The following is a 109,913-nucleotide window of genomic DNA, read 5'->3' as shown; positions in this document are numbered from 1 at the left end:
GTACGTGGACTATGAGGCGCCGATCGACCGGCTGAGGGCCGAGCTGGAGCGCATCTGCCGGGCCAGCGCCTACTGGGACGGCGACGTGGTCAATCTGCAGGTCACCGACGTCACCGACCGGGTCGCCCAAATCCGCTGCCTGGCCAGCGCCCGCAACGCGCCGACGGCCTTCGACCTGCGTTGCGAGATCCGCGAGAAGATGCTGGCCTTCATGCGCGACCAGTGCCCGGAGGCCCTGCCGAAGCAGCGGCAGCTGAACGCGGGGCTGGGTGAAGACGGGGTGGCGCGCTGAGCCGTAGCCGGGCGCCCTGTCAGGAATAGGAGGAGCAATGCGTATCTCTATTCTGGCAATCGGCATGGCCGGGATCATGGCGCCTTCCGCCCATGCCCAAACCTATGTTCGGGCCGGCACGGAAGGTGGGGCGGTCGTGGCGGTCAATCAGCGACTGCGGCCGGTAGACGGGATTGTTCAGGGCGAGGTGGTCCTTGTTCCCAGGAGCCGCTCAGGTCGGACCTCATACTCGGTGTTGATCGCGGATTATGATTGCGAGCGGCAGACTCGGTCAGTCCGGGCGCGGACTGAGTACAGTTCGAACCGCGATCCGGTACAGACCAACTTCGAACCACCCCGGGCGACGAGTACCGGCGTTGCGGAGCAGCTTCGGATCATGTGCCGCGCCGCCGACGATGAGGACCGTTATACGATCGAGGAGCTGGTCCATCCGCGAGCGGCTCTGGCGCGACGGTGAGTACGCCGTCGGGATGGGCGTCGCTCCATCTCTAGTCCTTGAGCGCCTCGCGGCCGACGCTGACCGCGTCTTCCAGCGTCCGGACGCCGTAGGGGCCGACCGAGTCCGGGTCGCAGGCGGCGGCCAGAAGTTCGGCCGCATCGCCGCCCGGCACGGCGTCATAGGCCGGGGCGGGGTCGGGCGTCGCGGGGCCTTCCGCGCCGCCGGCCTTCACCGCGGCGAAGTCCAGCCGGTCCGCCGTGCGGGCGGCGCAGTCGAACCGCCACCATGACCAGCCGCCCCAATAGGCCTGGTCGCCGACGTGGAAATCCTCTTCCGTCACCTGGAAGGCGCGCAGGCGCACCGCCTCGCCGTCGCGCTCCAGCGAGACCATGTCGGCCAGCACGGCGAACCGGCCGACGCTGATCAGGACGAAGCGGTGCTCGCCCTCGTCGCCGTCCCGCGCCTGGCCGGGAAGGGCCGAGGTCGCGAGCAGGGCGGCGGTCAGGGCGGCCTTCAGCAGGAGATGTTTCATCCCGCCATCGTAACCGGACGTTGACCGCGCCGCGAGTACAAGGCGGGCATGACGCGCTTCATGACGCTGGATTTCGCCGACGGGGACCGGGCCGGACTGCTGGGGCAGGTCGCCGCCCTGGCGCGCGCGCCCTACGGCTATGTCGTCACGCCCAACGTCGACCACGTGATCAAGCTGATGGACGGACGGGTGGACGCCGAGGTCTATCGCGGCGCGGCCCTGATGACCTGCGACAGCCGGATCCTGGCCCATCTCGCGCGGCTGCGGGGCAAGCGGCTGTCGGTCTATCCGGGCTCTGACATGACGGCGGACCTGCTGGCCTCGGACCACGACCTGACCTTCGGCGTGTTCGGTCCGGACCGCGCGGCCTTCGATGATCTGAAGGCCCGGTATCCGAGCCGCCGTTTCACCTTCATCGAAGCGCCGATGCTGACGCCCGGCACGCCCGAGTGGGACGCGGCGGTGAAGACCGCCTGCAAGGCCGACTGGGACGTGCTGCTGGCCTGCGTCTCCTTTCCCAAGCAGGAGCGGTTCGCCCACGCCCTGCGCGCCGCCGGCCGCCCGTTCGGCGTGACCCTGTGCGTGGGAGCGTCGGTGGACTTCCTGACCGGGAGGCAGCAGCGGGCGCCCAAGGTGTTCCAGCAGCTGTCGCTGGAATGGCTGCACCGGCTGCTGAACCAGCCCAAGCGGATGTTCCGCCGCTATGTGGTCGAGGGGCCGGCGATCTTCGGATGGTTCGTCAGGACGGAAGTGCTGGGGCAGCGGTAGCTTCTCGCCCGAGCGTAGCGACAGGGGGAGGAACTCGGTTGCCTAAGCCACCAGCGTTTCCGCCTGCGTCAGGTCCACGCTGACCAGTTGCGACACGCCGCGCTCGGGCATGGTCACGCCGTAGAGGCGGTCCATGCGGCTCATGGTCACCGGGTTGTGGGTGATGACGATGAAGCGGGTGTCGGTGCGGTTGCGCATCTCGTTCAGCATCCGGCAGAAGCGGTCGACGTTGGCGTCGTCCAGCGGGGCGTCGACCTCGTCCAGCACGCAGACGGGCGCAGGGTTGGCCAGGAAGACGGCGAAGATGAGGGCCGCCGCCGTCAGGGCCTGCTCGCCGCCGGACATCAGGCTCATGACCGCCAGACGCTTGCCGGGTGGGCAGGCGAAGATCTCCAGGCCGGCCTCCAGCGGATCGTCGCTCTCGACCAGTTTCAGCTCGGCCTGACCGCCGCCGAACAGGGCCTCGAACAGGGCCTTGAAGTTGTCGTTGATGACGTCGAAGGCGGCGATCAGACGCTCGCGGCCCTCGGCGTTCAGCTCGTCGATGCCGTCGCGCAGCTTGGCGATGGCGCTGGTCAGGTCCGAGCGCTCGACCTTCATGGTCTGGAGCCGGTCGCCGTATTCGTTGGCCTCTTCTTCGGCCAGCAGGTTGACCGCGCCGAGCTGCTCGCGCTCGCGCTCCAGCCCGAACAGCAGGCTCTCGGCGCCGGCGGCGTCGGGCGGCCGGGCGATGGCGTCGTCGGTCAGCTTCTGGCCCAGCTCTTCCGGCGACATCTGCGCCGTCTCGCGGACATTGGCGGTGGCGTCGGCCAGGCGTTCGGCCGCGGCCTCGGCGCGGGCGGCCAGGCCGGCGCGGGCCTCGCGGGCCTGGGAGGCCGCGCTCTCGGCGGCGCGGGCCGTGCGGTCGGCCTCGCCGGCGGCGCCCTCGGCCACGGACAGGGCGTCAGCGGCGGTCTTGCGGCGGGTCTCGGCCACGGTCAGGGCGTCCAGCAGGGTCGAGCGCTGGGCGGCCAGTTGCTCGGGCGCGTCGGAGGCCTGCTTCAGCTTGGCGGCGGTGGCGCCAGCGTCCTTTTCCAGGGCGACGATGCGGGCCTTGGCGTCCCTGGCGCGGGCGGCCCAGCCGTCGCGCTCGCGCTTCAGCCCCTCGATGCGCGACTGGCGGCCCGCGACCTCGCGCGCCTCGGCGTCGCGCTCGACCCGGGCGGTGGCGGCGGCGCCGCGCGCGGTGTCGGCCGACGCGCGGGCGGCGGTCAGGTCGTCGCGCAGGGCGGCCAGGGTCTCGGACGGGGCCTCGGTCCCCTGAGCCTCGGCCAGGGCGGTCTCGGCGGCCTCGACCTCGGTGGTCAGGCGCACCAGGGTTTCATCCAGGGCCTGGGCCCGGGCCTCCTTGCGCGCCTGTTCGCGGCCCAGCGCCTCGACGCGGTCGCGGGCGGCGGTCAGGGCCTTGTCGAGCGGGAAGGGGGCGGCGCGGGCGGTCTTCACCGTCTCCTCGGCGGCACGTAAGGCGTCGCCGGCGGTCTTCAGGGCGGTCTGGGCGGCCTCCAGCGCGGGCTTGCCCTGATCGATCTCGGCTTCCAGCTCCGACAGCCGGGTGCGCTGCGCCAGACGGACGGCGGCGGGACGCGGGGCCTCGGCGCGCTGCACGAAGCCGTCCCAGCGCCACAGGTCGCCCCCGGTGGTGACCAGGCGGGCGCCGACGGGCAGGGTCTTGGCCAGCGTCGCGATCTCGCCCTTGTCCGCCACGCCGCAGAGGGCGAGACGCGCCTTCAGCTGGTCGGGCGCCGAGACGTGGTCGGCCAGGGGCGTCACGCCCTTGGGCCAAGACGGCGCGGGAACCTCGGCCCCGGCCCAGTGGGCGGCGGCGCGGGCGTCCAGCGCGGCGTCCAGATCATCGCCGAGGGCGGCGGCGAGGGCGGCCTCATAGCCCTTGTCGGCCTGGACCTTGTCGAGCGCGGGCGGATGCTCCCGCTTGCCCTGCACCAGCAGCTGGGCGAGGCCGCGGGCCTCGGTCTGCAGGCGGCCCAGACGGTCCTCGGCGGCGCGGGCGGTCTGGCGGGCCTCTTGCTCGACTCGGGCCTTGTCGCCCCGGTCGGCCTCGGCGCTCTCGACGGCGGCGCGGGCGGCGGCGAGGGCGGCCTGGGCCTGCTCCAGCGCGGTCCTGGCGGCCTCGATCTCGGGCGTTTCGAGCGGGCCGAGGGCCTCGCGCTCGCGCTGGGCGGAGGCCAACTGGGCCTTGGCGCGTTCGACGCGGGCTTCGGCGTCGCGCTTGCGGGCGTTCTCGGCGGAGACGCGGGCCTCGACGGCGGCGACGGCGCCGGCGACGCGCTCGACCTCGGCGTCGGCGGCCTTACGGGCGTCCTCGGCGGCGGTCAGGGCGGCGTCCAGCTGGGGCCCGCGCGCGGGGGCGGCGGCGATCTCGGCGGTCAGGGTCTCGAAGGCCTCGGTTAGGCGGGCCAGCTCGCTTTCGGCGTCCCCGGCCATGCCGGTCTCGCGCTCGATGTCGGCGGCGATGCGGACGCCTTCGGCCTTGAGGCGGTCGACCTCGGCGCGGGCGGCCTGTTCGGCCATGTCCAGCCGATCGCGCTCAAGGCTGGCGCGGTGCAGCAGGGCGCCGGCGACGGCGTCCTCCTCGCGGGCGGGCTTCAGGGCTTCCTGGGCGTTGAGCGACGCCGTCTGCGCCCGGCCCGAGGCGGTCGTCGCCTCCAGCACCGCGCGGTCGGCCTCGGCCAGTTCCTGAGCGGCGGTCTCGGCGGCGACGCGGGCGTCGTTCCAGCGGACGAACAGCAGGGAGGCCTGCAGGGCGCGGATCTCGGCGGAGATCTTCTTGTATTTCTCGGCCTGCCGCGCCTCGCGCTTCAGCCGGGTCAGGGTGGTCTCCAGCTCGCGGCCGATGTCGTCCAGCCGTTCGAGATTGGTCTCGGCGGCCCGGAGGCGCAGCTCGGCCTCGTGGCGGCGGGTGTGCAGGCCGGCGACGCCGCCCGCCTCTTCCAGGATGCGGCGGCGGTTCTGCGGCTTGGCGGCGATCAGCTCGCTGATCTGGCCCTGGCGGACCAGGGCGGGGCTGTTGGCGCCGGTCGAGGCGTCGGCGAACAGCAGCTGGACGTCGCGGGCGCGCACCTCCTTGCCGTTGATGCGGTAGGTCGAGCCCTGGCCCCGGTCGATGCGGCGCGAGACCTCGAGGATCGGGCTGTCGGTGAAGGGCTGGGGCGCACGCCGCTGGGCGTTGTCGATGGTCAGCTGGACTTCGGCGTGGCTGCGCGGCGGGCGGTTGGCGGCGCCGGCGAAGATGACGTCATCCATGCCCTGGCCGCGCATGGCCTTGGCCGAGTTGGCGCCCATGACCCATCGCAGGCTTTCCAGGACGTTCGACTTGCCGCAGCCGTTCGGCCCCACGATGCCGGTCAGGCCAGGCTCGATATGGAACTCCGACGCGTCGACGAAGGATTTGAAACCGACAAGCCTGAGGCGCTGGAATTGCACCGGCGGCGGGGCTCTAGCGGGCCGCGGCGGCCGCGCGGACAGCGACCTCCAGACCGCCCAGGGAGCGGTCGGTCACGCGGCGGCCGTTGACGAAGAAGGCCGGGGTGGTGGTGGCGTCGGCGGCGATGGCGCCGTCGATATCGCGCTGGAGCGCCGTCCGGGTGGCGGGCAGGTTCACGCAGGCGTCGATCTGGGCCCGGGTGCGGCCGCTGGCGGCGATGGCCGGGTCGTACCAGTCTTCCTGCTTGCCGCCGCGCAGCAGGGCGGCCTGGCCGCTCATCAGGACCGAGGCGACGTCGAAGAATTTGTCCGTCGCCGCGCACCGGGCCAGGGCCGCGGCGGGCATGGACAGCTGTTCCGGATCGGTCGGCAGGTTGCGGAAGACGAACCGCACCTGGCCGGTGTCGATCAGGCGCTGCTTGAACAGCGGGAAGACGAACTGGTGCCAGTCCGCGCAGTGGTGGCAGGTGAAGGAGGCGTACTCGATCACCGTCACCGGCGCGTCGGCCCGGCCCAGCACGCGGTCGGACGCCGTGACGGGCGGCACCGGCTCGGTCGCCGCCGCCCGCGACGGCGCGGAGGCCGTCGCGATGGGCGCCAGCAGAGCCAGCGCCGCAAGCAGCAGGGATCGCCGGAGCGCCGTCACGGCCTGTCCTTACTTGGCCAGGGCGGCGTCGATCGCCGTCGAGAGGTCGGCCAGCGAGGCGCCGCTGTTCGAGCCGGGGGTGATCACGGTCACGCCGTTGACCAGGAAGGTCGGGGTGCCCGTCACGCCGTTGCGCTGGGCGGCGCGGTCGCGGTCGTCGCCGGCCTTCAGGTTGGCCGGGTCCTTGATGCAGGCCTCGATCTGCTGGTTCGACAGGCCGGCGCCGTTGCCGATCCGGTAGAGGGTGCTGCGGGGATCCGGGCCCTGCAGTTCGGCGAGGTTGGCCATCAGCTCGTGGACCACGTCGAAATACTTGTCCTCGCCGGCGCAGCGCGCGACCGAGAAGCCGGCGCCGGCGACGTTGGCCGGCGGGGTGCGCAGTTCGCGGAAGACGTAGCGGACCTTCTGGGTGTCGACATACTTGGCCTTGAAGCCGGGCCAGGTCTCCTGCTGCCAGGCGGCGCAGTGGGGGCAGGTGACCGAGGCGTATTCGATGACGGTGACCTTGGCGCCTTCGGCGGCGCCCAGGGCCATGTCGCCGTCGGCGGGGGCGCCGGCGTTGCCGGTGCAGCCGGCCAGGGTCGCCATGGCCGCGAGGGCCGCGGCGGTCATCGCCGCGCGGCGGCTCATGTCGGCGTAACGGAGCTTCATGGGATCTTCCTCACCTCGACGGGATTTCGGAGCATCGCGCGATTCCCCGCAAAGTCGCGCTGCCGTGGTTTTCGAGAACAGGTGCGGCGAAGTTTTGTCAACGCCGCCCTTCGCCGCGATCCCCAAGAATGACGCGGCCCAGCCTTTCCAGCGCGCCCTTCAGCGCGTCGGGGGCGGCGGCGACGGAGGCCTTGAGCTCGGCTTCCTGATGGGCGGGCAGGGGGGCTGCGGCCGCGGCCTTGCGGGCGGGGAGGACTGGACTGTCGGGCAGGGGCTTCACCGGCCCCTGGGCGATGCGCAGCTTCTCGACCGTGCCCGGCCCGAGGAACAGGTTCACCCGCTGCAGGATCTCTTCGGACTGGTGCTGGACCAGCAGGGCCGCCGGACCGGCGACGCGGAGTTCCAGGGTTCCGCCGTTCTCGCCCCGGCCCTTGGTCAGTTTCTGCGGGCGGGTGACGCGGGCCAGTCGTTCACCGACGATCTCGCGCCAGCGGGGCTCCAGCGCGCCGGCGCCGCGCCCAAGCTTGCCGTCCAGCTCCTTGATCAGCCCCTGCAGCGCGCGGCCCGCCTTGGGCGCCGGGCGCGGGGCCGGGCGCGTGCGGCGTCGGGACAGGATTTCCCGGGCTTCGGCTTCGGTGGGCAGCGGGCGGCGCATTTCCGGGTTATAGCGCGGACGATGGCTTCCGTCCCCGCAGACGTTCCCGAGATCCGCCGCGCCCTGCTGGACTGGTACGACGCCCATGCGCGCGCGTTGGTCTGGCGGTCGCCGCCGGGAACGGCGGCGCGGCCCGATCCCTATCGGGTGTGGCTGTCCGAGGTGATGCTGCAGCAGACCACGACGCCGCACGCCACGCCTTATTTCCTGACCTTCACGACCCGCTGGCCGACCGTTTCCGATCTGGCGGCGGCCGAGGACGGCGAGGTCATGGCCGCCTGGGCGGGGTTGGGCTACTACGCCCGCGCCCGCAACCTCCTGGCCTGCGCCCGGGCGGTGGCGGGGGCGCACGGCGGGACCTTCCCGGACACGGAGGCGGGGCTGCTGGCCCTGCCGGGAGTGGGCGCCTATACCGCCGCCGCCGTGGCCGCCATCGCCTTCGGGGAAGCCGCCAATGTGGTGGACGGCAATGTCGAGCGGGTGACGTCACGCCTGTTCGCGGTGGAGACCCCGCTGCCCGCCGCCCGCCCCGAACTGCGAAGGCTGGCCGGATCGCTGGTGCGGGACCAACGGCCCGGCGACTGGGCGCAGGCCCTGATGGACCTGGGCGCGACCATCTGCCGTCCGAAGTCGCCGCTGTGCGGGGACTGTCCCGTGACGGCCTGGTGCGCCGGCCATGCCTCCGGTCAGCCGGAGCGCTATCCGCTGAAGCTGAAGAAGGCCGAGCGGCCGCATCGGTCCGGCGTCGCCTGGGTGCTGCGCGACGGGCGGGGGCGGGTGGCGCTGGTCCGGCGGCCGGACAAGGGACTGCTGGGCGGAATGCTGGGCCTGCCGACCTCGGACTGGAGCGCCGCGCCGGGCTTGGCGCCGCCGGTGGCGGCGGACTGGCGCGAGGCGGGGTTCGTCGAGCATGTCTTCACCCATTTCAGCCTGACGCTGGAGGTGCGGGTCGCTGAGGGGAGCGGTGACTTCGTCTGGACGCCGGTGGAGGAGGCGCTGGGCGCGCTGCCGACCGTGTTCCGGAAGGCGCTGGAGAGAGGATTGGGCGCACCATGACCGACACCGCTCACGCCCTGATCGTCATCGACGTCCAGCGGGCCTTTGTGATCGGCGCCGACGCCGTTCCCGGGCATCAGGCGCTCATGGGGGCGGTGGGCGTGCTGCTGGAGAGAGCCCGCGCGGCGGGCGCGCCGGTGATCTTCCTGCAGAACGACGGCCCCGAGGGCGCGCCGGATCAGCCCGGGACCGACGGCTGGGCGCTGGCCCTCGACGTCCGGCCCGGCGAGATCGTGCTGCGCAAGACGGACGACGACGGCTTCGAAGGGACGGCGCTGGAAGCCCTGCTGAGGGAACGGTCCGTCGAGGCGATCGCCCTGTGCGGCGTGCTGTCCGAGATGTGCGTGGCGGCCACGGCGCGCGCCGCCCTGGACCGCGGTTTCACGGTGCTGCTGCCCCACGACGCGCACGCGACCTACGACGTGCCGCCCGGTCCCGGCGGATCGCCCGGCGTGCCCGCGGCCCTGGCCGCCCGCGCCGCCGAATGGTCGCTGGGCGACGAGATCGTGATCCCGGGCGCGGCGGACGAGGTGGTCTTCGGCCCGCCCGCCTAGCCCAGGGTCCGCACCTTCACAGCGCCCTCGCGCCGACGGGGCATGGCCACCGTCCGGTTTCCAAGCTGCTGGAAGGTCAGGTCCACGAGGCCGTCGCCGACCTGCAGGCCCGTGACGTTCAGCCGGTCGATGCCGGCGGGCAGGACCGGATCGTCGATCTCGACCACGCCCTCGACGGCGTCGATGTTCACTCCCAGCGCCGCCTGCAGCATCAGGAAGACCGAGCCCGCCGCCCAGGCCTGGGGCAGGCAGGCGACCGGATAGGCGATGGGCGGCTCTCCCGTCGCGCGTTCGAAGCCGCAGAACAGCTCGGGCAGGCGCAGACGGAAATGGGCCGCCGCCGCATAGATCTCGCCCAGCAGCAGGGCAACCGCGCGGCGCTCGCCATAGCGGGCCATGCCCGCCGCCGCCATGGCGGTGTCGTGGGGCCAGACCGAGCCGTCGTGATAGCTCATCGGATTGAAGCGGGCCTGACCCGTGGCCAGAGTCCGAACGCCCCAGCCCGAGCGGAACTCGGCCGACAGCAGCCGCTTCGTCACCTTCAGCGCTCTTTCCCGGGACGGCAGGCCTGTGAACAGCAGGTGCCCGGCGTTCGAGCCGATGGCCCGGCACTGCGCCCCGTCGCCGTCCAGGGCGATGGCGTAGAAGCCCTCGTCCTCCATCCAGAACCGGTCCTCGACCAGGGCGCGCACATCTTCGGCGCGGGCGGCCCATTCGGCCTGCCGGTCATCGCCCAGCGTCTTCGCCAGATCGGCCATGGCCTGCCAGGCGGCGTAGGCGTAGCCCTGCACCTCCAGCAGGGCGATGGGCCCCTGGGGGAAGCGGCCGTCGGCGTGGAAGATGGAGTCCTCGCTGTCCTTCCAGCCCTGGTTGGACAGGCCGGTGTCGGCGCCGCGCTGGTAGCTGATCAGGCCGTTCTTCTGGATGTCGCCGTAGTCCTTCATCCAGCCGATGGCGGCGATCAGATTGGGCCACAGGGTTCGGATCAGCTCGAAATCGCCCGTGCGGCGGGCGTAGGCCCCGGCCAGCGCGACGAACAGGCAGGTGGTGTCGACCCCGCCGTAATAGAGGCCGAACGGCACCTCGCCGAGGCCGCTCATCTCGCCGCCGCGGGTCTCGTGCATGATCTTGCCGGGAGCCGAGTCCTGGAAGGCCGAGGTCTCGGTCGCCTGACGCTTCGCCAGATAGGTCAGCACTCCCTTGGCCAGCGACGGGTCCAGCCACAGCATCTGCCAGGCGGTGATGATCCCGTCGCGTCCGAACGGCGTCGAGAACCACGGCACCCCCGCATAGGGATAGGGGCCGGTGGGCAGGTCGGTGGTCAGCAGGGCGACGTCGGCGCGGCTCTGGTCCAGCCAGTCGTTGAAGCGTGGGCTGCGTGGGCCCCGCAGCGAGGCGCCCCGGCGGCGGCGGCGGCGCATCGCCAGCCGCGCCTCAATGGCGTTCAGGCGGAACCGCGCCTCGTCCGGCTGGTCGCAGCTGTCGAGGCCGCATTCGATGTAGAGATCGACCCGCTTGCCCATGGGCAGGCTGAACATGAAGTCCGCGCGGGCGCCGGTCAGCCGGGCGGGCGGCTCGGAGAAGGCGAGGCAACTCGTACGTTCGACCTTATCCAACCCGGTGTAGGCGAAGGTGACGCGGCGGCCGTCGTGGGTCGGGGCCTCGGACGCGCCGCGCTTCAGCCGGGGCGTGCCGCGCACCTGGAAGATGTCGGCGAAGTCGGCGCCGAACTCGAAGCCCAGCGGCAGCAGCACGTCCTCGACGCCGTGGTTGACCATCCGCACCCGTTCGAACAGCCGCCGGTCCCAGATGAAGCGCCGTCGCTCGATGTGCAGCACCCCCGCCGGGGCCGAACGCCCGCCCATGGGGGGCAGGGGACGGTTGGTCGTGTGGCAGATGAAGAAGACGTTGTCCTGGCTGACGCCCGAACTGAGCCGCGAGGGCCGGACGCCGCCCACGGTCATCACGAAGCGGGACAGCAGGCGGGTGTCATGGTCGAACAGGCCGTCGGCCCCGCCCTTCAGGTCGCCCCAGTGATCGGCCACGCAGAAGGTGTCGGCGTCCTTGAGCGCCATCAACTGCTCGAGGCCGTCGGCTTCCCCGCCGTCGGCGGCGGTCGTCTGGACCGAATAGGCGTCGTCCATGAGGCTCCTCGACGGCGGTTCAGGTCAGGCCCGAGCCTTCCATCCGAATGCGGGCGCTTGATGGCCGCCAGAGCGAAATCGGTTCGGATGCGTTCGCATCCGAGTTCAGATTTCGCTCCAGCATCAAGCGAGAGCCTGATTCACGGCATCGATGGACCGCGAAGCGATCCCTCTCACCCGATCAGGCTCTGGTTGGGATAATGGACGAACCCGCGTCGGGGTTCAGGCGGAGGCCGCGAAAGTGCGGTCCTCGGTCAGGCGAAGGGGCCTGACCACGTCGTCCAGCGGCGGTTCCGCGAAGGGGCGGCGTGCCAGCAGGTCGCCATAGACGTCCAGATAGCGGCGGGCCATGGCTGTGGATGAGAAGCGCAGCTCGAACCGCGCCCGGATGGCCTCGCGATCCAGCAGGTGCGCACGGCCGGCGGCGGCCACGGCCTGCTCCAGGGTGTCGACCAGGAAGCCGGTCTCGCCGTCCTCGATGATCTCGGGCGTCGAGCCGCAGCGGAAGGCGACCACCGGCGTGCCGCAGGCCATGGCCTCGATCATCACCAGGCCGAAGGGCTCGGGCCAGTCGATGGGGAACAGCAGGGCCTCGGCCCCGCCCAGGAAGGCCGACTTCTGGTGGTCGCCGATCTCGCCGATGAACTCGACCAGCGGGTTGGCCTCGACCATCGGCCGGATGACGGTTTCCCAATAGGCGGCGTCCGCGGCGTCGACCTTGGCCGCCATCTTCAGCGGCTTGCCCAGCCGCGTGGCGATCTCGATGGCCCGGTCCGGGCGCTTCTCGGGCGAGATGCGGCCGAGGAAGGCGAGATAGCCCTCGGGCCTGTCGTTGAAGACGTAGAGGTCCGCCGGCATGCCATGATGCACCGTGGCCTTCCAGCCGGCGAAGGGCAGGGGGCGGCGCTGGTCGTCGGAGATCGACACCAGGCCGAACTGCGGCCAGCGCTGGTAGACCCCGGCCAGGTCCTTGAGATCCAGCCGTCCGTGCAGGGTGGTGACGGTCTTGTCCGCCCACCGCTCGAAGAACGGGAAGTGGATCATGTCGGTGTGGAAGTGGATGATGTCGAAGTCGTCGGCGCGCTTCAGCACCTCGGCCAGCATGGTCATGTGGGCGGCGAGGTCGGATTTCAGCGGCGCGGGGTCCAGGCGGATCGCCTGGTCGCGCACCGGGACCAGCCGCGCCCGGGTCTCGGCCTCGGCGGAGGCGAACAGGGTGACGTCGTGCCCCAAATCGACCAGGGCGTCGGTCAGATGGGCGACGACCCGTTCGGTTCCGCCGTAGAGCTTGGGCGGCACGGCTTCGTACAGCGGCGTGACTTGCGCGATCTTCATGGCTCAGGTTCCCGACACCCGACGGGGCGCCGGATTGTCCAACTGTCTCGCAAGTGCGAAGTTCCGCGAACGCGGATTTTTCCTGTGCAAACTGCGCAGGTTACGGCGCGCTCAATGTCGGATACCGCACATTTCTCCGACGGTTAGACCGCCAGCCCCGGGTCGCCTTCCAGGACGTCCTGCCTCAGCTCTGGACGTTCCCCCGCCTTCCAAAGCGAGACGCGGTGAACCACGCGATAGCGCAGCGGTCCGCCGTCGTCCGTCTCGGCGCGCTCCAGCGGTATGGGCATGCAGACGAATTCGGTTTCCAGTTCATCCGGCGAGGCCCGCACCGTCGTGTAGCCGTGGCCGGCGTAGTCCAGGAATTCGAGGTGCGGGGCCAGCTCGGGATTGCTCGCCGCGCGCGCCTGGGCGGGATCTCCCGTCTCCTTCAGGACCAGCGACGACCGCACCCCGTGCATCAGGGTCATGTTCCAGCTGCACTCCATCGCGCCGTCGGGCCGGTCGTGGATATTGAGCGCCCGCAAGGGACGGTCCTTCGGCATGGTCAGCTGCTGGACCTCGCTCAGGGTCTGGGCCGAGATCGAGCCGGTGACGAACTCCACGCCGACCGGATCGAAGGCGCGCGGCGGCAGGGTCTTGGAGGGATAGCCGGCCCAGAAGGCATGCCGGTCGCCCGCGACGATGGTGAAGCCCGTGATCCCTTCCTGGCGGACCATGTCGAAGACCTCGCCGTGCTCGAGGCCGTAGGCGCCGGTCGTCACGCCATACCCTGCGCCCTTCGGCCACTGGTCCGCGAACGCTTCGGGCAGGTTCTGGGGATCGGTGCGGCCCGTCAGCGTGCCGAAGGAATGACCCCAGATCTTCCACGGGGCCTGGGCGGCGCGAAGCCGGTCCTTGAACCAGGCCATCTGCTCAAGGCCGAGGTAGGCTTCCGGCGGCGCATCCATGTGCGGATTGGGAAACTCGATATCGTCGCCGACGTGAATGACGGCCGGCGGATGGCCGCCCGCGTAGTCGCGGGCCTGATCCAGGGCTTCAAGCATCTGTTCGGGCATGGCGCCGAACTTGATCGCCGGAAGTCCCTCATAGCTGCCGCCCGGCGACCCGAACGACCGATTGTCGGTCAGGATCATGTCGACGTTCTTGCCGTACCGGAACGCCCGCTGGATCTGCAGCGCCCTGATCGCGGCCAGATTGTTGGGCTCCAGCCCGACGCCCCGCGCGTCCAGCTCGGCCAGCGGCTTGTTCTCGACCGGCGGCGCCTCGAAGACGTCGCCGGCGCCGGGTTTGCGGACGCGCGCGGGCTGGTACTCGTACCAGGCCTGGCTGGCCGCGACCTTCAGCGTCTGGGCCGGCCGGATCTCGCCGTTGATGATCTGCTGGCTCTGGTAGGAGCGCCAGTTGAACTCGTGATTGTCCCAGACGGGAACGAACGGCCACCGGGCCCGGGCGTCCTGCAGGTCGGGGTCCGACAGATAGCCCTTGTAGGCCGTGCGGTAGTCGTCAAGGTTCGCCGGGATGTGGAAGGTGCTGACCTTCTCGCCGGTCGGGTAACGCACGATGTCGCGCAGGCGCCGGCCGCGCTCCACGCCGTTCGGCCGTTCCTCGGGATACCAGACCAGTTCATAGATGAAGTCGCCCAGATGCAGGACGAAGCCCAGCTGCTCGGCGCGCGGTCGGCGCGCGTCCTCGTGGATCATGCGGCGATAGGCGTTCAGGGCGCCCTGGGTGACGTCCTGGCAGCTGACGAAGGCGAACGTCACCGGCCGGTCGTCGTCGTCCGCCGGCGCCGTCAGGGTGCGCCCGACGCGGCTGGCGTTCCCCGCCTCGTCGATGAAGCGGTACCAGTACTCCCGCGCCGGCCTCAGTCCCGCGGCCAGGAAGCGGCAGGTCCAGTCGGTCGCCGGGGTCACGGCGACGTCGCCGCGCGCGACCACCCGCGCGAACGCGGGATCGTCGGCGACCTCGACCGTCAGGCGGTGGGACGCCGCGCCCTCGTCCGGCTGGCGGCGCGTCCACAGGATCACGCTGTCCGCCCGGGGATCGCCCGAGGCGACGCCGTGGGGAAACAGGTCGCGACGTTCGCCGCGCGGGACCGGCGCAGCCCGCGCGGACGTCGGTCGGAACGCCAGCGCCGCGCCCAGCGCAGCAGCCTGGGCGGCGAACGCGCGCCGCGACAGTGAGACCTTGTCCATGTCGTCCTCCCGCGGCGAGCAGGCGCTCGCCGCGACGACCGGTCAACTTACAGTCTCGTAACGCGGGTCGCCCGTTTCCGGAGCGGCTCGGCGCGAGCGGCCTACTGCATCCCGGCGCGGATTTCGGCGCGCAGGGCGTCGATCGAGCGCAGGCCCTGGTCCGACTTGAACCGCCAGTAGGTCCAGCCGTTGCAGGCCGGGGCGTTCTCGAACAGGGCGCCCATCTTGTGGATCGAGCCGCTCAGTTCGCCGGAGACCAGCGAGCCGTCGGCGCGGACGCGGGCCTCGCGCTCGCCCTTGGGGCAGTACAGGCGGTCGCCCGGACGCAGCAGGCCGGCCTCGACCAGGGCGCCGAACGGCACCTTGGGCTCGTTGCGCTTGGAGCCCATGACGGCCAGGTCTTCCGGCGCGGCCGGGATGACGGCCTTGATGCGCTTCTCGGCGACATCGGCGTAGGTCTCGTCCCGCTCGATGCCGATGAAGTGGCGGCCCAGCCGCTTGGCGGCGGCGCCGGTGGTGCCGGTGCCGAAGAAGGGATCCAGCACCACGTCGCCCGGCTTGGTCGCCGACAGCAGAACGCGGTGCAGCAGGGCCTCGGGCTTCTGGGTCGGATGGGCCTTCTTGCCGTCGGCGTCCTTGATCCGCTCCTCGCCGGTGCACAGGGCCAGCGTCCAGTCCGAGCGCATCTGGGTGTCTTCGTTGAAGGCCTTCAGGGCGTCGTAGTTGAAGGTGTAGCGCTTCTGCTCGCGGCTACGGGCGGCCCAGATCAGGGTCTCGTGGGCGTTGGTGAACCGGGTGCCCTTGAAGTTCGGCATCGGGTTCGACTTGCGCCAGATGATGTCGTTCAGCACCCAGAAACCCAGGTCCTGGATCGCGGTGCCCAGGCGGAAGACGTTATGATAGCTGCCGATCACCCAGATGGAGCCTTCCGGCTTCAGCACGCGGCGGCACTCTTTCAGCCAGGCGCGGGTGAAGGCGTCGTACTCGGCGAAGCTGTCGAACTTGTCCCAGTCGTCATCGACCGCATCGACCTTGGAGTTGTCGGGGCGCAGCAGGTCGCCACCCAGCTGGAGGTTATAGGGCGGGTCGGCGAAGACCATGTCGACCGAGGCGTCCGGCAGCGAACGCAGCACCTCGATGCAGTCGCCCCGGTGGATGACGTCGGTCTTGAGTTCGGACATGGAAACGCGGCCCCGGCACAATGAGAACCGACAGGGTGAATCCTTACGGTTAAGGCGGGGTAACCGGCGAGTCGGCTCGTCGCCTCGAAATAAGCCAAGGCCAAGCTGGGGCTTTGCCGGTGCGGGGGCGTTGGGCTGTCAGCTCATCCCTTACCGTCAGGACTTCTCGACATGGCCGCTTCGAAAACCCTCTCGCCCGGAACCGGGGGCGAGACCCATCAATCCGCGTCCACGCCCGAGACTCGCCTGACCACAAATCACGGCGTGCCGGTCAGCGACAACCAGAACTCCCTCAAGGCCGGTCCGCGGGGGCCTTCCCTGCTGGAAGACTTCGTCCTGCGCGAGAAGATCCAGCATTTCGACCACGAGCGGATCCCCGAGCGGATCGTCCACGCTCGGGGCTCGGCCGCGCACGGCTTCTTCGAACTGACGGAAAGCCTCGCCGACTTCACCACCGCGAAGATCCTGACGGAGGTCGGCAAGAAGACGGAGCTGTTCACCCGCTTTTCGACGGTCGCCGGTGGGGCCGGATCGGTGGACACGCCGCGCGATGTCCGGGGCTTCGCGGTCAAGATGTATACGGTCGAGGGCAACTGGGACCTCGTGGGCAACAACATCCCGGTCTTCTTCATCCAGGATGCGATCAAGTTTCCGGACCTGATCCATGCGGTGAAGATGGAGGCGGACCGGGGTTACCCGCAGGCGGCCAGCGCCCACGACACCTTCTGGGACTTCGTCGGCCTGATGCCGGAATCGAGCCACATGATCATGTGGGCCATGTCGGACCGGACCATCCCGCGCTCGCTGCGCATGATGGAGGGGTTCGGGGTCAACACCTTCCGTCTGATCAACGCGGCGGGCGATGCGACGTTGGTCAAATTCCACTGGCGTCCCAAGCTGGGCACGCAGTCGACCTGCTGGGACGAAGCGGTGAAGATCGCCGGCGCCGATCCCGACTTCCACCGCCGCGATCTGTTCGAGGCCATCGACAAGGGCGACTTCCCCGAGTGGGAGTTCGGCGTCCAGTTGCTGACGCAGGAAGAGGCCGACGCCCTGCCTTTCGACGTGCTGGACGCGACCAAGCTGATCCCAGAGGAGCTTTATCCGATACGGATCGTCGGCCGGATGGTGCTGGACCGAAACCCCGATAATTTCTTCGCCGAGACGGAACAGGTCGCCTTCCTGCCGACCAATATCGTCCCGGGCATCGACTTCTCGGAAGATCCGCTGCTTCAGGGGCGGCTGTTCTCCTATCAGGACACCCAACTGTCGCGGCTGGGCACGCCGAACTTCCATCAGATTCCGATCAATCAGGCCCGGGGCTGCCCGTTCCAGAACCTGCAGCGCGACGGTCAGATGCAGACTTTCGTGCCCAAGGGGCGCGCCAACTATGAGCCCAATAGCCTGGCGGACGCCGGGGAAGAGGGCGGCCCGCGCGAGGACCCCAAGGGCGGCTTCCGCAGCTTCGCGGCGCCGGTCGAGGCGGCCAAGATCCGTATCCGGGCCGACAGGTTCGCCGATCACTACAGCCAGGCGCGCCTCTTCTTCCGGTCACAGACCGAGATCGAGCAGGCCCACCTCGCCAGCGCGCTGGTCTTCGAACTGTCCAAGGTAACGATGGACCACGTTCGCAATCGGGTGCTGGGCAACCTGCGCAACATCGACGAGACCCTGGCCGCGCGGGTCGCGGATGGTCTGAACGTTCCGCTCCCGGGGGCCAATGACGCCGCCAGCGCGCCGTTCGACATGGACGCTTCGCCCGCCCTGCGCATCGTCGGCAAATATCCCGATACTCTGAAGGGGCGAGCCGTGGGCATCCTCGTCACCGACGGCGCGGACGGCGCCGTGATCGACGCGGTCAAGGCCGCGGCGGAGGCCGAGGGTGCGACGGTCAAGATCGTCGCTCCCAAGATCGGCGGCGTGAAGCTGAAGGGCGGCAAGAAACTGAAGGCCGACGGACAGCTGGCGGGGACGCCGTCCGTCGTGTTCGACGCCGTTGCGCTGGTGCTGTCGGAGGCGGGCTGCGCGGCGCTGTTGAACGAAGGCGCCGCCGTGGATTTCGCGGCCCATGCCTTCGGTCACCTGAAGGCGATCGGGCATACGGCTGAAGCCCAGCCGCTGCTGGACAAGGCCGGCGTCGTGGCGGATGCGGGGGTGATCGATCTGGCGGATGGCGTGGACGCCTGGCTCGAACCCGCGCGCACCCGCCAATGGGAACGCGAGCCCAAGGTGCGCATGCTCGCCTGAGGCCGCGCGGAAGCCCGCATCTTCACCGTATCGGGAAAGTGCGGGCGAACCGCGTTGCGGGCGGAACCGTCACAGGCGCTCACGTTTTGTTACGCGCTCGGCCTCGCCTTGCCGCGCCTTGCGGGGTAAGCGGGGCGCATACGCCGCGAGCGGAGCGAATCCGCCGCGCACAGACCACGGTTCAGGGGCTGTCTATGACGCAGTGGGTGTACGGTTTCGGCGGCGGCTCGGCCGACGGCGACGCTTCGATGAAGAACCTTCTCGGCGGCAAGGGCGCGAACCTGGCCGAGATGTCCTCGCTGGGCCTGCCGGTCCCGCCGGGCTTCACGGTCACCACCGAAGCCTGCAATCATTATTATGCGCAGGGGCAATCGTATCCCGCCGACCTCGCCGCCCAGGTGAAGGCTGGGCTGGCCAAGGTCGAGGGCATCGTCGGCAAGACCTTCGGGGACGCGAAGAACCCGCTGCTGGTCTCGGTCCGCTCGGGCGCCCGCGCCTCGATGCCGGGGATGATGGACACGGTCCTGAACCTGGGCCTCAACGATGAGACGGTCGAGGGACTGGCCGCGCTGAGCGGCGACCGCCGCTTCGCCTTCGACAGCTACCGCCGCTTCATCACCATGTACTCCAACGTGGTGCTGGGCCTCGGCCATGACGATTTCGAGGGCGTGCTGGACGATCACAAGGATCGCCTGGGCGTCACGGTCGACACCGACCTGACGGCCAAGGACTGGGAGAAGGTGGTCGCCGACTACAAGGCTGTGGTCGAGCGCGAACTGGGCCAGCCCTTCCCGCAGGACCCGCACGACCAGCTGTGGGGCGCCGTCGGCGCCGTCTTCGCCAGCTGGATGAACGACCGGGCCAAATTCTATCGCCGCATGCACGACATCCCCGAAAGCTGGGGCACGGCGGTGAACATCCAGTCGATGGTGTTCGGCAATATGGGCGAGACCTCGGCGACGGGCGTGGCCTTCACCCGCAACCCGTCGACCGGTGAAGCCCGGTTGTACGGCGAGTTCCTGATCAACGCCCAGGGCGAGGACGTGGTCGCCGGCATCCGCACGCCGCAGTCGCTGACCAAGGCGGGTCGCGAGGAGATGGGCGAGACGGCGCTGTCGATGGAAGAGGCCATGCCGGTCGTCTTCGGCCAGTTCGTCGAGGTCGTCGGGCGGCTGGAAAGCCACTACCGCGACATGCAGGACATCGAGTTCACCGTCGAGCAGGGCCGTCTGTGGATGCTGCAGACCCGGAACGGCAAGCGCACGGCCAAGTCGGCGCTGAAGATCGCCGTCGATCTGGCCAGCGAAGGCGTGATCTCGCAGGAAGAGGCCGTGTCGCGGGTCGAGCCCGCCGCCCTGGACCAGCTGCTGCACCCGACCCTGGATCCGAACGCCGAGCGCAAGGTGGTCGCCGCCGGCCTGCCGGCCTCGCCGGGCGCGGCCACGGGCAAGATCGTCTTCGACGCCGACGAGGCCGAACGCCTGGCCCAGCTGGGCGACGCGGTCATCCTGGTGCGTGAGGAAACCAGCCCCGAGGACATCCACGGCATGCACGCCGCCCGGGGCATCGTCACGGCGCGCGGCGGCATGACCAGCCACGCGGCGGTGGTCGCGCGCGGCATGGGTCGTCCCTGCGTCTGCGGCATCAACGAGCTGTCGATCAACGACAAGGCCGGGACCTTCACGGCCCGGGGGCGCACCTTCAAGGCGGGCGACATCATCACCATCGACGGCTCGAAGGGCGAGGTGCTCGAGGGCGCTGTCGCGATGATCGAGCCGGAGCTGACGGGCGATTTCCAGACCCTGATGGCCTGGGCCGACAAGGTCCGCCGCCTGCGGGTCCGCGCCAACGCCGAGACCCCGCTGGACGCCCGCACCGCGCGCGGCTTCGGCGCCGAGGGCATCGGCCTGTGCCGGACCGAACACATGTTCTTCGACGACACCCGGATCGCCGCCGTGCGCGAGATGATCCTGGCGGACGACGAGGCCGGACGCCGCCTGGCGCTGGCCAAGATCGCGCCGTTCCAGAAGGCCGACTTCGTCGAGCTGTTCGAGATCATGTCGGGGTTGCCGGTGACGGTTCGCCTGCTGGACCCGCCGCTGCACGAGTTCATCCCGCACACCGACGAGGACATCGACGCCCTGGCCGCCGGGTCGGGCCTGGACGCCGCCAAGCTGAAGCGCCGCGCCAAGGAGCTGCACGAGACCAATCCGATGCTGGGCCACCGCGGCTGCCGCCTGGGCGTCGCCTATCCCGAGATCTATGAGATGCAGGTCCGGGCGGTCATCGAGGCCGCGCTGGAGGTGAAGAAGAGCTCGGGCGTGGCCCCCATTCCGGAGATCATGCACCCGCTGGTCGCCCTCGGGCTGGAGATGAAATACCTGCGCGAGCTGACCGACCGCACGGCCCAAGCGGTCTTCGCCGAAGCCGGCGACACGGTCGAATACCTGGTCGGCACCATGATCGAACTGCCGCGCGCCGCGCTGCGCGCCGGCGACCTAGCCGAACACGCCCAGTTCTTCAGCTTCGGCACCAACGACCTGACCCAGACCACGTTCGGCATCAGCCGCGACGACTCCGGCCGCTTCCTGCAGGCCTATATGGACAAGGGCATCTTCGAGACCGATCCCTTCGTCCGCCTGGATCAGGAGGGCGTCGGCGACCTGATCCGCATCGCCGCCGAGCGGGGCGGGGCGGTCCGGTCCGACATCAAGATGGGCATCTGCGGCGAACACGGCGGCGACCCGTCCTCGATCGCCTTCTGCGAGGAGGTCGGCCTGAACTACGTCAGCTGCTCGCCCTATCGCGTGCCGATCGCCCGGCTGGCCGCGGCGCAAGCCGCCCTGCACGCCCGTGCGGGGACCGAGCGCGAAAAAGACCGGTAACGCTGGGCCGTAGCCAAGGCCTGGATCGTCAGGGGCCTGCTCTCCGCGGCTGCGGTTATCGCGCCCGTGGGCGGCTATTGCATTCGGGTGGCTGAGACCGGCAATGCCGAGACAGCGATAGATGGACTGGCTTGGGGATTGATCGGCACGCCGGTGGCCTTGATCTGTCTTGCGTTCAGCTTCCGCGCCTCGGCGATCGGCCGGCTGGGGCGGCTGGCCGTCGCGACGGTTGCCGTCCTGCTGATGTGGCTCGGCGTCCTTGGAATCGCCAATATTTAGTCATTTTTAGTAGAACGACGTCTGTGCCTGTTGGTCCACAGTCGTTGGCAAGTCGCGTTTGCGGTCTGGAACTCGACCGTTCTGACCCCATTTGTATCCTCGCTGGATGGGGCCGGTGACCGCAGAAGTCACCGCATCTAGAGGATACATAAACTATGCGTAACTTTCTTCTCGCAACCGCTGCTCTTACTCTGATTTCGGCGCCCGCTATGGCGCAAAGCATTTCGAATCCTCAGTATCAAGGGTCGATCGGTTACACGGGCATCGACGCCGACGGCGCGACCCTGGGCGCGATCACCGCGCGCGGCGGCGCCAAGCTGAGCCGCTACTTCGGGGCCGAGGCCGAGCTGTCGGTCGGCGTCAAGGATGACGACGTCAACTTCGGCGCCATCCCGGGCAAGGTCGAGCACCGCTATGACGCCGCCGCCTATGGCGTGGCGACCCTGCCGGTGACCGAGAATTTCGAGCTCTTCGGCCGTCTCGGCTACGGCACCACCGAACTGAAGACCTCGGCGGCCGGCCTCTCGGGGTCGAACAGCACCGAGAGCGTCAACTACGGCGCCGGCGCCAACTACTTCTTCGACGGCCAGAACGGCGTCCGCGCCGACTGGACCCGTCGGGACTTCCGCGGCCGTGACGGCATCGAAGCCGACACCTGGGGCCTCGGCTACGTTCGTCGCTTCTAAGACGACTAGGTCCTGAAAAGACGAAAGGCCCGCGGCGCAAGCCGCGGGCCTTTTTCGTGGTCCCTGACAGGGGTCAGGCGACGCCGGGCTGCAGGGCCCAGCGCATCGAGCCTTCGCCGAACGGACGGAAGAAGAGGTCGCGGTAGCGTTCGAACGCCTCGACGATCTTGGAGGCCAGGTCCTGGGCGACGGTCTCGCCGCGCTGTCGCTTCATGGCGGCCACGCACTGGACCACGTCCTGCTGGTGAGCCGAACCGCCCATGCGCTTGAGCACCGCGGCGATATCCAGGGCCAGCGGATCGACGGCCTTGCTCCAGGGATTGGTGTTCTGAGCCATGCGGGACACCCCTTGTTCTCAACACTGGCGAACCGGTCGCAAAAACCTGCGTGGGATGCAAGCGTGACCGCGAATTCGTGATCAGGGCGAGCGGGGGAGCCCCTGTGGGCGCACGGCGTTCTTCCGTCATGACCCGAGCTCTGATCCCGGCCTTCGCCGCCGTCCTGCTGATCGCCGCCTGTGATCGCCAGACCGTCAATCCGCCCACCGAACCGGCCGCGCCGATCGCCACGCCCGAGGCCGCTCCGCCCGCCCCGAAGCCGCCCGGGGTCGGCACGGTCATGCCTGGAGCCGGACCGGCCAGCTTCGTCGGCCGCTGGGCCGGGAACCTGGCCTGGTGCGCCAACACCAGCGGCGCACACCAGCCCGTCCTCCTCACGCCGCTGCGGTTCGAAGGCTATGAGAACAGTTGCGCCATCACCTCGCTGGACCAGGTGGTGGACGGCTACGAGGTCACCCTGGCCTGCCAGGCCGAGGGCGGGGCCTCGCGCGAGCGCGTGCGCCTGTCGGTGCAGGATGATGTGCTGCGCCTGACCTGGCTGAACCGGAACGAGGCGGTGCTGTTGCTCAGGCGCTGCCCGGCGGCCCCCGTCGTCGACGAAGGCCAGCCGGCCGGCTGATCAGTTGAACAGGAAGTTCATCACGTCGCCGTCCTTGACGACATAGGCCTTGCCTTCCGCCCGCAGCTTGCCGGCCTCGCGGGCCTTGGCTTCACCCTTCAGCGCGACGAAGTCCTCGTAGGCGATGGTCTCGGCGCGGATGAAGCCCTTTTCGAAGTCGGTGTGGATCACGCCGGCGGCCTGCGGGGCGGTGTCGCCCACGTGGATCGTCCAGGCGCGGGCTTCCTTGGGACCGACGGTGAAGTAGGACTGCAGGCCCAGCAGCTTGTAGGCCTCGCGGATCAGGCGGTTCAGGCCCGGCTCGGCTAGGCCCAGGCTTTCCAGAAACTCGGCCTGCTCCTCGGGGTCGAGGACGGCCAGTTCGGAATCGATCTTGGCCGAGATGACGACGGCGTTGGCGTTGTCCTCGGCGGCGCGCTTGGCGACCAGGTCGGACAGCTCATTGCCCTTGTCGGCCGAGCCTTCGTCGACGTTGGAGACGTACAGGGCGGGCAGGGAGGTCAGCAGCTGCAGCATGTGCCACGCCTTCTCGTCCTCCTTGTCGACCTTGACCACGCGGGCCGGCTTGCCGGCGCGCAGGGGCTCCAGCGCCATGTTGATCAGGCGCAGGGTCTGCTGGGAGTCCTTGTCGCCGCCCTTGGCCTTCTTCTCGACGTTGACGACTCGCTTCTCGAGGCTTTCGAGGTCGGCCAGCATCAATTCGGTCTCGATGATGTCGAGGTCCGAGATCGGATCGATGCGGTTTTCGACGTGGGTGATGTCGTCGTCGATGAAGCAGCGGGCCACGAAGGCCACGGCGTCGCAATCCCGAATGTTGGCCAGGAATTGGTTGCCCAGGCCCTCGCCCTTGGACGCGCCGCGCACCAGGCCGGCGATGTCCACGAAGGTGATCCGCGACGGGATGATCTCTTTCGACCCGGCGATGGCGGCCAGGGCCTCCAGGCGCGGCTCGGGCACGGCCACGTCGCCGGTGTTCGGCTCGATGGTGCAGAACGGGTAGTTGGCCGCCTGGGCCGCCGCCGTCTTGGTCAGGGCGTTGAACAGGGTGGACTTGCCGACGTTGGGCAGGCCGACGATCGCGACTTTAAGGGCCATGGGTCTCAGCAGCTTTCAATGAGCGCGAGCCTTTAGCGGGTCCGGACCCGTTTGTCAGGCTCGCGCGCGTCGAACGGCTCTAGTGGGCGGCGTAGACGTCGTCCTCGGTGGTCTTCGGCTGACCGACGGCGGCCTGCACCACGACCGGAGGGGCCGAGGCGAAGGTCAGGGTCAGGGGCACGGTCTGGCCCGCGACGAGGGGGTTTTCGACGGCCAGCAGCATGATGTGGTTGCCGCCGGGCTTCAGCTCGACCACCTGCCGGGCCGGGAGGGGCAGGCCCTCCTTCAGCTCGCGCATCATCATCATATTGCTTTCGATCTTGCTCTCGTGGATCTCCACGCGCCCGGCGACGGGGGTGGCGATGCTGAGCAGCCGGTCGTCGGCCCCGGCGGTGAGCGTCAGGTAGCAGCCGGTCATCTTGCGGCCGGCGGGCGTCGGGCGGCAGACGGCGTCGGTCACGGCGACGGCGCTCTGTTCACCCGCCGGGACAGGCTTGGGCTCGTTCGAACAGGCGGCCAGCAGGGCGAAGGCGGCGATGGGGATCAGGGTGCGGTTCATGGGTCGGATGTCTCTCAGGCGGCGGCAGGTCTGGAACGGAAAAGGCTGCGGATCAACCGGTCGGTCGCCAGGGCGACGATCAGGCTGGCTCCGGTCAGGGGATAGAGAAGGCAAAGCGGGAGAACGATGGCGAGAACCGCGACGCGCAGGCGCGGGCCGTCCGGGACCGGGGGCGCGCCGATCAGGCCCCGCGACAGGCGCGGCGGACGGCGCTTCCACCACATCAGCAGGCCGCTGACGGCCAGCAGCCAGACCCCGATGCAGCCGGCCAGCATGATGATCCGGTTGAGCTGGCCGTACTGCTGGCCCTGATGGACCGCGATGCCCCATTCGAACGCCTTGGCCCCCACGCCGAACTGGCTCCAACGGATGTCGGCCTTCACGGCGCCGGTCTGGCCGTCGACGTAAAGGGTGCGAGCCTCCTCGGCCTTGCGGGTCTGACGCGCCACCGTCCAGGCGAGGTCCGGGGTGGCCGGGATGTTGACGGTGTAGGGCAGGGGCAGCTCGTTTGACTGCGCCACCGACAGCACGCGCGCCAGACTGGGGTCATGGGCGACTTGGCCGTGCAGGACGGCGTGCTCCATAGTCCAGCCTACGCCGGTGGGCGTGTCGTGGGGCTTGGCGTGGCTCCAGGCGCTGGCTGCGGCTGGCGCGGCGGGACGGCCCAGTCCGCTCTCACGCACGATGTTCAGGAAGCGGTCGCCCCAGACAGCGGACCAGGGCATGCCGGTCACCGCCAGGAACAGGATGACCCCGCCGACATAGAAGCCGATCAGGGCGTGCAGGTCTCGCCAGAAGGGACGGCGTCGGGCGTCCGTCGCTGTAAGGACAACGGTGGCCACCCTGCGTCCGCGTGGCCACCACAGGTACAGACCGGTGGCGAACAGCACGATGGCCCAACCGGCGACGATCTCCACCAGGATGTTCATCCCGGTCCCGAACAGGCTGAGGGAATGCAGCCCCTTTATGGTCTCCATGACGCCGCCGTACGCGGTCACGCCGGTGACCCGGGCGCTGTAGGGGTCGACGAAGACAGTCTTTTGAGTTCCGTCGGCCTGATCGACGCGGACGCGGACCGCCTGATCGGGCCGCGCGGGCATCAGGATGTTGGCCGCGCGTCCCTCGCCGGCCGTCGCGGCCGCCGCCAGCCAGGCGTCCGGCGCGGCGCGGGCCGCGGCGGGCGTCACCTCGGCCATCCGCCGATAGACGGCTCCGTCGATCTCGTCCTTGAACAGGTAGAGGCCGCCGGTCACGGCCAGCAGCATGAGGAAGGGCATGACCAGCACGCCTGCATAGAAATGCCAGCGCCAGACGGCGCGGTAGGCGCCGGACAGGGGCGTGGCGGACGGGGTCTGAATCTCGGTCATCGGACTCACAGGGCCACGCGCAGGCCGACGAAGACCGCGCGCCCCTCGCCGGGATTGAACACGACGGTCGAGGCGGTGCGGGCGTCGGTGATGGCCGAGAACTCGTTCACGTGCCGCTCGTCCGTCAGGTTGCGGGCGTCCGCGAACACGGTCAGCCCGTCCTTTACCTCCCAGCTCGCGTTCAGCCCCAGCAGCGTATAGCCGGGCGCCTTCATCGTATTGGCGTAGTCGACCCAGGCGTCGCTGATCCGCCATTCGACCGACGGAGTCAGCGACAGGCCGGATGGATGCCGCCAGGCCAGCTCGGCCCGATAGGCGTGTTCCGGCGCGACCGGCAGGCGGTTGTCGCCCCAGCGCGCGTCATCCACGAAGCGGAAGTCGTTCCAGGCATAGGTCTGGCGCACCAGCAGCGAACCCTGCGCCGGCCCGGTCGGCAGGCGCCAGTCCAGTCCGGCTTCGATCCCCTGGTGCACGGTCTCGCCGGCGTTGAAGGTCGCGGCCGGAATACCAGGGCCGGTGATGAAGTTCAGCAGTTCGCCTTCGATCTCGCTGCGATAGACGGTCACGTCCCAGGCCAGGGCGCCATGACGGCCGCGCGTGCCGATCTCGGCGGTCCAGGCGTCCTGCACCTTCACCGGCGTGAAGCCGACGAGCGGCGCCTGAACGAGCGCGCCATAGGTCGGAGGCTCGACCGACCGGGTCACATTGGCGAACACCTGGGCGCCGTCCTCGGTCTCCCACAGCAGGCCCAGGCGAGGCGAGAACCAGTCGTAGTCGATGTCGTCGTTGTTGGCGGCGTTGACGCGATCCGAGTAGTCGCGCGTGGCCCGGCCGAACGAGCCGCCCGCCACCAGCGCCAGCCGGTCGGTCACGAACAGCCGGCCTTCGGCGAAGACGTCCAGTCCCGTCGCCTTCTGCAGGTTGTCGGCGGTCAGGGCGCCCGCCTGGCCGCCGATGTTTAGGTAGCGCTGGCTGTCGATCTCACCATCGCGATAGCTCAGGCCATAGAACAGGTCGGCGCGCAGGCCGCCCACCTGACCGGTCCAGTCGAAGCGTCCGAACAGGCCGACGGTCTCGCTATTGGTGTTCAGCACCTGGAAGATCGGGTGCCACAGCTCCTTCTCCCAGCCCCAGACAGCGCCTTCGAACACGGTCGAATCGTTTAGCCGCCAGCGGGTCTGCAACGTCAGCCGCTTCAGCGTCAGGTCGCGGGCCTGATCGCCGCTGATCGCGCCGGGGTTGGCCATCTCGGGGCGGGTCAGGGCGTCGGCGAGCGACAGCGACCCCGGGATGTCCTGCTTGATGTCGGCCGCCTGGTAGATCAGCCGCACTTGCCGGTCCTCGCCGAACGTCCGGCCCACGTTCAGGGTCAGGCGGGCCTGGCTCTGTTCGCTGTGATCGCGGTAGCCGTCCGATTCCATCGCCGAAGCGGCCGCGAACACGTCCCAGTCGCCGGACGTGCGGGCCAGCTGCACGCTGCCCCTCAGGCTGTCGAATGACCCGCCTTCCAGCTGCAGCACGGTGTCGTCCACGGCGGTGCGGCCGGTCGGCGTGATCTGGTTGATCGCCCCGCCCAGCTGGGCTCCGCCGAAGCGCAGGGTGTTGGCCCCCTTGTAGATCTCGATGTAGCGGGCGCTCAGCGGATCCACGCCCTGGAAGTCGGAGAAGCCGTCGGCGTCCGCGAAGGGCACGCCGTCCTGGGCGAACAGCACGCCGCGCTGGTGGAAGCCTTGGGCGAGGCCCGAGCCCCGGATCGACAGGCGGGCTTCCTCGCCATAGCGCTTCTGCGCCAGCACGCCGGGCACGTTGCGCAGGGTGTCGGCGAAGGTCTGGGCGAAGCGGTTGGCGTAGCTCTCGGCCGAGACCACGGCTACGGCGCCGGGCGTGCGCGACAGGCGATCACGGGCCTCGGCCACCACGACGGGATCTTCGGGATTGCGTCGGGCGGTGACGATGACGGTGTCGAGGGTGGTGGGGTCTTCCGGCCCGGCGGGCTCGGAGGCATGGGCGAAGGCGGGCGCGGCGAGGGCCGCGAGCAGCAGGGCGCAGGGCGCCGCAGTGGTCCGAAGGGACATGGGAATTCGATCCTGAAACAGAGAAAGGCCCGCGCCGCCGGACGGCGTGCGGGGTCAGGCGCGGGTCAGCGCCGGGTCTGCTTCAGGCGAGGGGAGGGGCGGTCGAGGGCGGTCGCGGCGGCGCGCGCGCGGGGGGCGGCGGGCTGGCGATCAGGGCCGTGAAGGTGGACCCCGGGGTGACGGCGGGCGTGGCGCAGGGCTGGGGCGCCGGCGGTGTCGGCAGGACCGCGGCGACGGCCATGACGCAGGCGGCGCATTTCGGCGGCGGGACCGAGCGGTCCGGCCGGCCGTCGGCGCCGACGCTGATCGTCTGCGGTCCGTCGCTGGAGCAGAGCACCAGCGTCTCGCCCGGCCGCGCCGCCGCCATGGCGGCGTAGGGCAGCAGGGAACCGAGCACGATGGCGAACGTCGCGGCCATCAGGGCCAGCGAACGCCAGATCGACCAGGATTCGGTCTGCGGACGGGTCACGCGCGGTCCATAGCCGTGAAGACGGCCGACGGGAAGCGCGGCTATTCGCCCTTCTGCGCCGTCTGGCGCGGGCTGAATTTGGGGGCGGGGGCCAGGCGCATGACCTCGCCCTGATAGCGTTCGTCGTCGCCGGCCAGGGCAAAGGGCAGGGCGTCGGCGCAGGCGTTCAGCATGGCTTCCAGCCACGGCTGGTCGGCCTTGGCGAAGTCGCCCAGCACATGCGGCATGACCAGGTGGCTCTCGCCCGGGTGGCCCACCCCCATGCGGGCGCGGCGGAAGTCGGCGCCCAGGTGGCTGATCAGGCTGCGCACGCCGTTCTGGCCCGCCGCACCGCCGCCGGTCTTCATGCGGAAACGGCCCGGCGCCAGGTCGATCTCGTCATGGAAGACGATGACCTCGCCGGGCTTGATCTTGTAGAAGCGCGCGGCCTCGCCGACGGCCCGGCCGCTTTCGTTCATATAGGTCTGGGGCTTCATCAGAAGCACCTTCACCGGCCCGGCGGCGGTGGCGACCTCGCCTTCGCGGATCACCGACTGGAATTTGGCCCGCTCGGGACCGAACGACCAGCGGCGCGCGATCTCGTCGGCGGCCATGAAGCCGATGTTGTGGCGATTCTTCTCGTATTTCGGGCCCGGGTTGCCCAGGCCGGCGACGATGATCATGGCTCAGGTCCAGACAAGGAAACGGCCCCATCCGTAACCGGAAGGGGCCGCTCCAGAAACAGTCGATCGAAGGGCGATCAGCCTTCGGTCGTTTCGCCTTCAGCTGCGTCGCCCGATTGCTCGGTCGCTTCAACTTCGGCCTCGGCGGCAACTTCGGCGTCGTGGGCTTCGTCAGCGGCGGCCGAGATGGCGGCCGACGACGTCTTGATCGAAGCGATCACGAAGTCGCGGTCGGCGATGGTCGGCTCGACGTCGGAGGGGACCTTCAGGTCCGACCAGCGGATGGTGTCGCCCAGCTTGTGGCCGGCCAGATCGACGATCAGGTCTTCCGGGATGTGGTTCGCCGGAACCTTCACTTCGACCGAGTGACGGACGATTTCCAGCGAGCCGCCCTGACGGAAGGCCGCGCACTGGTCTTCGTTGATGAAACGGACCTGGATTTCGATCTTGATGGTCTGATTTTCATCGACGCGCATCAGGTCGAAGTGCAGCGGGCGGTCCGACACCGGGTCGAACTGCACGTCACGGGCGATGACCGGCTGGGTTTCCTTGCCGTACTTCAGGGTCACCAGGTGGCCCAGCAGCTTGCCGGTGTAGAGGGACTTGCGGAAGTCCTTCTCGTTCACCGAGATGGCGACGGGGGCTTTGTCGCCGCCGTACAGGATGCCGGGCACCATGCCGGCGCGACGGGCGGCGCGGGCGCCGCCGGTGCCGACGCCGTCGCGGACGTCCACGTTCAGAATGATCTCGGCCATCTGGCTCGCCTCAACAGAAACAGAAACGCCGCGCCAACCGGGGCCCGCGCGGCGGGGGTCATGAACCCTCGAATTCAAGAGCGCGGGCTATTACACGCTAGCGCCGGAGGACGCAACCGCTGTCGCGCCCTGATCGACTCAACGACCGCTGTTCAGCGCCGCCGTGGCCGAGGTGGAGGCCGCGGCGGCCTCCGCGGCGACGGGCGACTGGACCGGTCCGTCGGCCCCCGCGACGGCGGTCGGGGTCAGCTCAGCCGGGATCGGCGTGATGTTCTGGGCGGTGCAGGTCGACAGGTCGCGGGCGATGTGGCGGCCGACGCAGAACATGTCCTCATAGCTGGGTCGCGAGGCCGCAAGGCACTGGAACAGCATCAGTTTGGACATGTTGAGGCAGAACTCGCTGTTCTGGTCGACGGTCATGGCCTCGGTGTTGGCGCGCGAATCCTCGCCGCCGGCGCCCAGGGCGGCCAGGGCGGCCAGGGCCAGCGAACGGACCACCGCCGGGGTGTAGGGCGGGCCCGAGCGGTTGGTGGTCACGCCCAGGCCGCTGCCCGAGTTGGCGGCGGCGAACAGGCGGGCCGATTCTTCGGACGACGGCAGCATCTGGGCCGCCGACAGGGTCTTGGCGCTCTGCAGGCGGACTTCGCGGTTCGGAATGTGGGTGGTGGCCCAGCGGCGGCGAGGGTCGCGGCGTTCCTGGATCGTGTAGGCGTCGCCCTCGACGCCCTCGGCGATGACCAGCATGGCGGCGACGTCGCGGCTCAGGGTGCTGACGATCAGGCCTGCGGCGGCATCGGCGCCCGGCAGGGTCGCGGCGGTGGCCGGATCGGCGATGATGCGGGCGATCAGCTCCTGGCGGACGGCGGGATCGACGGCGTAGGTGCGCACGCCCTGCACGAACTCGGGCGACTGCAGCGCCAGGATCGAGCCGTAGGCGATCATGCCGCGCGACAGCTGGGCCGGCTCATAGGCGGCGCCCTTGCGGATGGCGGCCTGGATGGCTTCCGCGTCGGTGAAGCCGCCGGGCGGAATGGTGCCGACGTCGCGCATGAACGAGACATAGATGGAGGCGGCCTGGGCCACGCCCTCGTTCATCGACAGGGCCGGCGGCGGGGGCGGCGGAGGGGGCGGAGGCGGGGGAGCGACCGGTTCGTCGGTGGCGCAACCCGCAAGCACGGCTGCGGCGGCGACGGCGGCGAGCGCGAGCCCGCGGCGCATTTGACCCTTGAACATGAAAAACCCCGACCCACGGCGCCCATCCGGCAGGGCGCAGACGACTGACTGGTACATATATCGCGGCGAAAAGGGTTCGCCGAGCGTTAATCCCAGCGTTGCAGGAAGTCCGCCATCACAAGGAGATGATTCTCCTCGCTCGGGAGTTTATCCCGGCCCTGTATTGAGGCGTTCGGTGGCGGTCTGCGGCGTCGATGTCGGGGCCGGCTGAGCGGGCGTGCGGACCGGGGGCGCGGCCGGCGGATCGGACAGGGGCGACACGGTGATGCGCGGCGGCTCCGGGTCGGCGACGCTCAGGGGCGATACGATGACGGAGCCGGCGGGCATGGCCGCTCCGCGCGTGCAGGTGGCGATGTCCCGCACGATGTGCCGCCCGAGACAGAAGACGTCCTCATAGCTGGGACGGGAGGCCGCCAGGCACTGGAACAGGTTCAGCTTGGACTCCGTCAGGCAGGTCTGGCTGACCGGATCGTTCTGCAGCGGATCCGTCCGCGCGGCGTCCGCCGCCTCGCCCAGGGCCGCCAGGGCGGCGATGGCCAGGGCCCGCTCCACGACCGGCGGATAGGGCGGATCGCGCCGCCGGTTGCCGGAGACGCCCAGTCCCGACCCGCTGTGCGCGGCGGCCAGCAGGCGGGCGGCCTCGGGCGCGGAGGGCAGCATGGTCTGGGTCGAGCGCGCCTTGGCGTCCGCCAGCCGGCTGTCACGGCCCACAACCTGGGCGACGGCCCAGGAGCGGCGGGAGTCCGCCTGAATGGCGTAGGCGTCATTCTCGATCGAATCCGCGGCCCGGTTCAGGCTGGTGATGTCAGCGCGCAGGGTGGTCACGATCAGGCCCGCCGCGGCGTCGGCGCCCGGAAGGTTCAAGGCCCAGCGCGGATCGGCGGCGAGGTTGGCGGCCAACTGCTCGCGGGTGGCGCGGTCGACGGCGTACTGGCGCACCCCCTGCACGAACTCCGGCGACTGCAGCGCGATGATCGAGGCGTAGGCCACCAGACCGCGCGACAGCTGGGCGGGGTCATAGGCCGATCCGCGGCGGATCGCGGCCTGGATCGCCTCGGGGTCCTGGAAGCCGCCCTCGATGGCGGCCATCTCGCGGCTGAAGGCGACATAGACAGACGCGGCCTCGGCGACGCTCTGGTTCAGGCTGATCGGCGGCGGGGTGCGCGCGGCCAGTTCGGCCGCCTGCCGCGCGGCCTCGATCTCGGCGGCCTTCTCGGCGGCGTTCTGCGATGCGCAGCCGGCCAGCAGGGCGGCGACGGCGAGTGCGGCCACGGCGAGGCCGCGGCGCTGGACGAGCGAACCCATCAATTCTCCTTCGAAAACGACGCCCCGCGTCGAAGTCTCAGGCGCTAATGGGGCGAGACCGTGGACGTTCCCTCGATCAGTCGAAGAGTTTCGACACCGATTCCTCGTTGGCGATGCGCCGGATGGCCTCGCCGATCAGCGGCGCGACCGACACGCGGCGGATCTTGGAGCAGTTCAGGACCTCGTCCGGCTGCTCGATCGAATCGGTGATCACCAGCTCCTTCAGCGGACCGTCGGCCACGCGCTGGACCGCCGGACCCGACAGCACGCCGTGGCTGATGTAGGCCGAGACTTCGGTTGCGCCCTTTTCGATCAGCGCCTTGGCGGCGTTCACCAGGGTGCCGCCCGAATCGACGATGTCGTCGAACAGGATGCATTCGCGCCCCGCCACGTCGCCGATGATGTTCATGACCTCGCTCTCGCCCGCCTTGGGACGGCGCTTGTCGACGATGGCCAGGTCGACGTTCAGGCGCTCGGCCAGCGAACGGGCGCGCACCACGCCGCCGACGTCGGGCGAGACGATCATCAGATTGCCGCGCGTGTAGCGGTCCTTGATGTCCTGGGCCAGCACCGGCGTGGCGACCAGGTTGTCGGTCGGGATGTCGAAGAAGCCCTGAATCTGGCCGGCGTGCAGGTCCATGGTCAGGACCCGGTCGGCGCCCGCGCGGGTGATCATATTGGCCACCAGCTTGGCCGAGATCGGCGTGCGGCCGCCGGTCTTCCGGTCCTGCCGGGCATAGCCGAAGTAGGGGACGACCGCCGTGATGCGCTTCGCCGAGGCCCGCACCAGGGCGTCGGTGAGGATCAGCAGCTCCATCAGGTTGTCGTTGGCCGGATAGCTGGTCGACTGGATGATGAAGACGTCCTCGCCGCGGACGTTCTCTTCGATGACGGCGAAGACCTCGTTGTCGGCGAACCGCTTCACCTGGGCCTTGGTCAGGGGCATGTCGAGGTGGGTCGCGATCGCCTGGGACAGCGTCCGGTTGGAGTTGCCAGAGAGCAGCTTCATGTCCGGTCATCCTTTCGCCGTCATCGCCCGGCTGACAATGCCGCCGTTGCGCTGGCGCGCTACATATCAGGGGACGGCTCAGCCACAAGGCGCGCGGACGAATTTCTCGCCCGTTCGCGTCGCATTGGCGCGCATCGATCCGCTGGTGTAGAGATCGCGTCTGAATTCCGGGGGCGCCGACGGGTGAGCGCCCGCCGGCCTGTCATGTTGAGGTCGTCCTTGCCTGCTTCGAAGATTCGCACCGGCCTTGTTCTCTCGGCCGTTGCCTTGTCGGTCCTGGCCGTTTCGGCCTGTAATCGCGGCGGAGCCCGTCCGCGCCTGGCCTATGAGGAGCGCCCGGTCGAGGCGCTCTACAACACCGGCTATACGCGCCTGCAGGCGCGCCGCTGGGCCGACGCGATCGACTACTTCCAGGAAGTGGAGCGTCAGCACCCGTATTCGGAATGGTCGCGCCGCGCGATCCTGATGCAGATCTACGCGTATTATCAGGACGATCACTACCAGGAGGCGATCGCCGCCGCCGACCGCTTCATCGCCCTGTTCCCGGGCAATCCCAGCGCGCCCTACGCCTTCTACATGAAGGCCATCTGCAACTTCGAGCAGATCACCGACGTGGGCCGCGACCAGGGCTACGCCCAGGCGGCGCTGGACGGCCTGCGCGATGTCGCCCGCCGCTATCCGGGCACGTCCTACGCAATCGACGCCACGGTCAAGATCGACATGGTCAACGACCAGCTGGCCGGCAAGGAAATGGCCATCGGCCGCTACTATCAGCGCGCCAACCAGCCGCTGGCGGCCATCAACCGCTACAAGACCGTCATCGACAACCAATCCTTCCAGCGCACCTCGCACGCGCCGGAAGCCCTGTACCGCCTGGTCGAGGTCAACCTGCAGCTCGGCCTGAAGGACGAGGCCATGCGCAACGGTTCGGTGCTGGGCTTCAACTATCCGGGCAGCCCCTGGTACGCCGAAGCCTACGCCCTGCTGTCCGAGGAAGGCGCCCGTCCGGACGCCGCCCCGACCGGTCCGCGCGAAAGCTGGCTGCGTCGCCTGATCCCGGGCTGACGTTTTCGCTTTGTTCCGCTATTCCCGGGTTGTCCCGGGAGGCGGTTGCTCCGCATTCTCCGGCGTCGCCTGAGAAAACGATTCGCCTTGCTCCAGCTTCCTGACCGCGTTTCCGGCCGTTCGCTTCTTTCGGGGAGCCTGCCGTGCTGACCGCGCTTTCGATCCGCGACATCGTGCTGGTGGACGTGCTGGACCTCGATGTCCGCGACGGCCTGACCGTGCTGACCGGCGAGACCGGGGCGGGCAAGTCGATCATCCTGGACGCGCTGGGACTGGCCCTGGGCGCACGCGGCGACGCGGGCCTGGTGCGCGCCGGGGCCAAGCAGGCCAGCGCCACCGCCGTCTTCACCGCTCCGGACGACCCGGCCCTGATCGCCCTGATCGCCGACCGGGGCTTCGACGTGACGCCGGGCGAGGAGCTGATCCTGCGCCGCATCGTCGCCGCGGACGGCCGCAGCCGCGCCTTCGTCAACGACCAGCCCGCCGGCGTCGCCGCCCTGCGCGAGATCGGCCAGGCCCTGGTCGAGGTCCACGGGCAGCATGAGACCGTCGGTCTGCTGGACTGGAAGACCCACCGGGCCCTGCTGGACAACTATGGCGGCCTGCAGCCGCAGTTGGACGCCGTAGCCGCCGCCGCCGACGCGCTGAAGACCGCCGAGCGCAGGGTCGCGGATCTGAAGGCCGCCGCCGCCGACGCCGCCGCCCATGCGGAAGAGCTGACCCTCAACCTCGCCGACCTCGACGCCCTGGACCCCCGGGCCGACGAGGAGACCGAACTGGCTGGGGAGCGCGCCCTGCTGGGCGCCGCCGAGAAGGCCATGGCCGACCTGACCGACGCCCGCGCCTCGCTGGGCGGGGACAAGCTGTCGCGCAATCTGTCCGCCGCCCTGCGCGCGGTCGAGCACGCCCGCACCCGCGCCACCCAGTCGGGCGCCGAGGGCGACCACCCCCTGCTGGTCAAGCTGACCGCCGCCGCCGAGGCCATCGACCGGACGCTGGTGGAGGCGGAGGAGGCCCTGGCCTGCGTCGACGCCGCGGCCAACGCCTTCGACGTCGAGCCCGGCCGGCTGGACAAGACGGAAGAGCGGCTGTTCGCCCTGCGCGCCGCGGCCCGCAAGCTGAACACCTCGGTCGAGATGCTGCCCGTGCTGCGCGAGCGCTTCCGCGAGCAGCTGCGCCTGATCGAGGACGGGGCCGACGCCATCACCGCCGCCGAACGCGAGGCGTCGGCCGCGCGCGAGGCCTATGACCTGGCCGCGACCTTCCTGACCTCGGCGCGGGAAGCCGCCGCCGAGCGCCTGACCGCCGCCGTAATGGGGGAGCTGGGTCCGCTGAAGCTGGAGCGCGCCCGTTTCCGCGTCGCCTTCGAGCCGGTGGCCGACGGTCGCCGCGGTCCGCTGGGCGTCGAGACCGTCCGCTTCGAGATCGCCACCAACGCCGGGACCGCCTTCGGTCCGTTGGACGCCATCGCGTCGGGCGGCGAGCTGGCCCGCTTCGCCCTGGCCATGAAGGCGGCGCTGGCGGGGCGTGAGGACCAGCGCCAGCCCGTGATGATCTTCGACGAGGTTGATCAGGGCGTCGGCGGCGCCGTGGCCGAGGCCGTGGGTACGCGGCTGCAGCGTCTGTCCCAGGGCGCCCAGGTGCTGGTCGTCACCCACAGCCCGCAGGTCGCCGCGCGCGGCCACGCCCACTGGAAGGTGCGCAAGTCCGACCACAACGGCCTGACGGCCACCACGGTCGACACGCTGGACGAGGATCAGCGGCTGGAGGAGATCGCCCGCATGCTCTCCGGCGCCACCATCACGGATGAAGCGCGCGGCGCGGCGCGGGCGCTGATCGGCTAGCTGGCCTGCAGCACCTTGCGCAGCGCGCCGTGGATGTCGGTGTTGCCGGCCAGGACCTGCTTGCCGTTCTTGGGATCGCCGTCGATGTCGATCGAGGTGACGATGCCGCCCGCCTCGGTGACGAACAGGATGCCCGCCGCCACGTCCCACGGGTTCAGATTGCGCTCATAATACGCGTCGTACCGGCCCGCGGCGACCCAGGCGAAGTCCAGGGCGGCCGAGCCGAGGCGGCGGATGCCCGCGACGCGCTGGCCGACGGCGTGGATGTCCTTGATGGCCTGGGCGTGGCCGGTCTTGCCGATGAAGGGCAGGCCGGTGGCGATCAGGCTTTCTGACAGGTCGCGGCGACCCGCGACGCGGATGCGCCCGTCGTTCAGGTAGCAGCCCTTGCCCTTCTCGGCCCAGAACATCTCGTTCATGACCGGGTTGTAGGTCACGCCCGCCACGATCTCGGACGAGCCGTCCGGGGCGTAGCGCTCCAGCCCCACCGTGATGGCGAAGTGGGGCATGGCGTGCAGGAAGTTGGTGGTGCCGTCGATCGGATCGACGATCCAGCGGTGCGACTTGTCCGAGCCCTCGATCATGCCGCGTTCCTCGCCGAGGAAGCCGTAGCCCGGCCGGGCCTTGGTCAGCAGTTCGAACAGGGTCTCTTCGGCCTTGATGTCGGCGGCGCTGACGAAGTCGCCGGGGCCCTTGCGGGACACCTGCAGCTGGCTGACTTCACCGAAGTCGCGCAGCATCGGGCGGGCGGTCTTGCGGACCGCGTCCATCATGACGGTGAGCAGGGCGGAGGCGAGGGCCATCGGGAATCTCCTGGTCCGCATGTCCTGAAAAGGCGCTCTGGCCCGGACATGCGGAGAAGTTCAAACGCTGATCGGCCCCGGACGGAGCCGATGAAAACTCAGTCCGCGCGGCGGACGTATTCGCCGGTCGTGGTGTCGACGACGATCTTTTCGCCGACGCCCATGTACGGCGGGATCATGATGCGCACGCCGTTGTTGGCGATGGCGGGCTTGTAGGACGACGAGGCGGTCTGGCCCTTCACGGTGGGCTCGGTCTCGACGACTTCCAGATTGACCTGGTCGGGCAGCGACAGGCCGATCGGGCGCTCTTCGTGCAGCTCGATGACGACCTTCATGCCTTCCTGCAGGTAAGGGATACGGTCTTCGCCGACCCAGTCCTTCTGCAGTTCGATCTGCTCGTAGTTTTCGTCGTTCATGAAGACCAGGCTGTCGCCGTTGTCGAACAGGTAGGAGAAGTCGCGCTGCTCCAGCGTGACGCGCTCGACCTTGTCTTCCGAACGGAAACGTTCGTTCAGCTTGTTGCCGGTCTCGAGGTTCTTGGCCTCGACGTTGGCGAAGGCGCCGCCCTTGCCCGGCTTGACGTGGCTGGCCTTGGTGACGACCCACAGGCCGCCGTTCACTTGCAGGACCATGCCGGGCTTGATGGTGTTGCCGTTAATCTTGGCCATGATGTCTCGGAGGGGTTGAGGCGCAGCCCTTGCGGCGCGCGCGAGCGGGCGCAGTCCCTAAAGGAAGCCGCGTCATCCGGCAAGGTGGGCATAAAAAGTTGTATTGACTTGGTTAAGCAACCATAGGAATTGAAAATCGCCGTTATGGGAGGGTGCTATGGTCAGCTTGACTCAGGAAGATTTCGCCACGCTGCAAAGCACCAGCGAAGAGGATCTGCTCGGCCAGCTGGGGCTTGCGGTCATGGGCAGCGAAGGTGAATCCGCGTCGCTCAAGAGCCTGCAGGCGGCCTCGCTGGACTTCTCGTGGCCCAACTTCATCCAAGCCGGGATGAACTACTTCAACCGGATCTGGCCGACGGTGAAATCCGTCGTCTGCGAGGCCTATGAGGCCTACAGCGAGGACAACAAGGCGTGGATCGAGCAGGCCGCCACGGCCCTGCTGGCCCTGATCAATGTCGGTTCGGCCATCGCGATCCTGATCGTCAAGATCGCCATCAAGAAGGGTCTCGACACCCTCTGCGCCGCCGACTGAGGCTAGTGGAGGGTCGCCCTGGAGTCGGCCTTCTTCTGCACCATGTTGGCCAGCGCCACCTGTCCGCCCACCGGGGCGGCCAGCTTGCCGGCGCGCGCGTCCAGCTTGCGCGCCTCGTGGGCGAAGGCGGCGGCCATGCCGGCGGACGACATGGCGGCGGCGATCTGCAGGCCCCGGCTGGCCGGGCGCATGGCGATCCAGACGGCGTTCAGCGCCTGGGCCGCCGCCCACAGGCCCATGGCCAGGTTGCGCTCCGGCGCCCGGGGCGCATTCCACACCCGGACCGCCGACAGGGTGGTGGCCGAGAAGACGGCGGGCAGGATCAGGCTCAGGGGGCCGCGCGGCCGCTCGGTGATCGGCGCGTCGGTTTCCGTCAGATGTACGGGGCGGGGGCGGATGGTCCGCTTGGCGAAGGCGGTGGCGGCCAGGGCGAAGCCGACCGTGAGCGCGACGCCCAGCAGGACGTGCGAGGCGTTGCGGCCCTCCGCGTTCAGGAAGCCTGAAGCTGCTTCGCGGGCGTCGTCGATCACGTCGTCGATGTCGGTCATGCTGCCTTGTTCCGTTCTGCCCAACGACAATGACGGGCAAAGGGGCGGGTTCCGCCGGCGCTCTGAGAACGCTCTAACGGTTGGCGGCCAATCGTAGAGCTTCTATCGTCCGGGAGTAGAGCTCGGAGACGCGAATGACGTCGCGCGGATTGGCGCAACTGTTGGCCCTCGCCCTGGCGGCGCTGACGTACTGGACCATCGTGTCCCGACCAGGCGTCATCGGCGATGAGTTCCCGATCGCGATCTATTTCACCATTCTTGTTTTCACGCTCTTCGTGTTCGGCATGAGCTTTCTAGCCTTGCGTTTGGCGGCCGGCGGTTCGGCGACCTACTGGAGCATGGAGAACCGGGATCAGCTTCGGTCGATCGGGTGGATGATCGTCACGATAAGCGCGGTGATGTTGGTCGGCCACGCGATCCTCGATCGGCTTGATCGCGCCGCCCCTCTCGTCCTGCGTGCTAATTTCTTCGTGGCCATGACGCTCGTGCCGGCGGCGTTCATTGTCTCGGGGAGGGTCAGATGGCCCAGTCGTTCGGCCCATCCCGGCAGGTTTGCGCTGTTGCTGCTCTGCTTGGTCGGCCTCGGCGCCGCCGCAGCCTGGAGCTGGATGGCGTGGTCGTCTGCGCCCGGCGAGCCCGCCATTCCCTCCCCGGGTCGCCTTCTGTTCGTCGTTCCCGTCGTGATCCTGGCTGCGACCTTGGAGGAGATCGTATTCAGGGTCCTGTTGCAGACCGCGCTGCTGGAGCGGACCGGGTCGCGGTTTCTGGCGGTATTCCTCTCCAGCGTCGCATTCGGACTGATGCACGTTCCCGGACAACTCGCCGAGCCTGTGATGCACGCGGACTGGACGCTGCTCCAGCTGGTGGCGCACGACTACGCACCGGGATTCCTGGTGCAGATCGCGTTTGGCCTGTTGCTCGGCGTGCTCTGGCTCCGAACCGGCTCGCTCGTGCTGATCTCCGGGGTCCACGCACTGTTGAATATGGGCGGCGTGCTGGCGACCGGCCTCTAGTTCCCGGTCGCGCTCTTGTCCGGGGCGATCTCGGTCATGGCCGATTGCAGGTAGTTCTGCTCGCCCAGCTGTTCGATCAGCTTGTGCTGGGCCTCCAGGAAGTCGATGTGCTCCTCGGTGTCGGCCAGGATGCGCATGACCAGGTCACGGCTGACGTAGTCCTTGGCGGCCTCGAACTGGGTGACGGCGGCGACGACCACGTCGCGCGAACCCAGCTCCAGCTGCAGGTCGGCGCCCAGGCATTCGATGGCGCTCTCGCCGATCTTCAGCTTGTGCAGGTCCTGCAGGTTGGGCAGGCCGTCGAGGAACAGCACCCGCTTGATCAGCATGTCGGCGTGCTTCATCTCGCCGATGCTCTCGTCGTAGATGATCTGGCCCAGGTGCTTCAGGCCCCAGCTTTCGAACATGCGGGCGTGCAGGAAATACTGGTTCACGGCCGTCAGTTCGTTGGTCAGGATCGCGTTCAGCGTCCGGATGATCGCGGGGTCGCCCTTCATGGCCTCGGTCCTTCAAGCGGCGGCGGCTCCAAGTCCGGAGTCGCCTGATTTCCCGCCGTTCATAACACGAACGAAGGCCCTGTGTTCACTTGCGAACACTTATCACGACATTGAAATTGCGAGTAAAAATCGCCCGCAGCGCGGCTGAGAATGCTACTCAGCAGCGAGGGCGAAGGCCTGCCGCGTTTCCTGGATCATCTGGCGCATTTCGCAGACGCATTTGGCGCACTGGGCCTGGCACTGATGCTTGATGAAGACGTCGCGCGGACGCGTCGCGCCCGCCTCGATGGCCGAGGCGACGTCACGTTTGCGAAGACCGTTGCAGTTGCAGACGTACAAGGAGGCGAACCCACTCAATGCGAATGGTTCGCTATAGCAACGGGAATGCGGCGAATGCAAGTCGTTCGCATGGGTGCGTCGTTGCCGCACCGCCGGTTCTCTGATCACATCGGCTTCGGGACAGGAGGGGCGCCGTGACCATCAGGACTCTGTTCGCTGCTCTGGGCGCGGCCGCGGCGCTGTTCAGCGCGGCGCCGGCGACGGCCTCGGACCGGCCGGGGCTTCCCGCCTTCACCTCCATGGCCGAGCTCAGCGCCTTCCTCGACGCCCATGCGCCGCAGGAGGCGGGGCAGGAGGTCTGCCCGCCCGAGCATCCGGACTGTCCCGACAACACCGAGGTGGAGGATATCGTCGTCACCGGATCGCGGATTACCGCGCCGTCCATCACCAACAACCAGGAAGCCGGGGTCGACGAGGGCGACATCGTCAAGGCGCGCGGCGACACCCTGATCATCCTGCGCCGGGGGCGTCTGTTCGCCATCGACACCGGCCAGGGACGGCTGCGGCTCGTCGACCGGATCGACGCCTATCCGCCGGGCGTCGATGGGGAGGACGACTGGTACGACGAGATGCTGGTCTCGGGCGACCGCGTCATCGTCATCGGCTACAGCTACGGACGCGGCGGGACCGAGATCAATCGCTTCCGGCTGGACGCGGCGGGAAACCTGACCTTCGAGGACAGCCACCACCTGGCGTCCGACGACTATTATTCCTCCCGCAACTACGCCTCGCGGCTCGTGGGGGATCAGCTGGTGGTCTATTCGCCCGTCGATCCCTCGACCGGCGATCCGCTTAAGGACCTGCCGCGCCTGACCCGCTGGACGCCCGACGCCGTGGGGCAGGAAGACAAGGACGACGACTACGAGACGATGCCGGGCCGTCCCATCGTCACGGTGGGCGACGTCTATCGCGCGCCGGGCCTGGATGAGGGGGCGCGCGGCCTCGTCTTCCACACCACCATCCGCTGCGCCCTGTCCGCGCCCGAGCTGAGCTGCCGCGCGACGGCGGTGCTGGGGCCGGACTCGCGCAGCTTCTATGTCGCCCCGACGGCGGTCTACGTCTGGATGGTTGAGGAGAGATGGGGGCTTCCGAAGGGGGAGCAGCCCCGCGGCTGGCTGTATCGCATGCCGCTGGACGGCGGCCGTCCGCAGGCGGCGGCCACGGTGGGCGCGCCGATCGACCAGTTCTCCTTCCTCGAACAGCCGGAGTTGGGCCGCATCAATGTGCTGGTGGTGGCCGACAACGACGGCGACGGGATGGGGCGGCCCGAGACCGTGGCGGGCGGCGCGGCGCTGCTGCAACTGCCCTTCTCGCGCTTCGGGACCGGCGAGGGCGAGGCGGATCTCTCCGACTACCGGATCCTGCCCGGGATCGGACAGCAAGGGCGGGCGCAGAACCGGTTCGTCGGCGACTTCCTGCTCTATTCCGCCCAAGTCTACAGCGACCTCCCGTACGCCGAGGACCTGCCGCGTTACGAGAGCCGCCTGATCGTGACGCCGCTGGCTCCGGGACCGACCCTGATCTGGGGCGTGCCGGGCCGGGTCAACCGGATCGAGGCGATGGGGCCCGACGCCCTGGTGGTCTCGGGGGAGGAGGACGTCTTCTTCACCACAATCGAACTGCAGACGCCGCGCCCGACCATCGGCGACCAGTACGTCATGCTGGGGTCCGCGGAGACCGAGAGCCGCAGCCACGCTTTCTTCTACCGGCCTGACCCGTCCAGCGCCGACGGCTCGACCGGAGTGCTGGGCCTGCCGGTCTCGCGCGCCGGGGCCGGCACCGTCGACCCGGATACGGAGGAGCGCGCGACGCTAGAGACCATCACCTACATTCGCCGCAACGGCCTGGGGCGGCTGGGCGAGATCGGCTCGCTGGACGCCGCGCCCCTGAACGGCCGGATCGACGACGGCTGCATCGCCTCCTGCTACGGCTGGTACGGCGACGCGCGCCCGATCTTCCTCGGCGACCGCATCTTCGCCCTGCTCGGCTATGAGGTGATCGAGGGGCGCGAACGGAACGGCCGCATCCGCGAGGTGCGCCGCATCGACATGACCCCGCCGCCGCCGGAGGGGCCGCGGCCCTACTACATCGATTGACCTTGGGCCCGGTTCGTCGCACTCCCCGGACATGGCCAGAGAACCCGTCGCCCCGCCGCGTCCGCCGTGTGCGCTGTATCTGATCACGCCGCCGGCGATCCCCGACCTGCCCGCCTTCGCCAGGACGTTGGGCGAGGCGCTGGACGCGGGCGCCGTCGCGGCCCTGCAGATACGGCTCAAGGAGGTCGATGACGCCGCCGTCCTGGCCGCCGTCGCCGTGCTGAAGCCGGTGGCCGCGGCGCGCGGCGTGGCGGTGATCCTGAACGACCGGCCCGACCTCGCCGCCCGCTCGGGCTGCGACGGGGTGCATGTGGGGCAGGGCGACGCCTCCTACGCCGAGGCGCGCCGGACCATGGGGCCGGACGCCATGATCGGCGTGACCTGCCACGACAGCCGCGAACTGGCCATGGAGGCCGCCGAGGCGGGGGCCGACTACGTCGCCTTCGGGGCCTTCTTCCCGACCACGACCAAGGAAACGGCGCACCGGCCCGAGCCGGAGATCCTGACCATCTGGCAGGAGACGGTGGAGACGCCCTGCGTCGCCATCGGCGGGATCACGGCCGCCAACGCCGCCGACCTGGCCCGCGCCGGGGCGGATTTCGTGGCCGTCAGCGGGGCCGTCTGGGGCCATCCCGATGGTCCGGCGGCGGCGGTTCGTGAGCTTGATCAGGTGCTTGCGGGGGCCTTCTGACCTTCAGGGGATGTTAGGAAGCGCCCGGTTAGGTAGCGGTGAGACTTTTCGCCTGCCGGACCAGATTATGACGATGAGCCGCGTGCTCGATCCCCAGCCCGTTCCTGTGGTGGAGACCGCGACGCGTTCGCGCGCGGCCCCCGTGGATGCGGCTGCGACGAGCGGCATCGGCCAGCCCCTGGCGCCGATCTTCACCGCCATGGCGGTGATGGTCCTGACGATCATCGCCCTGACCTTCGCCCGCACCGCCGACATGGTCGCGGCCCTCTGGGGCGCCGGCGGCCTGGCGGTCGCGGTCTGGCTGCGCACCTCGCGCGGTCCGCTGTACGACGCCTGCTTCGGCGGCCTGCTGGCCTGCGGTCTGGCCGCGGGCAACCTGCTGGCGGGCAATTCGACCAAGACCACCCTCATGTTCACCGTCGCGAACATGATGGACATCTACTGCGCCGTCCTGATGGCCCGCCGGTTCGCCCCGACACTGAACCTGGCTTCGGTCGAGGGCGCCAGCCGCTTCCTGGTCAGCGCCGCGGTGCTGGCCCCGCTGCCGGCGGCGGCCCTGGTCGGCGGCATGCTGTGGTGGATCAACGGCGCCGACTTCCTGGAGACGGCCCAGACCTGGTGGTTCGGGCATGCGCTCAGCATCGCCGTGGTCGGCAGCTTCGGCCTGGCCCTGACCAAGCGGGAGGTCCTGCGCTTGCGGTCTCCGGCGCGGGCGACGGAGGCGGTGGTCCTGCTGGGCCTGCTGACGGTCGTGAACATGCTGATCTTCGGCATGCAGTCGCTGCCGATCAGCTTCGTCACCCTGCCGCTGCTTCTGCTCATCGCCGTGCGCCTGCGGCTGCTCGGCGTGACGGCGGCCCTGCTGATCATCAGCGTGCTGGCCATCGGCGGCAGCATGCTGGGGCACGGCCCCTATGTGAGCGCCTTCAATGGGGCGGACCGGGCCATGATGGCCCAGCTGCTGGTCCTGTTCGGCTATCTGCCCATCCTGCTGGTGGCGGCCCTGCTGGAGGAGCGCGATCGCCTGTCCGACCGCGCCAAGGCGGGCCAGGTCCGCGCCGAGCGCGCCTCCGAGGCCAAGTCTCGCCTGCTGGCCAACGTGGCGCACGAGATCAAGAGCCCGGTCGGCGGCATCATCGGCATCGGCGAACTGTGGCGCGCCGGCCAGCTGGGTCCGGTCACCCCGACCCAGGGCGAGATGGCCGAGATGCTGGTCAAGACCGCCCGTCAGGTCGAGGCCCTGTCCCACGACCTGCTCGACGTCGCCCGCGCCGAATCCGGCGCCGTGAAGGTCGAGCTGCGGCCGACCGACGTCCCTGGCGTGCTGGACGACGTCCGCCGCGCCACGGCCCTGCGTCCGGAAGCCCAGGGCATCCGCATCGATCTGGTCAGCGAAGGCGACGGCCTGGTGGCCCTGGCCGACTCCCAGCGCCTGGTCCAGGTGATCGGCAACCTGACCTCCAACGCGGTCAAGTACGGCGGGTCCGGCGGGGTGGTTATCCTGCGCGCCAGCCGCATCCATGACGGCGTCCGCATCGAGGTCATCGACCATGGTCCGGGCCTGACGGCCGAGAAGCAGACCCAGCTGTTCGAGCCCTTCAACCGGCTGGGCCTGGAACGCTCGACGGTCGAGGGGCACGGCATCGGCCTGGCCCTGGCCAAGCGTCTGGTCGAACTGCAGGGCGGCTCAATCGGCGTGACCTCGACCCCGGGCGAGGGCGCCTGCTTCTGGGTCGAACTGCCCGCGGCCTGATCGCGCCGACGGCCATCTCCTACCGGCAAACTGGGTCTTTGCGACGTTCCGACGCGCGGCCGAACGCGCATCGACTTTGCCTCAGCTTGGGCGTAAGACCACAAACAGGGTAGGGCTATTCGGAAGGATCTGGCTGTGGAAATTGATGCGCTGCTGCTCTCGCGCCTGCAGTTCGCTTTCACCGTCTCGTACCACATCCTCTTTCCGGCCTTCACGATCGGCCTGGCGGCCTTTCTGGCGGTGCTGGAGGGGCTGTGGCTCTGGACCAAACGGGACGCCTTCAAGACCCTGTATCTGTTTTGGGTGAAGATCTTCGCCATCAGCTTCGGCATGGGCGTCGTCTCGGGCATCGTGCTCAGCTACCAGTTCGGCACCAACTGGTCCGAGTTCATCCGCATCACCGGCGGGGTCATCGGGCCGCTGCTGGCCTATGAGGTCCTGACCGCCTTCTTCCTCGAGGCCTCCTTCCTCGGCGTCATGCTGTTCGGCTGGAAGAAGGTGGGGCCGCGGCTGCACTTCCTGGCCACCGTCCTGGTCGCCGTCGGCACCTCGATCTCGGCCTTCTGGATCCTGTCGGCCAACAGCTGGATGCAGACGCCGCAGGGCTTCGAAGTCCTCGCCGACGGCACCATGCGGGCGACCGACTTCGCCGCCGTCATCTTCAATCCCAGCTTCCCTTCGCGCCTCGTGCACATGCTGCTGGCCGCCTTCCTGACCACCGGCCTGGTGGTCGGCGCGGCCTCGGCCTACGGGGTGCTGAAGGAGCGCGCGAAGGGCCCCGTCGAGGGCTGGACCGAAAGCCGGATCGGACTGGTCATGGCCATCGGTCTGGTCGCCGTCGTCGCGCCGCTGCAACTGGTCGTCGGCCACTGGTCGGGCGAGGTCGCGCACGAGCATCAGCCGCTGAAGACCGCCGCCATCGAGGGCTATTGGGAGACCCGCGCCGACCAACCGCTGCACCTGTTCGGCATCCCCGACCGCGCGGCCCAGAAGAACCATCTGGAGGTCTCGATCCCGGGCATCGGCAACATGATCCAGAACGTGCCCAAGGACGAGGTCATCAAGGGCCTGGACCAGTGGGCGCCCGACGACCAGCCGCCGGTCGCCATCCCCTTCTTCGCCTTCCGCGTCATGGTCGGCCTGGGCCTGCTGATGATCGCGCTGGGACTGGGCGGGGCCTGGCTCCATTGGCGCAAGCGGCTGTTCGACAGTCCGTGGTTCCTGCGCTTCTGCGTGGCCATGGGGCCGTCCGGCTTCCTCGCCGTGCTGGCGGGCTGGATGGTGACCGAGGTCGGGCGCCAGCCGTGGCTGGTCTACGGCGTGCTGCGCACCCGCGACGCGGTCTCGCCGGTCACGACCGCCGAGGTCGCGACCAGCCTGATCGCCTACATCAGCGTCTATGCGGTGGTCTTCACCGCCGGCGCCATCTTCATCCTGCGCCTGATGGCCGAAGGTCCCGTAGCCGCCGCGGCCGAGCCTGATCCGCGTCAGGACCGCGCCCCCGGCTCGGCCCTGGCCAAGGCGCCGGCGGACACCACTCCCGGAGAGGACGCGTGATGCTGGACCTGCCGCTGATCTGGGCCGGGCTGATCGCCACGGCCGTCCTCCTCTACGTCGTCCTCGACGGCTTCGACCTCGGGGTCGGCATCCTGTTCCCCTTCGCCAGGCGCAAGGAAGAGCGGGATGTGATGATGAACACCGTCGCCCCCGTTTGGGACGGCAACGAGACCTGGCTGGTGCTGGGCGGCGGCGGCCTGCTGGCGGCCTTCCCCGGCGCCTTCTCGGTGCTGATGCCGGCCCTCTATCTGCCGGTGCTGCTGATGCTGGCGGGCCTGATCCTGCGCGGCGTGGCGTTCGAGTTCCGCTTCCGCGCCCGGGATCGGGGCCGCAAATTCTGGACCCAGATGTTCGCCGGCGGCTCGATCCTGACGGCGGTGGCGCAGGGCCTGATCCTGGGCGGCTTCATCCAGGGCGTGACCGTCCAGGACGGCCGGTTCGCGGGCGGGACCTTCGACTGGCTGACGCCCTACAGCCTGCTGGTCGCGGCGGGCCTGGTGGCCGGCTACGCCCTGCTGGGCGGGGCCTGGCTGATGATGAAGACCAAGGACAACCTGCACGGCGACGCCAAGCGCTGGACCCTGATCTCGGCGGGGGCCGTCGCGGCCCTGCTGGCGGCGGTCAGCCTGGCGACCCTGTACATCCATCCGCGCATCGCCAGCCGCTGGGGCTTCGATCTCAGCAACGGCTTCGCCATCGACTGGGCCGCGCTGGCGCCGTTGCTGGTCATCCCGGCGGTCGGCCTGGCCGGGCTGGCGATGGTCTTCGTGATGGCCCGCAAGGGCTCGCACCGCTGGCCTTTCGTGGGCGCGATCGCGGTCTTCCTGTCCGGCTATCTCGGACTGGCGGCCAGCTTCGTGCCCTATGTCGCCCCCTATGCGCTGGACTACCGGCAGGCGGCGGCGCCCGACAACGCGCTGGCCCTGATGCTGTGGGGCACGGCGTTCATCCTGCCGCTGATCCTGATCTACACGGCCTGGGTCTACTGGGTCTTCCGCGGCAAGGTCGATGAGGAGTCCGGCTATCATCATTGAACCCGTTCCCCCGCCCGGGCCCGGCGAAGCCGGCGGCCCGCTGTGGAAGAAGCTGGCGTGGTTCGTGGCCCTGGCGGTCGCGGCTTCGGCGGTGACCGCCATTGTCGCCTATGGTCTCAGGGCCTTGCCGTTCATGGGCTGAAGGGCGAAGGTCGCGGTCATGAAAGTCTCTGTCGCGTCCGCCGCCGCCGCCCTTCTCCTCGCCGGAGCCGTCCAGGCCCAGACGGCGCCCCCCAGCGGGGCCCAGCCGCAAGCCCAGACCCCGGCGCCCGCCGCCGCGCCCGGCGCGGACTTCACCCGCGACCTGAACGCCGGTCCGCCGCGCCCGGCGACCTATCTGGCCCCGGCGCCGGCCCCGGTCACAACGCCTCCGCCCGCCGCCGTCACGCCGGCTCCCGCGACCCCGGCGCCGCGTCCGGCGGCTCCGACCGCCACTCCGGCGCCGACCCCGGCTCCTCGCACGGCGGCGCCGACACCCGCACCCACGCCGCGTCCGGCCGCGCCTAGCCCGGCCCCGCGCACCGCGCCTCCGCCCGCCGCCGCGACGACCGTGCCGCAGCCCGCCGCGCCCGCGCCCTCCACGACGACCCGGCCGCCCGCCGCCAGCGCCACGCCCGCGCCGCGTCCCGGGACGCCGGCCCCGACCCCCGCTCCGACTCCGACGCCGGCGCCTTCAGCGGCCCCGACGCCCGCGCCGGTCGCGCCGCCGCCGCCGCCGCCGGCCGTGTCCACGGTCACGGTGCTGGACGCCGCCGCCCGCGCGGCCCTGCCGTTCACGGTCGAGCTGCCGGCAGGCTTCCAGATCGTCACCGGCCGCCCCGGTCCGGACTTCAAGATCTATACGATCCGCCGTGGCGAGCGCTCGTTCGCTATGGTCTATGCCGGTCCGGCCTCGCAGTTCCCGATCTATACAGGCGAGACGGTCGAGGCGGGCGGGCGCGCCAGCGTCGTCGTCACCGAGGACGGCCAGCGGCACGCCATGGAGCATCTGTTCCAGCGTCCGGACGCGCCGCGCGAGGTCCATGTCTGGACCATGACCCTGGACGGCGCCGACCGGGCGCTGGCGGAGCAGATCGCCCAGTCGGTCGACGTCCGCTAGGCGTCAGCTCTCCGACCAGACCGCCAGCTCGGTGCCCGCCGGATCGCGGAAGTGGAACCGCCGCCCGCCGGGGAAGGCGAAGATCGGCTTCAGGATGGTCCCGCCCGCGGCCTCGACCCTGGCCTGCATGGCCTCGATGTCGTCCGCCCAGAGCACGGGCAGGGGCGTCTTCGTGTCATCCGGAGCGGCGTGGGCGTTGAAGCCGCCGTCCAGCCCCTCGTTGAACGCCGCGTACTCCGGCCCGTAGTCGACGAACGTCCAGCCGAAGGCCGCGCCGTAGAAGGCCTTCACCGTCGGCATGTCGCCGCCCGGCAGTTCGAAATAGTCCAGCTTTCCGTCTTCACGCATTGGGGTGTGTCCTGTTGTGGATCGCCATCCGACACACCCCGTTGTGACCCCGTGCGGCGGCCGGCGAAAGGGCCGACCGCGGCGCTTTCGGCTTTTTCCACCGTCCCGCTTGCCAGCCGTTCAAATCCGGGCAAACCTGCAAATCGTTCGCAATCGCAGGAGTCGGCCGATGATCGTGCTGACCACAGGACAGGCTTCCATCACCCGCCTGATGCGCGCGGACGCCGCCCCGCGGTCACAGCACCTCGCGTCGCGCCAGATGGACGGTCATCAGGATCAGGGCGAGCAGTCCCAGGCCGCCGCCCAGGCCCAGGGCCGTGTTCACCCGCCAGGCTTCCGTGGCTAGCATGTTGACCGGCATCTGCCAGGGCAGGAAGACGCCCTGTTTGGCCGCGGTCGCCACCACGGCGAAGAATGTGCCGCCGATCCCGACGACCAGGCCCGGCACGAAGCTGGCGTAGCGCAGCGCGATCCACAGCTGGATCGCGACCATCAGCAGCCCCGCGCCGAACATCATGGCCATGACGCGGGCGTACTGCGCCAGGTCGAACGGTCCGGCGGCGGCCACGGTCGGCTTGATCGCGCCGGCCAGGCTCACCGCCGCCCAGCTGAACGCCAGCACCGCCGCGCTCATCAGGGCCAGCAGGGCCAGCACGCAGATCGCCTTGGCCGCGTACAGCTTCCAGCGGGGCAGGGGCAGGGCGCGCAGGTGGTCCCAGCTCTTCGGGCCATGCTCCATGTGCGCCACCAGGGCGGTCAGGGCCGTCACGCTCATCGGCATCATGAAGAAGGCCCAGACGCCGGCGGCGTTGGTCATCCACATGTCCCAGGGCTGGGCCCTGGTGCTGCGCAGCAGCATGAAGAAGCCGAACACCGCGATCAGCGAGGGCGCGGCGACGGCGAGAAGGGCGGCCAGCGAGCGGTTCAGCTTGCGGGCTTCGACGGACAGGACGGCGAGCATCAGACGGTCTCCGGCTGGAGGTTGGAGGCGGGGGAGGAAACGTCGCGGTAGATACCTTCCAGCGACCGGGCGCGCGGCCCGATGGCGAAGACGGCCAGGTCGGCCTCGACCAGCGCGCGGTTCAGGGCGGCGGAGGCGGAGCGGGCGTCCTCGCCGGGTTTCAGGCGCGCCACCGCGCCGCCCTCGCCCAGGGTCAGGTCGAAGCCGCGGGCCTTGGCCAGCGCCGCGGCGCGCGGCAGGTCGTCGGTCTGGAAGGCGATCTCGGGCGCCAGTTCGGCCTTCAGCCGTTCCAGCTCGCCCTCCAGCACCAGCCGGCCCTCGCTGAGAATGCCCACGTGCGTCGCCGTCTGCTCGATCTCGCCCAGCAGGTGGCTGGACAGCAGCACCGTCGCCCCGGTCCGCTCGGGCAGGGCGCGCAGGAAGCGGCGCATGTCGGCGATGCCGTCCGGATCCAGCCCGTTGGTCGGCTCGTCCAGGATCAGCACCGGCGGCGCGCCCAGCATGGCCCGGGCCAGGCCCAGGCGCTGCCGCATCCCCAGCGAGAAGTCGCTGACCGGCTTGCCGGCGTGCTCGCGCATCTCGACCACGTCCAGCACCCGGTCGATCTCGGTCTTGGGCAGGCCCAGCAGGGTCCGCGTCAGGTCCAGGTTCTCGCGGCCGGACAGGTTAACATAGAAGCCATGCGCCTCCAGCAGCGCCCCGACCCGCCGCGCGGCGGCCAGCCGGTCCCGGGCCACATCGACGCCGGCGACCCGGGCCGCGCCCGAGGTCGGAGCGATCAGGCCCAGCAGCATCTTCAGCGTCGTCGTCTTGCCCGCGCCGTTGCGGCCCAGAAAGCCGTAGACGGCCTTGTCCGGCACGGTCATCGACACGGCGTCGACGGCCAGATGGCGTTTGAACCGGCGCGTCAGGGCGCGGGTTTCAATGGCGGCGTTCATGGTCGGCGCTCTCGATTCGTTTAACTCTCATATAAAGTTGCGAAGCTCTCGTCTTTAAGTCAAGATTAAAGACAAGACAGATTCCGGAGACCCTCATGGCCGCTGCCGACATCGACCGCTTCCGCCTGCGCTGCCGCCAATTCCGCTGGCTGTCGATCTTCATGGTGTGCAGCGTCGGGGCCCTGATGGCGCTGGCCTATGTCGTCGCCCCGATCATCGCCTGGACGCGGGGGATGATGGGCTATCCGGACGTGCTGCAGGGCACGCTGCAGTACGGCCTGCCGGCCTTCTGCTACCTGTTCGGGGTCTGGTCCATCGGGACGGGCGTGGGTCAGATCGGCAAGGGGCGGCTGATCCAGACGACCCTCGCCTCGACCCTGCGGCGCGTCGGCCTGGCGCTGGGCGTCGGCGGGGTGCTCAGCGTCTTCATCGTGACCAACCTGATGCGCGTTCTGCACATGGGCCAGGGCGGCTTTCTGAATTTCGACGTGGCGGGTATGACGCTGGGGATGATCGGCGGCGCCCTGTTCCTGCTGGGCCGGGTGATCGAACAGGCGGGCAAGGTCCAGGCCGAGCTGGACGAAATGATATGATGCCCATCCGCGTGACCCTCGACCAGCTGATCGTCCGCAAGGGCCTGAAGGCCCGCGACCTCGCCCAGCAGGTCGGTCTCAGCGAGACCCAGCTGTCCCTGTTCCGCTCGGGCAAGGTGAAGGGCATCCGCTTCCGCACCCTGGCCAAGCTGTGCGCGGCGCTGGAGTGCCGGCCGGCGGACCTGCTGGACTACGACTTCGACGCGGCGGATCTGCTGGGGGACGAGGAGGAGTGAGGTTGGGCTATTGGGATGAGCTGAAGTCAGCATTGGAGGGCTGACAACATCATCCTCAAGTCGCGCCGTTATGTTTGGGGAGATTGCTCTTCTCCTCGCACCCCGGTCCGTAAAAGCAGAATGCGAACCAAGTTTCCCGTTGCTTCCCAGCGTATGTCTCATATTCAATTCCACCCACTGCCGTCAGTATGTGTCCTGAATGGTTTTCCATGTTGTTCAGCTCGGATATCTGCTCTTCAGTCAACGTGTTGTGATGGGTGATTTTCGCTGAGGCGCTGTTTCCGGGTTGTATGATGATCGGGTCAAAAAGGTCCTTTGTGTAGCTGTAGTCTAGATTTTTGTCATCTCCAGCAAACTGATAGGCTAGCGCAAGTCCAATTTTGGCATTCTTTGCCGGGGTAGATCCCATGTTTTTGATTTCAATTTTTAAGACTGGCTTCTTTCCAAGTCCAACATTTACGATGTGAGCGCTTACGGCGAGGTAAGCTCGAAGTTCATCGTGAGTATGTTGAGCCTGTGAATCGAATATTTGCCGAGTTTGATACATAGAGTAGAAGCTGGCTAAAATGGTCATCGTCAGGCCGATCATTCCGACTGCGCTGACAAACAACGCGAGTTCGGCCACTTTTGCCGATTTCTGGGCAGCCGTAACGTTGAGTGCAGACAAGATCAGCGCTTGTTCGTCGGGAGCCAGATGCCTGATGTCGCGTACCTTGATGTCAGGAACCTCCGTCGCGCTCGACAATATGCTCGCGATGATAACTACGGTTCCCGCGCTCAAGGTGACGGCAAACAGGACTGCAATCGCAATCCCCTTGATCCATTTTCGATTTATCATGACGGCCCTCCCCCGCTTCATTGGACGCAAACGTGGGGCGGTTTTCAACTCTGCATTATCAATTGTCCGATGTGTGCGTTCAGATAGCGATCGTGTCGGCGCGTTTGGTCAGGGAATGGCGGAGGACTAGCCGCTAGCCCGCCCACCCCCGCCGCGCCGCCCACCGCAGCACCAGCTCCGGCCAGATCGCCGCCGGCTTGCCTTCGATCAGGCGGATCCCGAAACCGTGGCCGCCCTCCTCGAACAGGTGCGCCTCCGCCTTCACGCCCGCGGCCTTCAGCGCCGTCAGCAGCTGCAGGCTGTTCTCCACCGGCACCGCCTCGTCATCCATCGCGTGCAGCAGGAAGACCGGCGGCCGCCCGCGCCAGTCCATCCGCTCCAATGAATAGCGGGCGACGGCCTCCGCCGACGGCGTCTCGCCCAGCATCTCCCGGCGCGACCCGGCGTGGGCGAAGGGCGGGGCCATGGTCGCCACCGGATAGAGCAGGATCGACAGGTCAGGCCGCATCGACACGGCGTCCGCCTCGTCGACCGCCGCATAGGTCTGATCCGTCCGCGCTGTCAGCATCCCGGCCAGGTGTCCGCCCGCCGAGGCGCCCAGCACCGCCACCCGCGCCGGGTCCAGTCCGTCCGCCGCCGCGCGCGCCCGCACCAGCCGCAGCGCCCGCTGGGCGTCCTGCAGCGGCGCGTCCGGACCCGCCGTCCAGCCGTCGCCGGGCAGGCGGTAACGCAGCACGAAACAGGTGATGCCCGCCGCCGCGAACACCCGCGCGCAGTCCAACCCCTCCTTGTCGACGACGGCCCATTTGTAGCCGCCGCCGGGGATCAGCAGCAGGCTCGCCCCATTCGGCCGGGCGGGCCGCAGGACCATCAGGATCGGCTCGGTCGTGTAGCGGGCGAAGCGGTCGTGGAAGGCGGGATCGGTCGAGCGCTCGGTCACCACCGGCGTCACGGTCACCCGCGCGCCCCCCGGCGCCGCGCCCGGCCACAGGCGGATCGTCTCGGTCGGGTCGGGCGGCGCCACCGTCTGCGACACCGGTGTCATTGTCAGGGCGGGAAGGGGCGTCGCGGCGGCTGCGGCCAGGCCCAGCGCGCCTCTGCGGGTGGTGATCATGGGGCGGTCTCCTGAGGCTCAGGCTAGGCCGCCGCCGCCCGCGCCGACAAGCCGCTTGACTCCGCCTCAGAATATAACCACAAAGTTATACAACACTGAGGTTATGAACATGGCCGCCGCCGCTCTGAAACTGGACGAGACCTTCGCCGCCCTGGCCGACCCGACCCGTCGCGCCATCCTGAAGCGGCTGGCCAAGGGCGAGGCCTCGGTCAGCGAGCTGGCCGCGCCCTTCGACATGAGCCAGCCGGCCATCTCGAAACACCTCAAGGTGCTGGAACGGGCGGGGCTGATCTCGACCGGACAGGACGCCCAGCGCCGTCCCCGCAAGCTGGAGCCGGAGGCTCTCGTGATCGCCAACGACTTCCTGATCGAACTGCGCACCCTGTTCGAGAGCCGCTATGCGGCGCTCGACGCGGTGCTCGAGGAACTCAAAACGACCGGCGCGACCGGCGACTGATGGAGGATGCCCCGATGACCCTGAAGCTGATGACCCCCGGCGACCGCGAAATCCTGATCGAGCGCCGCTTCGCCGCCGCCCGCCCGCAGGTGTGGCGCGCCCTGACCGAGCCCGACCTGGTGCGCAAATGGCTGCTGGGTCCCGACGGCTGGACCATGCCGGTCTGCACCATCGACCTGCGCGTCGGCGGCGAGATGCGCTTCGAATGGGCGCGCGGCGACGCCCGCATGGGCCTGACCAGCACCTTCAAGGAGATCGTGCCGGACGACCGCATGGTCGCGACCGAAAAGTTCGACGAGGACTGGACCGGCGGCGAGACCCTGGTCACCCAGTCCCTGCATGACGACGGCGACGGGACGATCCTGCGCACCCACATCCTCTACGCCTCGCAGGAAGCCCGCGATGGCGCGAAGATGTCGGGCATGACCGACGGCATGGAAGCCGGCTACGCGCGCCTGGACGGGATGTTCGCGGCGGCGGCGTAAGAGCGTCTCCCTCCCCCTCGTGGGGAGGGATGTCGGCGCGCAGCGACGACAAGGTGGGGTTCGTAAGGGCGGGGCGTCGCTCCCCACCCGTCCCGCTTCGCGGTCCACCCTCCCCAGAAGGGGAGGGAGAGTCTTGAGTTACGCCAGCTCCACCGCCATCGCCACGGCTTCGCCGCCGCCGATGCACAGGCTCGCCACGCCCTTCGTCCCGCCGCGCGCCTGAAGCGCCGCCAGCAGGGTGGCCAGCACCCGGGCGCCCGAAGCGCCGATGGGATGGCCGAGCGCGGTCGCGCCGCCGTTCACGTTCAGCTTGGCGTGGTCGATGCCCAGTTCGCGCATGGCGATCATCGGCACCACGGCGAAGGCCTCGTTGACCTCCCACAGATCGACGTCGTCGACCGACCAGCCGGCCTTGGCCAGGGTCTTGCGGATCGCCGGGACCGGGGCGGTGGTGAACAGGGCGGGCTCCTGGGCGTGGGCCGAGTGGCCGACGATGCGGGCCAGCACCGGCATGCCCAGCGCCCGCGCCACGCTCTCGCGCGTCACGACCAGGGCGGCGGCGCCGTCCGAGATCGAAGCCGAGGAGGCTGCTGTGATGGTGCCGTCCTTGGCGAAGGCGGGCTTCAGATTGGGGATCTTGGACGGATCGGCCTTGGCGGGCTGTTCGTCCTCGCTGACCGTGACCGGTCCCTTGCGCGACTGGACCTCGACCGGAACCACTTCGCCGGCGAAGGCGCCGCCGGTGACGGCCGCGTTGGCGCGGCTCAGGCTCTCGATGGCGTAGGCGTCCTGGTCCTCGCGGGTGAACTGGTACGCATTGGCGGTGTCCTGGGCGAACGAGCCCATCGGCTTGCCCGGCTGATAGGCGTCTTCCAGTCCGTCCATCATCATCGAGTCGACGATGACGTCGTGGCCGATGCGGGCGCCGCCGCGATGCTTGTTCATCAGGTAGGGGGCGCCGGTCATCGACTCCATGCCGCCCGCCACGATGATGTCGGCCGAACCGGCCCTGATCGAATCCGCGGCCATCATCACGGCCTGCAGGCCCGAGCCGCACATCTTATTCACCGTCGTCGCCTCGACGTGCTGGCCCAGGCCCGCGCCGATGGCGGCCTGACGGGCCGGGGCCTGACCCAGGCCGGCGGGCAGGACGCAGCCCATGTAGATCTGTTCGACCTTCTCCGGCGCGACGCCCGCGCGCTCGACCGCAGCCTTGACCGCGACGGCGCCCAGCTCGGTGGCCTTGACGCCGGTCAGGGCGCCCTGGAAGCCGCCCATGGGCGTGCGGGCGAAGGAACAGATGACGACGGGATCGGACATCGAGAGCATCCTCTAAAAAAACCTACGGCGGCTAGATCGTCCCTTTTCGGGTCAGACGCAAGCCTTTGCGCTGCAGTGCACAATCACTCGGCCGCAGGCAATGGGGCCGGCAGCCAATCAGGACGCCGCACCCGCACCGGACGCCCCTCTACCGTAAGCTCGCCCTCCAGCCGGTCCAGCCGCACCAGGGCCATGGCGACGCCGTCGCGCCCGCTCAGCACCTCGCCGGCGCGCAGCTCTCCGTTCAGCACCTCGGCTCCGAACGGCGGCGGCGGACCGTCGAATTCCAGCGGCAGCATGCGGTTGCGGATCGCCCCCCGGCGCTTCATGCGCGAGGTGGTCTCCTGGCCGATGAAACAGCCCTTCTGGAAGTCGATCCCGTTCAGCAGGTCGAAATCGGCCTCGATCGGATAGGTCTTGTCCGACGGCGCGTCCGCGCTCGGATCGGGCACGCCCACGGTCAGCCGGTGCGCCTGCCAGTCATCCTCCACGGCGTTGGTGTCCAGCGCGCCGCCATAGCGCCGCCCGCCCAGCGCCGGCTCGCGCGGATCGACCGCGAAACCCTCGACCACGCCGGCCCAGCCGACGAACACCGCGCGGTCGTCCGCCTCGACGGTCACGGCGGCGCGCAGCTTGTACATCGACAGCCGCTGGATCAGGGCGTCCCGCCGCTCGGCCGCCACGTCCAGCAGCACGCCGTCCGCCTCGCCGAAAATGAACAGGTCGAACAGCAGCCGCCCCGGCGGCGACAGCAGGGCGCCGAACCTCAGCTCGCCCTCGCCGATCGTCTCCACGTCCTGCGTCAGCAGATTGTGCAGGAAAGGCTTGGCGTCCGGCCCGCCGATCCGGATCAGGGCGCGGGAGGGCAGGCGGGCGATGCGCGTGGTCATGGGTCCTACATAGGGCGGCGGGCGTCGCTCCGACAGCCATGCGACGTAGGAAGAACGGCAGTGCGAAGTCGCTGCATGACACGACGCTTCGGCCCTGATGCGCTATGGTCACGCCGACGCCGCGTGCCAGGCTGACCGCGTCACAGGGTGGAGCCGGATGATGATCAGGGACCTTCTGCACCGCCTCGGGGGGCTCGTGACTCTGGCCCTCGGACTGGCCGCCTCCTGGTGGGGCATCGTGACGCCGCTCGAGGCGGCTCGCGCGCAGGCGCCGGAGGTCCACTACGACATCAAGCTGTTCGTCCTGGCGCCGCTGCTGCTGATCTTCGGCCTGTTCTTCCTGCTGGTCGGCGACCGCGTGCCCTACCGCAACGCCGAGGAACGCAAGCTCACGACGGTCGGATGGATCCTGATGACAGTCGTCGCCGTGGCGGCGTTCGGCAGCTACTTCCTGCTCAAGCAGCAGTTCGCGACACTGGGCTATCACTAGGAACCGCTCCAGATGACGCCGATCAAACGACCCATGACGTTCCGCGAACGCCTATTCTTCATCATCTTTGCGGCCTGCCTCCTGTCCCTTTTTGCGTTCACGGCCTGGCGCATCGAGCGGGACGCCAGGGCGGCGGACGCGATGCAACCGCCTTTGCCGGTGGTCACGAAAGATCTGGATGGGCGCGTCTTGACCGTGGATGGGCGGCCCGTCAGCTCCCCACCGCATACCGCGCCGTCACTCCGTCCGGCTCCCACTGGTGCTGTTCCAGTCGGTCCAGAGACCTGACCACACGCTCCACGAACCCCGCCGGATCGCCCGCCTCGACCGCGGGCCTCAGCCACTCCGTCACCACCGCCCGCGCGGGGAAGAAGCCGACAGGCCCCGGCACGCTCAGCGCCACCTCGATCCCCTCGGCCAGCCAGCCGGCGACCACCACGAACAATCCCTCGGACGCCAGGAAGTCGCTGCGGCGCAGGACGTACAGGGTGATCACCCCCTCATCGATCCCGTCGGGACGGACGATCACGCCGCTGCGGTCGGGCCGCCAGTCGTCGCCCAGTTCGATCACGCGCCACAGGCAGAACCAGATCCGGCAGGTCTGCGGCCGGATCGCATGCACGGCGCAGCCCGAACCGTCGACGCAATAGCCGCACAGCTCGCCCGTGGGCTTGGCCAGTTCGGGCAGGTCCAGCGGAATGACGCGGCAGCATTCGACGCAGCCGCCGCATTCGCGGTCGGGGAGGAGGGGCAGGCTCATCGCGGAGCGACGCCAGAAAGACGGGGCCGGGTCAACTGAAGTCCGTCCGTCCACAGCTTGCTTGCACCAGGGCGTCATGTCCCGCTGACGTGACGAGAATCCCTGTACAACCAGCGCATGGCGGGCCGTTTCCCCATTCTCTACCTCGCCGAGGCCGGCGCAGACGACGCAGTGATGTCCTCGGGCGTGCTCGCGTATCTGGTCGACGCCATGCCGCAGGCCAGCTTCACCATTGTGGGCTCGCCGCAGAGCGCGCTCCTGTTCGCCGATACCCCGCGCCTCGACAAGCTGATCGTGCTGGAGAAGGAGGGCCGCCTCGAATGGCTCGGCCTGTGGAACCAGGTCCGCGCGATCAAATGGGGCCTGATCGTCGACATGCGCGGCACCACCTTCTCGGGCAAGCTCAGCCGCCAGAAGCGGGCCGTGCGCGGCAAGGACGAGGCGGGCGTGCACAAGGTCGAACTGGCCGCCCGCGTGCTGCAGCTGGACGAGGTCCCGGCTCCCCGGCTGTTCGTGTCCGACGCCACCCGCGCCTCCATCGAGCCCCTGCTGCCGCAGGACGGCGCGCCCCTGCTGGTCATCGCGCCGGGGGCTGACTGGGTCGGCCGCGAATGGCCGCCCGAACGCTATGCGACCCTCGCCGCCACCCTGACCAACGACGGGCCGCTGGCCGGCGGCCGGGTGGTCGTGCTCGGCGACGAGAAGGACAAGGACGCGGGCCACACCATCCGCCTGGCCATGCCGCGCAACCGCACCAGCGAACTGCCGGGCAAGCTGTCGATGGTGCAGGCCCTGGCGGTGCTGGAGCGGGCGGCGCTCTATCTGGGCGGCGACTCGGTCTGGACCCAGCTGGCGGTCGCCGCCGGCGCGCCGGTGGTGGCGGCCTACGGCCCCTCCGACGAGACGGTGCGCGGTCCCTGGACCGGCGTGGTGGTGCGCGGCCCCCGCTCGGTGGAGGAGTTCCGCAAGATCGATCCGGGCCTCAACCAGGCCATCCTGCACATGAACGAGGTCCCCGCCGACCGCGTGCTCAAGGCCGCCAGGAAGGTGCTGGCCGAGCGGGCGGCCTGAGCCGCCTCAGGTCAGGCCCAGCAGCCAGATGCGCAGCGGATTGGCCGGGTCGGACAGCAGCTTGGCCACCATCGCCAGGCAGACGATCACCAGAAGGGGGCGGATCAGTTTCGGCCCAAACCGCATGGCGGCGTGCGACCCTAGCCAGCCGCCGATCACCTGACCGACCGCCATCATCAGGCCGATCAGCCAAAGCGCATGGCCGCCGATGGCGAAGACCACCACCGAGACGACATTGCTGGCCAGGTTCAGCGCCTTGGTGTGCGCTGTCGCCCGCGTCAGCCCCATACCCAGCAAGGTGACCAGCGCCAGGGCGAAGAAGGACCCGGCGCCCGGTCCGAAGAAACCGTCATAGAAGCCGATGCCGCCGGTCACGGCGCCGAAGGCGAAGGGGGTCAGCCGGGCGTGCACATCCTCATCGCTCGCCTTGGGTCCGACCAGAAAATAGACCGCGATCCCGGCCAGAAGGACGGGCAGCAGGACCATCAGCCAGGTCGTGTCCACGAACGTCACGGTAAAGGCGCCCAGCGCCGCCCCAACCGCCGTCGCGGTCAATGGCCATTTCAGCAGGGCGAAGTCGATCCGCCCCTTGCGCCAGAATGTGTATGTGGCCGCCGCCGTGCCGAAGCTGCCCTGGATCTTGTTGGTCGCGATCGCAGCCACCGGCGGCACGCCCGCCGCCAGCAGGGCCGGAACTGTAATCAGCCCGCCGCCCCCGGCGATGGCGTCCACGAATCCGGCGAGCACCGCCGCGGCGAACAGCAGGGCGAGGATTTCAGGGGCAAGATCGAACATGGCGCGGCTTTACGCCGACCTTCGCCGTTGCGCATCCCGTTTATGCGGCGGAGGCCGTACGTCCATTCCTGACGCACCCATCGGCTACTCTACGGCCTGTTGCTACCCGACCTATCCGGACGCATCGGACGCTTCGGACGGTGTTTTCGATCCGCCCCGTTCGCACTCTTCGCACTGTCTTTTTTTGCGCGCGCATCCTGCCTTCCGCCCGCTTTCGGACTATTCAGGCGGCCCATGACCTATGACCTGATCGTTCGCGGCGGCGAAGTCGCCAATCACGCCGGACGCGGCCTCGCCGACGTCGGCATCATCGACGGCAAGATCGCCTTCATCGGCGACCTCGGCCAGGCCTCGGCGGGCGAGACGTTCGACGCGACGGGGCTGACGGTCCTGCCGGGGGTCATCGACACCCAGGTCCACTTCCGCGAACCCGGTCTGGAGTGGAAGGAAGATCTGGAGACCGGCTCGCGCGCCGCGGCCTTGGGCGGGGTCACCGCCGTGTTCGAGATGCCGAACACCGAGCCCAACACCACCGATCCGGACACCCTGGCCGACAAGCTGGACCGCGCCCGCGACCGCATGTGGACCGACCACGCCTTCTACATCGGCGGCACACACGAGAACGCGAAATACCTGGCCGAGCTGGAGCGCCTGCCCGGCTGCTGCGGGGTCAAGGTCTTCATGGGCGCCTCGACCGGCACCCTCCTGGTGGCCGACGACGACGGCGTGCGCGAGGTGCTGCGCCATGTGAAGCGCCGCGCCACCTTCCACTCCGAGGATGAGTACCGCCTCGTGGAGCGCCGCCCCCTGGCCCGCACCGGCGACTGGACCAGCCACCCGGAGGTCCGCGATCCCGAGAGCGCCATCATGTCCACCCGGCGCCTCGTCGGGCTGGCCAAGGAGACCGGCGCCCGCATCCACGTGCTGCACGTGACCACGGCGGAAGAGATCGAGTTCCTGGCCGGGCACAAGGACGTCGCCACCGTCGAGGTCACGCCCCAGCACCTGACCCTGGACGGCGACGAGGCCTATGACCGCCTCAAGGGCCTGGCCCAGATGAATCCGCCGATCCGCAACAACTACCACATCGCCGGCCTGTGGCGAGGGATCGAGCAGGGCGTCGCCGACGTGCTGGGCTCGGACCACGCGCCGCATACGCTGGAGGAGAAGGCCCGGCCTTACCCCGCCTCGCCCTCGGGCATGCCGGGGGTGCAGACGCTGGTGCCGGTCATGCTGACCCACGTCGCCAACGGGCGGCTGACGCTGGACCGCTTCATCGACCTGACCAGCCACGGCGCCAACCGCGTCTTCGGCATCGCCGGCAAGGGCCGCATGGCCGAGGGCTATGACGGCGACCTGACCATCGTCGACCTGAAGGCCAAGCATGTCCTCAGGCACGAGGACATGGCCACCCGCTCGGGCTGGACCCCGTTCGACGGCTTCGAGGCCACCGGCCAGGCCAAGGCCACCATCGTGCGCGGCCGCGTCGTCATGCGCGATGGCGAGATGCAGGGGACCGCCCACGGCCGCCCGGTCCGCTTCCAGGAGACCCTGGCCTGATGAAACTCGAAGAGCAGATCGTCCTCGTCACCGGCGGGGCGCGCGGCGTCGGCGCCGCCGTGATCCGCGCCTTCGCCGCCCAGGGCGCCCGCGTCGTCATCAACTTCCGCGCCAGCGAGACCGCCGCCCGCGAACTGGTCGACGAGTTTCCCGAACAGGCCGTCGCCTTCCGCGCCGACGTCACCGACCGCGAGGCGGTGCGGGAAATGGTCGCCATGGCCGAGGACGTCTTCGGCGCCCCGGTCACCACCGTGGTCAACAATGCCCTGGACTACAGCTTCAACGGCGACGGCCGGTCGCAGTTCGCCGACCTCGACTGGTCCGAGATGGAGGACCAGTTCGCCACCGTCGTGCGCGGCGCCCTGAACGTCATCCAGGCGACGGCGCCGGGCATGGCCGGGATCGGCTTCGGCCGGGTGGTCAACATCGGCACCAACCTGTTCCAGAACCCGGTCGTGCCCTACCACGACTACACCGCCGCCAAGGCCGCCCTGCTCAGCCTGACCCGGACGGCGGCCGCCGACCTCGGTCCGCAGGGGATCACGGTCAACATGGTCTCCGGCGGCCTGCTGCGCACCACGGACGCCAGCGCGGCCACGCCCGAGGCGGTCTTCGACCTGATCGCCGGCATGACGCCGCTGCGGTCGGTCACGACGCCCGAAGAGTTCGCCGACGCCGTCCTGTTCTTCGCCTCGCCCTGGAGCCGGGCGGTGACGGGGCAGAACCTGGTCGTGGATGGCGGGCTGGTGCGGGACTAGATCGAGAAGCTGACGCCGCAGCCGCAGCTGGACGCCGCGTTCGGGTTGCGCACCACGAACTGGGCTCCGGCCAGGTCGTCGACGAAGGCGATCTCGGAGCCCTTGAGGAAGGGCAGGGAGACGGTGTCGACCACGGCGGCCTGGCCGTCGGTCTCGATGCGGATGTCGTCGGCGTCGCCGGCCTCGATCAGTTCGAAGCGGTACTGGAAGCCCGAGCAGCCGCCGCCGTCCACCGCGACGCGCAGCAGCACCGGATGGCCCTCGGCCTCGCCCAGCTTCGCCAGGCGCCGCGCGGCGCTTTCGGACAGGGTCAGGCCATGACCGCCGGTGGGGGCGGAGACGGCGAAGGCGGGTGCGGATTGGACGGTGCTCACGCAGGCCTATATGAGGCGCGGACGGGCGTTCGCAAAGGGCGCCTGAGCGAATGAGCAGCCGAACTTGATCCCTGAGCGCGCGTCCTACGCCGAATATCCCGAGCACAGCCGAGGCCGGCTGTCGCCCGAGCCGATCAGCCGCACCCGCAACGCCTTCGCCCGCGACCGCGACCGGATCATCCACGCCACCGCCTTCCGCCGCCTGAAGGAGAAGACCCAGGTCTTCGTGGCGCACGAGGGCGACCACTACCGCACCCGCCTGACCCACTCGCTGGAGGTGGCCCAGATCGCCCGCTCGCTGGCGCATGCCCTGAGGCTGGACACCGACCTGGCCGAGACGGTGGCCCTGGCCCACGACCTGGGCCATCCGCCCTTCGGCCATGCGGGCGAGGACGAGCTGCAGGCCCAGATGGCCCCGTGGGGCGGCTTCGACCACAACGTCCAGACCTTCCGCGTCGTGACCAAGCTGGAGGAGCGCTATCCTCAGTTCGACGGCCTGAACCTGAGCTGGGAGACGGTCGAGGGCGTGGTCAAGCACAACGGTCCGGTCAGCCATCGGCTGGACGAGCCCGCCTGGCGCGCCATCGCCGACTACGCCCCGGGCTGGGACCTGCGGCTGAACAGCTTCGCCTCGCTGGAGGCCCAGGCCGCCGCCATCGCCGACGACATCGCCTACAACAACCACGACGTGGACGACGGCGTGCAGGCGGGCCTCTTCACCCTGGACGACCTGTCCGACGTGCCCCTGATCGGGCCGGTGCTGCGCGGCGTCCGCGCCGACTGGCCGGCCATCGACGAGCGGATGGTCCGTATCGAGGCGGTGCGCCGCATGATCGGGGTCATGATCGAGGACGTGCTGGCCGAGACCGAGCGGCGGCTGGAGGCGGACGGCGTCCGTTCCACCGAGGACGTGCGCATGGCCGCCCGCACGCTGGTGGCCTTCTCGCCGGCCATGCTGGCGGACCTGGGCGTGCTGAGGAAGTTCCTGTTCGAGCGGATGTACCGCCACTATCGCGTCAACCGGACCCGCAGTCAGGCGCGGCGGATCCTGGCCGAGATGTTCCAGCTGTTCATGGCCGAGCCCGAGACCATGCCGCCGGAATGGTCAGGCCCCGCCCAGGGCGGCGACGAGACCCGGCGGGCCCGGGCGGTGTGCGACTACATCGCCGGGATGACCGACCGCTACGCCATCGAGGAACACAAGAAGCTGTTCAGCCTCGACCTGGCCCTCGATCTGTGATTCGTAACCCTCGTCGGGGCGGGTAGAGTAGTTGGCCGACGCGGGCGATTCGCGGTCGGCGACGTTTCCAAGGCGCGGCCATGTCCCACGAAGATCCCTACCGTCCGAATCCGGGCCGCGACCGCGGCGCCTACACCCCGCCGACCGACGACGACCTGCCGTTCGAGCGCGGCGGCTATGATCCGCGCCGCGGCGGCGGACATGGCGGCGGCGGTGGAGGCGGCGGCAAGTCTCCGCCGCTGACCCTGATCATCTCCGGCGTGGTGCTGGTGCTGCTGATCATCGCGGTGGTGGTCTACTATCGCGCCGGTCCGCGCTCCTCGAACGACGCGCCGCCCGCCGTGGGCACGCCCGTCGGCGACATGAAGGCCGCCGCGCCCGTCGACGCCCAGCCGATCGACCCGGAAGCCGGCATCGACGTCTATTCCGGCGCCGAGGCCCCGACCGCGACCCCGACCTTCACTCCGCCGCCCGAAGCGGTCCAGCCGCGTCCCCTGCCGCGTCCGGTCGAAGGCGCGCCCCTGCCGGCGCCCGTGACCCGCCCGGCCCCGCCCGCCGTGACGGCGCCGCCGGCCGAGAAGGCCGGGCCCGCCACGCCGCCCGCCGCCGGCGGTACCTCGGGCGTGCAGATCGGCGCCTTCTCGACCCCGGCCATCGCCGAGCGCGAGTACGGCCAGGTCGTCGGCCGCTATCCGTCGCTGACCCGCGGCGCCACCCGCCGGGTGCAGGAGGTGACCTCGTCCTCCGGCTCGACCCTGTACCGCACGACGGTGACGGGCCTCAGCCGCGACCAGGCGACGGCCCTGTGCACCGCCATCAAGTCTGGCGGCGGCGACTGCATCGTGCGCTGATCCCCGGTGACCACGGCGGCGATCTACGGCTGTAGCGGCCACCGGCTGACGGCGGAGGAGAAGGCCTTCTTCGCCGAGGTCAGGCCGTGGGGTTTCATCCTGTTCCGGCGCAATGTGGAGAGCCCGGACCAGGTGCGGGCCCTGACCGCCGAACTGCGCGACAGCATCGATGATCCGAAGGCCCCCATCCTGATCGACCAGGAGGGCGGCCGGGTCCAGCGCCTGGGGCCGCCGCACTGGCCCAAATACCCGCCGGGCGACGCCTATCTCAAGGCGACCAACGATCCGCTGGCGGCCCGCGAGCTGGTCCGGCTGGGCGCGCGCCTGATGGCGCATGAGCTGAAAGAGGTCGGCATCGACGTCGACTGCGCGCCCGTCCTGGACGTGCCGGTGCCGGGCGCCCACGACATCATCGGCGACCGAGCCTACGCCCGCGATCCGGCGACGGTGACGCAGCTGGGCCGTGCGGCGGCCGAGGGCCTGCTGGCGGGCGGCGTCCTGCCGGTGATCAAGCACATGCCCGGCCACGGCCGCGCCTTCGCCGACACCCACAAGGAACTGCCGACCGTCCATGCGGATCTGGACACCCTGGACGGCTGGGACTTCGCGCCGTTCAAGGCGCTGTCGGACATGCCCATCGGCATGACGGCCCACATCATCTTCACGGCCATCGACCCCAAGCGCCCGGCGACCCAGTCGAAGAAGGCGATCAAGCTGATCCGCGAGCGGCTGGGCTTCGGCGGCCTGCTGCTGTCGGACGATCTGGTGATGAACGCCCTGTCCGGCACCCTGACCGAGCGGGCGCGGATGTCGCTCAAGGCCGGCTGCGACCTGGTCATCCACTGGAACGGCGTCATGGACGAGATGCGCCAGGTGGCCGAGGGCGTCGGCAAGCTGAAGGGCGGCGCCCGGCGCCGCGCGGACGCGGCCCTTGCCCGTATCGTTCACACGCCCGAGCCACTGGACTACCGCGAAGCCCGCGACCGGTTCGACGCCCTGATGGGCGGGCGGCTGGAGGCGGCGAAGGGGCCGGACGTGGCGGAGGCGCAGGCCTGATCCCATGACGGATGCCTTCCAGCCCAATCTGGACTTCGCGGCCGTCGATCAGGCGGACGAGCGCGACGCCTTCGTGGTCGATCTGGAAGGTTACGAAGGCCCGCTGCACGTGCTGCTGGCGCTGGCGCGGACGCAGAAGGTGGACCTGCTGAAGCTGTCGATCACCCGGCTGGCCGAGCAGTATCTGGCCTTCGTGCACGAGGCGCGGCGGCGCAACTTCGCCCTGGCCGCCGACTATCTCGTGATGGCGTCCTGGCTGGCCTATCTGAAGTCGCGCCTGCTGCTGCCGCGCAACGAGAAGGGCAAGGGCGACGAGGTCCCGGCCGAGGAGATGGCCGCCGCCCTGGCCTTCCGCCTGCAGAAGCTGGAGGCCATGCGCAAGGCGGTGGAGGCGATCCAGTCGCGGCCGCAGCTGAAGCGCGACGTCTTCACCCGCGGCGACCCGGAGGCGCTGGTCATCATCCCGTCCGACCGCATCGACGCCAGCCTGTACGAGCTGATGGCCGCCTATGTGCAGCAGCGGCGGCGCGAGGAGCAGCGGCGCTACAATCCCGGCCAGCGGGTCGAGGCCTTCCAGCTGGAGGCCGCGCGCGACTGGCTGCGCGAGGTCCTGCCCCGGCTGGAGCAGTGGACGCCGCTGGAGAAGATCGCCCCCGAGAAGCACGGCGACGAGGAAGGCCCCTCGCAGGCCAGCTATACGGCGTCTACCCTGTCGGCCAGTCTGGAGCTGGTGAAGGAGGGGGCCATGGACGTGAAGCAGGCCGAGGCCTTCGCCGACATCTTCCTCAAGCGCCGCGGCCAGGGCCTGCCGCTGGAACTGACCCCATGAGCCTTCAGTTCGCCCCCGACCACATGGAGATCGAGCGCCGCGTCGAGGCGCTGCTGTTCGCCGCCGCCGGGCCGCTGTCGGCGGCCGAGATCGCGCGCCGCCTGCCCGAGGGCGCGGACGTGGGCGGAGCCATCTCGGGCCTGCGCGAACGCTATCAGGGGCGGGGCGTCGAGCTGGAGTGCGTGGCCGACCGCTGGCGCTTCCGCACCGCCGCCGACCTCAGCTTCATGATGACCGAGGAGCGCGAGGAGCCGCGCCGCCTGTCCAAGGCCGCGCTCGAGACCCTGGCGATCATCGCCTACCACCAGCCCTGCACCCGCGCCGAGATCGAGAGCGTGCGTGGCGTGTCCCTGTCCAAGGGCACGCTGGATCTGCTGCTGGAGATGGGGTTCGTGAAGCTGAAGGGCCGCCGCCGCACGCCGGGCCGCCCGGTCACCTACGCCACCGCCGACAAGTTCCTGGAGCATTTCAGCCTGGCCAGCCTGTACGACCTGCCGGGCGTGCAGGAGATGAAGGCGGCGGGCCTGCTGGACCTGTCCATCCCCGTCGGCTTCGAGGTCCCCGACCCGAGCCGCGCGCCGGACGGCGAAGAGACCCCGCTGCTGGACGGCGCCGACGACGGCCCGGAGTTCGCGCAGGACTTCGTGTCGGAGGACTGACGGGACGGGCAGGGCGCCCGGGCGTCGGGCTCCGGTGCGGCCAAGTGATTAGTGGTTAGTGATTAGTGGTTCGATGCTGCGCCGCGAGTGCAGGACGACACCTGCCGGTGAAGCGGCCAACCACTAATCACTAACCACTAATCACTTTCCGGACGCCGACGGCGGGTGATGCATTCCCTTCAAACCCCTGCTAACCCGCTTCGATGATCGCTCGCCTTCGCCCCGTTCCGTTCGACCTCGGCCCCGTCCACTTCGTCGGCATAGGCGGCATCGGCATGAGCGGCATCGCCGAGATCATGCTGAAGATCGGCTATGCGGTACAGGGCTCGGACGCCAAGGCCAGCGCCAACACCGAGCGGCTGGAGAAACTGGGCGCCAAGGTCTTCATCGGCCATGACGCAGCCCATGTCGCCGACGGCGTCTCGGCGGTGGTCTATTCCACGGCGGTCAAGGCCTCGAACCCGGAGATGATGGCCGCGCGCGAGCGCCGCATCCCCCTGGTCCGCCGGGCCGAGATGCTGGCCGAGCTGATGCGGCTGCAGTTCTCCATCGCGGTCGGCGGCACCCACGGCAAGACGACGACGACCTCGATGGTCGCGGCCCTGCTGGACGCCGCCGGGCTGGACCCCACGGTGGTCAACGGCGGGATCATCAACGCCTACGGCACCAACGCCAAGGTCGGCGACGGCGACTGGATCGTGGTTGAGGCCGACGAGAGCGACGGCAGCTTCCTGCGCCTGAAGTCGACGGTGGCGATCGTCACCAACATCGACCCGGAGCACCTGGACCACTACGGCGACTTCGACGGCGTCCGGAAGGCGTTCGTGGACTTCGTCGAGAACATCCCCTTCTACGGCTTCGCCGCCGTCTGCCTGGACCATCCCGAGGTGCAGCGGCTGGTCGCCTCGATCGATAACCGGCGTCTGGTCACCTACGGGATCAATCCGCAGGCCATGGTCCGGGCCGAGAATTGCGACATGGGCCCCGACGGCTGCCGCTTCGACGTGGTGATCCAGCAGCAGGGCGTGGCCGCGCTGGAAGAGCCGATCCGCATCGAGGGCCTGCACCTGCCCATGGCCGGCTGGCACAATGTCTCCAACGCCCTGGCCGCCATCGCCGTGGCGCGCGAGCTGGACGTGTCGGACGAAGCCATCAAGTCGGGCCTGGCCGGCTTCGGCGGGGTGAAGCGTCGCTTCACGACCACGGGCGTCGCCAATGGCGTGCGCGTCATCGACGACTACGGCCACCACCCGGTCGAGATCGCCGCCGTGCTGAAGGCCGCGCGCCAGGTGGCCGAGGGCCGCGTCATCGCCGTGGTCCAGCCGCACCGCTACACCCGCCTGCGCGATCTGATGGAGGAGTTCTCGACCTGCTTCTCGGACGCCGACGTGGTGATCGTGGCCGACGTCTATCCGGCGGGCGAGGCGCCCATCGAGGGCGTGGACAAGCATGCGCTGGTCGACGGCATCCGCCGCTTCGGCCACCGCTCCGTGCAGCCGCTGGAGAACGCCGCCGTCCTGCCGCGCACCATCCGCGAAGAGGCGAAGCCCGGCGATCTGGTCGTCCTGCTGGGCGCCGGCGACATCACCAGCTGGGCCTACGCCCTGCCGGCGCAGTTGGAGGCGTTGGGGTAGGCCGCAGCTATCCCAAGTGATCCAGAATCATGTTTCCGGCGACGAAGGCCAGGAAGCCGACCATGACGAAGGCCGTCGCGAACGAGGTCAGCCATTCCTGCCGATCCTTCAGCCTCAGGATCTCGGCGTCATCCAGGCCCCCCGCCTTCATCCGCTTCTGATCCGCGTCGATGAAGGGGAGCAGGACGGCGAAGCTCAGGGCCATCGGCAAGAAGACGAGAACCAGATTGGCCAGGCTGGAGAAGGAGGCGCGCCCTGCGCTGAACCGGCCGAGGAATTCGTTCAACGCCTGCTGGTGGGACAGCGGCGCATAGGCGGCCAACAGGGATGCGATCCCGATGGCGTAGAGCGCGACGTAGAGCATGATCTGGCCTGGCGTCTTTTTCACGCGAGGGGGCGGCAGGGTCGGCTCCGAGCCGAAGCGGGGCATAGGCGCGCCGACCCGCCAGGCGCCCGAATCCTGCTTGCGCCGGACATGCCATGACCATCGATGCACGGCGCGATGGACGAGCGGCAGTCCCACGAAGGCCAGGAAGGTCGTCAGGATCAGGTTCAGCGCGGCCTCCGCCGTGATCGAGACCCCGGTGTAGACGTTGATCGCATAGACGAACGCGATCCAGCCCAGCAGCATGCCGACCGTCGCGATCAGCCATAACAGAACCAGTGTGAGGATCGCGGCGGGCTTCATGGGGCGAAGCTAGGGGATGGAGGGGTGCGCGGGCCAGTGAAACCGGCGCCGGAGTCGCACGCTAAGGCCAGGCGACCGCTTGCCCCCTTGGACATCGGCTCCGGCGCCGCTATCGGACTTCCCATGACCCGGCTCGACACCCTCCCCACCGTCCGCGGCAAGCTGCTGCTGAATGAACCGCTGGGGCCGTTCACCTGGTTCCGGGTGGGCGGAAACGCCGACGCCCTGTTCATCCCGGCGGACGCCGAGGACCTGGCCGACTTCCTGAAGGCGCTGGACCCGTCCACGCCGGTGACGGTGCTGGGCGTCGGTTCGAACGTCATCGTGCGCGACGGCGGGGTCGAGGGCGTGGTGATCCGGCTGGCGGGGCGTCCGTGGGCGCAGGTGACGACCGACGGCGACACCGTCACGGCGGGCGCCGGCGCGCTGGACTCGATGGTGGCCAAGGCGTCCGCGAAAGCGGGCATCGGCGGGCTGGAGTTCTATGCGGGTATCCCGGGCACCATCGGCGGCGCCCTGACGATGAACGCGGGCTGCTACGGCTCCGAAACCAAGGACATCCTGGTCTCCGCCTGGGGGCTGACCCGCCAGGGCGAGCGCGTGGACTATGCGCTGGCCGACTTCGGCTACACCTACCGCCACTCCGAGGCGCCCGCCGACATCATCTGGGTCGAGGCCGTCTATCGCGGGACGCCCGCCGATCCGGAAGCCGTGTCGGCCAAGATCAGCGAGATCACCAGCCGCCGCGAGCAGACCCAGCCGATCCGCGAGAAGACCGGCGGCTCGACCTTCAAGAACCCCGAGGGTCATTCCAGCTGGAAGCTGGTCGACGAGGCGGGATGGCGCGGCAAGCTGCACGCGGTCACCGGGGGCGGGGCCATGTTCAGCGAGCTGCACTCCAACTTCATGATCAACCCGGGCGAGGCGACCGCGGCGGACATCGAGGGGCTGGGCGACGCCGTCCGCGCCGACGTGCTGGCCAAGACGGGCGTCCAACTGGACTGGGAGATCAAGCGCATCGGCCGCCCGGCCGCCCGGACTTAAGCCTCCGTTCACCACGCTTCGCCAAGCTTGGCGGCATGATCTCCTTCCCGCTCCGGCCCGGTCTGACGCCGGTTCGCCTGATCGCGCTTGTCATGCTCGGTCTGACGGCAGGCCTGCTGTCCTACGCCTCCTCGCTGTTCTTCGCGGGCACGCCCGGCATCACCGCCTTCTGGCCGGCCAACGCCCTGGTGCTGGCCTATGTCCTGCGGGTCTGCCGGACGCCGCGGGAGAGCCTGCTGGCGCTGGCGGTGACGCTCGTCGGAATGGTCACCGCCAATCTGGTCATGGGACGGCCGGTCGAGGTCGCCGTGGCCTTCCCGATCGCCAATGTCGTCGAGATCGCCGTCGCCGCTTGGTTCATGCGGCGGATCGCCATGCCGTTGTGCGGTCTGCGCGACCTGCGCCAGTTCCTGCTGGGCGCCGTGCTGGGCGGCCCCCTGGCCTCGACCCTGATCGCCGCCTTCTTCATGTGGGTCCGGCTGGGAATGACCGGTGAGGCCTTGGCGGGGGCGGCGGGCACATGGCTTCTGGCCGACATGATGGGCATGGCCATCGTGGCGCCGTTCGCCCTGTCGCTGGGGTCCGTCGTTCGTGGCGCCTGGCTGAAGGGGCTGGCGGCGCCCATGGTCATCTGCGGGATCTGTTTCGTCCTGTGCTGGCAGGCGCAGGTTCCGGTCATCTTCCTGGCCTTCCCGCTGGTGGGGTGGGCGGTGCTGAGAGATCGCGACCGGGGCGGAGCCCTGGGCGTGGGAGCCGTGGCCATCGCCGTGATCGGCGCCGCCTTGCTGGGCCAGGGCCCCATCGCGCGCCTGCCGCAGTTCGGCGTGGACCCCGGCATCGCCGTGCCGGTCTTCTTCGGCGCGCTGGTCCTGACCGCCTATCCCCTCGCGGCCCTGCTGAAGGAACTGGATGTCGTCGCCGCCGAACTGGACCGTCGCCGCGCCCAGGCCGAGACGGACAGCGCCGCCAAGTCCCGGTTGATCGGACAGGTCGGCGAGGAGCTGCGTTCGCCCCTGACCGGGGTGGTCACGGTTGCGGAGATGTTGAGAAGCGGCCGCCTGGGCGAACTGAACGAGCGCCAGCGCGACCTTCTGGCCCGGATCGCCGAGAGCGGCGCGGAAATCGAGAGCCTCAGCCACGAGATGGTGGCGCTGGCGGACGGCGGCGGACGGGGATCGCGGGCGTCGTCGGTCGCGGAGGTCGTGGAGGCGGCGATCGGCTCGGCGCGCTTCCGCGCCAATCGGGCCCGGGTCTCGCTGCAGGCGCTGTCCGGCGAGCCCTACTGGCGCGCCGGCATAGACGCCGACCGCCTGAAGCGACTGGTTCAGGACGCCCTGGGCGCCGCCATCGACGCCGCGCCCGCGGGCACGACCGTCCGGGTGGTCGTCGGCCTGGCCGGCGACGATCATCTGGAGGTCACCGTCGAGGATGCCGGCGCGCGGACCCTGACCGAGCGCGAAACGCGGTTCGCCACGGCCCAGCGCACATCCCCGGCCGCGGACGGGGTGGCCTTTGATCGCGCCGAGCTGCGCCGACTGGGCGGCGATCTGTGCTTCGGCCCCGGCGCCCTGGGCGGGGGCAGGCTGACGATCGTGCTGGCCCGGGCGCCGAACGAGGCCGCCGTCCGGGCCGCGTGAGCGGCGGCCGGCTGCGGTCGTCGCACGGTCACCCTCAATTTATCTCGCCGGGGGCCGCTTCTGGTTAAGGCTTCTTAACCGTCCCCACGGCAATCGGTTGGGGGGCGCTGAAGATGCCCGGAGCCGATCATGACCCGCCCGCTTTCCGATCTGCACGTCGCCGTCCTGATGGGCGGGCTGTCGTCCGAGCGCGAGGTCTCGCTGAGCTCGGGCGAGCAGTGCGCGAAGGCTCTGGAAGGACAGGTCGCCCGGATCACCCGCGTCGACGCGGGCCGCGACCTGGCCCAGGTGCTGACCGCGCTGCAGCCCGACGTGATCCTGAACGCCCTGCACGGGGAATGGGGCGAGGACGGCTGCGTCCAGGGCATCCTGGAGACCCTGCAGATTCCCTACACCCACTCCGGCGTCCTGGCCTCGGCCCTGACCATGGACAAGGACAAGACCAAGTCGATCCTGCGCGCCGCAGGGGTCGAGGTGCCGGGCGGCGGCCTGTTCGACCGGTTCGAGGTGGCCCGCCGCCACGTCCTGCCGCCTCCCTATGTGATCAAGCCCAACGCCGAGGGATCGTCGGTCGGGGTCTATCTGGTGCCCGAAGGCGCCAACGGCCCGCAGGCCGAGGTCGGCGCGCCCGGCTGGACCTATGGCGACGAGGTGATGGTCGAGCCCTACATCCCCGGAAAGGAGCTGGCGGTCGCGGTGATCGGCGAGGCCTCGGGCCCGCGCGCCCTGACCGTGACCGACATCACTCCGGTGAAGGGCTTCTATGACTATGAGGCCAAGTATGCGCCGGGCGGGTCGGTCCACAAGCTTCCGGCCGAGCTGCCGGCCCATGTGTTCGAGGCCGCGATGCGGGAGGCCGAGCTGGCCCACAAGGCTTTGGGTTGCCGAGGCGTTAGCCGGTCCGACTTCCGTTATGACGATCTTAAGGACGTTCTGGTCCTCTTGGAGGTCAATACCCAGCCAGGCATGACGCCGACCTCGCTCGTTCCCGAGCAGGCCGCCTACTGCGGGATGGCGTATAAAGACCTGGTCCGGTGGATGGTGGAGGACGCCTCATGCCCGCGGTAGTTCGCGGCGGTCGGCGACAGAGTTCGAACCAGCCCGCAAAACGCGGCGCGGCTCCCGCAAACAAGGGGCGCGGCCGCGCACCTCGCAACGCCCAGGCCATTCCCGGCAAGATGGCGGCCATCGGCCGCCTCGACCTGTCGCCGCGCGCCGTGGTGATCTCGATCGCGGCGGGCGTGGTCCTGCTGGGCGCCGTGCTGGCGACCGGGGCGCGGGCCGAGCGGATCGGCGCCTCGATCGGCCAGGGCCTGGACGGCGTGACCGCCGGCATGGGTCTGAAGCTGGACAAGGTCTACATCGAGGGCGAGAGCCCTGAGGCCACCGCCGCCATCCAGCGGGCGGTGCAGCTTAACGCCGGTCAGGCCATGACCTCGATCGACCTGAACGCCGTGCGCGAACGGGTCGAGGCGGTGGGCTGGGTCAAGTCGGCGCGGGTCGTGCGCCTGCTGCCCAACACCCTCATCATCGACGTCACCGAGCATGACCGCCTGGCCGTCTGGCAGGTGGCCGGTCAGGCCTGGGTCATCGACGGCCACGGCAAGGTCATCCCGGGCGCCGACGCCGGCCGCTATCCCAATCTTCCGCTGGTCGTGGGCAAGGGCGCCGAACAGGCCGCCGCCGAGGTGCTGCCGCTGATCGCCCAGCGCCCGCGCCTGATGAGCCGGCTGGAGGCCCTGGTGCGCGTGGACGAGCGCCGCTGGGACCTGCGCCTGAAGGACGGCAGCCTGATCCAGCTGCCCGCCACCAACCAGGACGCCGCCCTGATCCAGCTCGACGAGATGGACCAGCGCCGCCGCCTGCTGGAGCTGGGATTCTCCCGGATTGACCTGAGAACGCCGGAAGAGGTCGCGGTCCGGCCCTCGTCCGCCGACGGTAGAGCTTGAGAGGGCAGGGGATGGCCGGACGGTCTGTGGACAAATCTGTTGATGGTCGGGGCGCGGCGGGCCGCGCGCCGGTCGTGGCCGCGCTCGACCTGGGTCAGTCCAAGGTCGGCTGCTTCATCATGAAGCCCGAGGGCGTGCGTCACGCCGACCGGACCATCCGGGTCGCCGGCGCGGGCCACGTTCAGTCGCGCGGCATCAAGGGCGGCGGCATCATCAGCATGGACGAGGCCGCCCAGGCCATCGGCCACGCCGTCGAGCGCGCCGAGCGCGCGGCGGGCTCTCCCGTCTCGGGCGTCGTCGTCACCACGGCCATCGGCCAGATGGCCAGCCACCGCGTCCAGTCGCGCGTCTCCCTGAGCCAGAACCCGGTCGGCGACGCCGACCTGGCCCGCGCCATCGGCATGGCCCTGGCGCAGATTCGCCTGCCCAACCGCCGTCCGATCCACGTCCTGCCGATCGCCTGGTCGGTCGACGGGGCGCGTGGCGTGCACGATCCGCGCTCGATGCGCGGCCATTCGCTGGGCCTCGACCTGCTGGTCGTCTCCATGGCCGAGAGCGCCTTCACGGCCCTGAGCCACTGCCTCGAACTGGCGCACCTGGACCTGCAGGGCGTGGTCGCCGCGCCGGTGGCCTCGTCGCTGGCCGCGCTGGAAGACGACGAGATGGATCTCGGCTGCGTCTGCATCGACATGGGCGGCGGCGCGACCTCGGCGGCGGTCTGGGGCGGACGCAGCCTGCTGCACATCGAATCGCTGAACGTCGGCGGCGACCATGTCACCGCGGACATCGCCCGCGGCCTGTCGACCTCCCGTGCGGGGGCCGAGCGGCTCAAGACCCTGCACGGCTCGGCCATGGCCTCGGCGAACGAGGACCGCGAGATGCTGGAGGCCCCGCCGCGCGGCGAGGATCCGTCCGCCGGGCCGGTCGTGGTGCCGCGCGCCATGCTGAAGACCGTCATCGCCCCGCGCGTGGAGGAGACGCTGGAGCTGCTCCGCGACCGCCTGCGCAGCGCCGGCGTGGGCCTGGAGCCGGGCGCCGGCCTGGTCCTGACCGGCGGCGCGAGCCAGCTGAACGGCGTGCGCGAACTGGCGGTGCGGGTGTTCGACCGCCCGGTCCGCCTGGGCAAGCCCCAACGGGCGCCTCACCTGGCCGACGCCGCCTCCGGCCCGGCCTTCTGTTCGGCCGCGGGCGTGCTGCTGCGGGCCGCCTACGGCCCGCGCGAAGCCGTTTCGGCCCGCAAGCTGATGTCCCGGCAGATCACCGCCGCGGACGCCCCCCGCGCCCACGCCGGCGGCCTGGTGGCCCGCGCCGCGGGCTGGCTGCGCGAGAACCTTTAAGGCGCCGCCGAGGCGAGCCGCGACGCCCGCAAGGTCGCATTTTGCCGCTATCTCGCCGCAAGGGGCGGTTTTTCTCGCTTGGATGGCGAGACTGTGTCCGGATTGTAACAACCGAGGTCTTGAGTGGTCGCCGTGCGGCCACATTCTCTTGTCGCCGCCATCTTTGCTGCTAGCGTGCCGAGAGAAGCAGTGTGCCGTTCTGTGACGGTCGCTGCGTCCTGCATCATCATCGGTTGGGGCCCAACACATGCTAATCAAGCGCAAGTACCTCTTTGGCACGACGATCCTGGCGGGGGTCATGGCTGTGGCGGCTCCGGCCTTCGCGCAGAGCCAACTTCCGGGCGTCACCGTCCAGGGCGAGTCCGCCCAAGACGCGACCGACCTCGGCGAAGTCGTCATCACCGGCACGCGTATCCGTCGTGACCCGACCAACTCGCCGACCCCGCTGATCCAGGTGAACCGCGAGCAGCTGCTGGAAACCGGCCAAGCGACCGTCATCGACTACCTGGCCACCATCCCGGCCCTGTCGAACTCGCAGGTTCCGTCGGACACCACCGGCGCGCTGAACATCGGCGGTCTGTCGCTGGCCAACCTGCGCTCGCTGGGTTCGACCCGCACCCTGACCCTGGTTGACGGCCGTCGCCACGTCTCGTCCTCGTCCGGCACCCTGGCCGTCGACGTCGACTCGATCCCGCGTCTGCTGATCGAGAACATCGAAATCGTCACCGGCGGCGCCTCGTCGGTCTACGGCGCTGACGCCGTCGCCGGCGTGCTGAACTTCGTCCTGCGCAAGGACTTCGAAGGTCTGGAAATCGACGCCCGCTACCGTCAGATCAACCAAGACGGCCAAGCCAACATCGATATCGCGGCCCTGCTGGGTCACAACTTCCTCGACGACCGTCTGAACGTCTATCTGTTCGCCGAGCACGAAGACATCGACCGGATCCGCCCGGCCGACATGGACTGGCTGCGCGACGCCTCGCTGCTGGTCGGCAACGACGCCGATCCGACCGCCGCGCCGTACGACAACCAGGTGGACTCGCTGCTGTACAGCGGCCTGCGCACCCTGTCGCGCATGCCCTGGGGCGTCACCGTCCTGGCCAACACGCAACGTCCGAGCGCGACCACCGACCCCGACGTTCCGGCCGGCGCCTGCGCCAGCCGCGCTGGTTTCGCCGACGGCCTGGGCAACCTGAACTTCGTCGCGCCCAGCAGCAACTGCTTCAACCTGGAGCCGGGCAAGACCTACCTGTACGACGGCACGACCCCGCGTCTGGCCAACTTCGGCGTCCGCGTCAGCCAGACCGGCCTGAACCGCACGCTGAACATCGGCGGCGACGGCATCAACCCGAACACCGAGTTCGCGGGCGACACCGCCACGCCGCGTTCGGTTTCGAGCCGCTTCCAGACCGGCCTGAACTTCCGTCTCTCGGACAGCATCAACCTGTATGCTGAAGCCAAGTACACGACCGAAGAAACCGACATCATCACCCAGCCGGTGTTCGGCGACGTCATCATCCGTGACGGCGTGGAAGTCGTGACCCGCGCCAGCGCGGCTCCGGGCGCTGCCCAGACCTTCCGGATCGTCGGCGCCAACGAAGTTCAGCCGATCTTCAACAACCAGACCTTCATCACCCGTCTGGACAACGCCTTCCTGCCGGCCAGCCTGCGCACGCTGATTTCCCAAAACCGCTACCAGCAATACGGCGCCGGCACCGCCAGCGGTCCGGGCGCTCCGACGAACCCGGAAGGTACGGCTGACGGCCTGACGCCGGGCGCCTTCGCCCGTCACCGCTTCTTCTCGAACGACCGGAAGCAGTTCAACACCCGCGACGTGCAGCGTTACGTCGTCGGCGGCAACGGCGACCTGGGCGACTTCGGCTTCATCCGCGACCTGGCGTGGGACCTGTCCTACACCTACGGCAAGATGGAGAACGAGAACCGCGAAGAGGGCGTCGACATCCTGCGCTTCGGCCTGGCGCAAGACGCCGTGGTCGACACGACCGGCGCCCTGGGCACCGTCGGCGCCATCGTCTGCCGTGCGCGCCTGCTGGACCGTCAGGGCCAGTTCGTCGCGGACTACCGTCCGGGCTCGCAGAACCTCACCACGCTGGCCTACGACAAGAGCCTGCGTGCGACCGATCCGTCGGCCATCGACAACTGTAAGCCGCTGAACGTGTTCGGCCCGGGCAACCAGTCGCAGGAAGCCCTGGATTACGTCTACGCCGACCTGACCGTCCGCGAGCAGAACGAACAGCACAACGCGATCTTCTCGCTGGCTGGCCGTCTGTGGGACGTGCTGGGCGCGGGTGAGATGGGCGTCGCCATCGGCGGCGAATACCGCAAGGAAATCGCTTCGGGCATCGGTCGTGACGCCGACACCCGCGGTCGCTGGCTCTTCCTGAACACCGGCGCCGACATGCCGGAAGCCTCCTACGAGTCCAAGGAAGCCTTCGCCGAAATCTCCCTGCCGCTGATCCGCGATCACTGGCTGGGCGAGTACGCCGAACTGTCGGCCTCGTACCGCTACGCCGACTACGATCTGTACGGCAACGCGGACGTCTACGGCGTGAACCTGGTCTACCGTCCGATCCCGGACATCACCTTCAAGACCAGCTACAACACCTCGTTCCGCGCTCCGACGCTGTTCGAAGGCTTCCGCGGCACCGCGCAGACCTTCGCCAACGGCTTCACGGACTCCTGCGACGCCCGGGTCATCTCGCAACTGAGCGACCCGAACCTGCGTAGCCGCCGGATCCAGAACTGTACCGCTCTGGCGGCGCAGCGGGGCGTCACGGGCCTGACCTTCGACTACAGCGACATCAACGACGGCGACGGCACCGTCCGTTACACCCCGATCGACAACGGCCAATACGGCGCGGGTTCGATCGCCGGTGTGAACGCCGGTAACCGCAACCTGAAGCCGGAAACCTCGGACAGCTTCACCTTCACGGTGGGCCTCCAGCCGCGGTTCATCCCGAACTTCTCGCTGGTCCTCGACTACTACGAGATCCAGATCGACGACGTGATCGCCTCGGTTTCGGCCCAGACCGCCGCCAACCTCTGCGTCAACGGCCCGGACAACGGCCAGCCCGCTGGCCCGACGCCGACGCTGAACCAACAGTTCTGCGACAGCATCACGCGTAGCGGCACGAGCTTCCTGGTCACCACCTTCGTCCAGCAGTCGTACAACTACGCCAAGCGCACCACCCGCGGCCTGGACTTCACCGCCCGTTACAGCTTCGACTCGCAAGAGCTGTTCGGCCGCAACTTCGGCACGTTCAACTACTCCCTGCGCGGGTCTTGGCTGATCGAGCAGAAGAACTTCAACAACATCGCTGACCCGAACGACTTCACGGAATCGGCGAGCACGGTCTTCTTCCCGCGCGTTCGTCTGACCTCGCAACTGGCGTGGGCTCCGACCGACGCCCTGACCGTGACCTGGGGTGTCGACTGGCAGTCGTCGCAGAACATCTCGTTCCTGCGTGACTTCGTCCGCAACCCGGACGCTTCGGACGTGAACTACATCGAGACCGGCAACTTCGCCCGTCACGACCTGAACGTTCGCTTCAACGTTCGCGACGACCTGACCCTGTCGGCCGGCGTGACCAACATCTTCGACGCCGAGCAGCCCGCGTGGCTGAACGCGGGCGCGCTGGTCAGCTCGTTCGACCCCTACGGTCGCCGCTTCAACATCGGCCTGAACTACCGTCCCTGGTAAGTCCGGTCTGATCTGAAACGGAAAGGGCGGCTCGAAAGAGCCGCCCTTTTTCGTTGCGCCGATACGAAGGCCCGACCGGCGTCATCCACCGCCGAAGGGGCGTTTTCTGTTGTGAAGGTTAATGAAACTCGTGGCTGGAGCTCCGACTCAGCCTATCCGGTAACACTCCCTTAAGCAGTTCGGGCGCTTCCTTAACGCGCTCATAACCAATGCGATTCGGCGGGGTTCTCGCATTGGGACTGCAAGGGCAGGGTCGGAATTAGGGTCGGAAAACATGTCTCTCTCGCTGGTGCGTCCGCAAGCTACGGAATTGAAGCCCCGCATCGTCGTGTTCGGCGTCGGCGGAGCCGGCGGGAACGCCGTCAACAACATGATCGACGCCGGTCTCGAGGGCGTTGAGTTCGTGGTGGCCAACACCGACGCGCAGCACCTGTCGTTCGCCAAGACCGACCGCCGCATCCAGCTGGGCGAGACGATCACGCAAGGCCTGGGCGCCGGCGCCCACCCCGAGGTCGGCATGAACGCCGCCGAGGAATCCGCCGAGGAAATCTTCGGGCACCTGGACGGCGCCCACATGGTGTTCATCACCTGCGGCATGGGCGGCGGCACCGGCACCGGCGCGGCCCCCGTCATCGCCAAATGCGCCCGTGACCGCGGCATCCTGACGGTCGGCGTGGTGACCAAGCCCTTCACCTTCGAAGGCCGTCACCGCATGCGCCTGGCCGAGGCCGGCATCGCCGAGCTGCAGCGCTACGTCGACACCCTGATCGTCATCCCGAACCAGAACCTGTTCCGCGTCGCCAACGAGCGCACGACCTTCGCCGACGCGTTCGGCATGGCCGACCAGGTGCTGCACTCGGGCGTCCGCTCGATCACCGACCTGATGATCCTGCCCGGCCTGATCAACCTGGACTTCGCCGACGTGCGCGCCGTCATGTCCGAGATGGGCAAGGCGATGATGGGCACCGGCGAGGCCACGGGCGACGACCGCGCCCTGATGGCGGCCCAGAACGCCATCGCCAACCCGCTGCTGGACGAAACCTCGCTGAAGGGCGCCAAGGCCGTGCTGGTGAACATCACCGGCGGCATGGACATGACCCTGCTGGAAGTCGACGAGGCCGCCAACGCCATCGCCGGCGAAGTGGACGCGGACGCCAACATCATCTTCGGCGCCGCCTTCGATCCCGCCCTGGACGGCAAGATCCGCGTCTCGGTCGTCGCGACCGGGATGGAGGACCTGGCTGCGGCCAAGGCCCCGCCGTCGACCGGCTCGGTCTTCGAGACCCGCCGTCCGGCCCCCGCCTTCGCGCCGCGCGCGCCGGAGCCGGTTCGCACCGAACGTGCGGCCGAGCCGGTCCGCGCCGAACTGCGCAACCGGGCCGAAGAGGTGCCGATCGTCCCCACCTTTCAGTCCGCTCAGCCGACGTACGGCGCTGTAGCCCAGGCCCCCGAGGCCCGGCCGGAGCCGGTCATCCACGTCGCCGAAGAGCGTACGCTGGAGCCGATCGTCGATCCGTGGGTCGAGGAATATGAGTCCGGCCCGCGTTCGGCCGTCGAAAAGGCCCCGCAGGCCCAGGGCGAGCTGTACCTGGACCGCGCCGCCGCCGCGGCCGAGCCCGCGCCGCGTCCGGAACCGGCGTACGACGACTATGACGACCGGGACCACCGCAAGAGCGGCTGGAGCCTGTTCGGCAAGAAGCGCACTCAGCCGCAACCGACCTATCCGGCGGGCGGCAATCGCCAGACGGAAATGCGCCAGACCACTCAAACCCAGCCGACCGTCGAGCCGGAACTGGGCCAGGCCGAGGACGATCTCGAGATTCCGTCCTTCCTGCGTCGCCTGGCCAACTAGACCCCCTGCGCATCGCCTGCATCGCCGCCCCGGAGGAGACTCCGGGGCGGTTTTGCATGGGCGAGCGGTCGAGAAAGCCGCTTCGCGCGGCGCCCGATGCGCGCCCGGCGGGCAAGGAACCGGACGTGATCCTCTTCGCCGTACGGCGGGGTCCTGTTTCAGGCCGAAACAATCCGAAACCCGACTTTGATTTTCCGCTTGTTCACCATCCTCTAGACCGTGCGTGGGGCGAACTCCGCACGCAGAGGCGGAACGCAAAGATGCAGAGAGTTTGAGTTTGTCGGTCCGCAACGACCATCTCCAGAAGACGACCGTCGCGCCCGCGATCATCGCCGGCGTGGGCGTGCACACGGGCGACCGCGTGCGCCTGGCCGTGCGCCCGGCGCCGGTCGGCACGGGGATCGTCTTCGTGCGCACCGACATCACCGATCGCGACAACCGCATCCCCGTCTCGGGCGAGGCCGTCATCGACGCCCGCCTGAACACCATGATCGAGAACGCCGCCGGCGTGCGCCTGTCGACCATCGAACACCTGATGGCCGCCTTCGCCGCCCTGGGCGTGTCGAACGCCGTGGTCGAGGTGGACGGCCCCGAGCTGCCGATCCTGGACGGTTCGGCGCTGCAGTTCGTCCAGCTGCTGGATCGGGCCGGGTTCCGCCGTCAGCCGGAACCGGTGCGCTATATCGAGATCCTTGAGCCGATCCGGGTTCAGGACGGCGACAAGAGCGCCGCCCTGCTGCCCTGCGACCGCTATGAGATGCGGTTCGAGATCGATTTCGACACCCCGGTCATCGGCAACCAGGTCGTGGACTTCGTGGTCGACGAGCAGACCTTCCGCGACGAGATCATGGCCGCCCGCACCTTCGGCTTCGCTCATGAGGTCGAGGCCCTGCGCAAGGCCGGCCTGGCCCGCGGCGGCTCGCTGGAGAACGCCGTGGTCATCGACGGCGACCAGATCCTGAACCCGGGCGGGCTGCGCATGGAGCGTGAGTTCGTGAAGCACAAGGCGCTGGACGCCATCGGCGACCTGTACGTGCTCGGCGCGCCCCTGCTGGGCCGCTATGAGGGCGTGAAGGCCGGCCACGCGATCAACAACCTGCTGGTCCGCGAACTGCTGGCCAACCCGCAGGCCTGGCGCGAAGTCGTGCGCGTGCCCGAGCTGGCGATGGCTGGGTGAAATTCTTTTAATTTTTAATAACTTGTGACCCCTCCGAGAAGCCGTCAGTCCTGTTCGGACTGATGTTGTTTGCGGGTGAAATTCTTGAAACGCCTTAAGCCTTTGCGACTCCTGACGGCGCTGGCGTTGGGGCTCGCTTGTAGCCCGGCCGTCGCCTCCGACGCCTTCTCGAGCCCCCGCCGCGTGGAAGTCACGCGCGGCGACGGAACCACCATCGATATCGTGGTCTGGGACCGAGGCGAGGGAACCAACGCCGCCACCTTGGTTCTGGGCGGTTCGGACTGCAAGGCGGGCGAGCACCGCCAATGGACGCGCCGCGTCGTCGATGGCGCCCCCACCCGCTGGGTCGTGGCGGTCGACAAGGAAGGCGCGGGCGCTGACGCCAACATCTGCGGTCCAACCTATGAACAGACCTCGGTCGAATCCCAGCGCGCGCTGGACGTTATTCGCGCCATGACCCGGCTGAAGCGCGAACTGGGGCTGCCGGCCTCGCGCGGTTTCCAGATCATCGCGACCTCGTCGGGGGGCATGGCGGCCTGCGGCGCGGCGGGCGCGACGACCGATGTCGCCGCCCTGGCCCTGCTGAGCACGGCCGGCGGCGCCGCTTTCGAAGCGGACATGCGGCAGGTGACCCAAGACAGCGGCGGCGGCTTCGCGGCGCAGATGGAGCGCGTGCGGACCGACCCTCGTATGGGCCAGACCTGGCTGGGTCAGAGCAATCCGGAAATCTGGTGGTGGTCGGCGCTGCCTCTGGATTGCACGGGGCAGCTGGATGGCTGGCAGGGGGCGGTGATGATCGTCCATGGGAGCGCGGACACGGCCTCACCGGTCTCGTCGGCGCGCCTTCTGGCGGAAACCCTCGCGCAGCGCCCCGGCGTCACCGTGGACTATCGCGAAATGGAAGGGGCGGGGCATGGCCTGTTCATTACCGCGCCCGACAAACCGCAGGGCGGCGACGGACTGGATATCGCGCTCGGTTGGTTGTCGGCGCGGGCGGCGCACTAGGCCGGGCCTTCAGCCCAGGCTGATCGCGCTCATCAGGCGGCCGAAATCCGGCTCGCCGTTCAGAAAGGCCCGGCGGTTCGAGAAGAACTGCACCGCGTCCGCTCGGGTGTCGTGGCCGGTCCAGGCCGCCTCGCCCACGCCGGCCTGCTCCAGGCGCCACAGGACGAAGCCGGGCAGGTCGAACAGGCGTTTGTCGGCGGCGGAGCCGGGGCGGAAGAAGCGTTCGCTGCCCGGATCGTGGTGGGCGAAGCGTTCCTCGAAATCCGCGCCGACTTCATATGACGCCTGGGCGATGCAGGGCCCGACGACGGCGACCATGCGCGACGGCTCGGCGCCCAGGGCCTGCATGGCGGCGATGGTGGAATGGACGATGCCGCCCAGCGCGCCCTTCCAGCCCGCATGGGCCGCGCCGACGATCCCGGCGTCCGGATCGGCCAGCAACACGGGGGCGCAGTCGGCGGTCAGGACGCCGCAGATGACGCCGGGCGCGGCGGTGACCGTGGCGTCGCCCTCGGGCCGCTCCCCCTTCCAGCCGGCCTCGGCCACGCGGGCCACGGCGGAATGGATCTGGTAGCAGGCGGCCAGGTCGTCCGGCAGGCCGCCCATGTGGGCGGCGATCCGGCGGCGGTTTTCGGCGACGGCGGCGGCGTCATCCGTAGAGCCCAAGCCAGCGTTCAGGCTGTCGTAAATGCCGCTGGAGACGCCGCCCTGCCGCGTGAAGAAGCCGTGACGGATGCCTGCGCGGTCCAGCAGCGGATGTCGGATCGGCTCCAGCGACATGATCAATCCTCGAACCCGGGAACCACCAGGGTATGCGGGGAGAAGATCGCGCAGGCCTTGAACAGGGTTCCCATCTGGTCGTCGCCGGTCAGGCGCGCCAGCTGGCGGTCGATGACCGGGGCGGCGTCGGGGCGGCCGGACTTCAGCCGCTTGGCGCGGTGCTCGATGCCCAGCAGCTTCAGGAACTCGCCCTGGCCCAGGCAGCCGGTCACGTCGGCCCCCGCATGGACGGCGGCCTCCAGCACGATGGGGAAGTCGGCCCATTGGGTCAGGTCGGCCTCGCCCGGATCAGCCAGAGGATCGACCTTTTGGTGACGGCGCAGGGCCTGCAGGGTGTCGCCGGCCTCGGGCTTGGCGCGGCCGTAGTCGATCAGCAGGGCGGCGCCCGAGGCGGCCTTGACCAGGGTCGCCAGATCGCGGCCGAAGCCCGCCTGCTGCTCGGAAATCTCGAGGGTCTGGCCGGGCTCGACCTCATAGGCGGGCCGTTTGAAGCCGTCGGTGATCTTCACCAGTCCGAATTGCAGCGCGCCGTCGTCGGTGACGCCCACGCGGCGCTCGGCCCAGCCGTCCTCGGTGCGCACGAACTGGCGGGCGGGCAGGCAGTCCAGCACTTCATTGGCGATCAGGATCACCGGGGCGTCGGTCTCGACCCGGTCCAGGGCCGAGACCCAGCGCGGATGCAGGTCGCTGTCGGCCAGCATGCGGGCCTGGGCGGCGCGCAGAGGGGCGCTGGGCTCGATCAGGATCAGGTCGACCGCTTCGAGGAAGTCCGGGGCCAGACGGGCGGCGCGCAGGGCGTCGGCCATCAGTGTGCCGTCGCCGGGGCCGACCTCGACCAGCCGCACCCGTTCGGGCGCGCCCAGCCGACGCCACAGCTCGATGGCCCACAGGCCGATCAGCTCGCCGAACATCTGGCTGATCATCGGCGCGGTGATGAAGTCGCCGGTCGCGCCGATGGCGGGCCGCGTGGCGTAGTAGCCGCCCTGCGGATCATGCAGGCAGCGGGTCACGAAGTCGGCGACCGTCATCGGCCCGGTGAGGGCGATCTCGCGCGCCAGCCGTTCCTTCAGGCTCATGACGTCAGGCCGAGACGGGCGGGCGGCTCCAGGCGCGCCAGATCAGCCAGGCTCCGACCAGCATCATCGGCGTCGACAGGATCATCCCCATGGTCAGGCCCAGCGGCAGATGGTCCAGACCGGCATCAGGCTGGCGCACCGTTTCCAGCGTGGCGCGGATCAGGCCGTAGCCCAGCAGGAACAGGCCGGTGACGTAGCCCGGCTTGCGCAGCAGGCCGACCTTCCAGATGGCGAAGGCCAGCAGGCCGAACAGGAAGATCCCCTCCAGGCCGGCCTCGTAGAGCTGGCTGGGGTGGCGCGGTTCATTGCCCGCGGGGCAGAAGCCGTACATCCGCTGGATGCTGTCGTTGCAGAAGCGGACGGCCCAGGGGACGGTCGTCTCGCGGCCCCAGAGCTCGCCGTTGATGAAGTTGGCCAGGCGGCCGAACATCAGGCCGAAGGGCGCGGCGGCCAAGGCCACGTCGCCCACGCTCAGGATGCGCACCTTCGAGCGCAGGGCGAAGACCACCACGGCCAGGGTGCAGCCCAGCAGGCCGCCGTGGAAGGACATGCCGCCGTCCCACAGCCGGAACAGGGCGAAATTGTCGGGGCCCATGAACAGCTGCCCGTACAGGTGCGGCTGATAGAACAGGGCATAGCCGAGACGGCCGCCCAGGATGATGCCGACGGTGACCCACAGGACCAGGTCGTCCAGCTGCTGAGTGTTGATCGGCGCCTTGCCGGGCGCCCACAAGCGGTCCGTCTTGATGATGCGGGCGGCGTACCACCACCCCAGGACGATGCCCGCCACATAGGCGAGGGCGTACCAGCGGATATCCAGCGGGCCGATGCTGATCAGCACCGGATCGAACTCGGGAAATTGCACGGGCGCTCCTGACGGCGTTTCCTCGGAAACGTGGTTTAGCAAGCGTCGCCGATCCCGTCCCCGAAATTTCCGTAACGCCGGATCGGCGCTTTCGCCGCATGCTCGACAAGGTTTCGTTCACCATATCGGCTCAACCTTCATTAACGATGCTCGCCAGTGTGAGTCGGAGCGCCTGAAAGCCATGCAGACCCGTAATCCCTTCCTCGATGAGTTCTCCAAACTGACCACCGGCGCCATGGGACTGGCCCAGGCGGCGGGCGAGGAGGCCAAGACCGCCATGCGCGCCCAGGCCGACCGTTTCGTCGCCGAAATGGACCTTGTACGGAGAGACGAGTTCGACGCGCTGAAGGCGGAAGTCACGGCTTTGCGTGCGGAAATTGCCGCCCTGAAGGCCCCGAAGACGCCTCGCAAGGGAACGTCCACAGCGTCGGTTCCCCCTCAGGACGCAGCCGGTTGAGCCGAATCTGCGAACCCGCCTACGGTTCCTTAACAGGGCGTGAGTCGCGCCCAAGGAAGACTTGATGGACGCCGTGCGGCCCGAAGAAATCGACACGCCCTACGATCCTCTGGACGTGGTCGAGCATGTGCTGGTGGCGGAAAACCTTCCGTTCGACCGGACCGACGAGGGCGATCTGGCCTTCTCGCTGGCCGGCGACTGGAAGGACTATGAGCTGTGGTTCGCCTGGCGTCCGGAGGGCGACTGCCTTCAACTGTGCTGCGCGCTGGACCTGCAGGCCGCCAAGTCGAAACGCACCGCCGCCTATGAACTGGTCGGCCTGATCAACCAGCGCACCTGGATGGGCCATTTCGAGGTCTGGGCTGAGGACGGCGAAATCGTCTTCCGCCATTCGCTGGCCCTGCCGCTGGGCGAGCGTCCGACCCTGGCCCAGGCCGCGTCGATGATTGACGCCGCCGTGGAAGCCGCCGACCGCTACTATCCGGCCTTCGACTTCATGATCCGCGGATCGAAGAAGCCGCAGGAGGCGATCGACGCCTGCCTGTTCGAGACGGTCGGCACCGCCTGATCCCATGACCTCCGATGTCTCCCGTGACGGCGTGGTCCTGGTCGGCTGCGGCCGTCTGGGTTCGGCCATGCTCGAGGGCTGGCTGGCGACCGGCGCGGTCGAGGCGCGCGACCTGATCATCCTGACGCCGTCCGAGAAGCCCGCCGCCGAGGCGGCGCGGGCCAAGGGGGCGCGGGTCAATCCGCCCCTGGACGTCCTGCGCCCGGCGAAGACCGTGGTGCTGGCGGTGAAGCCGGCGATGTGGCGCGACGCCCTGCCGCCGCTGGCGCCGTATCTGAATCCCGAAGCCGTGCTGCTGTCCGTGATGGCGGGCGTGCGGGCGGACGACCTTTTCGCCGCCGCAGGACGTCCGGTGGCGCGGATCATGCCGACCACGGCGGTGGCGCAAGGGCAGGGCGTGGCGGCGGTCTGGTCTGAAGACGGGCGCGCCCTCAGGGCGGCGCAGGCCCTGTTCGCTCCGGTGGCCGATGTGGCGCCGCTGGAGGACGAGGGGCTGATGGACGCGGCGACCGCCGTGGCCGGGTCGGCTCCCGCCTTCATCTACGCCTTCGTGCAGGCGCTGGCGGACGCCGGCGTGGCGCAAGGCCTGTCGCCGGAGGCGGCGGCGCGTCTGGCGCGGGGCGCGTTGCGCTCGGCGGGCGCCGGACTGGAGACGGGGGAGGGGCTCGACGCCCTGATCGCCCGCATCGCCTCGCCGGGGGGCACGACCCGGGCGGGGCTGGACGCCATGGCCGACGGCGGAGACCTGAAGCGCGCGGCCGAAGCCGCCGTCAGGGCCGCCGTGGACCGGGCGCGATCATTCTAGCGGTTGACGTAACGCCCCGTGGCGAGGTTCGAGCTGAACCGGCGGAAGGCGCGGTCGGCGTCCTGCCAGGTGGTGAAGCCGCGCACATCCGCGAGCGTGTTCGAGAACCACTCATAACGCACCGGCTGGACCGTGCCGTCGGCCAGGGTGATCTGCCCCTCGATCTCCGCGCCGCCGATGGAAATGCTGCGCATCGGGTCGAGCCCGGGGCGTTCCGAGATCTGCTGGAAGGTCGGACGGTTGGGCTTGAGATCGGTCAGGACCAGGTCGATCCGCGCGCCGTTCAGGGCGGGCGTCTCGGCGACGGCCTGGGTCACGAGCTGAACCAGCCGGTCGGACTGCTCACGCACTTCGCGCGGGCCCAGTTCTTCGGCCTTGTCCTGCAGCTGGGCGCCGACGGTCACGTTGACCGAGGCCGGTTCGGCCAAGGCGGCGCCGGCGAGGGCGGCGGTTACGGCGAATGGAACGATAAAGGTGAGATTGCGCATGGTCAGGCTCTCCAGATCGCCCCCGATCCGTCCATAAAATGGGCCTAGTGGCCCCGCTTCGCAATGCTTGCGCGGCGGGGCCTAGCCCGGCAGACGGATCACAGCGCGCAGGCCGCCCATGTCGCTGCGTTCCAGGGTGATGTCGCCGCCGTGGCCGCGCGCCACGTCGCGCGCGATCGCCAGACCCAGGCCGACGCCCTTGTGGTTCTGGTTGCGGGAGTCGTCCAGGCGCGAGAAGGGCCGGAAGGCCTCTTCGTGCATGTCGTCGGGAATGCCCGGGCCGTCATCCTCGATGGCGATCTCGAGGCCGCCGGAGGGCAGGGGGCGGGCGCTGAGCCGCACATGTTCGCCGTGGGCGGCGGCGTTGCCCGCCAGGTTGCTGATCGCACGCTTGAAGGCCAGCGGGCGAAGCGAGGCGGTCAGGTCTTCCGGCGCGCTCACCTCGACCTCGGCGCCGGCGCGGCGGGCGTCCTCGCCGGCGGCGGTCAGCAGGCCGGCGATGGAGATTTCCTGCGCGGGCTCCCCGGCCTCGCCGCGGGCGAAGGCCAGGTATTCGTCGATCATGTGCTCCATCTCGTCCATATCGCCGCGCATGGCCTCGGCGCGCTTGAACGGAGGAGCGAGGGCCAGTTCCAGCCGCAGGCGGGTCAGGGGTGTGCGCAGGTCGTGGCTGACCGAGGCCAGCAGGGCGGTGCGCTGGTCGATATGGCGCTGGATGCGGTCGCGCATGTTCATGAAGGCCTGGGCCGCGGCCCGGACCTCGCGCGCGCCCGAGGGCTTGAAGCGTTCGCGCGGCTCGCCCCGGCCGAAGGCCTCCGCCGCCTCGGCCAGCCGCTCGATGGCGCGCACCTGGTTGCGGATGAACAGGATGGCGACACCCATCAGCAGGACGGTGGCGACCAGCAGCCACAGGACGAAGATGTGGGCCTGGGTCGCCACCGCGCGCTCCCGCGGGGCGATGATGCGCAGTACGCCCTGCGGCTGCTGCACCCGGATATCGACGTAGGCGGGGTAGCGCGTGGTGTCGAACCAGACCGGCTGGTCGATCCGCGCCTTCAGCGCCTTCTCCAGGGTGCGGTCGATGACCCCGATGGCGCCGCGCCGCCTGTCGCGGGGCAGGACCTCGCCCTCCTGCAGCGCGATGGACAGGGACATGGAGCGCTGCGCCCGCTCGGCGATGACGTCCAGGTTCTGCGGCGTCGGGTCGTCTGCGTAGCTTTCGGCGGCCCAGGCGATATCGCCCGCCAGCCCGTCGGACAGGCGCGCGGTCACCGTCTGCCAGTGCATGTCGAAGAAGGCCCAGGTCACGGCCACCTGCATGACCAGCACCGGCAGGACGATGATCAGCAGCGACCGGCCCCACAGCGAGGTCGGCAGGCGCCGCTTCAGGAAGCGCGGCCACAAGGTCGCGGGCAGAAGCCGCATGACGCGATCAGTCCGGAGCCAGCATGTAGCCGATGCCGCGCACGGTCTGGAGGTAGCGCGGGTTCTTGGGGTCGGCTTCCAGTTTGCGGCGCAGGCGGGTGACCTGCACGTCCACGGCGCGGCCGGTGATGTCGGCGGTGTCGGGCGACAGGCTCATGCGCTCCACCGGGGCGTGGGCGTGGATGGCCAGGGTCTTCAGAAGCTGGGCCTCGGCCTCGGTCAGGCGCTGGGGCTTGCCGTCCTTGAGCAGTTCCAGCCGCTCCATGTCGAACACCGCCGGTCCCAGCTTGATCTCGCGCGGGGTCAGCGGCTTGCCGCCGGTGCGGCGCAGGATGGCGTCGATGCGCAGGGCCAGTTCGCGCGGATCGAACGGCTTGGACATGTAGTCGTCGGCGCCGCGGGACAGTCCTTCGATACGATCATCCGGATCGCCACGGGCGGTCAGCAGCAGGACGGGGGTCTTGGAGGTCTCGGCCTTCGACCGGATCCAGGTCGTCAGGTCGAAGCCGCTTTCACCGGGCATCATGACGTCCAGCACGATCAGGTCGAATTCGATCAGTTCGACAAGACGCTTGGCGGCCGCCGCGTGGGCGGCGCCGGTGACCCGATAACCCTCGCGGGTGAGGAATTCTTTCAGCAGCTCACGGATGCGGTCGTCGTCGTCGACGACCAGCAGGTGACGGCCTGCGCCGGGTCCGGCGATGGGGCCCGAGCGGCCATAGGCGCGAACGTCGCTCATGCGGATGCGACCTCAGAGGCGCGACAGGCGTTGACCTGAGCGATTCCGGCGGGTCTAACCCGAGTGATTTCGCGGGAGACGTTCTTCAATGGCCTTCGTTCCTTTCGACGATCGTGACGGTTGGATCTGGATGGACGGCGATTTCGTGCCCTGGCGGGAAGCGAAAACGCACGTTTTGACCCATGCTCTTCATTACGGCTCGTCGGTCTTCGAGGGTGAGCGTATGTATGGCGGCGAAATCTTCAAGCTGACGCCGCACTCGGAACGTCTGCAACGCTCCGCGAACCTGCTGGATTTTGATCTTCCCTATAGCGTGGCCGAGATCGACGCCGCCTGCAAGGAAACCTGCGAAAAGATGGGACTTTCGGACTGCTATGTGCGTCCGGTGGCCTATCGCGGGCCGGAGCAGGTCAGCGTCTCGACGATCAACAACAAGACCCACGTGGCCATCGCCGTGTGGGAGTGGCCCAGCTACTTCGATCCGGAGACCAAGGCGAAGGGGATCCGCCTGGAGTGGGCCAAGTGGCGCCGCCCGGACCCCGCCACCGCCCCGTCGGCGGCCAAGGCCGCGGGCCTGTACATGATCTGCACCATGTCCAAGACCGCCGCCGAGAAGCGCGGCTATTCGGACGCGATGATGCTGGACTGGCGCGGATATGTCGCCGAGGCGACCGGCGCCAACGTCTTCTTTGTCCAGGACGGCGTGCTGCACACCCCGCCCATCGACGCGATCCTGGACGGCATCACCCGCCAGACGGTGATCGAAATGGCCAAGGCCAAGGGCATCGAGGTGATCGTGCGCCATATCCGCCCGGAAGAACTGGCGACCTTCAGCGAATGCTTCCTGACGGGCACGGCCGCCGAGGTGACGCCGGTGAGCGAAGTCGGCGAATACCGCTTCACCCCCGGCGCCCTCAGCCTCGGCCTGATGGAAGACTACGGCAAGCTGGTGCGCGGTCAGCTCTGACGCGACCGCTTCAGGCGGCGACGGAGACTTTCCGCCGCCGCACCACCGCCCACCAGACCGCGCCGCCGATCACGGCGACGGGCAGCAGCACCGATCCCATCGTGATCAGCAGCGCCAGCATGCCCATGGACAGGCCGAACGCGTCCTGAAGCGCGCGGGCGACCGGCCGGGTCGGGCTGCCGGCGGCCATGACCCCGCCCTCGCGGTAGTCGATGGTCAGGCGCGCGGTCAGGACGCGGTCGTTCAGCGCGCGCAACTCGATCTGCTGGGCGTCCTGCTGGCGTTGCAGGTCGGCGATCTGACGTTCGATCTCGAGGCGCTGATCCACTGTTCCGCCCTGACGGCGCTGGAGGTCGCGGATACGGTCGGCGATCGTGGCGGTGGTCGCCGATCCGGTCTGGGCCACGTCAATGTCGCGGGTGACGTTCTCCCCTTCGGTGATCGAGCTTTCCAGTCGCCCGCCGGCGTTGCGGGCGTCCAGCGCCAGACCGGAGCGGAAGCGGTTGATCCATTCGGGCTGGCCGCGCAGTTCCAGCCTGCCGCCGGCCTGGCGCGAGGCCCAGTCCGAGTTGGCCGAGACGACCTGACAATAGCCGGCTCCTGCGGAGGCGCAGGCGAGCTCGTGCCGGCTCATCATCTCGGCCCCCCGGTCCTTGGGCGCGGACAAGACGTAACCGAAGGCGTAGGCGATGCGGGCCACGGGGGCGAGCGGCGCGGAAGCCTGGGTGGGTTGCGGGGTGATCTGCTGCACGGTCGGCATCGTGTTGGTCCGCGCGGCGCGGTTCGCGACCGCGGACGGTTCAGCGGAGACTCCCTCAGGAGCGTCAGAGGCGCGGTCGAAGCCCTCGGTCGCGGGTTCTTGTCCGCAGGCGGACAACGTCAGTGCGCCGGCGGCGGCCAGCATCAGAGCCCTACGCATGTCATTTCTCCCTGTCGCCGTGATGATCACGGTTCCGTGATGGCGCGCCCGGATCGGGGCGAAGTGTGGACGGGAGAAGAGCGGAAGCGTGGCCTTATGCGGCCAGATTCCAGACCGGGTTTACGCTCCGCTTGCCAGACGCGGCGGCGTGGCGTTCAACGGGCTGAAGGGGCCGGCGGGGAGTCGGTCGGGGAAGATCGATGTTCAGCCTGCTGAATCTCCAGAGCCTGCTTGGCCTTGTCGTCATCGTGGCGGCCTGCTGGGGCCTGTCCGAGAACAAGCGCGCCTTCCCCTGGAAGCTGGCGATCGGCGCGATCATCGTGCAGGCGGCGCTGGTGCTGGTGCTGTTCAATCCGGCTTCGGGCGGGGTCCTGCACGCGGTGAACGGCGCCGTGGACGGTCTGGCCAAGGCGACGCGCGAGGGCACGAACTTCGTCTTCGGCTATCTGGCCGGCGAGGAGTATCCGCAGCCCTATGCGGTGCAGAACCAGCAGGGCCTGTTCACCTTCGCCTTCCAGGTCCTGCCGCTGATCCTGGTGATCTCCGCCCTGTCGGCCCTGCTCTGGCACTGGAAGATCCTGAAGTGGATCACCTATGGCTTCGGCATCCTGTTCCAGAAGACGATGGGGCTGGGCGGGGCTTCGGCGCTGGCGGTGGCGGCCAACATCTTCCTGGGCATGATCGAGAGCCCGATCGTGATCCGCGCCTATCTGGACAAGCTGACCCGGTCGGAGCTGTTCCTGATGATGGTGGTCGGTCTGGCGACGGTGGCCGGTTCGACCATGGTGGCCTACGCCCTGATGCTGGAAAGCACCCTGACCAACGCCGCGGGGCACGTGCTGGTCGCCTCGATCATTTCGGCGCCGGCGGGCATCCTGCTGGCCCGCATCATCATTCCGGAGACGGCCGGCGAGGGCGGCGCCTTCGCCGAGTATGACTCGCCCCTGAAGTACGACAGCGCCATCGACGCCATCGTGAAGGGCACGTCTGACGGCCTGATGGTGGTGCTGAACATCTCGGCGGTGCTGATCGTCTTTGTGGCGCTGGTGGCCCTGGTGAACATCATGGTCGGTGCGATCTTCCCTGGCATCAGCGTTGAATGGCTGTTGAGCTGGATCTTCGCCCCGGTCGCCTGGCTGACGGGCGTCGAATGGTCTGATGCCCGGGAGGCGGGCCTGTTGCTGGGCGTCAAGCTGACCCAGACCGAGTTCAAGGCCTTCATGGAACTGGGCGCCGTGCCGGGCGGAGCCATAAGCGAACGCACCCGTATGCTGCTGACTTACGCCCTGTGCGGCTTCGCCAACATCGGTTCGGTGGGCATCACCGTGACCGGCCTGTCCGTGCTGATGCCGGAGCGACGGGAAGAGGTTCTGGGATTGGTGTGGAAGGCGCTGTTCGCGGGCTTCCTGGCCACCCTGATGAGCGCCGCCATTGTCGGCGCGATGCCGGCCTCCATATTCGGCTGAACCGAAAGGCCGATCACATGAAGCTCTACACCTCGCACCGCGCCCCCAACCCGCGCCGCGTGCGCTGGGTCATGGCCGAAAAGGGCGTCCAGGACGTCGAACTGGTCGAGATCGACATCATGGTCGGCGAGCACCGGACGCCCGAGTACCGGGCCAGGGTCGGCGTGCCGCATGTGCCCGCGCTGGAGCTGAAGGACGGCACGACGATCTCGGAATCGGTCGCCATCTGCCGCTATCTGGAGTCGGTCTATCCCGAGCCCAACCTGTTCGGACGTGACGCCAGCGAGCAGGCGGTGATCGAGATGTGGACCCGCCGCTGCGAGTTCTACCTGGCCAATCCGATCATGCTGAACGTGCGCCACTCGCACCCGGCCCTGGTCGCGCTGGAGGCCACGCAGGTGCCGCAGGTGGCCGACTACAACCGGCTGGCGGCCGAGAAATTCATGCGCACCCTCGACCGTCGTCTGGCGGACCACGAGTTCATCGCCTCGGACCGCTTCACCATCGCCGATGTCGTGGCGGTGGTCGGGCTCGATTTCGCGCGGCTGATCAAATACCGGCCGCCCGAGGAGTTCACCCATCTGGCCCGCTGGCTGGAGGCGAGCCGCGCCCGTCCGGCGGCGCAGGCGGGGGTCTGAGCCAGAGCGAAATCGGTTGGGTTGGACGCAGTCCAACTGGGCTCAGATTTCGCTCCAGTTCGATGCTGGACCATTTTTTGGATTCACGTCGATCCGACCTGAAGCAAAAATGGTCTAGAGCCGGCAGGCGAACGGGCCTTCCTCGGCCGGTTCGAGCGTCTGGCCCTGATAGAGCATCGCCACCGCGGACCGGGGAAGTCGCCGGGACCCTGCAGGAAACGCGGCGCGCCGAAGCGTTCGATGTTGTCCAGCTGGGTGGCCAGGGCGTGCTTGTCCTGGGCCACCACCCGCTCCATGAACAGCCGGATCGCGGCCTGCTTCAGCCAGCCGGGACCGCGTCCCTTCGGCGTGGTGAAGCGGGCGAACAGCCTTAGGGTCGTGGCCGATACCGGGGTGAAGAAGACGGTCACCAGCAGGGTCAGTCCCTTCGGCCCTTCCCACCGCGCCTGGATGATGTTGGGCGCGTGCAGGCGGGTGACGCTGCGCTCGCGCGGCGGCTCCAGCAGGCGGGACATCCAGCCGAGATCGGGCTGCGGCTGGCGGATGATCGATTCCAGCCAGGTCTCGCCGGCGCGGATCGACATCGTCACCGGCATGCGCCGCGTGCTGCGGCGGATGACTCCGTCGTGGACATGGTTGGTATGGAAGGGATCCATGACGTTCTCGAGCGCGTCGAGGGTTCGGCCGCGCCACAGGCCCTGCTCCCACCAGAAGTGATCGTGATCCGCCGCGTCCCAGACGCCGAGGTCGGGCAGGTCCGGTCCGCCGGGCTTGAGCCGCACGAAGACGGCGCCGTTGATCTCCTTCGCCTCGACGGCGGCGGCGGACAGTCGCAGACCCTCTCCCTGGCCCAGATCGCAGCCCGCCACCTCGACGCAGGCTCCGTCCGCCCCGAACCGCCAGCCGTGGTAGGGACACTGGACCGCGCCCTCGACCATCCGGCCTTCGGACAGCGGATAGTTGCGGTGCGGGCAGCGGTCGATCAGGGCGGCGGCCCGCCCGTCCGCGCCGCGGAACAGCGCCAGCGGCGTATCGGCGATCGTGCGGGCCAGCGGCTTGCGCTTCAGTTCGCTGGACAGGGCGGCGATCTGCCAACTGCGGGACAGGCTTTCGGGCAGGGGCGTCACGGGCGGCTCCAGCGGTCAGGAGGCAGCGGCTCGCCGTTCCACTCGATGTCGGCGGTCATGGCGGCGGTCAATGATTGATTCCGACGCAAGGCGCGCAGGGTGAAGCCGAACGTATCCGCCAGCGCCCCCGCCAGAGGCCCCCGGTCGCCGGGCAGGGTCAGGGCGTCGAGGCCGTCGCGCCGCTGATCCCGCCAGGCGGCCAGCCGGCCGCGCGGCAGCCCGTAGCGCCACAGGGCGGGGCCGAGATGCCGGGGCCGGTCATCGGGCGTCGCTTCGCCCTGTCCGACCAGCGCCAGGCCGAAGGCGGCGCTGCGCCCGAACAGATGCACGCCGCTGGTCGCACGGGGATTGCACTCGATGAGCCAGGGCTGTCCCTGGTCGTCGACGAGGGCGTCGCAGGCGATCTGGCCAGTCCCGGTCTCGGCGGCCAGAACCTCGGCCATGGCGTGCAGGGCCTCGGCGGTGCGCGCGGGGGCTGGATGGAAGACGTAGGCGGCGCCGCCCGGCAGGCGCCAGTCCGAGGCGTAGGCGGCGAAGGCGGTGATCCGGCCCGCGTGGCAGACGGCGTAGAAGGAGACTTCCTCGCCGACAATGCGGCGCTGGACGACCCACGGCTGCTCCGGCGTCGGCCGGAGCGCCGCCAGATCGGCGGGGGACGGCGAGATCCGCGTCCGGCCGCCGAAGCGCGACCAGACCGGCTTGACCACCACATCCCCCATGGCTGCGACGGCGGCGGCGAGGCCCGCGGGGTCGGTCGTTGTGCGGGTCTCCGGCACGGGGAGGGACAACCGCGCGCAAAGGGCCGCGAAGCGGTCCTTGGCGTGCAGGGTCGCCAGAACCTTCGGATCGGGCGCCAGCAAGCGGTCGGCCCAGCCCTCGGCGGCGGCGAGCGCCGACAGGTGGAAAACCTCCTCGCAGGCCGGGATGATCCAGCGGGGCTCCAGCCGGGCGATCAGGGTGCGGAGGTCGGCGGCGAAGGCGGCGGGTCGGGCCACCGGCGAGGCGTAGCGATGCACCGGCCCGGCGCTGTTCGACCAGCGGGCCAGCCGCGCGGGGACGCAGTCGGCCACGTGCGGCTCGAACCCGGCGGCGCGCAGGCCGCGGGCGAGATCCAGCGCCGAGACGGCCCGGGCGCCGGTGACCATGACGCGCTCAGCCATCCGACCAGCGCACGCGGCGGCGTTTGACTTCGACGGGTGGCGGCGGGCCTCCGGCCTCGACCGGGACGGCCACGCCGCGCTCCGCCAGCAGGGCGCGCAGGGCCTCCGCCGCTGCATCGACCCGATCCGGCGCGGCCTCGACCACGACACCGGACGGCCCGGCGACGGCGCGCCAGTCCTCGGCGGGCCCCAGGGCGGCGCTGAGCGTCTCCTCCACCGCGCGCGGCGGCACGGCGATCCCGCCCCAGCGCCACAGGTCCTCCAGCCGGCCTTCCACCGGCCGGATCGCCGTCCGGGCCGAGCCGCAGGGGCAGGGGGCGGACAGCGGCTCCAGCAGGTCGGGAAGGCGCAGTCGGATCATCGGCTGGGTCGTACGGCGCAGGTCGGTGATGATGGGCAGGAAGCGGTTGGTCCCCGGCACGGGCTCGCGCTCGACGATCAGCACGTCCTCGTTCAGGTGCAGGGTCCCGTGCACGCAAGGCGCGCCGAGGAAGCCCTCGGTGGCCTGATAGATGGGGGCCGGGCGGCTCTCCAGCGTGGCCTCGGTCCAGTCGCGCTCGATCTCGCCCATGGGCTCGGCGCCCCAAAACAGGCGGGCGGGCCGCCAGGGGGCGCCGTCCTCCACCCGCCGGGTCAGGTCGGCCAGCACATGGGCGGGGGCGATCAGGATGTGCGGCGCGAAGGCGTCGAGGCGCTCCAGCTTCACCTCGCCCGGGACGTCGAGCCCGAGGAACAGGAAGCGGAACGGCCCGGCCCCGGACACGTCGCTGTACAGCTTGGACGAGGCGCGCAGGCTGAGCGCGATCCGCTTCTTCCGGAACAGGGCCGACTTGGGCATCAGCCGCGCGATCATATGGCCCAGATAGGCGGCCCGTTCGGCCTTGCTGCTGATGAACAGCCCGGGCGCTCCCGACGACCCTGAGGAGAAGCCCGCCACCACGCCGGGCGCGACCTCGCCCGAGCCGCCGGTCTCGGCGCTCCGGGCCGCGGCTTCGGCGGCGGCGCGGGTCAGGCCCAGGGTGTTCCAGCGGTCGAAGGCGTCGCGCACCGCCTGCGGCGACAGGATGGGGAAGGCTTCCAGCGGTTGGCCGGCGAGGTCGGCCACGGCCGGGGTGCGGGCGATGACGGGCGTCATCTGTCGCCACAGCCGGGCCTGCCGCGCGGCGACGGCGGAGGGCGTGGTCAGCCGCGACCCGGTCCAGCGCGCGTCCAGCCAGGCGCGCAGCACGGCGGGACGATCAATCGCCGACATGGGCCGTCTCGGTGGGAACTTCGCCGCAGTGCGACGGGGTCAGCAGCAGTGCGGGATTGCGGTTCCACAGCCGGTGCAGGGCGGTCAGGGTGTCGCGCCACGGCCCGGTCTGGCCCAGCAGGGCGGTGGTCAGGCGCGGCGGCGGGACGTTGTCGCGCACGGCCCCGCTCGACCAGGCGGCGTCGGCGATCAGGAAGCGCGTTTGTCCGTCGTCCTGCCGCACCACCAGGCCCCAGTGGCCGGGGCAGTGACCGGGAAGTTGCACCGCCAGCAGGGAGCCGTCGCCCAGCACGTCCGCGCCGTCCTCGAACGGCGACAGGTCCGGGCCCAGGGGCAGGCGCGGCCGGTCCTCGAAGAAGACGGCGCGGGCATTGATGTCGGCCGGGGCCACGTCGGCCAGCACGCCCTGCCGGACGCGGGCGAACCGGCCCGGCCTGCGCACCTGGTCCAGTCCCGCCCGCGCGCAGAAGATGCGGGCCTTGGGGAACCGCTTCAGCCCCGCGACATGGTCGCCGTGGAAGTGGGAGACGATCACCGCCGTCACCTCCTCGGGCCGAACGCCGAAGCCCGGAAGCTGCTCCGCCACCGTCTCGCCGGGCGGCAGGTCGACCGGGGTCATCCAGCGGTAGAGGATCTCCGGAAAGGCCTTCGTCGCTTCGAAGAAGGCGGGATCATAGCCGGTGTCGAACAGGATCGCGCCTTCGACCGGATGGACGATCAGGGCGGCCAGCGCCGGGAAGACAGCGGGTTTCAGCGATCCGTCGCGGCGGGTCATCACCTCCGGATGCGAACAGGCTCCGGCGCGCAGGATGTGGACCCGGCAGCGGGTCATGCCCGCTCCGCCAGCTTCGGCGCTACCGCCATGGCGGTCTCGACCGCATCATAGCGCGGCTCGTAGCCGATCAGCCGCTTCGCCCCGCTGAGGTCGAAGGTCTGCGACCAGGCCAGGGTCGACAGGGTGTAGGGCGTCAGCATCGGCTCGGGCTGTCCGGGCAACAGGCGGCTGATCGCCTCGGACGCCACCGACAGGACCTGCCCCAGCGCCAGCGGCAGGGGCACAATGCGCACCTCGACGCCCAGTGTCTCGCCCAGCCGCCGGACCAGGTCCGAGATCGGCAGGGGACGGCCCGAGGTGATGTTGACCACCTGCCCCCCGGCGGTCTCGCGATGCTGGTCCGCCAGCAGGAAGGCCCGGGCGGCGTCGCGGCTGTCGGTCAGTTCGACCAGGGCCTTGCCGCCCCGGAACAGCGGGAAGCGGCCCTTTTTCACCAGTTTGAGGATGCGCGGCAGCAGGACCGCATCGTCCGGCCCGATGATGGCGCGGGGGCGAAGGGAGACAGTACGGAAGCTGGGCGCGTCGGCGGCGCGCACCAGCCGCTCGGCCTCGCCCTTGGTGCGGGAATAGGCGTTCAGAGGCTTGGGGTTGGGCGGGCTGTCCTCGGTTAGGCCGGTCTGGTCGCCCCAACGCGCGAAGACGGAAGGCGAGGAGACGAAGATGAAGCCGTCCACCCCCGCTCGCCTCGCCGCCGCCACCAGGCGCCGGGTCAGCTCGACATTGGCCAGTTCGAAGTCCGCATCCGGTCCCCAGGGACTGGACAGGGCGGCGGCGTGGAAGACCACGTCGATGTCGCGGCAGGCGGCGTCGGTCTGGTCCAGCAGGTCGCCGCCGAAGGGCTCTGCGCCCATGGCCCTGAGCCGTTCCAGCGCCTCCGGCTTGCGGCCCGAGGCGCGCACGGCGTACCCGGCCTCGACCAGGGCGGCGACCAGCGCCAGGCCCAGTCCGCCGGTGGCGCCGGTGACGAGGGCGTGGCGGCTCATGTGCGGATCACCACGGCGGCGGCGCTGACGCCGGCGGCCGTGCCCAGCAGCAGCACTGTCTTCCCGGAGCCCAGCAGGCCGGTCGCCTGCGCTTCGGCCAGGGCGGTCGGCAGGGAGGCGGCGATCTGGTTGCCGCGCCCGGCGAAGATGTCGATCACCCGCGCCGGATCCCCGCCCATCAGCCGCCGCACGTGCTCGACCCCGGGCGCGCTGGCCTGATGGGGGACGATCACATCGACGGTCTCGCGGGTCAGTCCGGCCTCGCCCAGCACCCGGTCGACCAGGTCGGGCAGGCAACGGGCTGCGGCCTTGAAGATGCCGAACGCGTCCATGTGGAAGCGCGCGCCCTCGGTCAGGGCCTCAAGCCCGTGCTCGATGCGGATGCGGGTGCCGCCGGAGCGCAGGGTCGCCAGATCCTTGCCGTCGCCATAGGTCTCGAACCCGCGCGCCAGCAGGCCGGGGCCGTTCCGGTCCGCGCCCGCCTCGACGCAGACGGCCGCCGCGCCGTCGCCGAAGATGGCCGCTGCATGCGGCGCCTCCCAGTCCAGGCCGGCGGAGGCGATGTCGCTGGACACAATCAGGGCGCGGCGGAAGCGGCCGGTCTCGAATCCCATGGCGGCCACGTCCAGGGCGGCGACGAAGGACAAGCAGGTCTGGTTGACGTCGAAGGCCCAGATGCCGGACTTGCCCAGGCCGAGCGCCTGCTGGATCAGCACCGAGGTCCCGGGGATGGGCTGCTCCATCACCCCGCAGGCGCCGATGATCACGTCCAGGTCGTCGGGCGCCCAGCCGGCCATGGCCAAGGCCTCGCGGGCGGCTTCCGCGCCCATTGCCGAGGTGGTTTCGTCGGGCGAGGCGACGCCGCGGACGGCGATCCCGAACTGGCTCTCGGTCCATCCCGGGGCCTGGCCGAAAACCGCGTCCAGCGCCGTGGAGGGGCGTTGTTCGCGCGGCGCGCAGGTCCCGAATCCGGTCAGCGTCATCGGCGTCATGGCCAAAGGCTTAGCCTCGCGGGCCGGGGCCGTCCATCACACCTCAGTGACCGGCCCGCGCCGCCAGCACCTTCAGCACCGCCTCCAGCCCCATGCCGCGGGCGTGCAGCAGGACCAGCAGGTGGTAGATCAGGTCGGCGGCCTCGGAGGCCAGTTCCTCATCCGGCCCGGCGACGCCGGCCAGCGCGGTCTCGACCCCTTCCTCGCCGACCTTCTGGGCGATCCGCTTGGGCCCTTCGGCCAGCAGGCGGGCTGTCCAGCTCTCGGCCGGATCGGCGGCGGCGCGGACGGTGATGGTCTGTTCCAGCCGGGCAAGACGGCCCACGCCGGGCGCATCCTCCTCGCCGAAACAGCTGATCCGGTTCAGGTGGCAGGCGTTGCCGACGGGACGGACCTTCAGCACCAGGGCGTCGCTGTCGCAGTCGGCGGTGATGGAGACGACAGACAGCCGATCGCCGGAGGTCTCGCCCTTGCGCCAGCGGCCGCCGCGCGATCGTGAGAAGAACGTCGCCTCGCCGCTGTCCACCGTCTCGTCGAAGGCGGCGCGGTCCATATAGGCGAGGGTCAGCACCTGAAGGGTGGCCGCGTCCTGCACCACCACGGGTATCAAGCCGCCGCCCTTGGCGAAGTCCAGGGTGTTGGGATCGATCATGGTCTCACCTCGACGCCCGACCGGGTCAGGAAGGCCTTCAGTTCGGGGATGGGCAGGGTCCCGGTGTGGAAGACGCTGGCGGCCAGGGCGCCGGACACGTCGGCCTGGTCGAAGACGTCGCGGAAATGCTCGGCAGATCCGGCGCCGCCCGAGGCGACCAGCGGGATGGTCAGGCGCGACCGGGCGGCGGCCAGCTGGGTCAGGTCATAGCCTTGGCGCACCCCGTCCTCGTCCATGCAGTTCAGCACGATCTCGCCGGCGCCCAGCGTCTGGGCCTCGACGATCCAGTCCAGGGTCCGGCGGCCCGCGCCCCGGCTGGCGGCGGCGTCGCCGGTGTACTGGTGCACGACCCAGTCGTCGCCCGCGCGCTTGGAATCCACGCCGACCACAACGCACTGCGACCCCAGCCGGTCGGCCATTTCGGCGATCAGCTCGGGGCGTTCCAGGGCGGGGGAGTTGATCGACACCTTGTCCGCCCCATGGTCGAGGCAGCGCGCGGCCTGATCGACCGAGCGGATGCCGCCCGCGACGCAGAAGGGGATGTCCAGCAGGCGGGCGATGTCGCGCACCCAGCCGTAGTCGAGGGTGCGGCCCTGCGGGCTCGCGGTGATGTCGTAGAAGACCAGTTCGTCAGCGCCCTGATCGCGATAGCGGGCGGCCAGTTCGGCGGCGTCGCCCATGTCGCGATGGCCCTCGAAGCGGACGCCCTTCACGACCCGGCCGTCCTTCACGTCCAGACAGGGGATGATGCGTCGGGCGGTCATGCGCGCGCGGTTTCCAACGCCTGCGCCAGGGTGAACCGGCCTTCGTACAGGGCGCGGCCGATGATGGCTCCCGACGATCCGACCGAGCGGGCGCCGGTCAGGTCGGTCAGGTCGGCGATCCCGCCTGAAGCCTGCAGCCACAGGTCGGGCCGCCGCTGGTGGATCTCGGCCAGCAGGTCGAGGTTGGGCCCGGTCAGGGCGCCGTCGCGGCCCACGTCAGTGACCAGCAGATGTTTGGCGGCGCCGACCGGATAGCGGTCCAGGGCGGTCCACAGATCCACGTCGGCCGCCTCGGTCCAGCCCTTGAGCGCGGGGACATAGCGGTCGCCGTCGGCCTTCACGTCGATGGCCAGGGTGATGCGGTCGGGGCCGAAGCGCTCCAGCCAGCTCAGCACCTCGTCGGGCCGGGTGACCGCCAGGGAGCCGACGACGACCCGGCTGACGCCCGCGCCGAGCAGGCGGTCTACGTCGTCCGCGCTGCGCACGCCGCCGCCGGACTGGATGTGGATGTCGATGGCGGCGGCCAGTTCGCCGATCAGTTCGTGCTGCATGGCCCGGCCCGCCTCGGCGCCGTCCAGATCGACGATGTGTGCCCAGGTCGCGCCCGCCGCGCGAAACGCCGCCAGCCGCTTGGCCGGGGCGTCGTCATAGTGGGTCACCTGATCGAACTTGCCGTGCATCAGGCGCACGCAGACGCCGTCCCTCAGGTCGATGGCCGGATAGACGATCACGCGGTCAGCTCCAGGAAGTTCTTGAGAATGCGGGCGCCGGCCTTGGCCGAACGTTCCGGGTGGAACTGGCAGCCCCAGCGGTTGGCCTGGCGCACTACGGCGGGCACCACGCCCCCATAGTCGGCGCGGGCGAGGGTGGCGGGGCTGTCGGGACAGACGAAGCCGTGCACGAAATAGGCCCAGGCCTCGCCGCCGATCCCCTCCAGCAGCGGGTCCTCCCGGGTCACGTCCAGCCGTGACCATCCCATGTGCGGCACCGGCAGGCGCGGGCCCGGCTCCAGCTTGCGAACCCGTCCGGGGATCAGGTCCAGCAGGGGCGTGCCGCCGCCCTCCTCGCTGTCGGCGAAGAGCAGCTGCTGGCCGAGGCAGACCCCCAGCAAGGGGCGGGGAAAGGCGCGGACGGCGTCGGTCAGGCCCAGTTCGTCCAGCCGGGCCATCGCATAGCCCGCCTGACCCACGCCGGGCAGGATCAGCCGTTCGGCCTCGGCCACATCGACGGGATCGCTGGTCAGGCGCACCGCCGCGCCCAGCCGCTCCAGGGCGAACTGCACCGAGGCGACATTGCCTGCGCCATAGGCAAGGACGGTGACCGACTTCACAGCACCCCCTTTGTGCTGGGCACGGCCTCGCCCTCGACGCGGATGGCCTGGCGCAGGGCGCGGCCGAAGGCCTTGTAGGCGGCCTCGGTCTTGTGGTGATCGTCCTCGCCCTTGACCGAGACATGGATCGCCGCGCCCAGGTGTTCGGCCAGCGACCGGAAGACGTGGGCGGTCAGATCGGTGCGGTAGTCGCCGATGAAGGGAGTGTCGAAGGTCCCCTCGAACACCGGATACGGACGGCCCGACAGGTCGATCGACACCTGGGCCTCGGCCTCGTCCATGGGCAGGACGAAGCCGTAGCGGGCGATCCCGCGCCGCTCGCCCAGCGCCTGTTTCAGGGCCTGTCCGAGAGCGATGGCCGAGTCCTCGATGGTGTGGTGCGGGTCGGTGTGCAGGTCGCCCTCGCACGACAGGGTCAGGGAGAAGCCGCCGTGGGCCGCGATCTGCTCCAGCATGTGGTCGAAGAAGCCGACGCCGGTGGAGATGACGACGGGCGCGGTCGCGTCCAGATCGACAGCGCAGACGATGCGCGTCTCCTTGGTGTCGCGCACGGCCTGGCCGATGCGGTTGGGCCGCGCCCTGGCCGGAGCGAGGTCGAGCGCGATCAGCAGGCGGTCGTTGACCTCGGCCTTGGCGGAGACGGGCAGGCGCAGGCGTTCGCCCGCGGCCTCGGCGGCGACGCCGTAGCGGGTCAGGGCCGCCAGCACCGCATCCGGGTTCGACGGTCGGGCGATCAGGACGGGGCCGAAGCCGGGCTCGATCGTCATGTCGCGCGACAGGGCCTTGCCCAGCCGCTCGCGTTCGCGGCGCACGGCGGCCAGCCGTTCCTTCGTCTCGATCAGGCGCGACGGGTCCAGCGCCTGCAGCGCCAGCCGCACCGAAACCTCGGGCAGGGCGTAGGGCTCCAGCACCGTCGCCAGCCGCGCCAGCGCCTCGGGCTGTCCCAAGGCGGCCCCGACGCGGGCGCCGGCCAGGCCGTAGGCCATCGACAGGCTGCGCAGGACGATCAGATTGGCGTGGCCGGCGATGGCCTCGACCGCAGAGGCGGCGTCGGCGTACTCGGCCATGCCCTCGTCGACCACCAGCAGGGCGGGGGCGACCCGCTCGGCCATCTCGGCCACCGCCTCCGGCGAACCGAGCGCGCGCAGGACGACGGCGGCGGTCCCGGCCCCGGCGATGGGCCGGCGATAGAGGGCGGCCAGCGCCCGGTAAGGTTCGGCGTCCGGCGCCTCGACCCGCAGGCCGTCCAGCGCCGCGAGGCGGAACACCAGCTCCAGCCCATGCGTTAGGCCGCGCACCGGCAGCACCCGATCGGCGGGCAGGCCGTAGACCTGGCCCATGCGGGCCGCGAGGGCGCTGGGCTCGGCCGGATAGCGGTCCAGACCCTCGCCGCCGGCCACCAGCGGCGCGAAGGGCGCGGGCAGGTTCTTCATCGGCCGGACCTCAGATCGGCGGCGCGGGCGTGGGCCTCCAGCCCTTCCATCCGGGCCAGCTGTGCCGTGACGGGGGCCAGGGCGGCGGCCCCGGCGGCGGTCACGGACTGCACCGACATGGAGGTCATGAAGCTGGCGGTGGTGACGCCTCCCATGGTGCGGGCGGCGCCGTCGGTGGGCAGGACGTGGCTTGGGCCGGAGGCGTAGTCGCCCAGGGCCTCGGCGGCGTTCGGACCGACGAAGACCGCGCCGGCGGCGGTGATGCGCGGGACCCACTGGTCGGCGTCCAGCGTCTGGATGGCCAGGTGCTCCGGGCCGTACAGGTTGGAGACGTCGCAGGCCTCGGTGATGCTGTTGACCCGGATGGCGCGGCCCTCGGCCAGGGCGGCGCGGGCGATGTCGGCGCGGGGCAGGGTTTCCAGCTGCAGCTCGACCTCTTCCAGCACGGCGTCGATCAGGCCCCGGCTTTCGGACACCAGCAGGACCTGGGCGTCAGGATCGTGCTCGGCCTGGCTCAGCAGGTCGGCGGCGGCCACCACGGCGTCGGCGTCCCGGTCGGCGATGACCAGCAGTTCGGACGGTCCGGCGGGCATGTCGACGGCGGGGCCGCCGGGCAGGGCCGCAGCCTGTTTCTTGGCTTCGGCCACCCAGGCGTTGCCGGGGCCGAACAGCTTGGCGACCGGTTCGATCTCGCCGTCGTCGAATGTCGCGCCGAAGGTCAGGGCGGCGATGGCCTGCGCCCCGCCGATCAGCCACAGGGCGTCCAGCCCCGCTTCGCCGGCGGCGACGATCATGGCGGGGTGAGGCTCGCCGTCCTTCGAAGGCGGGGTCACGGCCACGCGCCGCCCGACCCCCGCCACGCCCGCCGGAATGGCCAGCATGAGCAGGGAGGAGAACAGGGGCGCGGTGCCGCCGGGCACATAGAGGCCCGCCGAACCGACGGGCCGCCAGGCGATGCGCGAGCGCACGCCGGGCCGGGTCTCGACCCAGGCGCTGTCCTCGGGCCTGGTCGCCTCGTGGAAGATGCGGACGTTCTCGGCGGCGATGCGCAGGGCGCGGGTGGCGGCGGGGGGCAGGGAGGCGCGGGCCTCGGAGACGGCCTGTTCGGTGATGGCGATGCGGCGCGGCGCGGCGCCGTCCAGCTTCAGGCCCCAGTCCGCGACGGCGGCGCCGCCCCGGGCCCGCACGTCGTCGAAGATGGCGCGCACGCCGTCGGCGACCGACGCGTCGTTGCGCTGGGCCGGGCGGGCCAGGGCCTCGCGGCGGCCGGCGGCGTCGAGGGAGGACCAGTCGAAACGGCGCATCACATCATCTTCTCGATAGGGAGGACCAGGATGGCCGAGGCCCCGACGGCCTTGAGCTTCTCCAGCGTCTCCCAGAACACGGCCTCCTGGCAGACGGCGTGGACGGCCACGGCGTCGTCGCGGCCCATCAGGGGCATGACCGTCGGGGCGCCCGCGCCGGGCAGGATGGCGGTGATCTGTTCCAGCGCCGAGCGGGGCGCGTTCAGCATCACATATTTGGCGCCCTGCGAGGCGACGACGCCGGACATGCGCTCGATGATGCTGTCCAGCAGCTCGGCCAACTGAGGCTCGGGCGCAACGGGCGAGCGGATCAGCACGGCTTGGGATTCCAGCACCGTGTCCCTAGCCGCCAGACCGTTGGCCTCGATGGTCGCGCCGGTGGAGACCAGGTCGCAGATGGCGTGGGCCAGCTTCAGCCGCGGGGCCACCTCGACCGCGCCGCGCATGGTGACGATGTCGGCCTCGACCCCGGCGGCTTCCAGCCAGCGGCGCAGCACGCGCGGGTAGGAGGTGGCGATCCGCTTGCCGTCCAGCGATGCCGGCCCGGCGTAGTCCAGCGTCGGCGGCACGGCGATCTTCAGGGTACAGCGGCCGAAGCCCAGCGGCATGATCACCTGCGCCACCGGTCCGCCGTTGCGGCCTTCCTCCAGCACATTCTCGCCCACGATGCCCAGGTCGCAGACCCCGTCGGCGACGAAGGTCGGGATGTCGTCGTCGCGCACCCGCAGCAGGTCGATGGGGTAGTTCTCGACCCGGTACAGCAGGTCGTTGTTGCCCTTGACCACGCGCAGGCCCGCGTCCCGCACCAGATCAAGGCTGCGTTCGGACAGGCGACCGGATTTCTGGACGGCGATACGGAGCCGTCCCTCGACAGTACTCATGGCGTGAACTCAGGCTTTCAGTCTGTCCAGCACCAGGCGGTAGCCCTGATGCGGCATCTCTTTCAGGAACCGGGCGACCCGCACGACCGTGGTCGGGCTGGCCTGGGCCTCGGCGGCGATTTCTCGATAGGACTTGCCGCCCGCGTCCAGCAGGCGGGCCACCTCCCAGCGCTCGGCGAAGGCGCGCAGCTCGGCGGGCGTGCACAGATCGGCCAGGAAGGCGTCGACCTCCTCGGCCGTCTTCAGCGAGAGCAGGGCGTCATGGAGCGCTTTTCGGGCGGGGTTGGTCGTCATGCGTGTTCCATTATGCTGTAACAGTGGAACACGCAAGCGGCGTTTGTTCGGCTTCACCGGAAGCCCTAGAAGACGGCATGGCCAAGCGCCCGACTCCCCCGAAGAAAACCCTGTCCGCCGCCAATCTGTCGGTGCTCGGCGCCGACCGGCTGGCCGGGCTGCTGATGGAGGTCGCGGGCGGCGACGCCCTGTGGAAGCGGCGGCTGCGCATGGAGCTGGCCGGCGAGGTCGGGGCGCCCGACCTGGCGCTGGAGCTGGACAAGCGGCTGACCGCCCTGGGCGACAGCCGGGTGCGGGTGTCCTGGCGCAAGCGGCCCGAACTGGTGCGCGACCTGCAGAGCCTGCGCCGCATGATCGTCGACCGGCTGGCCGAGCTGGACGCCCGGCTGGCCTTCGACCGCATGGTCGCGTGGTTCGACCTCTATCCGGGCCTCGCCGTGCGGGTGAAGGACCCCAAGGGGGAGCTGGCCGTGCTGTTCGACGGCGCGACCGGCGAGCTGGCGACGCTGGCCTCGGCGCTGGGGCCGCAGGGCGCCGTGCCGATCCTGGCCGACGCCCTGGCGACCCGGCTATCGGAATGGGCCTCGTGGATCGGGCGCGGCGTGGGCGACCTCAGCCCGGCGGTGGCCTCCGGCCTGCTGGCCGAACTGACCGGGGGCAAGCCGCGTCCGACCGGGCGGCTGGCGCTGGTGGTGCGCAAGCTGGCGGAGCGCAGCGGCGACCTGGACGCCTGGATCGCCGCCATTCCCGACGACGACCGCCATCGGCCCGAGGTCGGCTCGGTCATGGCCACGCGGCTGGCCGCCGCCGGACGAGTGGAGGAGGCGCGCGCCGCGCTGGAGGCCTCGCGTCCCGCCGCCCCGCCGCCTTCGCGCTGGGGCCGCAAGGCCGAGCCCGCGCCGCCGCCGCCGGAACAATGGCTGGAGGCCGAGATCGCCGTGCTGGACGCCGAAGGGCGGGACGAGGAGGCGGATCAGGCCCGCTGGATCCTGTTCGAGCGCACCCTGTCTCCCGACGCCCTGCGCGCCATCATCGCCCGATTGCCCGACTTCGAGGACGTGCCTGCCCTGGACCGCGCCTTCGCCCATGCGGCGGCCTATTTCGACCCGGTGAAGGGGCTGGCCTTCCTGATGACCTGGCCCGCCCTGCGCGAGGCGGCGGAGATGATCGAGGCGCGCGGTGGGGAATTGCGCGGCGGGCATGAGGACATCGCCCTGTGGGCGTCGCGCCTGTCCGCCCGCTATCCGGCGGCGGCGCTGATCCTGCTGCGGGCCCGGGCGCGGACACTGGTCCGGCTGGGCTCGGGCATGACCGACGAAGTCGAGGGACTGGTCCATGAGGCCGAAAGCCTCGCGGCCGAAGCCGGCGACGAGGGCCATGCCGCCTTCGTCGCCGGTCTCAGGACCGACATGGGGACCTACAGGCCCCCGCGCCGCTAGTCGCAGCCTGCCGCGGCCGGAGGCATCGGCGGCGAGGCCAGGCCGGTGTTCCAGTTCCAGCCGATGGTCCCGGCGGCGCGGCGGCGGCACATGGTCTGTTCGTGCAGGTCGAACATGCCGGGGAACAGGCCGGTCCCGGGCTCGGGCGCGGCGCGGAAGGCGATATAGGCGCCGGTCTCTCCATAGGCGGCCCAAGCCGGTGCATCCGCCGCGCGGGGCCGGCCGTCCCGGACGAAGCTGGTCCAGTAGCCGACCATGGCGTCCGACAGCCGGGTCTCCTCGGCCGTGTCCGGGACCTTGGGCCAGCGCGGCGGCGTGCGGGCCGGATTGCCGAACATGTAGGGCAGTTCGCTGGCGTGGAAGGCGTGCAGGTTCGCCTCGTCGGCGGCCGGATAGCCGTGGTCGAACAGATAGAGGTAGGAGGACTGTCCCGCCGCCGTCTGCGAACGCACCAGCCGTTCCGAGGTCCAGCCGTACAGGGCGTCGCGGCTGGCCGCGAGGATGCTCTCGCCCATGTCCGCCGACGGATAGAGACGCAGGAAGGCGTCGGCCAT

The 109,913-nt window shown here is 69.7% G+C and carries 109 protein-coding genes (2 of these 109 cut by a window edge); 51 read left to right on the top strand and 58 right to left on the bottom strand.

Annotation, left to right across the window (positions count from 1 at the left end; genetic code table 11):
• Together AC3WRV_RS14255 and AC3WRV_RS14250 are read left to right on the top strand one after the other, a co-directional pair.
• On the top strand, positions 1–292 hold the 3' portion of the coding sequence (locus AC3WRV_RS14255) for a mechanosensitive ion channel family protein (RefSeq protein WP_492313769.1). Its footprint begins 821 nt before the window's first position; 292 of the gene's 1,113 nt are visible here — the last part of the coding sequence; its start codon lies off the left edge, out of view; its stop codon occupies positions 290–292.
• 37 nt (positions 293–329) lie between these two features.
• Positions 330–749: a hypothetical protein gene (locus AC3WRV_RS14250; protein WP_492313768.1), complete on the top strand. Its 420-nt coding sequence runs from the start codon at positions 330–332 to the stop codon at positions 747–749.
• Between the two features lie 31 nt (positions 750–780).
• Here AC3WRV_RS14250 and AC3WRV_RS14245 read toward each other — a convergent pair whose 3' ends face one another.
• Positions 781–1,263 carry a hypothetical protein gene (locus tag AC3WRV_RS14245; RefSeq protein ID WP_492313767.1) on the bottom strand — a complete coding sequence of 161 codons (483 nt, stop codon included), beginning with the start codon at positions 1,261–1,263 and terminating at the stop codon, positions 781–783.
• 48 nt (positions 1,264–1,311) lie between these two features.
• Between AC3WRV_RS14245 and AC3WRV_RS14240 the strand changes: the two genes are divergently transcribed.
• Positions 1,312–2,031, top strand: a complete 720-nt coding sequence (locus AC3WRV_RS14240; protein WP_492313766.1) for a WecB/TagA/CpsF family glycosyltransferase — start codon at positions 1,312–1,314, stop codon at positions 2,029–2,031.
• Positions 2,032–2,073: 42 nt separating this feature from the next.
• On the opposite strand, the gene smc is transcribed toward AC3WRV_RS14240, so the two are convergent.
• The 4 genes from smc to AC3WRV_RS14220 all read right to left on the bottom strand — a co-directional run bounded on the left by smc (position 2,074) and on the right by AC3WRV_RS14220 (position 7,463).
• Positions 2,074–5,511 carry a chromosome segregation protein SMC gene (gene smc / locus AC3WRV_RS14235; RefSeq protein WP_492313765.1) on the bottom strand — a complete coding sequence of 1,146 codons (3,438 nt, stop codon included), beginning with the start codon at positions 5,509–5,511 and terminating at the stop codon, positions 2,074–2,076.
• Between the two features lie 13 nt (positions 5,512–5,524).
• Positions 5,525–6,157 carry a thioredoxin domain-containing protein gene (locus AC3WRV_RS14230; RefSeq protein WP_492313764.1) on the bottom strand — a complete coding sequence of 211 codons (633 nt, stop codon included), beginning with the start codon at positions 6,155–6,157 and terminating at the stop codon, positions 5,525–5,527.
• A gap of 9 nt (positions 6,158–6,166) precedes the next feature.
• Positions 6,167–6,808, bottom strand: a complete 642-nt coding sequence (locus AC3WRV_RS14225; protein WP_291835994.1) for a thioredoxin domain-containing protein — start codon at positions 6,806–6,808, stop codon at positions 6,167–6,169.
• Between the two features lie 97 nt (positions 6,809–6,905).
• On the bottom strand, positions 6,906–7,463 hold the full coding sequence (locus AC3WRV_RS14220) for a DUF721 domain-containing protein (protein WP_291835991.1): 558 nt from the start codon (positions 7,461–7,463) through the stop codon (positions 6,906–6,908).
• 21 nt (positions 7,464–7,484) lie between these two features.
• On the opposite strand from AC3WRV_RS14220, the gene AC3WRV_RS14215 reads away from it, so the two are divergent.
• The gene (locus AC3WRV_RS14215; protein ID WP_492313763.1) at positions 7,485–8,519 is read left to right on the top strand and encodes an A/G-specific adenine glycosylase; all 1,035 of its coding nucleotides are present in this window, start codon (positions 7,485–7,487) and stop codon (positions 8,517–8,519) included.
• The gene (locus AC3WRV_RS14210; RefSeq protein WP_492313762.1) at positions 8,516–9,073 is read left to right on the top strand and encodes an isochorismatase family protein; all 558 of its coding nucleotides are present in this window, start codon (positions 8,516–8,518) and stop codon (positions 9,071–9,073) included. Before AC3WRV_RS14215 ends, AC3WRV_RS14210 begins: the two co-directional genes overlap by 4 nt.
• Here AC3WRV_RS14210 and AC3WRV_RS14205 read toward each other — a convergent pair.
• The 4 genes from AC3WRV_RS14205 to AC3WRV_RS14190 form a co-directional block, all read right to left on the bottom strand.
• Positions 9,070–11,217 carry an amylo-alpha-1,6-glucosidase gene (locus AC3WRV_RS14205; RefSeq protein ID WP_492313761.1) on the bottom strand — a complete coding sequence of 716 codons (2,148 nt, stop codon included), beginning with the start codon at positions 11,215–11,217 and terminating at the stop codon, positions 9,070–9,072. The genes AC3WRV_RS14210 and AC3WRV_RS14205 overlap by 4 nt on opposite strands.
• A 222-nt stretch (positions 11,218–11,439) precedes the next feature.
• Positions 11,440–12,552, bottom strand: coding sequence for a glycosyltransferase family 4 protein (locus AC3WRV_RS14200; protein WP_492313760.1), 1,113 nt, complete (start codon positions 12,550–12,552; stop codon positions 11,440–11,442).
• A gap of 143 nt (positions 12,553–12,695) precedes the next feature.
• Positions 12,696–14,750, bottom strand: coding sequence for an alkaline phosphatase D family protein (locus AC3WRV_RS14195; RefSeq protein WP_492313759.1), 2,055 nt, complete (start codon positions 14,748–14,750; stop codon positions 12,696–12,698).
• Positions 14,751–14,851: 101 nt separating this feature from the next.
• Positions 14,852–15,931: a site-specific DNA-methyltransferase gene (locus AC3WRV_RS14190; RefSeq protein ID WP_492313758.1), complete on the bottom strand. Its 1,080-nt coding sequence runs from the start codon at positions 15,929–15,931 to the stop codon at positions 14,852–14,854.
• Positions 15,932–16,102: 171 nt separating this feature from the next.
• Between AC3WRV_RS14190 and AC3WRV_RS14185 the strand changes: the two genes are divergently transcribed.
• The 4 genes from AC3WRV_RS14185 (at position 16,103) to AC3WRV_RS14170 (ending at position 22,028) form a co-directional block, all read left to right on the top strand.
• Positions 16,103–18,178, top strand: a complete 2,076-nt coding sequence (locus AC3WRV_RS14185) for a catalase (RefSeq protein WP_492313757.1) — start codon at positions 16,103–16,105, stop codon at positions 18,176–18,178.
• Between the two features lie 194 nt (positions 18,179–18,372).
• Positions 18,373–21,063 carry a pyruvate, phosphate dikinase gene (gene ppdK / locus AC3WRV_RS14180; RefSeq protein WP_492313756.1) on the top strand — a complete coding sequence of 897 codons (2,691 nt, stop codon included), beginning with the start codon at positions 18,373–18,375 and terminating at the stop codon, positions 21,061–21,063.
• Positions 21,064–21,150: 87 nt separating this feature from the next.
• On the top strand, positions 21,151–21,342 hold the full coding sequence (locus AC3WRV_RS14175) for a hypothetical protein (RefSeq protein WP_492313755.1): 192 nt from the start codon (positions 21,151–21,153) through the stop codon (positions 21,340–21,342).
• Positions 21,343–21,551: 209 nt separating this feature from the next.
• Positions 21,552–22,028 carry a porin family protein gene (locus AC3WRV_RS14170; protein WP_492313754.1) on the top strand — a complete coding sequence of 159 codons (477 nt, stop codon included), beginning with the start codon at positions 21,552–21,554 and terminating at the stop codon, positions 22,026–22,028.
• 73 nt (positions 22,029–22,101) lie between these two features.
• On the opposite strand, the gene AC3WRV_RS14165 is transcribed toward AC3WRV_RS14170, so the two are convergent.
• A complete protein-coding gene (locus AC3WRV_RS14165; RefSeq protein WP_291835285.1) occupies positions 22,102–22,365 on the bottom strand; it encodes a hypothetical protein in 264 nt (87 codons plus the stop codon).
• 128 nt (positions 22,366–22,493) lie between these two features.
• Between AC3WRV_RS14165 and AC3WRV_RS14160 the strand changes: the two genes are divergently transcribed.
• Entirely contained in the window at positions 22,494–22,985 is a 492-nt protein-coding gene (locus AC3WRV_RS14160) for a hypothetical protein (protein WP_492313753.1), read from the top strand.
• Here the strand turns inward: AC3WRV_RS14160 and ychF are convergent, their stop codons facing one another.
• The 10 genes from ychF to AC3WRV_RS14110 all read right to left on the bottom strand — a co-directional run bounded on the left by ychF (position 22,986) and on the right by AC3WRV_RS14110 (position 33,514).
• Entirely contained in the window at positions 22,986–24,080 is a 1,095-nt protein-coding gene (gene ychF, locus AC3WRV_RS14155; RefSeq protein ID WP_492313752.1) for a redox-regulated ATPase YchF, read from the bottom strand. It lies immediately after the preceding gene.
• A 79-nt stretch (positions 24,081–24,159) separates the two neighbouring features.
• A complete protein-coding gene (locus tag AC3WRV_RS14150) occupies positions 24,160–24,639 on the bottom strand; it encodes a copper chaperone PCu(A)C (RefSeq protein ID WP_291835264.1) in 480 nt (159 codons plus the stop codon).
• Positions 24,640–24,653: 14 nt separating this feature from the next.
• Positions 24,654–26,006, bottom strand: coding sequence for a PepSY-associated TM helix domain-containing protein (locus tag AC3WRV_RS14145; protein ID WP_492313751.1), 1,353 nt, complete (start codon positions 26,004–26,006; stop codon positions 24,654–24,656).
• A gap of 5 nt (positions 26,007–26,011) precedes the next feature.
• Positions 26,012–28,081, bottom strand: a complete 2,070-nt coding sequence (locus AC3WRV_RS14140) for a TonB-dependent receptor family protein (protein ID WP_492313750.1) — start codon at positions 28,079–28,081, stop codon at positions 26,012–26,014.
• Positions 28,082–28,163: 82 nt separating this feature from the next.
• Positions 28,164–28,550 carry a hypothetical protein gene (locus AC3WRV_RS14135; RefSeq protein ID WP_492313749.1) on the bottom strand — a complete coding sequence of 129 codons (387 nt, stop codon included), beginning with the start codon at positions 28,548–28,550 and terminating at the stop codon, positions 28,164–28,166.
• Positions 28,551–28,591: 41 nt separating this feature from the next.
• Complete coding sequence (pth, locus tag AC3WRV_RS14130; RefSeq protein WP_291835274.1) at positions 28,592–29,212, bottom strand: aminoacyl-tRNA hydrolase; 621 nt, start codon at positions 29,210–29,212, stop codon at positions 28,592–28,594.
• 77 nt (positions 29,213–29,289) lie between these two features.
• A complete protein-coding gene (locus AC3WRV_RS14125) occupies positions 29,290–29,967 on the bottom strand; it encodes a 50S ribosomal protein L25/general stress protein Ctc (RefSeq protein ID WP_492313748.1) in 678 nt (225 codons plus the stop codon).
• A gap of 138 nt (positions 29,968–30,105) precedes the next feature.
• Entirely contained in the window at positions 30,106–31,185 is a 1,080-nt protein-coding gene (locus AC3WRV_RS14120) for a hypothetical protein (RefSeq protein ID WP_492313747.1), read from the bottom strand.
• A 162-nt stretch (positions 31,186–31,347) separates the two neighbouring features.
• Positions 31,348–32,505 (bottom strand): hypothetical protein, encoded by a 1,158-nt coding sequence (locus tag AC3WRV_RS14115; protein ID WP_291835282.1) that lies wholly within the window; start codon positions 32,503–32,505, stop codon positions 31,348–31,350.
• A 76-nt stretch (positions 32,506–32,581) separates the two neighbouring features.
• Entirely contained in the window at positions 32,582–33,514 is a 933-nt protein-coding gene (locus AC3WRV_RS14110; protein WP_492313746.1) for a ribose-phosphate pyrophosphokinase, read from the bottom strand.
• Between the two features lie 207 nt (positions 33,515–33,721).
• On the opposite strand from AC3WRV_RS14110, the gene AC3WRV_RS14105 reads away from it, so the two are divergent.
• Together AC3WRV_RS14105 and recN are read left to right on the top strand one after the other, a co-directional pair.
• On the top strand, positions 33,722–34,579 hold the full coding sequence (locus tag AC3WRV_RS14105) for an outer membrane protein assembly factor BamD (protein WP_492314085.1): 858 nt from the start codon (positions 33,722–33,724) through the stop codon (positions 34,577–34,579).
• Between the two features lie 143 nt (positions 34,580–34,722).
• A complete protein-coding gene (gene recN, locus AC3WRV_RS14100; protein WP_492313745.1) occupies positions 34,723–36,423 on the top strand; it encodes a DNA repair protein RecN in 1,701 nt (566 codons plus the stop codon).
• Here the strand turns inward: recN and AC3WRV_RS14095 are convergent.
• Positions 36,420–37,226 (bottom strand): inositol monophosphatase family protein, encoded by an 807-nt coding sequence (locus tag AC3WRV_RS14095; protein WP_492313744.1) that lies wholly within the window; start codon positions 37,224–37,226, stop codon positions 36,420–36,422. The two genes, recN and AC3WRV_RS14095, sit on opposite strands and share 4 nt — an antisense overlap.
• A 98-nt stretch (positions 37,227–37,324) precedes the next feature.
• On the bottom strand, positions 37,325–37,894 hold the full coding sequence (efp, locus tag AC3WRV_RS14090) for an elongation factor P (RefSeq protein WP_291836533.1): 570 nt from the start codon (positions 37,892–37,894) through the stop codon (positions 37,325–37,327).
• Positions 37,895–38,051: 157 nt separating this feature from the next.
• Between efp and AC3WRV_RS14085 the strand changes: the two genes are divergently transcribed.
• Positions 38,052–38,426, top strand: a complete 375-nt coding sequence (locus tag AC3WRV_RS14085; RefSeq protein ID WP_291836531.1) for a hypothetical protein — start codon at positions 38,052–38,054, stop codon at positions 38,424–38,426.
• 2 nt (positions 38,427–38,428) lie between these two features.
• Here AC3WRV_RS14085 and AC3WRV_RS14080 read toward each other — a convergent pair whose 3' ends face one another.
• Positions 38,429–38,974 (bottom strand): tryptophan-rich sensory protein, encoded by a 546-nt coding sequence (locus AC3WRV_RS14080; protein ID WP_291836528.1) that lies wholly within the window; start codon positions 38,972–38,974, stop codon positions 38,429–38,431.
• Between the two features lie 134 nt (positions 38,975–39,108).
• On the opposite strand from AC3WRV_RS14080, the gene AC3WRV_RS14075 reads away from it, so the two are divergent.
• Positions 39,109–39,987 carry a CPBP family intramembrane glutamic endopeptidase gene (locus AC3WRV_RS14075; RefSeq protein ID WP_492313743.1) on the top strand — a complete coding sequence of 293 codons (879 nt, stop codon included), beginning with the start codon at positions 39,109–39,111 and terminating at the stop codon, positions 39,985–39,987.
• Here the strand turns inward: AC3WRV_RS14075 and bfr are convergent.
• Positions 39,984–40,484, bottom strand: a complete 501-nt coding sequence (gene bfr / locus AC3WRV_RS14070; protein WP_291836522.1) for a bacterioferritin — start codon at positions 40,482–40,484, stop codon at positions 39,984–39,986. The genes AC3WRV_RS14075 and bfr overlap by 4 nt on opposite strands.
• A 153-nt stretch (positions 40,485–40,637) precedes the next feature.
• On the bottom strand, positions 40,638–40,823 hold the full coding sequence (locus tag AC3WRV_RS14065; protein WP_291836547.1) for a (2Fe-2S)-binding protein: 186 nt from the start codon (positions 40,821–40,823) through the stop codon (positions 40,638–40,640).
• 134 nt (positions 40,824–40,957) lie between these two features.
• Here AC3WRV_RS14065 and AC3WRV_RS14060 point away from each other — a divergent pair, with 134 nt between their 5' ends.
• The 7 genes from AC3WRV_RS14060 (at position 40,958) to AC3WRV_RS14030 (ending at position 49,053) form a co-directional block, all read left to right on the top strand.
• Positions 40,958–42,919: a beta-propeller domain-containing protein gene (locus AC3WRV_RS14060; protein WP_492313742.1), complete on the top strand. Its 1,962-nt coding sequence runs from the start codon at positions 40,958–40,960 to the stop codon at positions 42,917–42,919.
• Between the two features lie 31 nt (positions 42,920–42,950).
• Complete coding sequence (thiE, locus tag AC3WRV_RS14055; protein ID WP_291836516.1) at positions 42,951–43,610, top strand: thiamine phosphate synthase; 660 nt, start codon at positions 42,951–42,953, stop codon at positions 43,608–43,610.
• Positions 43,611–43,683: 73 nt separating this feature from the next.
• Complete coding sequence (locus AC3WRV_RS14050; RefSeq protein WP_291836513.1) at positions 43,684–45,363, top strand: sensor histidine kinase; 1,680 nt, start codon at positions 43,684–43,686, stop codon at positions 45,361–45,363.
• 135 nt (positions 45,364–45,498) lie between these two features.
• Positions 45,499–46,920: a cytochrome ubiquinol oxidase subunit I gene (locus AC3WRV_RS14045; RefSeq protein WP_492313741.1), complete on the top strand. Its 1,422-nt coding sequence runs from the start codon at positions 45,499–45,501 to the stop codon at positions 46,918–46,920.
• Positions 46,920–47,954, top strand: a complete 1,035-nt coding sequence (gene cydB / locus AC3WRV_RS14040; protein ID WP_492313740.1) for a cytochrome d ubiquinol oxidase subunit II — start codon at positions 46,920–46,922, stop codon at positions 47,952–47,954. Before AC3WRV_RS14045 ends, cydB begins: the two co-directional genes overlap by 1 nt.
• Positions 47,929–48,096 carry a hypothetical protein gene (locus AC3WRV_RS14035; RefSeq protein ID WP_291841113.1) on the top strand — a complete coding sequence of 56 codons (168 nt, stop codon included), beginning with the start codon at positions 47,929–47,931 and terminating at the stop codon, positions 48,094–48,096. Before cydB ends, AC3WRV_RS14035 begins: the two co-directional genes overlap by 26 nt.
• Positions 48,097–48,114: 18 nt before the next feature.
• Positions 48,115–49,053, top strand: a complete 939-nt coding sequence (locus tag AC3WRV_RS14030; protein WP_492313739.1) for a hypothetical protein — start codon at positions 48,115–48,117, stop codon at positions 49,051–49,053.
• A 3-nt stretch (positions 49,054–49,056) separates the two neighbouring features.
• Here the strand turns inward: AC3WRV_RS14030 and AC3WRV_RS14025 are convergent, their stop codons facing one another.
• The 3 genes from AC3WRV_RS14025 to AC3WRV_RS14015 all read right to left on the bottom strand — a co-directional run bounded on the left by AC3WRV_RS14025 (position 49,057) and on the right by AC3WRV_RS14015 (position 51,300).
• Complete coding sequence (locus tag AC3WRV_RS14025; RefSeq protein ID WP_291837460.1) at positions 49,057–49,401, bottom strand: VOC family protein; 345 nt, start codon at positions 49,399–49,401, stop codon at positions 49,057–49,059.
• A 235-nt stretch (positions 49,402–49,636) separates the two neighbouring features.
• A complete protein-coding gene (locus tag AC3WRV_RS14020; protein ID WP_492313738.1) occupies positions 49,637–50,362 on the bottom strand; it encodes an ABC transporter permease in 726 nt (241 codons plus the stop codon).
• On the bottom strand, positions 50,362–51,300 hold the full coding sequence (locus AC3WRV_RS14015; protein ID WP_291837465.1) for an ABC transporter ATP-binding protein: 939 nt from the start codon (positions 51,298–51,300) through the stop codon (positions 50,362–50,364). Before AC3WRV_RS14015 ends, AC3WRV_RS14020 begins: the two co-directional genes overlap by 1 nt.
• Before the next feature lie 95 nt (positions 51,301–51,395).
• Here AC3WRV_RS14015 and AC3WRV_RS14010 point away from each other — a divergent pair, with 95 nt between their 5' ends.
• On the top strand, positions 51,396–51,893 hold the full coding sequence (locus tag AC3WRV_RS14010; RefSeq protein ID WP_492313737.1) for a DUF2975 domain-containing protein: 498 nt from the start codon (positions 51,396–51,398) through the stop codon (positions 51,891–51,893).
• The gene (locus AC3WRV_RS14005; protein ID WP_492014378.1) at positions 51,893–52,129 is read left to right on the top strand and encodes a helix-turn-helix domain-containing protein; all 237 of its coding nucleotides are present in this window, start codon (positions 51,893–51,895) and stop codon (positions 52,127–52,129) included. Before AC3WRV_RS14010 ends, AC3WRV_RS14005 begins: the two co-directional genes overlap by 1 nt.
• Before the next feature lie 55 nt (positions 52,130–52,184).
• On the opposite strand, the gene AC3WRV_RS14000 is transcribed toward AC3WRV_RS14005, so the two are convergent.
• A complete protein-coding gene (locus AC3WRV_RS14000) occupies positions 52,185–52,967 on the bottom strand; it encodes a hypothetical protein (protein WP_492313736.1) in 783 nt (260 codons plus the stop codon).
• Between the two features lie 133 nt (positions 52,968–53,100).
• On the bottom strand, positions 53,101–54,081 hold the full coding sequence (locus tag AC3WRV_RS13995; protein WP_492313735.1) for an alpha/beta hydrolase: 981 nt from the start codon (positions 54,079–54,081) through the stop codon (positions 53,101–53,103).
• A 109-nt stretch (positions 54,082–54,190) separates the two neighbouring features.
• On the opposite strand from AC3WRV_RS13995, the gene AC3WRV_RS13990 reads away from it, so the two are divergent.
• Positions 54,191–54,538 carry an ArsR/SmtB family transcription factor gene (locus AC3WRV_RS13990; protein ID WP_492313734.1) on the top strand — a complete coding sequence of 116 codons (348 nt, stop codon included), beginning with the start codon at positions 54,191–54,193 and terminating at the stop codon, positions 54,536–54,538.
• A gap of 14 nt (positions 54,539–54,552) precedes the next feature.
• On the top strand, positions 54,553–55,023 hold the full coding sequence (locus tag AC3WRV_RS13985) for an SRPBCC domain-containing protein (protein WP_492313733.1): 471 nt from the start codon (positions 54,553–54,555) through the stop codon (positions 55,021–55,023).
• A gap of 138 nt (positions 55,024–55,161) precedes the next feature.
• On the opposite strand, the gene AC3WRV_RS13980 is transcribed toward AC3WRV_RS13985, so the two are convergent.
• Both AC3WRV_RS13980 and ygfZ read right to left on the bottom strand, forming a co-directional pair.
• On the bottom strand, positions 55,162–56,352 hold the full coding sequence (locus AC3WRV_RS13980) for a thiolase family protein (protein WP_492313732.1): 1,191 nt from the start codon (positions 56,350–56,352) through the stop codon (positions 55,162–55,164).
• 74 nt (positions 56,353–56,426) lie between these two features.
• Positions 56,427–57,233 (bottom strand): CAF17-like 4Fe-4S cluster assembly/insertion protein YgfZ, encoded by an 807-nt coding sequence (ygfZ, locus tag AC3WRV_RS13975; protein ID WP_492313731.1) that lies wholly within the window; start codon positions 57,231–57,233, stop codon positions 56,427–56,429.
• Between the two features lie 160 nt (positions 57,234–57,393).
• Here ygfZ and AC3WRV_RS13970 point away from each other — a divergent pair, with 160 nt between their 5' ends.
• Positions 57,394–57,723: a hypothetical protein gene (locus AC3WRV_RS13970; protein WP_291837483.1), complete on the top strand. Its 330-nt coding sequence runs from the start codon at positions 57,394–57,396 to the stop codon at positions 57,721–57,723.
• Positions 57,724–57,934: 211 nt separating this feature from the next.
• On the opposite strand, the gene AC3WRV_RS13965 is transcribed toward AC3WRV_RS13970, so the two are convergent.
• Positions 57,935–58,483: a hypothetical protein gene (locus AC3WRV_RS13965; RefSeq protein WP_291837486.1), complete on the bottom strand. Its 549-nt coding sequence runs from the start codon at positions 58,481–58,483 to the stop codon at positions 57,935–57,937.
• A gap of 117 nt (positions 58,484–58,600) precedes the next feature.
• Between AC3WRV_RS13965 and AC3WRV_RS13960 the strand changes: the two genes are divergently transcribed.
• A complete protein-coding gene (locus AC3WRV_RS13960) occupies positions 58,601–59,554 on the top strand; it encodes a glycosyltransferase family 9 protein (RefSeq protein WP_492313730.1) in 954 nt (317 codons plus the stop codon).
• 6 nt (positions 59,555–59,560) lie between these two features.
• On the opposite strand, the gene AC3WRV_RS13955 is transcribed toward AC3WRV_RS13960, so the two are convergent.
• Positions 59,561–60,349, bottom strand: coding sequence for a TSUP family transporter (locus tag AC3WRV_RS13955; protein WP_492313729.1), 789 nt, complete (start codon positions 60,347–60,349; stop codon positions 59,561–59,563).
• A 234-nt stretch (positions 60,350–60,583) separates the two neighbouring features.
• On the opposite strand from AC3WRV_RS13955, the gene AC3WRV_RS13950 reads away from it, so the two are divergent.
• Positions 60,584–61,909 (top strand): dihydroorotase, encoded by a 1,326-nt coding sequence (locus AC3WRV_RS13950; protein WP_492313728.1) that lies wholly within the window; start codon positions 60,584–60,586, stop codon positions 61,907–61,909.
• Positions 61,909–62,667, top strand: a complete 759-nt coding sequence (locus AC3WRV_RS13945) for a 3-oxoacyl-ACP reductase (protein WP_492313727.1) — start codon at positions 61,909–61,911, stop codon at positions 62,665–62,667. Before AC3WRV_RS13950 ends, AC3WRV_RS13945 begins: the two co-directional genes overlap by 1 nt.
• Here the strand turns inward: AC3WRV_RS13945 and erpA are convergent.
• Entirely contained in the window at positions 62,664–63,041 is a 378-nt protein-coding gene (gene erpA / locus AC3WRV_RS13940) for an iron-sulfur cluster insertion protein ErpA (protein WP_492313726.1), read from the bottom strand. The two genes, AC3WRV_RS13945 and erpA, sit on opposite strands and share 4 nt — an antisense overlap.
• Before the next feature lie 64 nt (positions 63,042–63,105).
• On the opposite strand from erpA, the gene AC3WRV_RS13935 reads away from it, so the two are divergent.
• The 6 genes from AC3WRV_RS13935 to murC all read left to right on the top strand — a co-directional run bounded on the left by AC3WRV_RS13935 (position 63,106) and on the right by murC (position 69,310).
• Positions 63,106–64,281: a deoxyguanosinetriphosphate triphosphohydrolase gene (locus AC3WRV_RS13935; protein WP_291839893.1), complete on the top strand. Its 1,176-nt coding sequence runs from the start codon at positions 63,106–63,108 to the stop codon at positions 64,279–64,281.
• A gap of 80 nt (positions 64,282–64,361) precedes the next feature.
• Positions 64,362–65,132 carry an SPOR domain-containing protein gene (locus AC3WRV_RS13930; RefSeq protein WP_492313725.1) on the top strand — a complete coding sequence of 257 codons (771 nt, stop codon included), beginning with the start codon at positions 64,362–64,364 and terminating at the stop codon, positions 65,130–65,132.
• 6 nt (positions 65,133–65,138) lie between these two features.
• A complete protein-coding gene (nagZ, locus tag AC3WRV_RS13925; RefSeq protein WP_492313724.1) occupies positions 65,139–66,188 on the top strand; it encodes a beta-N-acetylhexosaminidase in 1,050 nt (349 codons plus the stop codon).
• A 4-nt stretch (positions 66,189–66,192) separates the two neighbouring features.
• Complete coding sequence (locus AC3WRV_RS13920; protein WP_492313723.1) at positions 66,193–67,017, top strand: segregation and condensation protein A; 825 nt, start codon at positions 66,193–66,195, stop codon at positions 67,015–67,017.
• Complete coding sequence (gene scpB, locus AC3WRV_RS13915) at positions 67,014–67,676, top strand: SMC-Scp complex subunit ScpB (RefSeq protein ID WP_492313722.1); 663 nt, start codon at positions 67,014–67,016, stop codon at positions 67,674–67,676. The genes AC3WRV_RS13920 and scpB overlap by 4 nt, the downstream gene beginning before the upstream one ends.
• 203 nt (positions 67,677–67,879) lie before the next feature.
• Positions 67,880–69,310, top strand: a complete 1,431-nt coding sequence (gene murC, locus AC3WRV_RS13910; RefSeq protein WP_492313721.1) for a UDP-N-acetylmuramate--L-alanine ligase — start codon at positions 67,880–67,882, stop codon at positions 69,308–69,310.
• A 7-nt stretch (positions 69,311–69,317) separates the two neighbouring features.
• On the opposite strand, the gene AC3WRV_RS13905 is transcribed toward murC, so the two are convergent.
• Complete coding sequence (locus tag AC3WRV_RS13905; protein ID WP_291836736.1) at positions 69,318–69,998, bottom strand: hypothetical protein; 681 nt, start codon at positions 69,996–69,998, stop codon at positions 69,318–69,320.
• A gap of 123 nt (positions 69,999–70,121) precedes the next feature.
• Here AC3WRV_RS13905 and murB point away from each other — a divergent pair, with 123 nt between their 5' ends.
• From murB to AC3WRV_RS13860, 9 genes are all read left to right on the top strand, one after another.
• Positions 70,122–71,042, top strand: coding sequence for a UDP-N-acetylmuramate dehydrogenase (gene murB / locus AC3WRV_RS13900; RefSeq protein WP_492313720.1), 921 nt, complete (start codon positions 70,122–70,124; stop codon positions 71,040–71,042).
• Positions 71,043–71,077: 35 nt separating this feature from the next.
• Positions 71,078–72,679 carry an MASE1 domain-containing protein gene (locus AC3WRV_RS13895; RefSeq protein ID WP_492313719.1) on the top strand — a complete coding sequence of 534 codons (1,602 nt, stop codon included), beginning with the start codon at positions 71,078–71,080 and terminating at the stop codon, positions 72,677–72,679.
• Between the two features lie 129 nt (positions 72,680–72,808).
• Positions 72,809–73,747, top strand: a complete 939-nt coding sequence (locus tag AC3WRV_RS13890; protein WP_492313718.1) for a D-alanine--D-alanine ligase — start codon at positions 72,809–72,811, stop codon at positions 73,745–73,747.
• Positions 73,735–74,628: a cell division protein FtsQ/DivIB gene (locus AC3WRV_RS13885; RefSeq protein ID WP_492313717.1), complete on the top strand. Its 894-nt coding sequence runs from the start codon at positions 73,735–73,737 to the stop codon at positions 74,626–74,628. Before AC3WRV_RS13890 ends, AC3WRV_RS13885 begins: the two co-directional genes overlap by 13 nt.
• 11 nt (positions 74,629–74,639) lie before the next feature.
• A complete protein-coding gene (gene ftsA, locus AC3WRV_RS13880) occupies positions 74,640–75,965 on the top strand; it encodes a cell division protein FtsA (protein ID WP_492313716.1) in 1,326 nt (441 codons plus the stop codon).
• A gap of 247 nt (positions 75,966–76,212) precedes the next feature.
• Positions 76,213–79,686 carry a TonB-dependent receptor domain-containing protein gene (locus AC3WRV_RS13875; RefSeq protein ID WP_492313715.1) on the top strand — a complete coding sequence of 1,158 codons (3,474 nt, stop codon included), beginning with the start codon at positions 76,213–76,215 and terminating at the stop codon, positions 79,684–79,686.
• Between the two features lie 274 nt (positions 79,687–79,960).
• Positions 79,961–81,538, top strand: coding sequence for a cell division protein FtsZ (ftsZ, locus tag AC3WRV_RS13870; protein WP_492313714.1), 1,578 nt, complete (start codon positions 79,961–79,963; stop codon positions 81,536–81,538).
• 277 nt (positions 81,539–81,815) lie between these two features.
• Positions 81,816–82,715, top strand: a complete 900-nt coding sequence (gene lpxC, locus AC3WRV_RS13865; RefSeq protein ID WP_291834169.1) for a UDP-3-O-acyl-N-acetylglucosamine deacetylase — start codon at positions 81,816–81,818, stop codon at positions 82,713–82,715.
• A gap of 183 nt (positions 82,716–82,898) precedes the next feature.
• Positions 82,899–83,720, top strand: a complete 822-nt coding sequence (locus tag AC3WRV_RS13860; protein ID WP_492313713.1) for an alpha/beta hydrolase family protein — start codon at positions 82,899–82,901, stop codon at positions 83,718–83,720.
• A gap of 9 nt (positions 83,721–83,729) precedes the next feature.
• Here the strand turns inward: AC3WRV_RS13860 and pgeF are convergent, their stop codons facing one another.
• The 3 genes from pgeF to lgt are packed head-to-tail and all read right to left on the bottom strand — an operon-like array spanning position 83,730 to position 86,441.
• Positions 83,730–84,500 (bottom strand): peptidoglycan editing factor PgeF, encoded by a 771-nt coding sequence (pgeF, locus tag AC3WRV_RS13855; protein WP_492313712.1) that lies wholly within the window; start codon positions 84,498–84,500, stop codon positions 83,730–83,732.
• 2 nt (positions 84,501–84,502) lie between these two features.
• The gene (locus AC3WRV_RS13850; protein ID WP_492313711.1) at positions 84,503–85,576 is read right to left on the bottom strand and encodes a class I SAM-dependent methyltransferase; all 1,074 of its coding nucleotides are present in this window, start codon (positions 85,574–85,576) and stop codon (positions 84,503–84,505) included.
• 4 nt (positions 85,577–85,580) lie between these two features.
• Positions 85,581–86,441: a prolipoprotein diacylglyceryl transferase gene (gene lgt, locus AC3WRV_RS13845; RefSeq protein WP_492313710.1), complete on the bottom strand. Its 861-nt coding sequence runs from the start codon at positions 86,439–86,441 to the stop codon at positions 85,581–85,583.
• A 181-nt stretch (positions 86,442–86,622) separates the two neighbouring features.
• Here lgt and AC3WRV_RS13840 point away from each other — a divergent pair, with 181 nt between their 5' ends.
• The 3 genes from AC3WRV_RS13840 (at position 86,623) to proC (ending at position 88,271) form a co-directional block, all read left to right on the top strand.
• Positions 86,623–86,898 (top strand): accessory factor UbiK family protein, encoded by a 276-nt coding sequence (locus AC3WRV_RS13840; RefSeq protein WP_291834207.1) that lies wholly within the window; start codon positions 86,623–86,625, stop codon positions 86,896–86,898.
• A 64-nt stretch (positions 86,899–86,962) separates the two neighbouring features.
• Positions 86,963–87,466, top strand: coding sequence for a type III secretion system chaperone family protein (locus AC3WRV_RS13835; protein WP_492313709.1), 504 nt, complete (start codon positions 86,963–86,965; stop codon positions 87,464–87,466).
• A gap of 4 nt (positions 87,467–87,470) precedes the next feature.
• Positions 87,471–88,271: a pyrroline-5-carboxylate reductase gene (gene proC / locus AC3WRV_RS13830; protein WP_492313708.1), complete on the top strand. Its 801-nt coding sequence runs from the start codon at positions 87,471–87,473 to the stop codon at positions 88,269–88,271.
• On the opposite strand, the gene AC3WRV_RS13825 is transcribed toward proC, so the two are convergent.
• The 3 genes from AC3WRV_RS13825 to AC3WRV_RS13815 all read right to left on the bottom strand — a co-directional run bounded on the left by AC3WRV_RS13825 (position 88,268) and on the right by AC3WRV_RS13815 (position 90,923).
• Positions 88,268–88,759: a hypothetical protein gene (locus tag AC3WRV_RS13825; RefSeq protein ID WP_492313707.1), complete on the bottom strand. Its 492-nt coding sequence runs from the start codon at positions 88,757–88,759 to the stop codon at positions 88,268–88,270. The two genes, proC and AC3WRV_RS13825, sit on opposite strands and share 4 nt — an antisense overlap.
• Before the next feature lie 81 nt (positions 88,760–88,840).
• Positions 88,841–90,184 (bottom strand): ATP-binding protein, encoded by a 1,344-nt coding sequence (locus AC3WRV_RS13820; protein WP_291834189.1) that lies wholly within the window; start codon positions 90,182–90,184, stop codon positions 88,841–88,843.
• Between the two features lie 7 nt (positions 90,185–90,191).
• Complete coding sequence (locus tag AC3WRV_RS13815) at positions 90,192–90,923, bottom strand: response regulator (protein WP_291834193.1); 732 nt, start codon at positions 90,921–90,923, stop codon at positions 90,192–90,194.
• Between the two features lie 88 nt (positions 90,924–91,011).
• On the opposite strand from AC3WRV_RS13815, the gene AC3WRV_RS13810 reads away from it, so the two are divergent.
• Positions 91,012–91,890, top strand: coding sequence for a branched-chain amino acid aminotransferase (locus AC3WRV_RS13810; protein ID WP_291834196.1), 879 nt, complete (start codon positions 91,012–91,014; stop codon positions 91,888–91,890).
• Between the two features lie 10 nt (positions 91,891–91,900).
• Here AC3WRV_RS13810 and AC3WRV_RS13805 read toward each other — a convergent pair whose 3' ends face one another.
• The gene (locus tag AC3WRV_RS13805) at positions 91,901–92,809 is read right to left on the bottom strand and encodes a DUF4349 domain-containing protein (protein WP_492313706.1); all 909 of its coding nucleotides are present in this window, start codon (positions 92,807–92,809) and stop codon (positions 91,901–91,903) included.
• Positions 92,810–93,009: 200 nt separating this feature from the next.
• On the opposite strand from AC3WRV_RS13805, the gene AC3WRV_RS13800 reads away from it, so the two are divergent.
• Together AC3WRV_RS13800 and AC3WRV_RS13795 are read left to right on the top strand one after the other, a co-directional pair.
• Positions 93,010–94,275, top strand: coding sequence for a NupC/NupG family nucleoside CNT transporter (locus AC3WRV_RS13800; protein WP_291834202.1), 1,266 nt, complete (start codon positions 93,010–93,012; stop codon positions 94,273–94,275).
• A 17-nt stretch (positions 94,276–94,292) separates the two neighbouring features.
• Positions 94,293–94,913: a glutathione S-transferase family protein gene (locus AC3WRV_RS13795; RefSeq protein ID WP_492313705.1), complete on the top strand. Its 621-nt coding sequence runs from the start codon at positions 94,293–94,295 to the stop codon at positions 94,911–94,913.
• Between the two features lie 83 nt (positions 94,914–94,996).
• On the opposite strand, the gene AC3WRV_RS13790 is transcribed toward AC3WRV_RS13795, so the two are convergent.
• From AC3WRV_RS13790 to AC3WRV_RS13725, 14 genes are read right to left on the bottom strand one after another with little or no spacing between them, the layout of a single operon-like run.
• The gene (locus tag AC3WRV_RS13790; protein ID WP_492313704.1) at positions 94,997–96,040 is read right to left on the bottom strand and encodes a Rieske 2Fe-2S domain-containing protein; all 1,044 of its coding nucleotides are present in this window, start codon (positions 96,038–96,040) and stop codon (positions 94,997–94,999) included.
• Complete coding sequence (locus AC3WRV_RS13785; protein ID WP_492313703.1) at positions 96,037–97,200, bottom strand: ATP-grasp domain-containing protein; 1,164 nt, start codon at positions 97,198–97,200, stop codon at positions 96,037–96,039. Before AC3WRV_RS13785 ends, AC3WRV_RS13790 begins: the two co-directional genes overlap by 4 nt.
• Complete coding sequence (locus tag AC3WRV_RS13780) at positions 97,193–98,452, bottom strand: cell division protein FtsA (RefSeq protein WP_492313702.1); 1,260 nt, start codon at positions 98,450–98,452, stop codon at positions 97,193–97,195. Before AC3WRV_RS13780 ends, AC3WRV_RS13785 begins: the two co-directional genes overlap by 8 nt.
• Positions 98,439–99,284: an MBL fold metallo-hydrolase gene (locus AC3WRV_RS13775; protein ID WP_492313701.1), complete on the bottom strand. Its 846-nt coding sequence runs from the start codon at positions 99,282–99,284 to the stop codon at positions 98,439–98,441. The genes AC3WRV_RS13780 and AC3WRV_RS13775 overlap by 14 nt, the downstream gene beginning before the upstream one ends.
• Entirely contained in the window at positions 99,281–100,270 is a 990-nt protein-coding gene (locus AC3WRV_RS13770) for an NAD-dependent epimerase/dehydratase family protein (protein ID WP_492313700.1), read from the bottom strand. Before AC3WRV_RS13770 ends, AC3WRV_RS13775 begins: the two co-directional genes overlap by 4 nt.
• Positions 100,267–101,262 carry a 3-oxoacyl-[acyl-carrier-protein] synthase III C-terminal domain-containing protein gene (locus AC3WRV_RS13765; protein ID WP_492313699.1) on the bottom strand — a complete coding sequence of 332 codons (996 nt, stop codon included), beginning with the start codon at positions 101,260–101,262 and terminating at the stop codon, positions 100,267–100,269. Before AC3WRV_RS13765 ends, AC3WRV_RS13770 begins: the two co-directional genes overlap by 4 nt.
• 43 nt (positions 101,263–101,305) lie before the next feature.
• Positions 101,306–101,914 (bottom strand): bifunctional phosphoribosyl-AMP cyclohydrolase/phosphoribosyl-ATP diphosphatase HisIE, encoded by a 609-nt coding sequence (gene hisIE / locus AC3WRV_RS13760; RefSeq protein ID WP_492313698.1) that lies wholly within the window; start codon positions 101,912–101,914, stop codon positions 101,306–101,308.
• Entirely contained in the window at positions 101,911–102,678 is a 768-nt protein-coding gene (hisF, locus tag AC3WRV_RS13755) for an imidazole glycerol phosphate synthase subunit HisF (protein ID WP_291837661.1), read from the bottom strand. The genes hisIE and hisF overlap by 4 nt, the downstream gene beginning before the upstream one ends.
• Positions 102,675–103,409: a 1-(5-phosphoribosyl)-5-[(5-phosphoribosylamino)methylideneamino]imidazole-4-carboxamide isomerase gene (hisA, locus tag AC3WRV_RS13750; protein ID WP_492313697.1), complete on the bottom strand. Its 735-nt coding sequence runs from the start codon at positions 103,407–103,409 to the stop codon at positions 102,675–102,677. Before hisA ends, hisF begins: the two co-directional genes overlap by 4 nt.
• Entirely contained in the window at positions 103,406–104,008 is a 603-nt protein-coding gene (gene hisH, locus AC3WRV_RS13745) for an imidazole glycerol phosphate synthase subunit HisH (RefSeq protein ID WP_492313696.1), read from the bottom strand. Before hisH ends, hisA begins: the two co-directional genes overlap by 4 nt.
• Positions 104,005–105,441: an imidazoleglycerol-phosphate dehydratase HisB gene (gene hisB / locus AC3WRV_RS13740; RefSeq protein WP_492313695.1), complete on the bottom strand. Its 1,437-nt coding sequence runs from the start codon at positions 105,439–105,441 to the stop codon at positions 104,005–104,007. Before hisB ends, hisH begins: the two co-directional genes overlap by 4 nt.
• Positions 105,438–106,745, bottom strand: a complete 1,308-nt coding sequence (gene hisD, locus AC3WRV_RS13735) for a histidinol dehydrogenase (RefSeq protein ID WP_492313694.1) — start codon at positions 106,743–106,745, stop codon at positions 105,438–105,440. The genes hisB and hisD overlap by 4 nt, the downstream gene beginning before the upstream one ends.
• A complete protein-coding gene (gene hisG, locus AC3WRV_RS13730) occupies positions 106,745–107,626 on the bottom strand; it encodes an ATP phosphoribosyltransferase (protein ID WP_492313693.1) in 882 nt (293 codons plus the stop codon). The genes hisD and hisG overlap by 1 nt, the downstream gene beginning before the upstream one ends.
• 9 nt (positions 107,627–107,635) lie before the next feature.
• Positions 107,636–107,920, bottom strand: coding sequence for a YerC/YecD family TrpR-related protein (locus AC3WRV_RS13725; RefSeq protein ID WP_492313692.1), 285 nt, complete (start codon positions 107,918–107,920; stop codon positions 107,636–107,638).
• Positions 107,921–107,997: 77 nt separating this feature from the next.
• On the opposite strand from AC3WRV_RS13725, the gene AC3WRV_RS13720 reads away from it, so the two are divergent.
• The gene (locus tag AC3WRV_RS13720) at positions 107,998–109,359 is read left to right on the top strand and encodes a DUF6880 family protein (RefSeq protein ID WP_492313691.1); all 1,362 of its coding nucleotides are present in this window, start codon (positions 107,998–108,000) and stop codon (positions 109,357–109,359) included.
• Here the strand turns inward: AC3WRV_RS13720 and AC3WRV_RS13715 are convergent.
• Positions 109,356–109,913 carry the 3' portion of a carboxylesterase/lipase family protein gene (locus AC3WRV_RS13715; protein ID WP_492313690.1) on the bottom strand. The gene runs 1,083 nt beyond the window's last position, so only the last 558 of its 1,641 coding nucleotides appear in the window; the start codon falls outside the window, past its right edge; it ends in the stop codon at positions 109,356–109,358. The genes AC3WRV_RS13720 and AC3WRV_RS13715 overlap by 4 nt on opposite strands.

This window comes from Brevundimonas sp. EU05-FHT14B11 (assembly GCF_058790835.1).
Note: the sequence above shows the minus strand (reverse complement) of the source record. Positions and strands in the feature narration are given on the sequence as shown.

Bases quoted from the DNA above. Each gene is read 5' to 3' on its own strand.
- AC3WRV_RS13820 (WP_291834189.1), bottom strand. From the start codon at position 90,184: ATGCGGCTTCTGCCCGCGACCTTGTGGCCGCGCTTCCTGAAGCGGCGC.
- AC3WRV_RS14145 (WP_492313751.1), bottom strand. From the start codon at position 26,006: ATGACCGAGATTCAGACCCCGTCCGCCACGCCCCTGTCCGGCGCCTAC.
- AC3WRV_RS14190 (WP_492313758.1), bottom strand. From the start codon at position 15,931: ATGTCCGAACTCAAGACCGACGTCATCCACCGGGGCGACTGCATCGAG.
- AC3WRV_RS13885 (WP_492313717.1), top strand. From the start codon at position 73,735: ATGCCCGCGGTAGTTCGCGGCGGTCGGCGACAGAGTTCGAACCAGCCC.
- AC3WRV_RS13785 (WP_492313703.1), bottom strand. From the start codon at position 97,200: ATGGCTGAGCGCGTCATGGTCACCGGCGCCCGGGCCGTCTCGGCGCTG.
- AC3WRV_RS13780 (WP_492313702.1), bottom strand. From the start codon at position 98,452: ATGTCGGCGATTGATCGTCCCGCCGTGCTGCGCGCCTGGCTGGACGCG.
- AC3WRV_RS14030 (WP_492313739.1), top strand. From the start codon at position 48,115: ATGAAAGTCTCTGTCGCGTCCGCCGCCGCCGCCCTTCTCCTCGCCGGA.
- ftsA (WP_492313716.1), top strand. From the start codon at position 74,640: ATGGCCGGACGGTCTGTGGACAAATCTGTTGATGGTCGGGGCGCGGCG.
- AC3WRV_RS14025 (WP_291837460.1), bottom strand. From the start codon at position 49,401: ATGCGTGAAGACGGAAAGCTGGACTATTTCGAACTGCCGGGCGGCGAC.
- ygfZ (WP_492313731.1), bottom strand. From the start codon at position 57,233: ATGACCACGCGCATCGCCCGCCTGCCCTCCCGCGCCCTGATCCGGATC.
- AC3WRV_RS13995 (WP_492313735.1), bottom strand. From the start codon at position 54,081: ATGATCACCACCCGCAGAGGCGCGCTGGGCCTGGCCGCAGCCGCCGCG.
- proC (WP_492313708.1), top strand. From the start codon at position 87,471: ATGACCTCCGATGTCTCCCGTGACGGCGTGGTCCTGGTCGGCTGCGGC.
- AC3WRV_RS14165 (WP_291835285.1), bottom strand. From the start codon at position 22,365: ATGGCTCAGAACACCAATCCCTGGAGCAAGGCCGTCGATCCGCTGGCC.
- AC3WRV_RS13850 (WP_492313711.1), bottom strand. From the start codon at position 85,576: ATGAGCCTGAAGGAACGGCTGGCGCGCGAGATCGCCCTCACCGGGCCG.
- AC3WRV_RS14115 (WP_291835282.1), bottom strand. From the start codon at position 32,505: ATGGGTTCGCTCGTCCAGCGCCGCGGCCTCGCCGTGGCCGCACTCGCC.
- AC3WRV_RS13985 (WP_492313733.1), top strand. From the start codon at position 54,553: ATGACCCTGAAGCTGATGACCCCCGGCGACCGCGAAATCCTGATCGAG.
- AC3WRV_RS14150 (WP_291835264.1), bottom strand. From the start codon at position 24,639: ATGAACCGCACCCTGATCCCCATCGCCGCCTTCGCCCTGCTGGCCGCC.
- AC3WRV_RS14225 (WP_291835994.1), bottom strand. From the start codon at position 6,808: ATGAAGCTCCGTTACGCCGACATGAGCCGCCGCGCGGCGATGACCGCC.
- AC3WRV_RS13905 (WP_291836736.1), bottom strand. From the start codon at position 69,998: ATGAAGCCCGCCGCGATCCTCACACTGGTTCTGTTATGGCTGATCGCG.
- AC3WRV_RS13815 (WP_291834193.1), bottom strand. From the start codon at position 90,923: ATGAGCGACGTTCGCGCCTATGGCCGCTCGGGCCCCATCGCCGGACCC.
- AC3WRV_RS13835 (WP_492313709.1), top strand. From the start codon at position 86,963: ATGGACGCCGTGCGGCCCGAAGAAATCGACACGCCCTACGATCCTCTG.
- hisIE (WP_492313698.1), bottom strand. From the start codon at position 101,914: ATGATCGATCCCAACACCCTGGACTTCGCCAAGGGCGGCGGCTTGATA.
- ychF (WP_492313752.1), bottom strand. From the start codon at position 24,080: ATGGCCCTTAAAGTCGCGATCGTCGGCCTGCCCAACGTCGGCAAGTCC.
- AC3WRV_RS14095 (WP_492313744.1), bottom strand. From the start codon at position 37,226: ATGGCCCTCGCCTCCGCCCTGCTCACCGTCATGATGGACGCGGTCCGC.
- AC3WRV_RS13950 (WP_492313728.1), top strand. From the start codon at position 60,584: ATGACCTATGACCTGATCGTTCGCGGCGGCGAAGTCGCCAATCACGCC.
- AC3WRV_RS13990 (WP_492313734.1), top strand. From the start codon at position 54,191: ATGGCCGCCGCCGCTCTGAAACTGGACGAGACCTTCGCCGCCCTGGCC.
- AC3WRV_RS13795 (WP_492313705.1), top strand. From the start codon at position 94,293: ATGAAGCTCTACACCTCGCACCGCGCCCCCAACCCGCGCCGCGTGCGC.
- AC3WRV_RS14185 (WP_492313757.1), top strand. From the start codon at position 16,103: ATGGCCGCTTCGAAAACCCTCTCGCCCGGAACCGGGGGCGAGACCCAT.
- AC3WRV_RS13720 (WP_492313691.1), top strand. From the start codon at position 107,998: ATGGCCAAGCGCCCGACTCCCCCGAAGAAAACCCTGTCCGCCGCCAAT.
- pgeF (WP_492313712.1), bottom strand. From the start codon at position 84,500: ATGTCGCTGGAGCCGATCCGACATCCGCTGCTGGACCGCGCAGGCATC.
- AC3WRV_RS14195 (WP_492313759.1), bottom strand. From the start codon at position 14,750: ATGGACAAGGTCTCACTGTCGCGGCGCGCGTTCGCCGCCCAGGCTGCT.
- hisB (WP_492313695.1), bottom strand. From the start codon at position 105,441: ATGAAGAACCTGCCCGCGCCCTTCGCGCCGCTGGTGGCCGGCGGCGAG.
- AC3WRV_RS14220 (WP_291835991.1), bottom strand. From the start codon at position 7,463: ATGCGCCGCCCGCTGCCCACCGAAGCCGAAGCCCGGGAAATCCTGTCC.
- AC3WRV_RS14080 (WP_291836528.1), bottom strand. From the start codon at position 38,974: ATGACCGACATCGACGACGTGATCGACGACGCCCGCGAAGCAGCTTCA.
- AC3WRV_RS14200 (WP_492313760.1), bottom strand. From the start codon at position 12,552: ATGAAGATCGCGCAAGTCACGCCGCTGTACGAAGCCGTGCCGCCCAAG.
- AC3WRV_RS13945 (WP_492313727.1), top strand. From the start codon at position 61,909: ATGAAACTCGAAGAGCAGATCGTCCTCGTCACCGGCGGGGCGCGCGGC.
- AC3WRV_RS13805 (WP_492313706.1), bottom strand. From the start codon at position 92,809: ATGCGTAGGGCTCTGATGCTGGCCGCCGCCGGCGCACTGACGTTGTCC.
- AC3WRV_RS14205 (WP_492313761.1), bottom strand. From the start codon at position 11,217: ATGGACGACGCCTATTCGGTCCAGACGACCGCCGCCGACGGCGGGGAA.
- AC3WRV_RS13770 (WP_492313700.1), bottom strand. From the start codon at position 100,270: ATGAGCCGCCACGCCCTCGTCACCGGCGCCACCGGCGGACTGGGCCTG.
- AC3WRV_RS14000 (WP_492313736.1), bottom strand. From the start codon at position 52,967: ATGATAAATCGAAAATGGATCAAGGGGATTGCGATTGCAGTCCTGTTT.
- bfr (WP_291836522.1), bottom strand. From the start codon at position 40,484: ATGAAGGGCGACCCCGCGATCATCCGGACGCTGAACGCGATCCTGACC.
- thiE (WP_291836516.1), top strand. From the start codon at position 42,951: ATGGCCAGAGAACCCGTCGCCCCGCCGCGTCCGCCGTGTGCGCTGTAT.
- AC3WRV_RS13875 (WP_492313715.1), top strand. From the start codon at position 76,213: ATGCTAATCAAGCGCAAGTACCTCTTTGGCACGACGATCCTGGCGGGG.
- scpB (WP_492313722.1), top strand. From the start codon at position 67,014: ATGAGCCTTCAGTTCGCCCCCGACCACATGGAGATCGAGCGCCGCGTC.
- AC3WRV_RS14210 (WP_492313762.1), top strand. From the start codon at position 8,516: ATGACCGACACCGCTCACGCCCTGATCGTCATCGACGTCCAGCGGGCC.
- pth (WP_291835274.1), bottom strand. From the start codon at position 29,212: ATGATCATCGTCGCCGGCCTGGGCAACCCGGGCCCGAAATACGAGAAG.
- hisG (WP_492313693.1), bottom strand. From the start codon at position 107,626: ATGAGTACTGTCGAGGGACGGCTCCGTATCGCCGTCCAGAAATCCGGT.
- AC3WRV_RS14245 (WP_492313767.1), bottom strand. From the start codon at position 1,263: ATGAAACATCTCCTGCTGAAGGCCGCCCTGACCGCCGCCCTGCTCGCG.
- ftsZ (WP_492313714.1), top strand. From the start codon at position 79,961: ATGTCTCTCTCGCTGGTGCGTCCGCAAGCTACGGAATTGAAGCCCCGC.
- AC3WRV_RS13930 (WP_492313725.1), top strand. From the start codon at position 64,362: ATGTCCCACGAAGATCCCTACCGTCCGAATCCGGGCCGCGACCGCGGC.
- efp (WP_291836533.1), bottom strand. From the start codon at position 37,894: ATGGCCAAGATTAACGGCAACACCATCAAGCCCGGCATGGTCCTGCAA.
- AC3WRV_RS13960 (WP_492313730.1), top strand. From the start codon at position 58,601: ATGGCGGGCCGTTTCCCCATTCTCTACCTCGCCGAGGCCGGCGCAGAC.
- AC3WRV_RS14005 (WP_492014378.1), top strand. From the start codon at position 51,893: ATGCCCATCCGCGTGACCCTCGACCAGCTGATCGTCCGCAAGGGCCTG.
- AC3WRV_RS14120 (WP_492313747.1), bottom strand. From the start codon at position 31,185: ATGCGCCGCGGGCTCGCGCTCGCCGCCGTCGCCGCCGCAGCCGTGCTT.
- AC3WRV_RS14015 (WP_291837465.1), bottom strand. From the start codon at position 51,300: ATGAACGCCGCCATTGAAACCCGCGCCCTGACGCGCCGGTTCAAACGC.
- hisD (WP_492313694.1), bottom strand. From the start codon at position 106,745: ATGCGCCGTTTCGACTGGTCCTCCCTCGACGCCGCCGGCCGCCGCGAG.
- AC3WRV_RS13920 (WP_492313723.1), top strand. From the start codon at position 66,193: ATGACGGATGCCTTCCAGCCCAATCTGGACTTCGCGGCCGTCGATCAG.
- AC3WRV_RS13800 (WP_291834202.1), top strand. From the start codon at position 93,010: ATGTTCAGCCTGCTGAATCTCCAGAGCCTGCTTGGCCTTGTCGTCATC.
- AC3WRV_RS14110 (WP_492313746.1), bottom strand. From the start codon at position 33,514: ATGAAGCTGCTCTCTGGCAACTCCAACCGGACGCTGTCCCAGGCGATC.
- AC3WRV_RS13965 (WP_291837486.1), bottom strand. From the start codon at position 58,483: ATGAGCCTGCCCCTCCTCCCCGACCGCGAATGCGGCGGCTGCGTCGAA.
- AC3WRV_RS13810 (WP_291834196.1), top strand. From the start codon at position 91,012: ATGGCCTTCGTTCCTTTCGACGATCGTGACGGTTGGATCTGGATGGAC.
- AC3WRV_RS13970 (WP_291837483.1), top strand. From the start codon at position 57,394: ATGATCAGGGACCTTCTGCACCGCCTCGGGGGGCTCGTGACTCTGGCC.
- AC3WRV_RS13955 (WP_492313729.1), bottom strand. From the start codon at position 60,349: ATGTTCGATCTTGCCCCTGAAATCCTCGCCCTGCTGTTCGCCGCGGCG.
- murC (WP_492313721.1), top strand. From the start codon at position 67,880: ATGATCGCTCGCCTTCGCCCCGTTCCGTTCGACCTCGGCCCCGTCCAC.
- AC3WRV_RS14215 (WP_492313763.1), top strand. From the start codon at position 7,485: ATGGCTTCCGTCCCCGCAGACGTTCCCGAGATCCGCCGCGCCCTGCTG.
- AC3WRV_RS14250 (WP_492313768.1), top strand. From the start codon at position 330: ATGCGTATCTCTATTCTGGCAATCGGCATGGCCGGGATCATGGCGCCT.
- ppdK (WP_492313756.1), top strand. From the start codon at position 18,373: ATGACGCAGTGGGTGTACGGTTTCGGCGGCGGCTCGGCCGACGGCGAC.
- hisF (WP_291837661.1), bottom strand. From the start codon at position 102,678: ATGACCGCCCGACGCATCATCCCCTGTCTGGACGTGAAGGACGGCCGG.
- AC3WRV_RS14160 (WP_492313753.1), top strand. From the start codon at position 22,494: ATGACCCGAGCTCTGATCCCGGCCTTCGCCGCCGTCCTGCTGATCGCC.
- AC3WRV_RS13895 (WP_492313719.1), top strand. From the start codon at position 71,078: ATGATCTCCTTCCCGCTCCGGCCCGGTCTGACGCCGGTTCGCCTGATC.
- AC3WRV_RS14035 (WP_291841113.1), top strand. From the start codon at position 47,929: ATGAGGAGTCCGGCTATCATCATTGAACCCGTTCCCCCGCCCGGGCCC.
- AC3WRV_RS14125 (WP_492313748.1), bottom strand. From the start codon at position 29,967: ATGGCCGAGATCATTCTGAACGTGGACGTCCGCGACGGCGTCGGCACC.
- murB (WP_492313720.1), top strand. From the start codon at position 70,122: ATGACCCGGCTCGACACCCTCCCCACCGTCCGCGGCAAGCTGCTGCTG.
- AC3WRV_RS13980 (WP_492313732.1), bottom strand. From the start codon at position 56,352: ATGCTCTCGATGTCCGATCCCGTCGTCATCTGTTCCTTCGCCCGCACG.
- AC3WRV_RS13890 (WP_492313718.1), top strand. From the start codon at position 72,809: ATGACCCGCCCGCTTTCCGATCTGCACGTCGCCGTCCTGATGGGCGGG.
- AC3WRV_RS14075 (WP_492313743.1), top strand. From the start codon at position 39,109: ATGACGTCGCGCGGATTGGCGCAACTGTTGGCCCTCGCCCTGGCGGCG.
- AC3WRV_RS14020 (WP_492313738.1), bottom strand. From the start codon at position 50,362: ATGCTCGCCGTCCTGTCCGTCGAAGCCCGCAAGCTGAACCGCTCGCTG.
- AC3WRV_RS13725 (WP_492313692.1), bottom strand. From the start codon at position 107,920: ATGACGACCAACCCCGCCCGAAAAGCGCTCCATGACGCCCTGCTCTCG.
- AC3WRV_RS13825 (WP_492313707.1), bottom strand. From the start codon at position 88,759: ATGCGCAATCTCACCTTTATCGTTCCATTCGCCGTAACCGCCGCCCTC.
- AC3WRV_RS14050 (WP_291836513.1), top strand. From the start codon at position 43,684: ATGAGCCGCGTGCTCGATCCCCAGCCCGTTCCTGTGGTGGAGACCGCG.
- AC3WRV_RS13775 (WP_492313701.1), bottom strand. From the start codon at position 99,284: ATGACCCGCTGCCGGGTCCACATCCTGCGCGCCGGAGCCTGTTCGCAT.
- AC3WRV_RS14140 (WP_492313750.1), bottom strand. From the start codon at position 28,081: ATGTCCCTTCGGACCACTGCGGCGCCCTGCGCCCTGCTGCTCGCGGCC.
- AC3WRV_RS14170 (WP_492313754.1), top strand. From the start codon at position 21,552: ATGGCGCAAAGCATTTCGAATCCTCAGTATCAAGGGTCGATCGGTTAC.
- AC3WRV_RS14010 (WP_492313737.1), top strand. From the start codon at position 51,396: ATGGCCGCTGCCGACATCGACCGCTTCCGCCTGCGCTGCCGCCAATTC.
- AC3WRV_RS13840 (WP_291834207.1), top strand. From the start codon at position 86,623: ATGCAGACCCGTAATCCCTTCCTCGATGAGTTCTCCAAACTGACCACC.
- AC3WRV_RS13765 (WP_492313699.1), bottom strand. From the start codon at position 101,262: ATGACGCCGATGACGCTGACCGGATTCGGGACCTGCGCGCCGCGCGAA.
- AC3WRV_RS14085 (WP_291836531.1), top strand. From the start codon at position 38,052: ATGGTCAGCTTGACTCAGGAAGATTTCGCCACGCTGCAAAGCACCAGC.
- AC3WRV_RS14240 (WP_492313766.1), top strand. From the start codon at position 1,312: ATGACGCGCTTCATGACGCTGGATTTCGCCGACGGGGACCGGGCCGGA.
- cydB (WP_492313740.1), top strand. From the start codon at position 46,920: ATGCTGGACCTGCCGCTGATCTGGGCCGGGCTGATCGCCACGGCCGTC.